Annotated in this window: 102 protein-coding genes, 3 tRNA genes and 2 pseudogenes (1 of these 107 cut by a window edge); 50 read left to right on the top strand and 57 right to left on the bottom strand. The window is 64.6% G+C overall.

The window, feature by feature from the left end; genetic code table 11:
* On the top strand, positions 1–313 hold the end of the coding sequence (locus IC66_RS0115310) for an acyl-CoA dehydrogenase family protein (protein WP_038948203.1). The gene continues 884 nt to the left of window position 1, outside the view; 313 of the gene's 1,197 nt are visible here — the last part of the coding sequence; its start codon lies beyond the left edge, outside the window; the stop codon is at positions 311–313.
* Between the two features lie 243 nt (positions 314–556).
* Here IC66_RS0115310 and IC66_RS0115305 read toward each other — a convergent pair whose 3' ends face one another.
* From IC66_RS0115305 to IC66_RS0115295, 3 genes are all read right to left on the bottom strand, one after another.
* Positions 557–2,881, bottom strand: a complete 2,325-nt coding sequence (locus IC66_RS0115305; protein ID WP_038948202.1) for a xanthine dehydrogenase family protein molybdopterin-binding subunit — start codon at positions 2,879–2,881, stop codon at positions 557–559.
* 257 nt (positions 2,882–3,138) lie between these two features.
* A complete protein-coding gene (locus IC66_RS0115300) occupies positions 3,139–4,014 on the bottom strand; it encodes a dihydrodipicolinate synthase family protein (RefSeq protein ID WP_038948201.1) in 876 nt (291 codons plus the stop codon).
* Positions 4,015–4,070: 56 nt separating this feature from the next.
* Positions 4,071–5,036: a VOC family protein gene (locus IC66_RS0115295; RefSeq protein WP_038948200.1), complete on the bottom strand. Its 966-nt coding sequence runs from the start codon at positions 5,034–5,036 to the stop codon at positions 4,071–4,073.
* A gap of 187 nt (positions 5,037–5,223) precedes the next feature.
* On the opposite strand from IC66_RS0115295, the gene IC66_RS0115290 reads away from it, so the two are divergent.
* Both IC66_RS0115290 and IC66_RS0115285 read left to right on the top strand, forming a co-directional pair.
* Positions 5,224–6,090, top strand: coding sequence for a S1C family serine protease (locus IC66_RS0115290; RefSeq protein ID WP_038948198.1), 867 nt, complete (start codon positions 5,224–5,226; stop codon positions 6,088–6,090).
* Complete coding sequence (locus IC66_RS0115285; RefSeq protein ID WP_028140427.1) at positions 6,087–6,458, top strand: response regulator transcription factor; 372 nt, start codon at positions 6,087–6,089, stop codon at positions 6,456–6,458. Before IC66_RS0115290 ends, IC66_RS0115285 begins: the two co-directional genes overlap by 4 nt.
* On the opposite strand, the gene IC66_RS0115280 is transcribed toward IC66_RS0115285, so the two are convergent.
* From IC66_RS0115280 to IC66_RS0115265, 4 genes are all read right to left on the bottom strand, one after another.
* A complete protein-coding gene (locus tag IC66_RS0115280) occupies positions 6,453–7,523 on the bottom strand; it encodes a sensor histidine kinase (protein WP_038948197.1) in 1,071 nt (356 codons plus the stop codon). The genes IC66_RS0115285 and IC66_RS0115280 overlap by 6 nt on opposite strands.
* Positions 7,510–8,202: a response regulator transcription factor gene (locus IC66_RS0115275; RefSeq protein ID WP_038948196.1), complete on the bottom strand. Its 693-nt coding sequence runs from the start codon at positions 8,200–8,202 to the stop codon at positions 7,510–7,512. The genes IC66_RS0115280 and IC66_RS0115275 overlap by 14 nt, the downstream gene beginning before the upstream one ends.
* Before the next feature lie 100 nt (positions 8,203–8,302).
* Positions 8,303–8,749 (bottom strand): hypothetical protein, encoded by a 447-nt coding sequence (locus tag IC66_RS0115270; RefSeq protein ID WP_028140430.1) that lies wholly within the window; start codon positions 8,747–8,749, stop codon positions 8,303–8,305.
* A 246-nt stretch (positions 8,750–8,995) separates the two neighbouring features.
* Positions 8,996–11,332 carry a Tex family protein gene (locus tag IC66_RS0115265; RefSeq protein WP_028140431.1) on the bottom strand — a complete coding sequence of 779 codons (2,337 nt, stop codon included), beginning with the start codon at positions 11,330–11,332 and terminating at the stop codon, positions 8,996–8,998.
* A gap of 1,150 nt (positions 11,333–12,482) precedes the next feature.
* Between IC66_RS0115265 and IC66_RS0115260 the strand changes: the two genes are divergently transcribed.
* Positions 12,483–13,952, top strand: coding sequence for an amidase (locus IC66_RS0115260; protein ID WP_038948195.1), 1,470 nt, complete (start codon positions 12,483–12,485; stop codon positions 13,950–13,952).
* A gap of 119 nt (positions 13,953–14,071) precedes the next feature.
* Here the strand turns inward: IC66_RS0115260 and IC66_RS47120 are convergent, their stop codons facing one another.
* Positions 14,072–14,392: a hypothetical protein gene (locus tag IC66_RS47120; protein ID WP_028140433.1), complete on the bottom strand. Its 321-nt coding sequence runs from the start codon at positions 14,390–14,392 to the stop codon at positions 14,072–14,074.
* Between the two features lie 116 nt (positions 14,393–14,508).
* Between IC66_RS47120 and IC66_RS0115250 the strand changes: the two genes are divergently transcribed.
* Both IC66_RS0115250 and IC66_RS0115245 read left to right on the top strand, forming a co-directional pair.
* Positions 14,509–15,417, top strand: a complete 909-nt coding sequence (locus IC66_RS0115250) for a PaaI family thioesterase (protein WP_038948194.1) — start codon at positions 14,509–14,511, stop codon at positions 15,415–15,417.
* Positions 15,418–15,484: 67 nt separating this feature from the next.
* Positions 15,485–15,850: a hypothetical protein gene (locus tag IC66_RS0115245; RefSeq protein ID WP_038948193.1), complete on the top strand. Its 366-nt coding sequence runs from the start codon at positions 15,485–15,487 to the stop codon at positions 15,848–15,850.
* Here the strand turns inward: IC66_RS0115245 and poxB are convergent.
* From poxB to IC66_RS0115230, 3 genes are all read right to left on the bottom strand, one after another.
* A complete protein-coding gene (poxB, locus tag IC66_RS0115240; protein WP_038948192.1) occupies positions 15,847–17,583 on the bottom strand; it encodes a ubiquinone-dependent pyruvate dehydrogenase in 1,737 nt (578 codons plus the stop codon). The genes IC66_RS0115245 and poxB overlap by 4 nt on opposite strands.
* 108 nt (positions 17,584–17,691) lie before the next feature.
* A complete protein-coding gene (locus IC66_RS0115235) occupies positions 17,692–18,324 on the bottom strand; it encodes a 2-dehydro-3-deoxy-6-phosphogalactonate aldolase (RefSeq protein WP_038948191.1) in 633 nt (210 codons plus the stop codon).
* Position 18,325: 1 nt separating this feature from the next.
* On the bottom strand, positions 18,326–19,252 hold the full coding sequence (locus tag IC66_RS0115230) for a 2-dehydro-3-deoxygalactonokinase (RefSeq protein WP_038948190.1): 927 nt from the start codon (positions 19,250–19,252) through the stop codon (positions 18,326–18,328).
* Between the two features lie 261 nt (positions 19,253–19,513).
* Between IC66_RS0115230 and IC66_RS0115225 the strand changes: the two genes are divergently transcribed.
* Positions 19,514–20,611 (top strand): LLM class flavin-dependent oxidoreductase, encoded by a 1,098-nt coding sequence (locus IC66_RS0115225; protein WP_038948189.1) that lies wholly within the window; start codon positions 19,514–19,516, stop codon positions 20,609–20,611.
* Between the two features lie 57 nt (positions 20,612–20,668).
* The gene (locus IC66_RS0115220) at positions 20,669–21,223 is read left to right on the top strand and encodes a flavin reductase family protein (protein ID WP_038948187.1); all 555 of its coding nucleotides are present in this window, start codon (positions 20,669–20,671) and stop codon (positions 21,221–21,223) included.
* 185 nt (positions 21,224–21,408) lie between these two features.
* On the opposite strand, the gene IC66_RS0115215 is transcribed toward IC66_RS0115220, so the two are convergent.
* From IC66_RS0115215 to IC66_RS0115200, 4 genes are all read right to left on the bottom strand, one after another.
* Positions 21,409–23,271: a sigma-54-dependent Fis family transcriptional regulator gene (locus IC66_RS0115215; RefSeq protein ID WP_038948186.1), complete on the bottom strand. Its 1,863-nt coding sequence runs from the start codon at positions 23,269–23,271 to the stop codon at positions 21,409–21,411.
* Positions 23,272–23,366: 95 nt separating this feature from the next.
* Entirely contained in the window at positions 23,367–26,672 is a 3,306-nt protein-coding gene (locus tag IC66_RS0115210; protein WP_038948185.1) for an acetyl-CoA carboxylase family protein, read from the bottom strand.
* 12 nt (positions 26,673–26,684) lie between these two features.
* Positions 26,685–28,406 carry an AMP-binding protein gene (locus IC66_RS0115205; RefSeq protein WP_038948183.1) on the bottom strand — a complete coding sequence of 574 codons (1,722 nt, stop codon included), beginning with the start codon at positions 28,404–28,406 and terminating at the stop codon, positions 26,685–26,687.
* A gap of 161 nt (positions 28,407–28,567) precedes the next feature.
* Entirely contained in the window at positions 28,568–30,250 is a 1,683-nt protein-coding gene (locus tag IC66_RS0115200) for a methyl-accepting chemotaxis protein (RefSeq protein WP_038948182.1), read from the bottom strand.
* 285 nt (positions 30,251–30,535) lie between these two features.
* Between IC66_RS0115200 and IC66_RS0115195 the strand changes: the two genes are divergently transcribed.
* A complete protein-coding gene (locus IC66_RS0115195) occupies positions 30,536–31,036 on the top strand; it encodes a hypothetical protein (protein ID WP_038948180.1) in 501 nt (166 codons plus the stop codon).
* A gap of 11 nt (positions 31,037–31,047) precedes the next feature.
* A complete protein-coding gene (locus IC66_RS0115190; protein WP_028140446.1) occupies positions 31,048–31,515 on the top strand; it encodes a hypothetical protein in 468 nt (155 codons plus the stop codon).
* Between the two features lie 3 nt (positions 31,516–31,518).
* On the opposite strand, the gene IC66_RS0115185 is transcribed toward IC66_RS0115190, so the two are convergent.
* On the bottom strand, positions 31,519–32,118 hold the full coding sequence (locus IC66_RS0115185) for a TetR/AcrR family transcriptional regulator (protein ID WP_028140447.1): 600 nt from the start codon (positions 32,116–32,118) through the stop codon (positions 31,519–31,521).
* 160 nt (positions 32,119–32,278) lie between these two features.
* Between IC66_RS0115185 and IC66_RS0115180 the strand changes: the two genes are divergently transcribed.
* Positions 32,279–32,656 carry a tautomerase family protein gene (locus IC66_RS0115180; RefSeq protein ID WP_028140448.1) on the top strand — a complete coding sequence of 126 codons (378 nt, stop codon included), beginning with the start codon at positions 32,279–32,281 and terminating at the stop codon, positions 32,654–32,656.
* Between the two features lie 19 nt (positions 32,657–32,675).
* Here IC66_RS0115180 and IC66_RS0115175 read toward each other — a convergent pair whose 3' ends face one another.
* Together IC66_RS0115175 and IC66_RS0115170 are read right to left on the bottom strand one after the other, a co-directional pair.
* Entirely contained in the window at positions 32,676–33,602 is a 927-nt protein-coding gene (locus IC66_RS0115175) for a CobW family GTP-binding protein (protein WP_028140449.1), read from the bottom strand.
* A gap of 3 nt (positions 33,603–33,605) precedes the next feature.
* Positions 33,606–35,096, bottom strand: a complete 1,491-nt coding sequence (locus IC66_RS0115170) for an amidohydrolase family protein (RefSeq protein WP_038948179.1) — start codon at positions 35,094–35,096, stop codon at positions 33,606–33,608.
* A gap of 996 nt (positions 35,097–36,092) precedes the next feature.
* On the opposite strand from IC66_RS0115170, the gene IC66_RS0115165 reads away from it, so the two are divergent.
* Entirely contained in the window at positions 36,093–37,046 is a 954-nt protein-coding gene (locus IC66_RS0115165; RefSeq protein ID WP_049801859.1) for an alpha/beta hydrolase, read from the top strand.
* Positions 37,047–37,202: 156 nt separating this feature from the next.
* Here the strand turns inward: IC66_RS0115165 and IC66_RS0115160 are convergent, their stop codons facing one another.
* Together IC66_RS0115160 and IC66_RS0115155 are read right to left on the bottom strand one after the other, a co-directional pair.
* Positions 37,203–38,222: an NADP-dependent oxidoreductase gene (locus tag IC66_RS0115160; protein ID WP_038948178.1), complete on the bottom strand. Its 1,020-nt coding sequence runs from the start codon at positions 38,220–38,222 to the stop codon at positions 37,203–37,205.
* Positions 38,223–38,292: 70 nt separating this feature from the next.
* On the bottom strand, positions 38,293–39,147 hold the full coding sequence (locus IC66_RS0115155; protein ID WP_028140453.1) for an oxidoreductase: 855 nt from the start codon (positions 39,145–39,147) through the stop codon (positions 38,293–38,295).
* A gap of 115 nt (positions 39,148–39,262) precedes the next feature.
* Here IC66_RS0115155 and IC66_RS0115150 point away from each other — a divergent pair, with 115 nt between their 5' ends.
* On the top strand, positions 39,263–39,814 hold the full coding sequence (locus IC66_RS0115150) for a TetR/AcrR family transcriptional regulator (RefSeq protein ID WP_028140454.1): 552 nt from the start codon (positions 39,263–39,265) through the stop codon (positions 39,812–39,814).
* Positions 39,815–40,033: 219 nt separating this feature from the next.
* Positions 40,034–40,218, top strand: a pseudogene (locus IC66_RS49200) (hypothetical protein); the annotation flags it as partial.
* Here the strand turns inward: IC66_RS49200 and IC66_RS0115145 are convergent.
* Positions 40,142–42,055: a DEAD/DEAH box helicase gene (locus tag IC66_RS0115145; RefSeq protein WP_202948578.1), complete on the bottom strand. Its 1,914-nt coding sequence runs from the start codon at positions 42,053–42,055 to the stop codon at positions 40,142–40,144. The pseudogene IC66_RS49200 and the gene IC66_RS0115145 overlap by 77 nt on opposite strands.
* Before the next feature lie 449 nt (positions 42,056–42,504).
* Here IC66_RS0115145 and IC66_RS0115140 point away from each other — a divergent pair, with 449 nt between their 5' ends.
* Positions 42,505–42,975: an aminoacyl-tRNA deacylase gene (locus IC66_RS0115140; protein WP_038948177.1), complete on the top strand. Its 471-nt coding sequence runs from the start codon at positions 42,505–42,507 to the stop codon at positions 42,973–42,975.
* Between the two features lie 179 nt (positions 42,976–43,154).
* Positions 43,155–43,574 carry a CBS domain-containing protein gene (locus IC66_RS0115135; protein WP_038948176.1) on the top strand — a complete coding sequence of 140 codons (420 nt, stop codon included), beginning with the start codon at positions 43,155–43,157 and terminating at the stop codon, positions 43,572–43,574.
* Positions 43,575–43,891: 317 nt separating this feature from the next.
* Here IC66_RS0115135 and IC66_RS0115130 read toward each other — a convergent pair.
* A tRNA-Glu gene (locus IC66_RS0115130) sits at positions 43,892–43,966 on the bottom strand.
* A 57-nt stretch (positions 43,967–44,023) separates the two neighbouring features.
* Entirely contained in the window at positions 44,024–44,368 is a 345-nt protein-coding gene (locus IC66_RS0115125) for a hypothetical protein (protein ID WP_038948175.1), read from the bottom strand.
* Between IC66_RS0115125 and IC66_RS0115120 the strand changes: the two genes are divergently transcribed.
* The 3 genes from IC66_RS0115120 to IC66_RS0115110 all read left to right on the top strand — a co-directional run bounded on the left by IC66_RS0115120 (position 44,367) and on the right by IC66_RS0115110 (position 47,015).
* The gene (locus tag IC66_RS0115120; RefSeq protein WP_038948174.1) at positions 44,367–45,374 is read left to right on the top strand and encodes an RluA family pseudouridine synthase; all 1,008 of its coding nucleotides are present in this window, start codon (positions 44,367–44,369) and stop codon (positions 45,372–45,374) included. The two genes, IC66_RS0115125 and IC66_RS0115120, sit on opposite strands and share 2 nt — an antisense overlap.
* A gap of 217 nt (positions 45,375–45,591) precedes the next feature.
* The gene (gene rpoH, locus IC66_RS0115115) at positions 45,592–46,491 is read left to right on the top strand and encodes an RNA polymerase sigma factor RpoH (RefSeq protein WP_038948172.1); all 900 of its coding nucleotides are present in this window, start codon (positions 45,592–45,594) and stop codon (positions 46,489–46,491) included.
* A 182-nt stretch (positions 46,492–46,673) separates the two neighbouring features.
* Positions 46,674–47,015: a hypothetical protein gene (locus IC66_RS0115110; RefSeq protein WP_038948171.1), complete on the top strand. Its 342-nt coding sequence runs from the start codon at positions 46,674–46,676 to the stop codon at positions 47,013–47,015.
* A gap of 8 nt (positions 47,016–47,023) precedes the next feature.
* Here IC66_RS0115110 and IC66_RS0115105 read toward each other — a convergent pair whose 3' ends face one another.
* From IC66_RS0115105 to IC66_RS0115090, 4 genes are all read right to left on the bottom strand, one after another.
* Entirely contained in the window at positions 47,024–47,650 is a 627-nt protein-coding gene (locus IC66_RS0115105; RefSeq protein WP_038948170.1) for a peptidoglycan recognition protein family protein, read from the bottom strand.
* A 33-nt stretch (positions 47,651–47,683) separates the two neighbouring features.
* On the bottom strand, positions 47,684–48,895 hold the full coding sequence (locus IC66_RS0115100; protein WP_038948169.1) for a GGDEF domain-containing protein: 1,212 nt from the start codon (positions 48,893–48,895) through the stop codon (positions 47,684–47,686).
* Positions 48,896–49,516: 621 nt separating this feature from the next.
* A complete protein-coding gene (locus IC66_RS0115095; protein WP_038948168.1) occupies positions 49,517–50,128 on the bottom strand; it encodes a LysE family translocator in 612 nt (203 codons plus the stop codon).
* Between the two features lie 241 nt (positions 50,129–50,369).
* Positions 50,370–50,744, bottom strand: coding sequence for a response regulator (locus IC66_RS0115090; RefSeq protein ID WP_028140464.1), 375 nt, complete (start codon positions 50,742–50,744; stop codon positions 50,370–50,372).
* A 120-nt stretch (positions 50,745–50,864) separates the two neighbouring features.
* Here IC66_RS0115090 and IC66_RS0115085 point away from each other — a divergent pair, with 120 nt between their 5' ends.
* A complete protein-coding gene (locus tag IC66_RS0115085; RefSeq protein ID WP_038948167.1) occupies positions 50,865–51,695 on the top strand; it encodes an SDR family NAD(P)-dependent oxidoreductase in 831 nt (276 codons plus the stop codon).
* Positions 51,696–51,908: 213 nt separating this feature from the next.
* On the opposite strand, the gene IC66_RS0115080 is transcribed toward IC66_RS0115085, so the two are convergent.
* Positions 51,909–52,715, bottom strand: coding sequence for a lytic murein transglycosylase (locus IC66_RS0115080; protein WP_028140466.1), 807 nt, complete (start codon positions 52,713–52,715; stop codon positions 51,909–51,911).
* A 219-nt stretch (positions 52,716–52,934) separates the two neighbouring features.
* Here IC66_RS0115080 and IC66_RS0115075 point away from each other — a divergent pair, with 219 nt between their 5' ends.
* The 4 genes and pseudogenes from IC66_RS0115075 (at position 52,935) to IC66_RS0115060 (ending at position 55,776) form a co-directional block, all read left to right on the top strand.
* Positions 52,935–53,462 carry a hypothetical protein gene (locus IC66_RS0115075; RefSeq protein ID WP_038948165.1) on the top strand — a complete coding sequence of 176 codons (528 nt, stop codon included), beginning with the start codon at positions 52,935–52,937 and terminating at the stop codon, positions 53,460–53,462.
* Positions 53,463–53,608: 146 nt separating this feature from the next.
* Positions 53,609–54,523 (top strand): OmpA family protein, encoded by a 915-nt coding sequence (locus IC66_RS0115070; RefSeq protein ID WP_354267830.1) that lies wholly within the window; start codon positions 53,609–53,611, stop codon positions 54,521–54,523.
* 119 nt (positions 54,524–54,642) lie between these two features.
* Positions 54,643–54,991 (top strand): annotated as a pseudogene (locus IC66_RS0115065) (hypothetical protein).
* Between the two features lie 548 nt (positions 54,992–55,539).
* Positions 55,540–55,776, top strand: a complete 237-nt coding sequence (locus IC66_RS0115060; protein ID WP_028140470.1) for a hypothetical protein — start codon at positions 55,540–55,542, stop codon at positions 55,774–55,776.
* Between the two features lie 18 nt (positions 55,777–55,794).
* Here the strand turns inward: IC66_RS0115060 and IC66_RS0115055 are convergent, their stop codons facing one another.
* The 5 genes from IC66_RS0115055 to dnaG form a co-directional block, all read right to left on the bottom strand.
* On the bottom strand, positions 55,795–56,181 hold the full coding sequence (locus IC66_RS0115055; protein ID WP_038948162.1) for a thiol-disulfide oxidoreductase DCC family protein: 387 nt from the start codon (positions 56,179–56,181) through the stop codon (positions 55,795–55,797).
* 50 nt (positions 56,182–56,231) lie between these two features.
* Complete coding sequence (locus IC66_RS43395; protein WP_083859294.1) at positions 56,232–57,011, bottom strand: DUF5131 family protein; 780 nt, start codon at positions 57,009–57,011, stop codon at positions 56,232–56,234.
* A 10-nt stretch (positions 57,012–57,021) separates the two neighbouring features.
* A complete protein-coding gene (locus tag IC66_RS0115050) occupies positions 57,022–58,122 on the bottom strand; it encodes a three-Cys-motif partner protein TcmP (RefSeq protein WP_038948161.1) in 1,101 nt (366 codons plus the stop codon).
* Positions 58,123–58,299: 177 nt separating this feature from the next.
* Positions 58,300–60,441 carry an RNA polymerase sigma factor RpoD gene (rpoD, locus tag IC66_RS0115045; RefSeq protein WP_038948160.1) on the bottom strand — a complete coding sequence of 714 codons (2,142 nt, stop codon included), beginning with the start codon at positions 60,439–60,441 and terminating at the stop codon, positions 58,300–58,302.
* Between the two features lie 375 nt (positions 60,442–60,816).
* Positions 60,817–62,850 carry a DNA primase gene (dnaG, locus tag IC66_RS0115035; protein WP_038948159.1) on the bottom strand — a complete coding sequence of 678 codons (2,034 nt, stop codon included), beginning with the start codon at positions 62,848–62,850 and terminating at the stop codon, positions 60,817–60,819.
* A 161-nt stretch (positions 62,851–63,011) separates the two neighbouring features.
* On the opposite strand from dnaG, the gene IC66_RS0115030 reads away from it, so the two are divergent.
* Positions 63,012–63,575, top strand: a complete 564-nt coding sequence (locus IC66_RS0115030; RefSeq protein ID WP_038948158.1) for a chlorite dismutase family protein — start codon at positions 63,012–63,014, stop codon at positions 63,573–63,575.
* A 77-nt stretch (positions 63,576–63,652) separates the two neighbouring features.
* Here the strand turns inward: IC66_RS0115030 and IC66_RS0115025 are convergent, their stop codons facing one another.
* Positions 63,653–64,051: a gamma-glutamylcyclotransferase family protein gene (locus tag IC66_RS0115025; RefSeq protein WP_028140474.1), complete on the bottom strand. Its 399-nt coding sequence runs from the start codon at positions 64,049–64,051 to the stop codon at positions 63,653–63,655.
* 75 nt (positions 64,052–64,126) lie between these two features.
* Between IC66_RS0115025 and IC66_RS0115020 the strand changes: the two genes are divergently transcribed.
* Positions 64,127–64,930 (top strand): N-formylglutamate amidohydrolase, encoded by an 804-nt coding sequence (locus tag IC66_RS0115020; protein WP_038948156.1) that lies wholly within the window; start codon positions 64,127–64,129, stop codon positions 64,928–64,930.
* 3 nt (positions 64,931–64,933) lie between these two features.
* Here IC66_RS0115020 and IC66_RS0115015 read toward each other — a convergent pair whose 3' ends face one another.
* Both IC66_RS0115015 and IC66_RS0115010 read right to left on the bottom strand, forming a co-directional pair.
* Entirely contained in the window at positions 64,934–65,554 is a 621-nt protein-coding gene (locus IC66_RS0115015; RefSeq protein ID WP_080670083.1) for a LysE family translocator, read from the bottom strand.
* A gap of 259 nt (positions 65,555–65,813) precedes the next feature.
* Positions 65,814–67,259, bottom strand: a complete 1,446-nt coding sequence (locus tag IC66_RS0115010; RefSeq protein ID WP_038948155.1) for an LVIVD repeat-containing protein — start codon at positions 67,257–67,259, stop codon at positions 65,814–65,816.
* Positions 67,260–67,466: 207 nt separating this feature from the next.
* On the opposite strand from IC66_RS0115010, the gene IC66_RS0115005 reads away from it, so the two are divergent.
* From IC66_RS0115005 to IC66_RS0114995, 3 genes are read left to right on the top strand one after another with little or no spacing between them, the layout of a single operon-like run.
* Positions 67,467–67,781 carry an ArsR/SmtB family transcription factor gene (locus IC66_RS0115005; protein ID WP_028140478.1) on the top strand — a complete coding sequence of 105 codons (315 nt, stop codon included), beginning with the start codon at positions 67,467–67,469 and terminating at the stop codon, positions 67,779–67,781.
* Positions 67,774–68,244: an SRPBCC family protein gene (locus IC66_RS0115000; protein ID WP_028140479.1), complete on the top strand. Its 471-nt coding sequence runs from the start codon at positions 67,774–67,776 to the stop codon at positions 68,242–68,244. The genes IC66_RS0115005 and IC66_RS0115000 overlap by 8 nt, the downstream gene beginning before the upstream one ends.
* Positions 68,241–68,753 (top strand): SRPBCC family protein, encoded by a 513-nt coding sequence (locus IC66_RS0114995; protein ID WP_038948154.1) that lies wholly within the window; start codon positions 68,241–68,243, stop codon positions 68,751–68,753. The genes IC66_RS0115000 and IC66_RS0114995 overlap by 4 nt, the downstream gene beginning before the upstream one ends.
* 18 nt (positions 68,754–68,771) lie before the next feature.
* On the opposite strand, the gene IC66_RS0114990 is transcribed toward IC66_RS0114995, so the two are convergent.
* Positions 68,772–68,951: a hypothetical protein gene (locus IC66_RS0114990; RefSeq protein ID WP_028140481.1), complete on the bottom strand. Its 180-nt coding sequence runs from the start codon at positions 68,949–68,951 to the stop codon at positions 68,772–68,774.
* A 389-nt stretch (positions 68,952–69,340) separates the two neighbouring features.
* Here IC66_RS0114990 and IC66_RS0114985 point away from each other — a divergent pair, with 389 nt between their 5' ends.
* Both IC66_RS0114985 and IC66_RS0114980 read left to right on the top strand, forming a co-directional pair.
* Positions 69,341–70,147 (top strand): transglutaminase-like domain-containing protein, encoded by an 807-nt coding sequence (locus tag IC66_RS0114985; RefSeq protein WP_038948153.1) that lies wholly within the window; start codon positions 69,341–69,343, stop codon positions 70,145–70,147.
* Positions 70,147–70,338: a hypothetical protein gene (locus tag IC66_RS0114980; protein ID WP_038948151.1), complete on the top strand. Its 192-nt coding sequence runs from the start codon at positions 70,147–70,149 to the stop codon at positions 70,336–70,338. Before IC66_RS0114985 ends, IC66_RS0114980 begins: the two co-directional genes overlap by 1 nt.
* A 28-nt stretch (positions 70,339–70,366) precedes the next feature.
* On the opposite strand, the gene IC66_RS0114975 is transcribed toward IC66_RS0114980, so the two are convergent.
* Positions 70,367–71,140, bottom strand: a complete 774-nt coding sequence (locus tag IC66_RS0114975; RefSeq protein WP_028140484.1) for a DUF2189 domain-containing protein — start codon at positions 71,138–71,140, stop codon at positions 70,367–70,369.
* A gap of 241 nt (positions 71,141–71,381) precedes the next feature.
* Here IC66_RS0114975 and IC66_RS0114970 point away from each other — a divergent pair, with 241 nt between their 5' ends.
* Positions 71,382–73,613 (top strand): ATP-binding protein, encoded by a 2,232-nt coding sequence (locus tag IC66_RS0114970; protein ID WP_038948150.1) that lies wholly within the window; start codon positions 71,382–71,384, stop codon positions 73,611–73,613.
* Between the two features lies 1 nt (position 73,614).
* On the opposite strand, the gene IC66_RS0114965 is transcribed toward IC66_RS0114970, so the two are convergent.
* The 7 genes from IC66_RS0114965 to IC66_RS0114935 form a co-directional block, all read right to left on the bottom strand.
* Complete coding sequence (locus IC66_RS0114965; RefSeq protein ID WP_028140486.1) at positions 73,615–74,058, bottom strand: hypothetical protein; 444 nt, start codon at positions 74,056–74,058, stop codon at positions 73,615–73,617.
* A gap of 2 nt (positions 74,059–74,060) precedes the next feature.
* Positions 74,061–74,447, bottom strand: a complete 387-nt coding sequence (locus tag IC66_RS0114960; protein ID WP_038948149.1) for a nuclear transport factor 2 family protein — start codon at positions 74,445–74,447, stop codon at positions 74,061–74,063.
* Positions 74,448–74,527: 80 nt separating this feature from the next.
* On the bottom strand, positions 74,528–74,995 hold the full coding sequence (locus IC66_RS0114955; RefSeq protein ID WP_028140488.1) for a MarR family winged helix-turn-helix transcriptional regulator: 468 nt from the start codon (positions 74,993–74,995) through the stop codon (positions 74,528–74,530).
* A 42-nt stretch (positions 74,996–75,037) separates the two neighbouring features.
* A complete protein-coding gene (locus tag IC66_RS0114950; RefSeq protein WP_038948147.1) occupies positions 75,038–76,648 on the bottom strand; it encodes an acyl-CoA synthetase in 1,611 nt (536 codons plus the stop codon).
* Positions 76,649–76,807: 159 nt separating this feature from the next.
* Positions 76,808–77,944, bottom strand: a complete 1,137-nt coding sequence (locus IC66_RS0114945; protein ID WP_038948146.1) for an epoxide hydrolase family protein — start codon at positions 77,942–77,944, stop codon at positions 76,808–76,810.
* 127 nt (positions 77,945–78,071) lie between these two features.
* Positions 78,072–78,527, bottom strand: a complete 456-nt coding sequence (locus tag IC66_RS0114940; protein ID WP_038948145.1) for a GatB/YqeY domain-containing protein — start codon at positions 78,525–78,527, stop codon at positions 78,072–78,074.
* A gap of 51 nt (positions 78,528–78,578) precedes the next feature.
* Positions 78,579–79,289, bottom strand: a complete 711-nt coding sequence (locus IC66_RS0114935; protein WP_038948144.1) for an alpha/beta fold hydrolase — start codon at positions 79,287–79,289, stop codon at positions 78,579–78,581.
* Between the two features lie 146 nt (positions 79,290–79,435).
* Between IC66_RS0114935 and carA the strand changes: the two genes are divergently transcribed.
* Both carA and IC66_RS0114925 read left to right on the top strand, forming a co-directional pair.
* Positions 79,436–80,626 carry a glutamine-hydrolyzing carbamoyl-phosphate synthase small subunit gene (gene carA / locus IC66_RS0114930; protein ID WP_038948142.1) on the top strand — a complete coding sequence of 397 codons (1,191 nt, stop codon included), beginning with the start codon at positions 79,436–79,438 and terminating at the stop codon, positions 80,624–80,626.
* A 173-nt stretch (positions 80,627–80,799) separates the two neighbouring features.
* Positions 80,800–81,321, top strand: coding sequence for a hypothetical protein (locus IC66_RS0114925; RefSeq protein WP_038948140.1), 522 nt, complete (start codon positions 80,800–80,802; stop codon positions 81,319–81,321).
* Between the two features lie 115 nt (positions 81,322–81,436).
* Here the strand turns inward: IC66_RS0114925 and IC66_RS0114920 are convergent, their stop codons facing one another.
* Positions 81,437–81,961: a Dps family protein gene (locus tag IC66_RS0114920; RefSeq protein WP_028140495.1), complete on the bottom strand. Its 525-nt coding sequence runs from the start codon at positions 81,959–81,961 to the stop codon at positions 81,437–81,439.
* Between the two features lie 114 nt (positions 81,962–82,075).
* Here IC66_RS0114920 and IC66_RS0114915 point away from each other — a divergent pair, with 114 nt between their 5' ends.
* Both IC66_RS0114915 and IC66_RS46240 read left to right on the top strand, forming a co-directional pair.
* Positions 82,076–82,777, top strand: coding sequence for a class I SAM-dependent methyltransferase (locus tag IC66_RS0114915; RefSeq protein ID WP_028140496.1), 702 nt, complete (start codon positions 82,076–82,078; stop codon positions 82,775–82,777).
* A gap of 54 nt (positions 82,778–82,831) precedes the next feature.
* Positions 82,832–82,907: transfer RNA gene (locus IC66_RS46240), tRNA-OTHER, on the top strand.
* A gap of 113 nt (positions 82,908–83,020) precedes the next feature.
* Here IC66_RS46240 and IC66_RS0114910 read toward each other — a convergent pair.
* Positions 83,021–83,392, bottom strand: coding sequence for an ArsR/SmtB family transcription factor (locus tag IC66_RS0114910; protein ID WP_038948139.1), 372 nt, complete (start codon positions 83,390–83,392; stop codon positions 83,021–83,023).
* A 113-nt stretch (positions 83,393–83,505) separates the two neighbouring features.
* Between IC66_RS0114910 and IC66_RS0114905 the strand changes: the two genes are divergently transcribed.
* The 3 genes from IC66_RS0114905 to greA all read left to right on the top strand — a co-directional run bounded on the left by IC66_RS0114905 (position 83,506) and on the right by greA (position 88,978).
* The gene (locus tag IC66_RS0114905) at positions 83,506–84,675 is read left to right on the top strand and encodes an MFS transporter (RefSeq protein WP_038948138.1); all 1,170 of its coding nucleotides are present in this window, start codon (positions 83,506–83,508) and stop codon (positions 84,673–84,675) included.
* Between the two features lie 142 nt (positions 84,676–84,817).
* A complete protein-coding gene (gene carB, locus IC66_RS0114900; RefSeq protein WP_028140499.1) occupies positions 84,818–88,282 on the top strand; it encodes a carbamoyl-phosphate synthase large subunit in 3,465 nt (1,154 codons plus the stop codon).
* Positions 88,283–88,504: 222 nt separating this feature from the next.
* Positions 88,505–88,978 carry a transcription elongation factor GreA gene (greA, locus tag IC66_RS0114895; protein ID WP_007596674.1) on the top strand — a complete coding sequence of 158 codons (474 nt, stop codon included), beginning with the start codon at positions 88,505–88,507 and terminating at the stop codon, positions 88,976–88,978.
* Positions 88,979–89,143: 165 nt separating this feature from the next.
* Here the strand turns inward: greA and IC66_RS0114890 are convergent, their stop codons facing one another.
* Positions 89,144–89,623: an Lrp/AsnC family transcriptional regulator gene (locus tag IC66_RS0114890; protein ID WP_026201989.1), complete on the bottom strand. Its 480-nt coding sequence runs from the start codon at positions 89,621–89,623 to the stop codon at positions 89,144–89,146.
* 266 nt (positions 89,624–89,889) lie between these two features.
* Here IC66_RS0114890 and trxB point away from each other — a divergent pair, with 266 nt between their 5' ends.
* From trxB to IC66_RS46235, 5 genes are all read left to right on the top strand, one after another.
* Complete coding sequence (trxB, locus tag IC66_RS0114885) at positions 89,890–90,855, top strand: thioredoxin-disulfide reductase (protein WP_038948137.1); 966 nt, start codon at positions 89,890–89,892, stop codon at positions 90,853–90,855.
* Positions 90,856–90,860: 5 nt separating this feature from the next.
* Positions 90,861–91,784, top strand: a complete 924-nt coding sequence (locus IC66_RS0114880; protein ID WP_026201990.1) for a LysR family transcriptional regulator — start codon at positions 90,861–90,863, stop codon at positions 91,782–91,784.
* Positions 91,785–92,243: 459 nt separating this feature from the next.
* The gene (gene dapA / locus IC66_RS0114875) at positions 92,244–93,152 is read left to right on the top strand and encodes a 4-hydroxy-tetrahydrodipicolinate synthase (RefSeq protein ID WP_028140501.1); all 909 of its coding nucleotides are present in this window, start codon (positions 92,244–92,246) and stop codon (positions 93,150–93,152) included.
* Between the two features lie 166 nt (positions 93,153–93,318).
* A complete protein-coding gene (locus IC66_RS47705) occupies positions 93,319–93,465 on the top strand; it encodes a hypothetical protein (protein WP_165637427.1) in 147 nt (48 codons plus the stop codon).
* Between the two features lie 133 nt (positions 93,466–93,598).
* A complete protein-coding gene (locus tag IC66_RS46235; protein ID WP_131233054.1) occupies positions 93,599–93,763 on the top strand; it encodes a hypothetical protein in 165 nt (54 codons plus the stop codon).
* Positions 93,764–93,841: 78 nt separating this feature from the next.
* Here IC66_RS46235 and IC66_RS0114860 read toward each other — a convergent pair whose 3' ends face one another.
* On the bottom strand, positions 93,842–94,519 hold the full coding sequence (locus tag IC66_RS0114860; protein WP_038948136.1) for a ParA family protein: 678 nt from the start codon (positions 94,517–94,519) through the stop codon (positions 93,842–93,844).
* 383 nt (positions 94,520–94,902) lie between these two features.
* Complete coding sequence (locus tag IC66_RS0114855) at positions 94,903–95,247, bottom strand: hypothetical protein (protein WP_038948135.1); 345 nt, start codon at positions 95,245–95,247, stop codon at positions 94,903–94,905.
* A 430-nt stretch (positions 95,248–95,677) separates the two neighbouring features.
* Between IC66_RS0114855 and IC66_RS0114850 the strand changes: the two genes are divergently transcribed.
* Positions 95,678–96,844, top strand: coding sequence for a CaiB/BaiF CoA transferase family protein (locus IC66_RS0114850; protein ID WP_038948133.1), 1,167 nt, complete (start codon positions 95,678–95,680; stop codon positions 96,842–96,844).
* Between the two features lie 2 nt (positions 96,845–96,846).
* Positions 96,847–97,767 carry an HpcH/HpaI aldolase/citrate lyase family protein gene (locus IC66_RS0114845; RefSeq protein ID WP_038948132.1) on the top strand — a complete coding sequence of 307 codons (921 nt, stop codon included), beginning with the start codon at positions 96,847–96,849 and terminating at the stop codon, positions 97,765–97,767.
* Between the two features lie 48 nt (positions 97,768–97,815).
* On the opposite strand, the gene IC66_RS0114840 is transcribed toward IC66_RS0114845, so the two are convergent.
* Positions 97,816–98,955: a helix-turn-helix transcriptional regulator gene (locus tag IC66_RS0114840; protein WP_038948131.1), complete on the bottom strand. Its 1,140-nt coding sequence runs from the start codon at positions 98,953–98,955 to the stop codon at positions 97,816–97,818.
* Between the two features lie 303 nt (positions 98,956–99,258).
* Between IC66_RS0114840 and IC66_RS0114830 the strand changes: the two genes are divergently transcribed.
* Both IC66_RS0114830 and IC66_RS0114825 read left to right on the top strand, forming a co-directional pair.
* Positions 99,259–100,197 carry an AEC family transporter gene (locus IC66_RS0114830; RefSeq protein ID WP_038948130.1) on the top strand — a complete coding sequence of 313 codons (939 nt, stop codon included), beginning with the start codon at positions 99,259–99,261 and terminating at the stop codon, positions 100,195–100,197.
* 84 nt (positions 100,198–100,281) lie between these two features.
* The gene (locus IC66_RS0114825) at positions 100,282–100,686 is read left to right on the top strand and encodes a nuclear transport factor 2 family protein (RefSeq protein ID WP_028140507.1); all 405 of its coding nucleotides are present in this window, start codon (positions 100,282–100,284) and stop codon (positions 100,684–100,686) included.
* 35 nt (positions 100,687–100,721) lie between these two features.
* Here the strand turns inward: IC66_RS0114825 and tenA are convergent, their stop codons facing one another.
* Positions 100,722–101,405 carry a thiaminase II gene (gene tenA, locus IC66_RS0114820; RefSeq protein WP_038948129.1) on the bottom strand — a complete coding sequence of 228 codons (684 nt, stop codon included), beginning with the start codon at positions 101,403–101,405 and terminating at the stop codon, positions 100,722–100,724.
* Positions 101,406–101,484: 79 nt separating this feature from the next.
* Between tenA and IC66_RS0114815 the strand changes: the two genes are divergently transcribed.
* On the top strand, positions 101,485–102,450 hold the full coding sequence (locus IC66_RS0114815; protein ID WP_157158056.1) for a hypothetical protein: 966 nt from the start codon (positions 101,485–101,487) through the stop codon (positions 102,448–102,450).
* A gap of 284 nt (positions 102,451–102,734) precedes the next feature.
* Here IC66_RS0114815 and IC66_RS43390 read toward each other — a convergent pair whose 3' ends face one another.
* The 3 genes from IC66_RS43390 to IC66_RS0114795 form a co-directional block, all read right to left on the bottom strand.
* The gene (locus tag IC66_RS43390; protein WP_083859293.1) at positions 102,735–103,997 is read right to left on the bottom strand and encodes a helix-turn-helix domain-containing protein; all 1,263 of its coding nucleotides are present in this window, start codon (positions 103,995–103,997) and stop codon (positions 102,735–102,737) included.
* Between the two features lie 255 nt (positions 103,998–104,252).
* A tRNA-His gene (locus IC66_RS0114800) sits at positions 104,253–104,329 on the bottom strand.
* 195 nt (positions 104,330–104,524) lie between these two features.
* Entirely contained in the window at positions 104,525–104,959 is a 435-nt protein-coding gene (locus tag IC66_RS0114795) for a phasin (protein WP_028140510.1), read from the bottom strand.
* Positions 104,960–105,543: 584 nt separating this feature from the next.
* Between IC66_RS0114795 and IC66_RS0114790 the strand changes: the two genes are divergently transcribed.
* On the top strand, positions 105,544–108,942 hold the full coding sequence (locus IC66_RS0114790; protein WP_038948127.1) for a PAS domain-containing sensor histidine kinase: 3,399 nt from the start codon (positions 105,544–105,546) through the stop codon (positions 108,940–108,942).
* A 77-nt stretch (positions 108,943–109,019) separates the two neighbouring features.
* On the opposite strand, the gene IC66_RS0114785 is transcribed toward IC66_RS0114790, so the two are convergent.
* Positions 109,020–110,993 carry a methyl-accepting chemotaxis protein gene (locus IC66_RS0114785; RefSeq protein WP_038948126.1) on the bottom strand — a complete coding sequence of 658 codons (1,974 nt, stop codon included), beginning with the start codon at positions 110,991–110,993 and terminating at the stop codon, positions 109,020–109,022.
* Positions 110,994–111,240: 247 nt separating this feature from the next.
* A complete protein-coding gene (locus IC66_RS0114780) occupies positions 111,241–112,413 on the bottom strand; it encodes a thiolase family protein (protein WP_028140513.1) in 1,173 nt (390 codons plus the stop codon).
* Positions 112,414–112,537 lie beyond the last annotated feature (124 nt).

The raw sequence follows: 112,537 nt of genomic DNA, 5'->3' as shown, positions 1-112,537 counted from the left end.
TGAAATGACCGAGCTGCGCGTGCTCTCGGCATTGCAGACCGGACAGAATCCCGGCGCGGTGTCGTCGATCCTGAAGCTGCGCAACAGCGAAATCCGCCAGGCCGTGACGCGGCTCGGAGTCGACGTCATCGGCCACGACGCCCTCGCCGTCGAGCCCATGCGACCGCTCTACCAGCTCAATCACGAGCCGGCGACGCCGGAGGAGATGCTGACAATGGTGCCGGAATATCTCAACGGCCGCGCCTACACCATCTTCGGCGGCACCTCGGAGATCCAGCGCGATATTATTGCGAAGATGATGCTGGGGATTTAGCGCCGTAGCCCGAGCATTTGGCGCGAGCGAGCGCTACACACTCCGCTGTCGTCCCGGACAAGCGTAAGCGCAGATCCGGGACCCATAGCCACAGGGAGATGTGATTGCGGGGACTCGGAGTTACCAGTTCGCGCCACAACCACTCCCTGTGGTTATGGGTCCCGGATCGGCGCGCGCTTATGGCGCGCTTGTCCGGGACGACAGTTGAGTTCGACGCGGTACCAGCGCAACAACGCGCCGCGCTTAGCCCGCCGCCTTCGCCTCCTTGATCGCCTGCCAGACCTTCTGCGGCGTCAGCGGCGTGTTGAGCTGGGTGATGCCGAGCTCGGCGAGCGCGTCCATCACGCCGTTGGTGACGCAAGGCGGGCCGCCGATGGCGCCGGATTCGCCGCAGCCCTTGGCGCCGAGCGGATTGGTGCGGCACGGCGCGGAATCATCCAGCGTCACCACGATCGGCGGCACGTCGTCGGCGCGCGGGATGCAGTAATCCTGGTAGCTGGCGGTGAGGAGCTGGCCGTCGGCATCATACGAGACGCCCTCATACAGCGCCTGGCCGATGCCTTGCGCAACACCGCCATGGATCTGGCCGGTGACCAGCATCGGGTTCACGGCGACACCGACGTCGTCGACGGTGGTGTAGCGCACGACCTTGGAGACGCCGGTCTCGGGGTCGATCTCGACCTCGCAGATGTGCGTGCCGTTCGGCCAGCTCGGACCATCGACCTCGCCTTCGGAATCAACGCTGAGCTTGGCCCCGCTCTCCTTCTCGGCGATGTCGAACAGGCTGATGCGGCGATCGGTGCCGACCACGGTGAGCATGCCGCCCTGATATTCGATGTCCTCGATCGAGGTCTCCAGCACGTTCGCAGCCTTCTCGCGCGCCTTCTGGATCAGATCGTTGGAGGAGACCGCGACCGCCGTGCCGCCGACGAACAGCGAGCGCGAACCGACGCTGCCGAAGCCCATCGCCAAATCGGTGTCGCCCTGGACCACGTCGATCTTGTCCATGGCAATGCCGAGTGTGTCGGAGATCATCTGGGTGTAGGTGGTCTGCAGCCCCTGCCCCATCGCCATGGTGCCGGAATGCAGCACGACGCGCCCTTGCGAGGTCGCGTGCAGGCTGACCTTCTCGGTGTGGGCGCGGCCGCCGGTCCATTCGATGTAGGAGGTGAGCCCGCGTCCGTAGAGCAGGCCCTTCTTCTTCGCCGCCTTCTTGCGCGCGGCAAAGCCGTCCCAGTCGGCGAGCTTCACGGCGCGGTCGAGCATGTGCGCGAAGGCGCCGGAATCGTACACCTGTCCGGCGGCATTCGTGTAGGGCAGCTGCGCCGGCTTGATGTAATTGGCTTTGCGGATCGCGCGCGGATCCATGCCGATTTTTCGCGCAGCAGCGTCGAACAGGCGTTCGACGATGAACACGGCCTCGGGCCGGCCTGCGCCGCGATAGGCGCCGACCGGCGCGGTGTGGGTCATCACCGACTGCACCTCGAAATGCACCAGCGGCAGATCGTAGACGCCGGTCTGCACGAACGGGCCGAGCACCAGCGGGATGATGTTCGCCGCGCCCGAGGAATAGGCGCCGGTGCAGCCGATCGACTTGACGCGATAGGCCAGCACCTTGCCCTTCTCGTCGAGCGCGAAGGACGCCGTCGAGGTGAGATCGCGGCCGTGGGTGCCACCGACGAACTCGTCGGTGCGATCGCCGCGCCAGCGGATTTTCTTGCTCAGCTTGGTTGCGGCGTAAGCGACGATGCCGTCCTCGGGATAGAGGTTGGTCTTCTGGCCAAAGCCGCCGCCGATGTCGCCGACCAGCACGCGCACGCTGTCCTTGGGACGCTTCAGCACGGCCTCGGCGAGCACGTCGCGGGTCGAGGCCGGGGTCTGCGACTGCACGTGCAGCAGCAGGCGGCCGGTCTTCTTGTCGATCTCGGCAATGGTCGAGCGCGGCTCCATCGCGGACGGCACGAGGCGCTGGCTGACGAGGTCGAGCTCGACGGTATGCGCGGCCTTGGCAAACGCCTCGTCCACCTTGGCGACATCGCCGTAAGACATCGCGCCGACGATGTTGTCGGGCGCCTCCGGCCACACCACGGGCGCGCCTGATTTCACGGCCTCGACGGGGTCGACCACCGCCGGCTGCACGTCGTACTCGACGACGATTGCCTCGGCCGCGCTCTGCGCCTCGACGCGGGACGACGCCACGACGGCCGCCACGGCCTCGCCGGCGTAGCGGACGACCTCATGGGCGAGCAATCGGCGCGGCGGCACTGTCATCGGCTTGCCGTCGGGGCGCTTGAAGATGCTCAGCGTCGGGATGCTGCCGACATCGTCCTTGACGAGGTCGGCGCCGGTGTAGATCGCGGTCACGCCCGGCATCGCGGCGGCTGCACTGGTGTCGATCGAGACGATCTTGGCGTGGGCATGCGGCGAGCGAAGGACGTAGAGCCACAGGGCGCCGTCGCCCGGCTTGTCGTCGATGAACTGCCCCTTCCCGGTCAGCAGCCGCTGGTCTTCCAAACGCTTGACGGGCTGCCCCGCTCCGAATCGCAAATTGCCGGGAAGAATGTTCATTCCGTGGGGTCCTCGAGGTCTTTTCGAAACTGCGGGCAGCCTTTTAGCGGATCGATCAAGGGCATACCAGCCGCGGTTTTGGGCGGGATATCCGCGGATTCGGCATGCTGTCCCGCGACACGCGAATCCGTGGGGTGGGCAAAGGCGCACTTGCGCCGTGCCCACGATCTCTTTGACGTCGAGAAAAGTCGTGGGCACGCTTCCGCCTTCGCTCTTCGAGCTACGGCGGACAAGTCGCTTTGCCCACCCTACGGAAGCTACGCCAGCTCCCGCAGCGCCGCCTCCACCACCTGGCGCGCCTCGGCCGTCAGCGCCGCCTGCGGCGGGACGGGGTCGCCGACGTCGTAGCCCTGGATCGAAAGCCCGGCCTTGATGCAGGCGGCGAGATTGAAGCGGGCGAAGGCCTCGTTGATGCGCCACAGCCGGCGCTGCAGCGCCATGGCCTCGTCCCAGCGGCCAGCCTCGCAGAGGTCGTAGAGCGCGACACTCTGGCGCGGGATGATGCAGGCCGGTCCCGCCATCCAGCCAAGCCCGCCGATCAGCATCACCGCGGCCGGGATGTGGGCGGAGGCCGAGAACACCCGCAAGGCATCGCCGCAACGGTTCATGATCGAGAGCAGCCGACCGGTGTTGGTCGATGCGTCCTTGATGTAGCCGATGCGCGGATGCTCGGCGAGGCGCGCGATCACGTCGAGGGTGAGGTCCGAGCGCTGGAATTGCGGATTGGTGTAGATGACGACGGGAATGTCGACGGCATCCGCGATGGCGCGGAAGTAGGCCTCGACCTGGGCGTCGGTGAGCGGAAAATACGCCTCCAGGATCGCCAGGATGCCGTCGGCCCCACACTTCTGGTAGGTCCTCGCCTGCGCCACCGCATCCGCCGTCGAGGTCGAGGCGACGCCCGCGATCACGGGCACCCGGCCCCTCGCGGCCTCGATCGTGGTCTGCACGACCGCCGTGCGTTGCGCGGCACTGAGATAGGCGAACTCACCGGTCGAGCCCAGCGGCGTCAGTCCGTGCACGCCGGCGCCGATCAGATCGTCGCAGAGCTTTGCGAGGACGCCGGTGCGCACCGTGCCGTCGGCATCGACGGGGGAGACGAGGTAGGGAAAGACGCCGTGGAATTCGGACATGTCGGGGGCTCCGGAAGCTGGCACCCGACGGGTCTTAGCAATGCCCGCCCCCGCGATCAAACCTTGAGCAAGCGTACTCGCGTGCCCCAGGGATCAATCGCCTCCACGCCGTCGGCAAGCGCCGTGACCTTCGCACCGCCTTTGCGCAGGCGCTCTTCCTGCGCGGCGAGCAGTTCCGGCTTCGCCATGACCAGCGAGAACCAGGCGAGACCCGTCATCTGATCGTCGCGCTGGCCGGCGCCCTGACTCTGCCAGACGTTCATGCCGAGATGATGATGATAGCGCCCCGACGACAGGAACGCCGCGCCATTGCGGCTGCGGGTCGGATCGAGGCCGATCGCGCCATGATAGAAGCCTCCGGCCTGCGCGAGATCGCCGACCCGCAGATGCATGTGGCCGATGCGCATTCCGTCCGGTGCCCTGGCGTAATCAGGCACGCGCGTATTGGTCAGCGACAGCAGGTCGGGAATGTTGAGCTCGTCGGACGCCATCTTCACGCTGCCCTCGCTCCATTGCCATTGCGAGGGATCGCGGTCGGCATAGACCTCGATGCCGTTGCCTTCGGGGTCATCGAGATAAACGGATTCGCTGACGAGGTGATCGGCAAAGCCCGACAGCTTCACGCGGTGCGAGGCCGCGTGCACAAGCCAGCGCGCCAGGTCCTTGCGGGTCGGCATCAGGAAGGCGGTGTGATAGAGGCCGGCGGCATTGCGCGGCTCGATTTCCGCATCGGGGCGGGCCTCCAGCACCAGCAGCGGGATGCCTGATGTGCCGAGCTTCGCCGCAGTCGCCGAGCGCTCCATCACGGTGAGGCCGATGACATCGCGGTAGTAGTCCGCAACCTTGTCGAGATTCTTCACCCGCAGCGTCACCATGCCGACCCGCATCGGCGTGCGGCTGGCATAGGTGGGGCCGCTGCCCTGCGGGGTGCCCTCGGCCCGCGCCGCGGCTGCGGCGGCCATGGCCAGCGAGGTCGCGCCGGCGAGTTGCAGCAGGGTGCGGCGGGTGAGGTCGATGGTCATGGTCAGTCAGGGCTCGCTGAAAGGGCTTAAGGCCGTGCGGCGCAATGTCGGGCCGATTGCTACACGTTCCCGTGAGCGGCTCCCAATCACATGTTCGTCGACCGCAACAGGCGGTGTCCTGACCACCCGGCCAGTTTCGCGATTCCGCGCGACATCCCAGATTGGGGGCAGCTTACAGGAGCCAGCCATGACCGACCCAACTCCCCTGTCCTCACTATCGTCCGCCCTCGCGGACGTAGTGGCGCGCACCGCGCCCTCTGTCGTCTCCGTGCACTCGCATCGCTCCCGCGCCACCGGCTTTGCGTGGAAGCCAGGCCTGATCGTCACCGCCGACGAGGCGCTGGCCGATGAGGGCGAGGTCGAGATCGGCTTGCCCGACGGCAGCCGGGCGGCCGCCACGATCGTGGGCCGCGACCACACCACCGATATCGCGCTGCTGCGCACTGAGGCCGCTGTTGCCCCGGTCAAGCTCGCCGCAACGGTCCCGCCCCTCGGCGCGTTGTCGATCGTGGTCGCCACCAACCGCGAGACGCCGAGTGCCGCGCTGGGGCTGGTGTCGGCATCCGGCAGCGGCTGGCGCTCCTTGCGCGGCGGCGAGATCGATGCGCGGATCGAGCTCGATGTCCGCCTGCGCGCCAGCCAGCAGGGCGGCCTCGCACTCGATGCTTCGGGTGAAGCCTTCGGCATGGCCGTGCTCGGGCCGCGGCGCGTGCTGGTGATCCCGACGGCGACGATCGAGCGGGTCGCGGCGCAACTCGAGACGCGCGGCCGCATCGCGCGCGGCTATCTCGGCCTCGGGCTCCAGCCGGTCCGGCTCGACGACGGCATCGGCGCCATGGTGATGAATGTCGACAAGGCCGGACCTTCGGCCGCCGCCGGCATCCGTCAGGGCGACGTGATCGTCGCGGTCAACGACCAGAAGCTGTCAGGCGTGCGCGCGCTGTCACGAACGCTGGGACCTGCGAGCGTCGGCGCGGTGGTCGATGTCGCGGTTCGCCGCGGCGGCGAGCCGGTCAGCTTCAAGGTCACGGTCGGCGAGAGGCCGGAGGCGTGAGCGAGGACAACGCACCGGAAATCGTGCTGTCGCTGGAGATCGACGATCCTGCGCTGGCCGATCGCCTGGCGGCTTTGCTCGGCAATATCGCCGGACTTCGCCTTGCCGCGCCGGGCGAGGCCGCCACGGCGACGATCGTCGCCCGCGATCCACGCATCATGCCCGCCGACATCGCGCTGACGCAGCGCGAACTCGACGTGCTGGCGCTGATGGCCGAGGGTGCCTCCAACAAGATGATCGCCCGCCGGCTCGGCATCTCCGTGCACACCGTCAAATTCCATGTCGGCTCGCTGCTCGACAAGCTGGACGCCACCGGCCGCACCGACGCGGTGGCGCATGCGGCACGCCGCGGCGTGATCGAGCTATAGCGCGATCGGGAAGCTGAGCTCGACCGTCAGGCCCGGCGCATTGTCGCTTAGCGCTACTCCCGCGCCGTGAAGGCGCGCGACCGCGGCGACGAGGCTGAGACCGAGCCCGTTGCCCGGCGTGTAGCGGCTCTGCTCGAGCCGGTAGAAGCGCTTGAAGACGTGATCGCGCTCCTCCGTGGGAATGCCCGGACCATCGTCGGCGATCGCGATCACCGCGCCGCCCTCGGCGCTGCGGCAGGTCACGGTCACCTGCCCGCCCGGCCGGCCGTGCTTGATCGCGTTGTCGACGAGATTGGCGATGGCATCGAACAGCAGGTCGCGATCGCCGGTGATCGGCACCTGGCGGTCTCCGGCAAGGCTGAGGCGGGTTGCGACCTGCTCGGCGGCGGCGTCGTAGAGCTCGACGACCTCGCCGGCGATTTCAGTCAGGTTCAGCGCGCGGAAGGCGCCGGTGCGGGCACGGGTCTCGATCTCGGAGATCCGAGTGATGGAGGCGAACATGCCGAGCACGGCGTCGAGATCGGCGATGGTGTCGCCGATCAGCGCGGCATCCGCCTCGCTGTTGCGCTCGTGGTGATAGGCCTTTTCCAGCCGGCCGCGCATCCGCGTCAGCGGCGTGCGCAGATCGTGGGCGACGTTGTCGCTGACCTGCTTGACCTCGCCCATCAGCGTCTCGATGCGGTCGAGCATCTGGTTTAGGTTTTCGGCGACGCGGTCCCATTCGTCATGGCTGCCGCGCAAGGGGATGCGCTGGTCGAGGCCGGAAAGCATGATGGCGCGGCTGGTGGCGTTGATCTCCTCGATCCGCCCCACCGTGCGCCGCGTCACCAGCACGGCGGCGAGCCCGGCGAGCACCAGCAGCAGCACGGCAACCGCGGCCATCGCAAGCTCGATCATCGCGGTGAACCCGCCGTGATCGCCGGCGTCGCCGACCCGGCTCCGCACATAGACGATCGTGCCGAAATAGACATAGGCCATGATCGCCGCGACGATCAGCCCGAAGGCCGCGATCGCGATCAGCGCCAGGCGGAAGGTCGAGGAGCGGAGCGTCTTAACCAGGAGCACGGAGGCAATATCCGATGCCGCGTATGGTATGAATCAGCGGATAGGCCTGGGCATCGTCGACCTTGCGGCGGACGCGACCGACATAGACGTCGATGATGTTGGTGGAGGGGTCGAAATGCAAGTCCCAGACGTGCTGGAGCAGCATCGCGCGGGAGACGACGCGGCCCTCGTTGCGGACGAGATATTCGAGCAGCTGGAATTCGCGCGGCAGCAGCGGGATCTTGCGGCCGCGGCGGCTGGCGTTGCGTGCGATCAGGTCGATGGCGAGATCGCCGACCCGCAGCAGCGTCTCCTTGGCGATGGTCTCGCTGCGGCGGCCGAGCGCCTCCAGCCGCGCCAGCAATTCGGTGAAGGAGAACGGCTTGACGAGATAATCGTCGCCGCCGGCGCGCAGGCCGCGGACGCGATCATCGACCTCGCCGAGCGCGGAGATGATCAGGAACGGCGCGGCGACGCCGTCGTCGCGCAATTGCCGCATCACGCTGATGCCGTCGATATCGGGCAACATGCGGTCGATCGTGATCACGGCATAGTCGCGCGCGGCGCCGTGGCTCAGGGCTTCACGGCCGTTGGCTGCGAGATCGACGTCGTAGCCGGAGGTCGTCAATTCCTCGACGAGCTGGCCTGCGGTTTCCGGATCGTCCTCGACGACCAGGATGCGACGGTGACCTCCGGTCATGCAAAACTCCGCGCGACGATCGCCACCAGACTATCCCGTTCCGGGGCTGGACGGAACCGCCCGGTGGCGACCGCGACAATGGTGCGGTACGGCGATGCGACTACCAATAGTCTCCGCACACATTGACCCATTGCCATCCGTAGGGCGTCCAGCTCCTGCGCCAGCAGCCGTCATTGTAGCCGGCGTAAATGAAGGGCGCGCCGAAGACGGCGAAACGACGGAAATGATGATGGTGGAAGCCCCGGTGACCGTGCCAGCCGGCACCGGCGAACCGCGGCCCGATCCCCGCATGCGCGAAGCGTGCGCCGCCAAAGGCGGGACCGCCGACATGGGCGAAGCGCGCGCCGCCCATCCCGCCGACATGCATGCCGCTAAAGCCGCCGGCGCGCATCCCGCCGCCACCGAAATGACCACCACCACCGAAATGGCCACCACCGCCGAAGCCGCCATGTCCGCCACCGCCGCCTCTGGCGAGCACCGGTGAAGCTGCCGCCATCACCGCGGCGAGCGTCACCGCGGTGAGGCCTTTGAGAAGCCTGCTGTTCATCGAAGCATCCTCCTTGCAGTGCGGCGGTCTCAACGCCGCACGAGGACGATCAGATGAGAGGAAGCAAACGGCGCCTGCAACTTACAAACGCGCCAGATTCTGACGCGGGTGTTAGGGAGAGGGAGCCCAACTCTCTCCCCGTCATTGCGAGAAGCTCTTGCGACGAAGCAATGACGACGTGGAAAAAGCTTTCCACCGTCGAGCAGCTCACCTCTCCCCGCAAAGGGCGGGGAGAGGCTGGAAAACCTACGCCCGCTTGCCGTTGTTCTTCTCCGCCGCGCGGCGCAGGGCTTCGGCGAGCGCACCGCCGCCGGACGATTCCTGCTTGCGCGGTGCGGACGATGTCATGCGGGAAGGGTTGCGCGAGCTGTTGTCGCGCTGCATGCCGGGGGCGTCCTTCTTGGCGCCGACCTCGTCGTCGAGGCGCAAGGTCAGCGAGATGCGCTTTCGCGCGACCTCGAAGTCCAGCACCTTGACCTTGACGATGTCGCCGGGCTTCACCACCTCGCGCGGATCCTTGATGTAGGTCTTGGACATCGCGGAGATGTGCACGAGGCCGTCCTGGTGCACGCCGATGTCGACGAAGGCGCCGAACGCGGCGACGTTGGTCACGGTGCCCTCGAGGATCATGCCCTTCTGGAGATGCTTGATCTCCTCGACGCCTTCCTTGAACACGGCGGCCTTGAACGCCGGACGCGGATCGCGGCCGGGCTTTTCCAGTTCCTTCAAGATGTCGGTGACGGTCGGCAGACCGAAGGTCTCGTCGACGAAATCCTTCGGCTTCAAGGTGCGCACGATCTCGCTGCTGCCGATCAGCGCCTTGATGTCGCTCTTGGTGGCGCTGAGGATCCGGCGCACCACCGGATAGGCTTCCGGATGCACGCCGGACGCGTCGAGCGGGTCCTCGCCGCCGAGGATGCGCAGGAAGCCGGCGCACTGCTCGAACGCCTTCGGCCCGAGCCGCGGCACCTCCTTGAGCGCCTTGCGCGACTTGAACGGGCCGTTGGCATCACGATGCGCCACGATGCTCTGCGCCAAGCCCGAGCCGACGCCCGACACACGCGCCAGCAGCGGTGCGGACGCGGTGTTGACGTCGACGCCGACGGCGTTCACGCAATCCTCGACCACGGCGTCGAGCGATTTTGCGAGCTTGGCCTGGCCGAGATCGTGCTGATACTGGCCGACGCCGATCGCCTTGGGCTCGATCTTGACGAGCTCGGCGAGCGGATCCTGCAGACGCCGCGCGATCGAGACCGCGCCGCGCAGGGTGACGTCGAGACCGGGCAATTCCTCCGAGGCGAACGCCGAGGCCGAATAGACCGACGCGCCGGCCTCCGACACCACGATCTTGGTCATCTTCAGCTCGGCCAGACCCTTGACGAGATCGCCTGCGAGCTTGTCGGTCTCGCGCGAGGCGGTGCCGTTGCCGATCGCGATCAGCTCGACACGATGCTTCAGTGCGAGCTTGCCGAGGATCGCGAGCGACTCGTTCCACTGCCGCTGCGGCTCGTGCGGATAGATCACGGCGGTATCGACCACCTTGCCGGTCGCATCGGTGACGGCGACCTTGACGCCGGTGCGGTAGCCGGGATCGAGCCCCATGGTGACGCGGGTGCCGGCCGGCGCGGCCAGCAGGAGATCGCGCAAATTGGAGGCGAACACGCGCACGGCCTCGGTCTCGGCGGCGTTCCACAGCCGCATGCGCAGGTCGATATTGAGATGGACCTGAATCTTGGTGCGCCAGGCCCAGCGCACGGTGTCGATCAGCCAGCGGTCGCCGGCGCGCTTGAGGTCGGCGATGCCGAACCGCTTCATGATCTTCAGTTCATAGGCGCTGGGCACGCCCGGCGGCGGCGCCTCGGCCTCGGCCTGGATCTGCAGGTCGAGGATCTCCTCCTTCTCGCCGCGGAACATCGCGAGGATGCGGTGCGAGGGCAGCTTGGTCAGCGGCTCGGAGAACTCGAAATAGTCGGCGAACTTCTCGCCCTCGGTCTTCTTGCCGTCGCGCACCTTGGAGGCCATGCGCGCATTGGTCCACATTTCCTCGCGAAGCGCGCCGATCAGATCGGCGTCCTCGTCGAAGCGTTCGACCAAGATGGCGCGGGCACCATCCAGCGCGGCGGCGGCATCCGCAACGCCCTTCTCGGCGTTGATGAAGCCTTCGGCCACGACCTTCGGATCGTTGGTCGGCTCCGCCATCAGCTGGTTGGCGAGCGGCTCGAGGCCGGCCTCCTTGGCGATCTCCGCCTTGGTGCGGCGCTTCGGCTTGAACGGCAGATAGATGTCTTCGAGACGGGCCTTGCTGTCGGCGGCGAGAATGGAGGCCTCGAGCGCGGCATCGAGCTTGCCCTGCTCGCGGACTGATTCGAGGATGGCCTTGCGGCGGTCCTCGAGCTCGCGCAGGTAACCCAGGCGCTCCTCCAGGGTGCGCAATTGCGCGTCGTCGAGCGCACCGGTCGCTTCCTTGCGGTAGCGGGCGATGAAGGGAACCGTGGCGCCGCCATCGAGCAGCGTCACCGTCGCCTCGACCTGCTCCGCCCGAACCCCAAGCTCCTGCGCAATTTTCTGGTTGATATTTGCCACGCGAGAATTCCTCTATCCAAGCACGCAACGCGGGGGCGAACCACCGGCCACGGGACGCCGCTTATGGACCAACCGGGGTTGATTCATCAAGGTACCGCGGAGGACCGTCGACAGGGGATTTTTTTGTCGAACAGATGCGATCTCGCCACATTCGTGGGGACGTGCTGCTCGTGTCCCGGACGCGCTGCAGCGCGCTAGCGATGCGGTGCAGAGCCGGGATCCAGGAGGCCGCACGGCACAATGCGGGCGAGATGGGCCCCGGCTCTGCAGCGCACCGCTGAAGGAGCGCTGCGCAGCGTCCGGGGCACGAGAGCGCAATTCGCTTCATTGTCATCTTCAAATCGCAGACACGCTTTTTCGTCCTCGCGGCGCATTTCGCCCGAGCTTTGGCTGGTCGCTCCACCCTCGAAGCCAAGAGGGCGCAGGGAAGGCCGGGTGCTGACCTCGCACCCACGGTCTGCTGCGCGAAGTGTAGCGCAAAGAGACCGCACAGCAGCATACAGGTGGCGCCAATCACTCGGCCTTCCCTGCGCGATGGTCGGACGGCTTATGCCGCGCTCTCCCGGGAGCCGAACTTTCCTTCTGGCCTCCCTCGCCCCGCGAATTGACGATGCCGTCCGCCCGGTTGGGCTCGCGCGCATCTCCGCCAAGGGCTTGACCATAGCAACGACGGCCAGGACCACACGGTTTTGCCGTACGCATCAGCGCCGCTCGTCCGCACGCGGCCAACGGGCTCACAGGGACTACCCGCCCTGCCCTTGACCTCTCGTGACGACGCTGCTGCGTCCATCGCAACCCGGCTCGCATATCGTGACGACGTACGACCGCCCCTCAAGGATGAGCCGGGATGGGCGACACATACGCCGAAACCGAATTTCGGTAAAGTGGAATATTTTTGCGCTTATGGATTGACAGAGGGCGACACAGTAACGATGGATGCAGCGCAGGCGTAATCCGGGATTGGCGCGGCAGGCTACGGGCCACGGTCGAACGTCCGCCAGCCCGGTTGCAACCATCGCACCACTGCCGGATTGAGACCCGCCTTGCGACCTCTCCGCCCCATGCAACCCTGCCCCTCGTGCCGGCTCAGTTGATTCATGCGGTCCCTTGCTAAAGGAAGGTGGCGCCGCATCAAAGGGATTTGGACTTCATGACTTTGCCGATGAGCTGGACTGAATGGGCGCAGCACGATGGCGTCGCGCTGGCGGGGCGTGTCCGCAAGGGCGAGCTGACGGCGAAGGAATTGGCGCGCCAGGCTGCCGCCGGTGTCGCCAAGGTCAATCCGGCGCTGTCGGGCGTGGTCGAGCTGTTCGAGGACGTGATCGCCGATCCCGCCAAGGACGGCGCCAATCTCGCAGGTCCGTTCGCCGGCCTGCCCTTCCTGATGAAGGACCTCGGGCCGACCATGAAGGGCCGGCTGCAGGAAATGGGCTCGCTGTTGATGCGCGGCAATCGCGCCGCGGCCGATACGTTCCTCACCGGCAAATTCCGTCAGGCCGGGCTCAACCTGATCGGACGCACCACGACGCCGGAATTCGGCGTGTGCTCTTCGGCCGATAATCCCGCCGTCTACGTCACCCGCAATCCCTGGAATACCGACTACACCACCTGCGGCTCGTCGGCCGGCAGCGCCGCGATGGTCGCCGCGGGCGTGGTGCCGATCGCGCATGCGACCGACGGCGGCGGCTCGATCCGCATTCCCGCCGGCGTCAACGGCAATATCGGGCTGAAAGTCTCGCGCGGCGTGTTCTCGCTCGCCCCCCACATGTCCGATCTCACCGGCCTCGTCTCGATCCAGGGCTGCCAGTCGCGCTCGGTGCGCGACACCGCCGCCTTCGTCGATCATACCCGAGGGCCGGCACCCGGCGAGTTCATGCCGTTCTGGACCACGGCGCAGCCTTATTCCGAGATGATCAAGCGCGATCCCTCGAAGCTGCGCATCGCGCTGTCGCACACATGGGGCAACTACACCGCGACGCCCGAGCTCGCAGCCGAGCTGGAGAAGGCCGGACGCTTCCTCGAAGGCCTCGGCCATCACGTCGACTATGCGCTGCCGGAGATCGACCTTCCCGCTGCATTCGAGGCGCAGACCACGTGCTACATTTCGAATTTCGCCGTGGTGATCTCCAACATGCTCGCCGCGCGCGGGCTGGAAAGACCGCCGGAGGACCTGATCGAGCCGATGAACATCCGGATCTGGGAAGCCGGGCGGCACACCAGCTTCGCCGAGCGGGCGAAGATGCAGGGCGTGTTCAACACCACGTCACGCGGCTTCGGCGCCTTCTTCGAGCAGTGGGACGTGATCCTGACGCCAATCACCGCGCTGCCGACACCGAAGGTCGGCACGAGGGAATACCTCACCATTTCCGACAATCCCGATGTGCGCGACTGGTTCGACAATCTCTGGCGCTTCTTCGCCTTCACGCCGCTCGCCAATCTCTGCGGCATGCCCGCGATCTCGATGCCGATGGCAGCGCAGGACCACGGCCTGCCGCTCGGCATCCAGGCCATCGCGAAACAGGCCAATGACGGCCTGCTGCTGCAACTCGCCGCCCAGATCGAGCGCGCCCTCGACGGCAAGTGGAACGGCGGCAAGAAGCCGAAGGTGCATGTGGGCTGAGGCAGGCCTATTTGTTTCGTAGGCCCCTCGCGCTCGCGGCCATCCTTCGAGACGCCCGCCGATGGCGGGCCCTCAGGATGAGGTCTTGTTTCGCGACGGGATCCTAGAGCGTTCCGATCTCAATTCTTCACCGCGGGGATCTCCTCCGTCACCGGCTGTTGCTGGCCCTGCCGGAACATCGCCAGTGCCTTGTCGAGGGCTTCGCGCAGCGCAAGCGCTGCGGCCACGCTGCAGCGCAGATGCGCGGTCTGGATCACGTCGACCCTGACGGCCGCGCCGACCGGCATCAGGAGGTTCGCGGCGAGCTCGATCTGGATCGCGCCGTTGTGATGGCCGAAGCAGGACGCACCGTCGAAATAGATGATCGGCGCCCGCTCGGAGCTGGAGCTCGAAATGGTGACGGGCCCCTGATTGTTGGCGGGCGTTTCGGGGTCGGCCATGGGCGCTCCTTGCGGCTAGTCGGCGAACGAAGCGCCCACCATCGGTGCTTCGGCCTGCTCTGTCGAGGCCAATTCGGGGTTTTGCGCGGCGCCCGACACTGGTCTAGAACCTTCCCATGAGCACCATACCAACCACGCTCCCGTTCGAGGAACTCGCCGACGCCGTCCAGGGCCGCCGCTCCGATTACGGCCATATCAGCGGGCTCCAGCTCGACCGCTTTGCGCCGGCTGAGGCCTGGTCGAGCCTGCCCTATCGTCCCGTCTTCGTCGGCGACACCGAGACCGGCGTGCTGCATGGCGGCGTCGTCACCGCGATGCTGGACGAGAGCTGCGGCATGGCGGTGCAACTTGCGCTCGACGGCACGCGCGCGATCGCAACCCTCGACCTGCGCATCGACTACCAGAAGCCGGCGACACCCGGCCTCGACATCAAGGCGCATTCGGTCTGCTACCGCACCACGCGCTCGATCGCCTTCGTGCGCTCCACCGCCTATCAGGAGTCCGAGGACGATCCGGTAGCGACTGCGACCGCCTGCTTCATGATCGGCGCCAACCGCACCAACATGCTCGCCGACCGCAGGATGGATGCGCGCAGCATCCCGGTGCTGGAGGCGCCGGAAGATCCGGATGGCCCCTTCGCGCGCAGCCCGTTCGCGCGCGCTCTCGGCATCCGCGTCAATGACGACGGCACACTGACGATGCCGTTCTCGCCAAAAATCATCGGCAACCCGATCCTGCCCGCGATCCATGGCGGCATGACCGGAGCCTTCCTCGAGACCACGGCTGTCATCGGCGTCGCGCGCGAGCTCGGCGCCGCCGCGCCACCCAAGCCGATCGGGCTCACCGTCAACTATCTGCGCTCCGGCCGTGCGCTCGACACGTTTGCCAACGTCTCGATCGTGAAGCAGGGTCGGCGTATCGTCGCCTTCGAGGCGCGCGCCTGGCAGGATGACGCGGCCAAGCCGATCGCCACCGCCTTCGGCCATTTCATGCTGCGCCCGACGCCCGGAAGTGACGAGGAATAAGCGCATTTTGACTTGACGGCCGCAGCTCCGGCCACAACGATAGCGCGTCCCCGCGAGAGGTATTGAATTGCGGCATCCGCTCGACATCGTCGCCATGTTCGCCGCACTCTGGCTGCTGGCCGCGATGATGCTCGACGCGTTGACGCCGAAGGAGCTGACCGCGATCATGATCGGCGTTGCGATCGGCCCCGCGATCGTCATCACCGCCGTGTTCTACTATTTGCGCTGCGCGCGAACGGACTTTGCGGTGATGTTCGCAGCGCTCTGGCTGATCTCGGACATCGCCATCGCCTTCGTCTCGCCGACGCAGCTGCCGCATTTCCTGATCGCGCTCGGCTTCCTGCCGGCCCTGCTGATCGGCAGCGTGCTGCACTGGCAGCGCTTCCAGCGCCGCCAGGAGCAGCTGCCCGCGCCTTCGGTGAAGCGGAGCTAACGCGGCAACAAATTCGTCTTCGCAAGATCAAGCACCTCGTCACCGCGGCCGTTCATCACCGCGCGCAGGACCCAGAGGCTGAACCCCTTGACCTGCTCGGTGGTGATGGTCGGCGGCATCGACAGCTCCTGCTTGGCGGTGACGACGTCGAGCAGGGCCGGGCCGTCATGGGCGAGCATCTCCTTGACCGCACCGGGGAGCTCGCCGGGGTCCTCGACGCGTTTGGCAAAGATGCCCATTGCGCGCGCCATCGCCGCGAAATCGGGATTCTCCAGGTCGACATTGGTGTCGACGAAACCTGCCGCCTTCATCTCCAGCGCGACGAAGCCGAGCACGCCGTTGTTGAAGATCACGACCTTCACCGGCAGCTTCTCTTGCGTCAGCGTGATCAGATCGCCCATCATCATGGTGAAGCCGCCGTCGCCGGAGAGCGAGATGACCTGGCGGCCCGGCTGGGCGGCCTGCGCGCCGATCGCCTGCGTCATCGCGTTGGCCATCGAGCCGTGCACGAAGGAGCCGATCAACCGGCGGCGGCCGTTCATGTCGAGATAGCGCGCGGCCCACACCGTGGGTGTGCCGACATCGGCGGTGAAGACCGCATCGTCGGAGGCATGATCGCTGATGATCTTTGCGAGATATTGCGGGTGGATCGGCTTGCTGCCAGGCGTGCCCTTGGCGAGCGAATCCAAACCCTCGCGCGCCTTCTTGTAGTGCGCGACGGCGTCGTCGAGATGCTTGCGCTGCGTCTTCGCTTTCAGCAGCGGCAGCAGCGCTTCGATGGTCAGCTTGACGTCGCCGACGAGGCCGAGATCGATCTTGCAGCGCCGTCCCAGATTTTCCGGTCGGATGTCGATCTGCGCGACCTTCGCATCGGTCGGAAAGAATTGCTTGTAGGGAAAATCGGTGCCGAGCATCACCAGCGCGTCGCAGGCGTGCATGGCGGCATAGCCCGAGGAGAAGCCGATGAAGCCGGTCATGCCGACGTCATAGGGGTTGTCGTATTCGACGTGCTCCTTGCCACCGAGCGCATGCACGATCGGGCTCTTCAGCGCTTCGGCCAGCTGCATCAAGGGCGCATGTGCGCCGGCGCAGCCGCGACCGCAGAACAGGGTGACGCGCTCGGTGCCGTTGAGGAGATCGGCCAGCGCCTTCAGCTCATTCGCCTGCGGCACCACATGGGGCGCCGACAGCGCGAGTCCGCGCGTGGTCGACAGCGCGCGCTTGGGCGGGCTGCGGAACGCGACGTCGCCGGGCATGGCGACGACGGCGACACCGCGCAGGCCCACCGCCGCACGGATGGCATTCTCCAGCACGTAAGGAAGCTGGCTCGGGTCGGACACCAGCTCGCAATAATGGCTGCATTCGCGGAACAGGTTCTGCGGATGGGTCTCCTGGAAATAGCCACCGCCGATCTCGGCGGTCGGGATCTGCGCCGCGATCGCCAGCACGGGAACGCGGCTGCGATGTGCGTCGAACAGGCCGTTGATCAGATGCAGATTGCCGGGGCCGCAGGAGCCCGCGCACACCGCAAGGCTTCCGGTCATCTCGGCTTCGCCGGCGGCGGCGAACGCGGCGACCTCCTCGTGGCGGACATGGATCCATTCGATGGTGCCGCGGCGGCGCAGCGCCTCGGTCAGGGCGTTCAGGCTGTCGCCGACGATGCCGTAGATGCGCTTGACGCCGGCCTGCTCGAGCGTTGCCACGAACAGATCGGCCACGTTGTTGATCGCCATGTCGGTCTCCTGATTCAGCCAGTCACATCACACGATGCGCAAATGTCAGCATCGCGACTCCATGTGGCACAATAGGCTATGTCAGGATCACGGCTAGTTATTGTCCGTTCAATCTTTCTGAATTGCCCGATCGTAAGCCGCGATCGTCGCCTTCGCGCGCGCGGCGACGTCGGCGACGCTCATGCCGGGCTTGTAGAGGCTGGAGCCGAGCCCGAAGGCGGTGACGCCGCCCTTGATGTACTCCGCAAAATTCTGATCGGAGACGCCGCCGACGGCGGCGATCGTCACTCCTGACGGCAGCACGGCGCGGATCGCGGCGATGCCGGAGGCGCCTAACACGCTGGCCGGAAAGAACTTCAGGCCCGATGCGCCGGAGCGCGCAGCAAGCAGCGCCTCGGTCGGCGAAAACACGCCGGGCAGCGTGACCATGGCGTATTGATGCGCACGCACGAGCACCTGCGTGTCCACATTCGGCGAGACCATCAGCTTGCCGCCGACGTCGTTGAGACGATCGACATCCGCGGTGGCCAGCACCGTGCCGGCGCCGATGAGCGCGCCTGAAGGCGCCAGCTTCACGGCCATTGCGATGGAGCGGAACGGATCGGGCGAGTTCAGGGGAATCTCGATCGCGGTCATGCCGGCTTCGATCAGCACGGCGACGATCGCCTCGGTCTCCTCGGGCTTGACGCCACGCAGGATCGCAACCAGCGGCCGCTTCATCGGCGGAAAGGGAACGCTCATCTCAAAGATCCTCTGATTTCGTCCAGATCGCGGCAGCTGCCATCGAAAGGCCACGGCGGACGGCTTCATCCGCATCGACCGTATCAGCGTTGACCGACAGCGCCTCGAACGCCAGCCGGTACAGCATCGCAAGCCGCCCCGAGGCGATCAGCTTGACGCCCGCTTGCGGCACGAGGCCCGAAAGCCCCGCCGCCAGCTCGACGCCGATCAACGTCCCCGACAGCGTCTCGCGCGCCGCGGCCGGCGTGCCGCCGAACAGAAGCTGGCGCGACCGCGCGCCGAACAAGAGATTGGCGGCGAAGGCCGGCGCCTCATAGGCGGCCTTCACCGCCGCCTTGAAGCTCGCGACATCCTCGGCCTCGTCGGCGCCGGCGACCGCGAGCGACAGGATGGTCTCGCGCGAGACGACGCTGAAGAGCTCGCCGGTCATGAAGGTGGAGAAGCGTTCGACCACGCCGTCCCTCACGCGCACCCATTTCGAATGCGTGCCGGGCATGCAGACCAGCGCCTCGCCTGCGGCATTAAGGCCGAGCGCGCCGAGCAGCTGCGTTTCCTCGCCGCGCATGACGTCCGGCGCGGCTGCATCGCGCTGCGCGATGCCCGGCAGGATGCGGATGTCGCGCGCTTCGCCGGGGACGCGCACGGCCTGTTTCAGGACGGCCGAGAGCGGCGCCGGCGTGTCGACATAGCCGGCTTCGACCCAGCCGTTCCTGGCGCCGGCCATGCCGCAGACGAGAACCGGCAGATGATCCGGCGCTTCGATCGCCGCAAGATGCGATCGCAGCACGGCGGGAAAGCCTGCCTTCGCCGCCGCCAGCATGCCCTCGCCGCTGCGGCGCTCGGTCAGCACCTGGCCGGCACGATCGACCAGCCACAACCGGAAACTGCTGGTGCCCCAGTCCACCGCGACATAAGCGGGTTCGGTCATTCGAAACTGTCCTCGTCTCACGGCCGGGACGCCGTCTCGCGACAATGAGACGACGTCTTGCGGGTCTACCGCTGGGATACCGGCTATTGCGCGGGCAAACCAGCCCTTTCTCCGCAATTCGAGGCTCAGCCGTGCTGGCACAGCGCTTGCTGAATCGCTGGCACAGCGCTTGCTGAACCGCTGGCACAGCGCTTGCTCAAGCTTCGTTGCTCAACTCCGTCAACGCGCGACAAGACGCGTCAACATCAGATGAGGAAACCCATGGAGATCGGCTATTTCACGATGCCTTCGCATCCGCCGGAGTGCGGCCTGAAGGAAGGGAACGATTGGGACCTGCAGGTCATGCGCTGGCTCGACGAGCTCGGCTATCAGGAGGCCTGGGTCGGCGAGCACCACACCGCGCCCTGGGAACCCAATCCCACGCCGGACCTCCTGATCGCGCAGGCCCTGATGCAGACCAAGAAGCTTCGGATCGGGCCGGGCGGATTCCTGCTGCCCTATCACCATCCGGCCGAGCTCGCCAACCGGGTCGCGATGCTCGACCATCTCTCCGAGGGCCGGCTCAATTTCGGCGTCGCGGCCTCCGGCCTGCCGAGCGACTGGGCGATGTTCAACGTCGACGGCATGAGCGGGCAGAACCGCGACATGACGCGCGAGGCGCTGGAGATCATCCTGAAGCTGTGGACCGAGCCCGCGCCCTTCACCCACAAGGGCAAGTTCTGGACGGTGACCAAGCCGGACACGATGTTCGACTTCCTCAAGCCGCACATCAAGCCGCTGCAGGCGCCGCATCCGCCGATCGGCGTCGCCGGGCTGTCGAAGAACTCGGACACGCTGAAGCTCGCCGGCGAGCGCGGCTTCATCCCGATGAGCCTCAATCTCAACCCGGCCTATGTCTCGAGCCACTGGGACTCCGTCGAGATCGGCGCCGCCAAGACCGGGCGCAAGCCGAACCGGCAGGATTGGCGTCTGGTGCGCGAGGTGTTCGTCGCCGACACCGACGAGGAAGCCTGGAAGCTCTCGACCGGCGACATGATGGGCCGGATGATGGGCGAGTATTTCCTGCCGCTGCTCGGCCATTTCGGCTTCAAGGATTATCTCAAGCACGCCCCCGATGTCCCCGACAGCGACGTCACGGTCGAATATTGCGCCAAGCGGAACTGGATCGTCGGCTCGCCCGCGACCGTCGCCGAGAAGATCGAGAAGATCTACGACGAGGTCGGCGGCTTCGGCGTGCTGCTGGTGTTCGGCTTCGACTACAAGCACAAGGCGGAAGCCTGGCACCACTCGCTCTCGCTGCTGAAGAACGAGGTGATGCCGCGCCTTGCGCATCTCGGCTCCGCGAAGAAGGCGGCTTGACGCTCAGCGGGTGCGGCGCGATCGTGCCGCACCCGTTTCCATTTCGGAGGCCTCGGCGTGAGCGTGGACGCAAAGGATTTCAAGCAGGCGATGCGCCAATGTGCCGGCGCCGTCGCGCTGGTCACGGTCGGCGCCGAGCACGGCAAGCGCACGGGATTGACGGTGACCTCGGCCTGCTCGCTGTCGGACTCCCCGCCGTCGCTGATCGTCTGCGTCAACCGCAACGCCAGCGCACATGGGCGCATCCGCGAGGAAGGCGCCTTCGCGATCAACTTCCTGCACGAGGATCACGCCCTGCTCGCGCTCACCTTCAGCGGCCAGAAGGGCGTCAACGGCGACGACCGTTTTGCGTTCGGACAGTGGACGCGCGGCGCGACCGGCGCCCCGGTGCTGACGGATGCGGTCGCCGCATTCGATTGCGTGCTGGCGCAGGAGTTCGAGACGACGACGCATTCGATCTTCGTCGGCGAAGTGCGCGGCGTGTCGCATTTGGCGACCGCAGCGCCGCTGGTGTACCTGCGCAGCAGTTTTCACACGCCGCATGAGATGCGCGAAACGGTGACGGTCGGCGACCTCGATTCACGGCATCTGAGCTGGACGGATTTTTCGTAAGAGGCGCCACGCAAGCGATCCACGACTACAGAGATCGTAGGGTGGGCAAAGCGACTTGTCCGCCGTAGCTCGAAGAGCGAAGGCGGAAGCGTGCCCACGTCTTAGGTCCTAAACGAGAAGACGTGGGCACGGCGCAAGTGCGCCTTTGCCCACCTTACGACGTCTGTGATCTGGGACAGAGACCGCTACTGCGCCGTTTCGATCTTCAGCAGCTTGATCTTCCGATAGAGCGTCGCGCGGCTGAGCTTCAGTGCCCGTGCTGCTTCGGTGACGCGTCCGCCGTGCTTGCGGAGCGCCTCGACGATCGTGGCGCGCTCGGCCGCTTCGAGGTCCGGCTCCGCTTTCCCGAACGGCGGCAGGTCGAGATCCGCATCGGTGATGACGCCATTCTCCGCCGTGCAGCCGGCGAGCCGCAACACGTGGCGGAGCTGGCGCATGTTGCCGGGATAGGAATAGGCCGAGAGTTGCGACCACGCTTGGTCCGAAAGCCTGCAGTTCGGCGCCTCCTCGCGCGCGATCTGGCGGATGACGTCGTCCCGGTCGGCACGCTCGCGCAAGGCCGGCAGCCGCACCTCCAGGCCACGCAGGCGGAAATAGAGGTCGGCGCGGAAGCCGCCTTCTTCGGCCATGCGGCCGAGATCGCGGTGGGTGGCGCTGATCAGGCGGATGTCGACGGCGACAGGCTTGAGTGCGCCGAGCGGCCAGACCTCGCGGTTTTCCAGCACGCGTAGCAAACGCGTCTGCAGGGCGATCGGCATGTCGCCGATCTCGTCGAGGAACAGCGTGCCGCCGTCGGCCTGCACGATCAGGCCCTTCGAGCCGTCGCGCCGCGCCCCGGTGAACGCGCCGGCCTCGTAGCCGAACAGCTCGGCGTCGATCAGGCTCTCCGGCATCGCCGCGCAATTCAGTGCGACATAATTGCTGCGCGCCCGGCTGCTCGCGGCGTGAATGGCGCGCGCGAACACGTCCTTGCCGACGCCGGTCTCGCCATGGAGCAGCACCGGCAGATTGTGATCGCCGATGCTTCGGAGCCGCTTCACGCTCCTGATCAGCCCGGGATCGCGGCCGGCGAGCCGGTGCAGCGCGTCGAAGCGATCGACAGGCGCATCGCGGCGCGGCGCGAGCGGACGCGCCGATGATCTCGTCTGCAGGGGCGGCGCAACATGCCCCTGCCCTAACGCACTGCCATCGGCGCGACGCAACTCGACTGTCTCGTCCACGCCGCGGGCGGCATGACGATCGAACTTGACGTAGCGCGACAGGTCGATGCCGGATGCGATCAAGCCGTCGGTGAGGCCCAGCAGTGCGCGCGCCGAACGGCAGGCGCCGACGATGCGGCGATCGTCGTCATAGGCGAGCAGACCGCTGCCGCCGTCGCCCGGCACGGTCGCGATCCAGGCGTTGCGGAAATGACCGCGGAAGATCGCGCCCTCCATGCGCCGCGTCGCCTCCATCGTCACCGCGAGCGCGAGCTGATGCGCAGCGCGCTCGAGATCCTCTCGGCAAGAGGTGATGTTCACGGCACCGGCGAGGCGACCGGCGTGGTCGAACAGCGGCGCCACGGCGCAGGAGAACATGTGCCACTGCGCGCGAAAATGCTCGTCACGATGCACCAGGATCGGCCTTTGCTCCGCAAGTGCGGTGCCGAGCCCGTTGGTGCCTTCGAAAGCCTCGGAAAAATTCGAGCCGGTATAGACCTTCCAGCGCATGAATATCTCAGTATCGGCCGGGCCGGGCAGCCGGCTCCACAGCATCGTGGCGCTGGGGTCGGCGAGATTGACGCAATAGCCGGCCTCGCGCAGCACCCGCGCGAGGTCTTCGAGCTCCGGCGTCGCCAGCTGGATCAGCTGCTCCATCGGTTCGGCGACATGCCGGACCTCGGCCTCGGTCAGCGTCTGCGGCGGTCCCTGGCGGGCGGGGTCGAGCTTGTGGCTGATCAGGCAGCGCCGCCAGGAATCGGCAATGCGCGAAGAGGCATCGACGTCGGCCAATTGATTGGCGACGGACAAGACGCGGGCGACATGGTTCGAGGCCGACAGGCTGGCCATCGCGGACGTCTCCACCCTGTATTATTGTGCAAAGTCTGGCACCACAGGCGGGGATGTCAATCCGGAACCGGAACGCAGCTATTGCTGCACCGCCCTCACCACGTATCGATGCACGGCCGCTTCTTCCCGGCCCTGGCCGGCGGCTTCGGCACCGAACGCAGTCCGGCCATGATCCAGCGCCGCGTCTCGGCGGGGTCGATGACGTTGTCGATCTCGAACACCGAGGCGATCGAGACCGCCTTGCCGTTGGCATAGAGCTCGGCGACCTTGTTGCGGTAATAGGTCTCGCGCTCCTCGGGGTCGGCGATGGCTTCCATCTCCTTGCGGAAGCCGAGGCGGACGTACCCCTCCAGCCCCATGCCGCCGAACTCGCCGGTCGGCCAGGCCGCGGTGAAGAACGAGGCGTGGAAGCCGCCGCCGATCATCGACTGTGCCCCTAAGCCATACCCCTTGCGCAGCACGATGCCGAACAGCGGCACGGTGAGGCTCGCGCCCGTGACGAACATGCGGGAGACGTGGCGCACGATCGCGGTCTTCTCCGCTTCCGGGCCGACCATGAAGCCGGGCGTGTCGCAGAGCGAGACGACGGGCAAATCGAACGCGTCGCAGAGCTGGAGGAAGCGCGCGGCCTTGTCGCCGGCATCGGCATCGATGGCGCCGCCAAGGTGACGCGGATTGTTGGCGATCAGGCCGAACGGTTTTCCCTCGATGCGGATCAGCGCGGTGATCATGCCGACGCCGTAGTCGCGGCGCAGCTCCAGAACGGAATCCTTGTCGGCGACGAGATCGATGACGCTGCGGATATCGTAGACGCGCAGGCGATTCTCGGGGATGGCCCGGCGCAGCAGGCGCTGGTCGGCGGCCTCCCACTCCGTCACCGCGCCCTGGAAATAGGACAGGTATTTTTGCGCGATCCTTGTCGCCTCCTCCTCGTCTTCGACGAGGATGTCGATGACGCCGTTCGGCGATTGGAACGAGACAGGGCCGACCTCGGCGGGGTGATAGACGCCGAGGCCGCCGCCCTCGATCATCGCAGGACCGCCCATGCCGATCGAAGCGTTCTTGGTGGCGATGATGACGTCGCAGCAGCCGAGCATCGCGGCGTTGCCGGCGAAGCAATAGCCGGAGACGACACCAATCACGGGCACGAGGCCGGAGAGCCTTGCGAACTGCACGAAGGACGGACCGTCGAGACCGGTCATGCCGAGCCGATCAGTGTCGCCGGGCCGGCCGCCGCCACCTTCGGCATAGAACACCAGCGGCACGCGCCAATCTTCCGCCAAGGTCAGCATGCGGTCGATCTTCTTGTGGTTCATGTGGCCCTGCGTGCCCGCGAGCACGGTGTAGTCATAGGCCACGACGATGCAGCGCGCACCCTCGGGCCCGAACTTCTCGCCATTGACCGTGGCGACGCCCATGACGAGACCGTCGGCCGGCGTGTTCTTGATGAGATCGTCGAGCTTGCGGCGGCGGCGCTGCGCCGCGATGGCAAGGCTGCCGTATTCCATGAACGAGCCTTCGTCGACGAGCTGGGCGACGTTCTCGCGCGCGGTGCGCTGATTGGTGTTGCGGCGGCGCTCGACCGAGGCGGGGCGATTCGCATCCAGCGTGTTGGCCTGGCGCGCGATCAGCTCGGCGAGGTCGGGGCGGATGTGGTCGAGATCGATATCGGCTTCGGCCGTCGTGCTGTCGGCCGCGACGTCGAGCGGCTCCAGATAGAGGATCGCCTCGCCATGCAGCAGCGTGGCACCGTCGCCGGCGGCGAGTTTTGTCACCCGGCCGCCCTGCTCGGCCATCACGAGATGCTCCATCTTCATGGACTCGATCACGGCGAGCTGCTGGCCGGGGCGCACGATCTCGCCCTCCTTCACCTGAATGGTGACGATGGTTCCTTGCAAGGGCGCTGCGACCATCACCGTGCCTTCAGGCACGATCTGCGCGACATGCGTCTCCGCGCCGTAAACGCCACTTCCTTCGGTCGGCGCAAAGTAGAGCGGCTTGGCCGCACCGTCGGCGGCATCGACGAGCTTTGCGATATTGCGATCGATGAAGTCGGTCGCGATTCGGTTGGTCCTGAAATCAGGATGCGCCAGCACCGCCTGCAGGAAGGCGATATTGGTGACCACGCCGTCGATCCGGAACTCGCGCAAGGCGCGCGAGGCTTTTGCAACGACATCATGCCAGGTTTCGCCCGGCGTATGCACGATGACTTTCGCGAGGAGCGAGTCGAAGGCCGCGCTGGTCTTGTAGCCGGCGTAACCAAAGCTATCGACGCGCACGCCCGGCCCTGACGGCGGCTCGAAAACAGCGAGCACGCCGCCGGTCGGATGCGTCGCGCCTGATGCGTCCAGCGTCTCCATGTTGACGCGGAGCTGCATGGCATGGCCGCGCGGCTTCGGGATCGATCCCTGCGCAAGGCCAAGCGAGGACAGCGTTGCGCCTGATGCGACCGCGAGCTGGGCGCGGACGAGGTCGAGCCCGAGCACTTCCTCGGTCACGGTGTGCTCGACCTGAAGCCGCGGATTGGCCTCGATGAAGGCAAAGCTGTCCTCGGCGGTGCCGTCGACCAGGAACTCGAACGTGCCGAGATTGTCGTAAATCGCCGCCGTCGCAAGCTGCTTCGCCGCCTCGATGATACGGCCGCGCAAGGGCTCGCTCAGCGACGGGCTCGGCGCTACCTCGATCAGCTTCTGGTGCCGGCGCTGGATGGTGCATTCGCGCTCCCAAAGGTGGGAGATCGCGCCGTGCTTGTCGCCGATGATCTGCACCTCGATATGGCGCGCCTGCCGGATCAGCCGCTCGGCATAGACACCGTCGAAGCCGAAGGCAGCCTTGGCCTCGGACTGGCAGCGCGCATAGGCCTCCGTGAGATCGGCCGCGTTCTCGACGACGCGCATGCCGCGCCCACCGCCGCCGGCCATGGCCTTGATCACGATCGCAGCATTGCTGCCGAGGGAGCTGAAGAACGCCGTGATCTCCTCCACCGACGACGGCCCGCTGGTGCCGGCAATGATCGGCACGCCGCAACGCTTTGCCAGTTGCCTTGCCGCGACCTTGTCGCCGAACAATTCGAGCGCCGCCGGCTTCGGCCCGACGAAGGTGAGGCCTGCATCGGCACAGGCCTTGGCAAACGCGGCGTTCTCGCTGAGGAAGCCGTAGCCGGGATGCACGGCGTCGCAACCGACGCTTTTCGCCGCCGTCACCACCGCATCGATGTCGAGATAGGCCCGGGCGCCGCGGCCGGGGATTTCGACCGCTTCGTCGGCAACCCGCACGTGCAGCGACAGCGCATCATCAGCGGGATGGATCGCGACAGTGGCGATGCCGGCATCGGCTGCCGCGCGCGCGATGCGAATGGCGATCTCGCCGCGATTGGCAATCAGGAGCTTCTTGAACGACATCGTCTCTCTCATTCAGACAGCAGCAGGAAGATTCGGGTCGAGATCCTGCTTCTTCACCTTGCCCGTGGCCGTCAGCGGCAGGGCATCGATAATACGCACTTCCGGGATCTTGTAGACGGCCATGCGCTCGGCGCACCAGGCGCGCAGATCTTCCGCAGAGATGGTGCCGACCGCCTCAGGCTTGAGCTGGATATAGGCCACCGGCACCTGCCCCTTGTCAGGATCGTCGCGCCCGACCACGCCCGAGCCTAGCACCTTCGGGTGCTGGCCCAGCAGTGCCTCGATCTCCGGCGGAAACACGCTCATGCCCTTGACCTTCAGCATCTCCTTGCGGCGGCCCAGGAAGTGCAGGAAGCCGTCCTTGTCGATGTTGCCGATATCGCCGGTGCGCAGCCAACCGTCGACGAGCGACTCGGCGATCGCCTCCGGCTTGTTCCAATAGCTCTTGAGCAGCGAGGGCGTCCGTACGCGGATCTCGCCTTCCGCGCCGAGCGGCAGCAATGCGCCGGTCTCGAAATCGGTGATCTTGAACTCGGCGCCGGGGACCGGCAGGCCGACGAAGATCGGCTGGTTGTTGAGATCGAAATCGTCGTCTTGGAAGCCAGATGTGAAAGTGTTGGAGGTGTGGGTCTCGGTCATGCCCCATGCTGCCTCCATCAGGATCGTGCCGGTGAGGTCCTTCCAGCGCTTGCGATAGTCGGCGTTGAGCTTCTTGACGAAGGAGACGACGCGGACCTGCTGCAGCGACGACAGATCGAACTCGCTCCAGCGCGGATGGTCCATCAGCTCGACTGCGCCGTCGACCGGCATCGCGGTGATCGTGACCTTGTATTTGTCGATCGCCGCCATGGCGCCGACGGCATCCCAGCGCGCCAGCAGCACCAGCGTCGCGCCGGAGAACAGCGGGAAGATCAGGCCAAAGTTTTCGCCGGCGATCCAGAATTCCGGAAAGAACGACATGAACACGCTGTTCTCGTCCGACAGCACCGAGATGCCGTAATTGGCGGCGGCCGTGTACACCATGTCGCGATGGGTATGGACGCAGCCCTTGGGCATGCCGGTGGTGCCGCCGGTGTAGTTGAGCGCGGCGACGTCATCGAGCCCAGGCGGCGGCAGCGGCGTAGGTGTGGGCGTTGCGGCGAGCGCCGGCAGCAGATCGGTCGCGCCCGGCACCGCGACGCGCGGCGTGCGGATCGAGTCCGGCGTGGGGAACGCGGGCGCTGCCGGAACGACGTCGGCAAAGCTGGTGACGATGATCTCGCGCAGGCGCACCTCGCCCCTGACTTGCTCGACGACGGGGGCGAGCTGGTCGAGCGCCACGATCACATCGGCCTGGGTATCCTTGAGCTCGTAGGACAGCTCGAACGCGCGCGACAGCGGGCTGACGGGGACGTGGATCGCGCCGAGCTTCAAAATGCCGAAGAACACGATGTGGAATTGCGGGCAGTTCGGCAGGAACACGGCGACGCGGTCACCCTTGCCGACGCCCTTGGCTTGCAGCAGCGCCGCAAAACGGTCGCTCTGCCGATCGAGATCGGCATAGGTGGTGACGTGGCCGTAGAAGATGATTGCGGGCCGCTCCGGACTGCGCTTCGCCCAGGCGCGCAGATATTCCGACAAGGGAACTTCGCCGTGCAGATAATTCGGCGAACGCGGCATGCCTTTCGGCCAAGCCTTGTCCCACAGGCCACGCAAGGTAGCGAGATAATCCTTCTCGTTGAGACCCGCGCTCATGACGTCTTTCCCGTGTTGCTTTTCTTTTCGAAGGCACGCACGTGCCGTCAATCGACATCGCTACACGTCGAGCACGGCAGAGGTCATGTCAAGAAAAACAGCATCGGCGTCGCGGCCGATGCCGCGACGCGGAAAAAGAAAGTTTCTCGCAGCGCGTTTCGCTACGCCGCGCGCACGCCCGCGACGAAAGCGCTGACTTCGTTTTCGAGCGATTGCAGCTTCTGCGTCAGGCGGCCGCTCGATTGCAGCACGAGGCCTGCGGCCTGGCCGGTCGCCGCGGTCGCGTCGCTGACGCCGGAGATGTTCTGCGAGACCTGGTCGGTTCCGGAGGCCGCCTCCTGCACGCTGTGGGCGATCGCCTGCGTCGCGGCGCCCTGCTCCTCGACCGCGGCAGCGATCGATGAGGAGATCTCGTTGACCTCCATGATGGTGGCACGGATGCTCTCGATGTTGCCGACGACCTGATTGGTCTCGGCCTGGATCGCCGTGATCTGAGCGCCGATCTCGTCGGTCGCTTTTGCCGTCTGGCTCGCCAGCGACTTCACTTCGCTCGCAACCACCGCAAAGCCCTTGCCGGCTTCGCCCGCCCGCGCCGCCTCGATCGTGGCGTTGAGCGCGAGCAGATTGGTCTGCGAGGCGATCTGGTTGATGAGGTCGATGACCTCGCCGATCTTGTGCGCGGCCGCTGCCAGCCCCTGCACGGTGTCGTTGGTGCGCTGACCGTCGGCGGCGGCCTTGTCGGCCACCGTCGCGGCCTGTGCGACGCGCTGGCTGATCTCCGAGATCGAGGACGACAGCTGGCCGGCGGCGGAGGCCACCGTCTGCACGTTGCTCGAGGCCTGCTGGCAGGCGGAGGCGACGAAGCTCGCGCGGTCGGTCGCCTTGTCCGCGGTTTCCGACATGCCCTGGGCTGCCTGCTGCATCGCGCGCGCCTCGTTGAAGACGTCGCGGACGACGGCCTGAACGCTCGCCTCGAACTTGCCGGCGAGATCGGTCATCGCCTTGCGCTTCTCGCCGTCGGCCCGCTGCTTCGCCTCCTGCTGCTCGGCATGCATCCGCCCGACGGCCGACGCATTGTCCTTGAACACGGCCAGCGCCTTGGCGAGCCCGCCGACCTCGTTGTTGCGGTCGGTATAGGGCACCTCGAACGCGCTGTCGCCGGCGGCAAGCCGCTCGGTCAGCGCGGTGATTTTTGCCAGTGGCCGGGTCACGCTGCGGCCGATCACGAAGGACGCACCGAGGACCAGGACCAGCACGGCGAGACAGACGTAGCCGAACGTCGTCGCAGCCTGGCGGAACACGGCGTCGACATCGTCGAGATAGATGCCGGTGCCGATGATCCAGCCCCAAGGCGCAAAGCCCTTCACATAGGAGATTTTCCCGACCGGCTGGTCGAAGCCGGGCTTCGGCCAGAGGTAGCCGTAGAAGCCCGCGCCCTGCTTCTTGACGACGTCGACGAAGCCCATGAACAGCGCGTTGCCGGCGGGATCCTTCATCCCGGACAGATCCTTGCCGTCGAGCTCCGGCTTGATCGGATGCATGACCATCTTCGGGGCCATGTCGTTGATCCAGAAATACTCGACCTTGTCGTAGCGCAGGCTCTTGATCTCGGCGATCGCGGCGGCCTGGGCCTGTTCGCGCGGGAGTTTCCCGTCGCTCTCGAGCTTCTGGTAGTGGGCGAGGATGCCGTAGCCGACATCGACCATCTGCTGCGTCTTGGCCTGACGATCGGCGACCATCTGCGTGCGCAGGGTCGACAGCGCGATCGGCGCCAGCGCGATCATGCCGAGAAGGCTGATGCCGACAATCAGGACCAGCTTGAAACTGATGCGGGAGAAAATCATCGGAGCTCACGAAATTTGGCGGGACAGACATGCCAATTTATCCCGATCCTCTTAGCAAAGCTTTAAGCATTCGGGTTCCCCAAGCGGCCGCCGAGGCCCGGCCGCCGCGCACGGCTTTCGCGCCCTCGCGGCGCCGCGCCCGTCTTCGAATATAAACCTCTTCAAAACTAGAAGACCTCGATATCGCCCCTGCGAGCGTTGACTTGGGGCGGGCTCCGGCAGAACGATCGATGCAGACAATCAGCGCCAGCTGTGGCGTGAGCGCAGCCAAGGGCCAGAGGTTTCATGCATCAATCGACATCATCAGGGTCTGTCGATCTTCCCGCGCTCAGTGCGGCGGAACGGCTCTTCATCTGGGGATTCCGGGCCAAGGCACGCAGCGGCGGCGCCGTTCCGACCGCAGCCGATGTCCAGGAGGTGTACGACCATTTCCGCGTGGGCGATGCCGTGCTCTCGCTGGAATCCATCATCGAGATCTTCGCCTGCACGGCCCACACCGCGATCGAGGTGCACTGCCCGACCTGTCCGCGCATGTCGGACAGCGAGCGCGGGATTCTGCAGGCCATCGCCGCGGCACAACAGGATCGCATCGACATCGTGCGCGAACGGTTCGAGAGCTGGCTGCCGCCGGTCGGCGCCGATTGGGCGCTGGCGCCCGTGCGGGGTCTCGCCACGATCTTCCGCATGGCTGGTCTCATCATGCCCGACCGGCAGGTGCGATCCTTCGACCATGACCGGACCATGGCGATGAAGAGCTGGCTGGTTGGAAGCCCGACATTGCACTGACGAGATCGGTCATGACCCCGGATATTTGCGGTTCTGTGCCGGACGCCGGCCAATCGCGGCTCTGTCCGCTCCAGGCCGCGCTTGGAGCGCGCCCCTGCGTCGACAGCTACGATGATTTCTGCCGCGTCGCGCTGTCGCTGTTCCGCTTCATCGGAGCGGCCTACACCACCGGCGCCTCCGATTGCTGGGAGGCCGCCTATCGCTTTGCCGACGAGGCGCCTGGCATTGCCGACAGTCCGCTGCTGGTGGCGCGGGCTGCCGCGCTGGTCAGAATCCTGCGCAGCGGCCGGCCATGCGAACTGTGCTTCATGCCGCCGTCCTGTCGTCGGCTGTCGAAGGACGAGACGGAATTGATGCGGTTGCTGGCGGTCGCGCGCCGCAAGCAGCCGGGCGAGCTCGAATCCATCGTCTGCGCGTTCGTCGGCTCGGGCAAGGAAGCCGCGGCGACACGGGCGGTCAACGCGCTTGCTCTGTGCTGACATCTAGCCGCCTTTCCTGCCGAGCACGAGATCGATGGTGTGCGCGGCGATCTTGCGCAATTGCGGCTCGTCGCCGAAGGCACGTTCGAGCACGGCGAGGCCGCGCGTCACGGTGACGATGTGCAGCGCCGCGGCCGCGGCATTGCCGTTGAACTCGCCGCGCTCGGCGCCTGCCGACAACGTGTCCTGAACCAGTGCTGTGATACGCGAAATAAGGCCCGCAAAGACCTGGCGCGCGTCTTCGTCCAACCCCTCGCCTTCCGCGGCGCCGAGCTCCATCAGCCCGCGCGTGGTCGGACAGCCGCGCGGCGGCGTGCCCGAGCGGAAATTGGTGATGGTCAGATCGAAGAACGCGGTGAGGCGCTTGCGCAAGGAGCCCGTCCCGAGCGCCTTCTGCAGCGCTGCGAGATAATCCCCGGCATAGCGTTCATAGGCCTGCAGGAACAGCGCTTCCTTGCTGCCGAAGGCGTTGTAGAGGCTGCCGCGCTGGACGCCGGCATCGCGCGCGATGTCCGACAGCGAGGTGCCGCGCACGCCCTTGCGCCAGAACTGGTCGAACGCGATGCGCAGGACCTCGTCATGATCGAATTCGCGCGGCCGCAAGCTCGGCTCCTTTTGGAAGTATTTGACACGACGTCAAGAACATGCTTTCTCGACATCGTGTCAAAAACCAATTGGAATTGATAGCCCGTTTCAACACTGGGCCGAACAGCGGCGCACGCATTCGCCCTGCTGGTCGGGCCCGCATGCAAAGGGACGCGCGATGCCTCTGCTCCACATCTCGATGCGCGCCGGCAAGCCGCAAGCCTACCGGCAGGCGATTCTCGACGGCCTCTACCGCGCCATGCGCGAGGCGCTGAGCGTGCCCGAGGGCGACGAGTTCATGACCATCAGCGAGCACGAGCCGGCGAATTTCCGCTGTGGCAATGCCTACGGCGTCGCGCGCAGCGACGACGCGGTGCTGATCCAGATCACGGTGTTCGCCTCGCGCACTCCCGAGCAGAAGAAAGCGCTGTACCGCCGCATCGCCGACCTGCTCGGCGAAAGCCCGGGCATCCGGCCCGAGGACGTGTTCGTCAACGTGCTCGACGCCCCCGCGGAGAACTGGTCGATCGGAAACGGCGTCGCCCAATTCGCGTGAGACGGCACAGACTGCAGCTTCATTCGGCAACGCACGCCTCCATGATGCCGTCGAGCTCGGCCTTCGACAGCACGCCGAGTTCGGCGATGAAGACGATCCGTGTGCGCGGCGCGCCCGGTGCGGGCGCCTCGCCAGGGGCGAGCGTGGCGCGGCCGGCGGCGAATTGAAACACCATCTGGCGGCCGGGCTGCTCGACGGTCTCGAACAGGCCTTTTGCGCGCGCGAGTTTTGGCGCCAGCTTGCCGATGGCCTGCTGCAGGCGGGGCAGCGAGATCGGGCGGTCCGAGGTCCAGCTCAGCGTCTCGAAGCGCTCCTCCGCCGGTCGTTTCGGGCCCGGATCGCGCGCCACGGGCGCACGCTCGACGTTCGCGGGGAACAGCAGCGCGGACGGAATCTCGCCATGCCGCGCCTCGACCACCACGGCCGGAAGGCGCAAGGCGCGGATGGCCTGACGCATCCGCGCACCCGCGCCCTCTTCCGCCAGATCCAGCTTGGTCAGCGCCACGATATCGGCTACGCGCAATTGCGAGCGCTGGAGGGCATCGTCCAGGGCGGCCGGCGGTGTCGCGGCGTCGATCACGCACAGCACCGTCTCCAGCGGCGCCTCGCGCAGGATCACGGGGTCCATCAGATTGCGGACGATGTCGGCGGGATCGGCGACGCCGCTGGTCTCGATCACGATGTAGTCCGGTTTCGGATCTCGCCGCAGCAGTGTCGAAAGCGTGCGCAGGAGATCGCCTTCGAGCGAGCAGCAGATGCAGCCGTTGGCGAGGCTGACAACGCCGTCGCTGGCGCCCGCGATCAGTTCCGCATCGATGTTGATAGCGCCGAAATCGTTGACGATCGCGGCGATCCGCCGTCCCTCCGCATGCGCCAACAGATGGTTCACGACCGTGGTCTTGCCCGCCCCCAGAAAGCCCGTCACCAGGAGAATGGGGACCGGCATGGGTCAGCCCCCGACGACGGGGCGGCGCACCGGCTTACCCGGCCGCGCCGCCAGATCCAGCACGCCGTCGCTGATCAGCACCTGGCCGCTGACCACGAGATGCCGCACGCCTTCGGAGGGGCGGTTCATCGCCGTGAAGGTCGCACGGTCCGAGAGCTTCTCGTAGTCGAACACGACGATGTCGGCGTCCGCGTCCTTCGTCAGCCGGCCCTTGGCGCGCATCGCCGGCGTGCTCTGCGACAGGATTTCCGCCGGGATCAGCGCGCATTTGCGCACGCCTTCGAGCAGCGACACGGTCTTGCGCTCGCGCACCCATTCGCGGATGAATTTCGTGAAGCAGCCGGCCGAGCGCGGATGCGAGGTGGCATCGTCAGGCAGCGGCCAGGCATCGCCGGTGTAGGTCTTGCCGTCCGACGTCGTCCACGGCATCGCGTCGGACGCGATCGCGCCGCCGGGATACAGCACCGACATGTCGAGCAGGTCGCGGTGATGCGCATTGTTATCGATGTCGAGGATGTGCCAGAGCACCAGCGAGGACGGCTCTTCGGCCTGCGCCTTCAAGAGCTCCTCGCGGTCATGGAAGCGATAGCCGTCGGTCACGCGCTGCACGGAATCGTAGCCGGTGCCGTTGCGTTCGACGAATTCGGGGTCGCTGAAGAAGGCGGCGGCCAGCACGGTCGAACCGGTGCCGTAAGGATAGGCTTCGACCGTGATGGGCAGGCCCTGCGCCTGCGCCTTCGCGATCAGCACGCGGCAACGCTCGACGTCGGTCTTGCTCGACGAATTGAAATGGCAGATGTGCATGTGCGAGCCGGTGGCGCCGGCATAGCCGATCAGGCGAATATAGGCTTCCACCGCGCTCTCGGGGTCGATGCGCGACATGAAGGCGACGTGGGTGAAGGTCGGCACGTCCTTGGCGGCGGCGAGCTGGCAGACCGCGGTCAGCTCCTGCACGCCGGCGCCCGGCGCGTAGGCATTGAGGATGCCGACGCCGATGCCGCCTTCATCGAGACCGCGCGAAAGACGCTCGAGAATGCCGGCGACCTCCGCATCACTCGCCACGTTGTCCATCCAGCGGCGGTCGCGCATGGCGTTGCCGAACGCCTCCAGCGAGCTCTCCGCATTGGAGCCGGTCATTGCGCCGATGCGCGCAAACGCCCAGTTGGTGGCGGCGCCGTAGTTCAGCACGCGGCCTTTTCTCGCCTGGCGCTCATACCACGACCCGACCGGCAGCACGCCGGCCTCGAGATCGAGCGTGGTCGTCACCCCGTCGAACGCCTGCATGCGGTCCGCCGGGATCGATTGGCCATGGGCGTGCAGGTCGATGAAGCCGGGGGCAACCACGAGCCCGGTCGCGTCGATCACCCGCTCGGCACCGCCGAGGCCCGTGCCGACCGCGGCGACCTTGCCGTCCACCACCGCCACGTCGCCGACGGCGTCCATCCCACTCGCGGGATCTACCACCCGGCCGCCAGAGATCACCAAGCCGCTCATATCGTCACTCCCTCCACCTCGAAATCGCATCAAGGCAGATTCCGGAAGCGACGACCACCTCCACTGAAGCCGACGCATCATGCTCGCACGGAAGGTCATCTGGCAGGCAACCCGCTGACGCGCGCCCGCGTCCTCGCGGCATGTTTTGCCCGAGTGATGCTGCTCTCCTCACCCTCTCGGAAAGAAAGGGTGCAGGGAAGGCCGGGCGCCGGCTGGCACCCGTAAAGACCCCCGTGCTGAACAGATGCACACGCAATGCACAGGGGAGATACAGGGCAGCCGATACCAGGCCTTCCCTGCGCGATGGTCTGACGGCCAATATGCCGCGCTCTCCCGGGAGCCGAACTTTCCTTCTGGCCTCCCTCGCCCAGCGAATTGGATGATGCAGTCTGCCCGGTTGGGCTCGCTCGCATCTCCGCGAAAGGCTTGACCGTAGCAACGACGGCCAGGACCACACGGTTTCGCCGTACGCAGGGGCGCCGTTCGTCTTCGCGGGTCACGCTTGCTCACGAGATGACCTCGCCCTGCACGCGCAAGCTCCGCCTTTAACGCCGCCCGCGTCCACCGCAACTCCCCGCCCGCGTTCGAAACGACGTACGACCGCCCCTTTGGTGGGCTGGGATGGCCGACACATACGACAAATCCGAATTTCGGTAAAGTGGAATATTTTTGTGAGGAGGGGTTGACAGAACTTTGGCCTGTTTCGCTTGACGGGGCGGGGCCTACGCGGCGAAAGCCACGGAGTAAGCCTTGCGCGATTGTGCACGCTCCACGCGATCGGCATCATCGGCTGATGCGGCACCTGTTCGAAGGCCATGACTTTTGAACCGGCCGCGAAGCGGCTCCGCCGTCTTCTCGCCTGCATTGTCATTCAGTGAGCTAGGCGGGGCGGCGTGAGGTGGGCAAAGTTCCCAAAGGTTCCCAGTGATCGTCCGACGTCCTCAGCAACGCGACTCCCGTCATTCCGTTTCGCGCCGCGCTTTCCTCGGCGGGCTTATGTCGGCAGGAAGTGCCGTCGCACTCGGCGGATGCGCTGGCCTGGGTGCAACCGGCGCGCGCTTCGACGCGTCGTCGCTCTCGCTTGACCCGACAGTGCTTGTCACCACCACGCGCAAGCCCGTCAACGGCGCCCGTGCCAAACCCTGGTTTGGGCCGGAACGCGCGACGGCCATGACGGTCGCGCGGGCCAAGCTGGCGGCGCCGGACGAGAGCCGTTTGTCCCTCGCCTCCGTTGGACTTGGCGACTGGCGCCTTGATCGGGTCGAACCGGTGCCGGCCGACGCTGGCGATCTCGCCGCGCAGGCCGGGACAGGCGACGTGCTGATCTATGTGCACGGCTTCAAGCAGACATTCGAGACGGCCGTGCTGGACGGCGCCCATCTCTCCGATGGCATCAAGTTCCGCGGCCGGACGATGGTGTTCTCCTGGCCCTCCAAGGCCGGCCTGTTCGACTATGCCTATGACCGCGACAGCGCGATGTGGTCGCGCGACGATTTCGAACGCGTGCTCTCCGCGCTCGTGTCGGCGCCAAGCGCCGGCCGCGTGCACATCGTCGCCCACAGCATGGGAACCATGCTGACGCTCGAAAGCCTGCGTCAGCTCCATGCGCGATACGGCGACACCGTCACGAGCAAGATCGGCGCGGTCGTGTTTGCCGCGCCCGATATCGACATGGACGTGTTCTCGTCGGCGATCCAGCGCATCGGTCCGCTGGCCGGCAAGATCACCGTGATCGCCGCGACGAACGACCGCGCACTCGCGCTGTCGGGCCAGATCGCAGGTGGAATGACCAGGGTCGGCGCCGCCGAAAAGGCCGTCATCGCGCGGCTCGGCGTGCGCGTGGTCGATGCCTCCCAGGAAGGCTGGGGCATCATCAACCACGATCTGTTCCTGTCGAATTCGGAGGTGCAGAAGGTGATCCGCCGCTCGATCGACGGCACGACGGCGTGAGAGAGTGGCTGCGCCGAGCCATGCGAAAGCTGGCTCCTGAGCATCGTCGTCGCGGCTACGAGGGGAAGGCGGCCGAATTCTGGGGGTGGCCGACGAAATGGCGCTCCCCGGGCCCTTCCGAAACACCTCGTTGTTGGACGCGGTATGGACGTTTTGTTAGCCAGAATTGGCGCTTGACCTCATCTGGACTACGACCTTCCCCTTGGCTCGCCCCTTTTCGAGATACGCCAGCGCCGCCTTCGCCTGTTCGAACGGAAATACCTTGTCGATCACCGGCCGGATGCGCTCGGCCTTGAGAAGCTCGCCGATCTCGGCGAGTTGGCTACCGTCGGGATGCACGAACAGGAATGAATATTCCGCGCCAATCTTGCCGGCATGGCGAATGATCTTGCGGCTCAGCAATCCGAACAGGAACACCATGAAGAAGTTCATCCCTCGGGCGCGCGCGAACGCGGCGTCCGGTGGCCCGATGAGCGAAGCTATCGTGCTTCCCGGCTTCAGGATCCGAAGCGATTTTTCGAGCGCATCGCCCCTGACCGTGCCTAGCACGGCGTCGTAGTCCCGCAGCACGTCCTCGAATTGCTGTGTCTTGTAGTCGACCACCTCGTCAGCCCCGAGGCTGCGCACCAGATCGACATTTCCTGTGCTGGTCGTCGTTCCCACCCGGGCTCCGAGATATGTCGCGAGCTGGATCGCAAAGGTGCCGATCCCGCCGGCGCCCGCGGGGATGAACACCTTCTGATGGGGCTTGAGACGCATGCGCTCCTTGAGCGCCTGCCACGATGTCAGGCCGACCATCGGGATCGAGGCCGCCTGCACGAAGTCCAGGTTTGGCGGCTTGAGCGCGGCGGCATGCTCCGGCACGCGCGCGAATTCGGCGAGAGCACCGGTTCCGAAATCGAAGATGCTGGCGAAGACGGCATCGCCCGGCTTGAAGCGGGTCACGCTGCTTCCGACATCGACGACGACGCCCGCAAGATCACTGCCCAGCGTTGCCGGCAGCTGAAACTTGAGGATGGGCTTGAATGTTCCTTTCGGAATCATGTTGTCGATCGGGTTCAAGCCCGCGGCGTGAACCTGGACCAGAATTTCGTTCGGCTTGGGCGTCGGCCGGGGAATTTCAGCCAATGCGACCTGATTCGGCTTGCCGTAACGTTTGAAGACAAGAGCTTTCATCTTCCCTCTCGGTCCGAAGGTTCCTTGCAGTCGCGGTGGCAAGTGGCCGCGCGTACGCCGGTTGTTGCGGTCAGAAGGCCCGGGCGGTGCGGGCGGACTGCGACGCCCGCACATCAAGACGCAGGTCTTTTCGTATGCCGGCATCCACCAAGCCGACTGGCGCAAATCGCCGCAAGAATCGCAGTCGCTTCGCGAGGCTGCCAGCCGCGTACCGGACTTGCGGCCGCATCGCGCTCGCCGCCTTCAGCACGGTCTCGGCCACTACGGCCGGCTGTTCGGCCGTTGCCATCACCTCGTTCACCCTCTTGGTCACGCCCGCGCGCGCCTCGCGATATTCATCGAGCTTGGCATCGGGCTCCAGGAAGTTCGCGTCGAACGGCGTCTTGGTGTACGCGGGCTCAATCACCGAGACCCGAATGCCTCTCGTGCGCAGTTCATGGTCGAGCGACTCCGAGTAGCCGGCCACCGCGTGCTTGGTTGCGGCATAGAGCGCGCCATACGGCATCGGTAGAAAGCCAAGCACAGAGCCGATGTTGATGATGCGGCCACTCCCCTGGCGTCGCATGTGTGGCACGACGGCCCGCGTCATCCGGATCAGCCCGAAGAAGTTCGTGTCGAAGATCGCTCGTGCCTGATCCATCGAGCTCTCTTCCGCCCCCGCAGGGGCAACACCAAAGCCGGCATTGTTCACGAGCAGGTCGATGCGGCCCTCGCGCCGTATCACTTCGCTGACGGCTGCTTCTACCGATGCATCGCTGGTCACGTCGAGTGACAGCATCTCGAACGGATGCTTGCCAGCCTGTGTGCCCCGCCTGCTGGTGCCAAACACGTTATAGCCGGCGTTCGCAAGCCGCTCCGCCGTGGCCTGTCCGATTCCTGACGAGGCGCCGGTCACCAGCGCGATCTTCGGTTCAATCCTGTTCATAAGCCTCTCCGGCGCCACCACTCGGCTAGAAACATTTTGATTACGATCGTAACTATTGATATACATGACGACCGTAATTATAATTGTCAAGCCCCGTGATTGAGGACCAGCGAACATGCGCGTTTCAAAAGAACAGGCGGCGAAGAATCGCGAGCGCATCCTCGATACCGCCTCCCGCCTGATGCGCGAGCGCGGCATCTCCGGCGTGGGTGTCGATGCTCTTGCCGAGGCGGCCGGGATGACACACGGCAGCCTGTACAGTCAGTTCGGTTCCAAGGAACGGCTCGTCGAAGAAGCGGTGGCCTACGCGATCGCGGCCAAGGCGCAGGAATTGCCCGAGGCCTTTGCTCTCGACGATTACGTTTCGGACTACCTCTCGCCGGCCCATCGCGACGATCCGGCAAGCGGCTGCCCCTTTGCCGCCCTGGCTTGCGAGATGTCGCGCCAGAGCCGCGGCGTGAGAGAGCGCTTCACGGCCGGCGTGCGGGGCGCGATCGCTTTCCTGAGCGGCCGAATGGCCTCCACGCTGAAGCCACGGCAGAGTAGGGACAAGGCGCTCGCCGCCACCGCCTCCCTGGTCGGGGCCTTGGTCCTCGCCCGGGCGGTGAACGATCCCAAGCTGTCGGACGAGATACTTCGCGCGACGAGGAATTCGCTATCGGGGTGACGGGGCACTCAATTCACCGCTAGTCGAAGCTGCGAATGCAGCAGCTGCCACTGATTGCATTTCCATGGGAGGCGAGATGGTCTGTCTCGCCTTCGCGCAATCATCAGAATTACAAGTGACAGTGTACTCAATTGGATTTCCATAATGAGCCAGCTCTCCGCTATCGAGTAGCGACGATGGAGCGAATTGAGTGCACTGTCACCATAATTGCGCCCGACATCGACATCGATCGCAGGCGGAATGACGCGGGTCGGCGCCGCCGAGAAAGCCGCCATCGCCCGGCTCGGCGTGCGCGTGGTCGATGCCTCCCAGGAAGGCTGGGCATCATCAACCACGACCTGTTCCTGTCGAATGGGGAAGTGCAGAAGGTGATCCGCCGCTCGATCGACGGCACGACGGCGTGAGGGAGCGGCTGTGCCAGTCTACGCAATCAAACGCTGCACCAAGGCGGACTCGCTCGAATAGGTCAGGAGCGCCTCGTGAGTCGCCCGGGTCACCCCGACATAGGTCAATCGGACGCATTCCCTCGACGGTCTCACCGTGACGGCCGAGCAAGCCCAGGCCAGCGATGGCGACGCGGGGAAACTCCAGCCCCTTCGCACTGTGCATGCTCAAGAACCGCACGGCCACCCGCTTGATCGAGACTCTGTTGCGATTGTCTTTGGCCATATCGATCGGCACGCCATGCGTGGCGAGTATCTGCGCGACCCGCCCGCCGATCCAGTGCTCCGGATAGAGACACGCCATCTGCGACCACTCGTACCCGGCCTTTTTCCGATCGAGAAACCATTCGGCGACGCAGTGAGCTTCTGCGTCGACGCTCACGCACCGCCGAACGTCCGGCTCCAGTCCTTGCCGACCCGCATCTTCGGGCAACAGGATGGCGTGCTCATCGTCGGCCGTGATGCCCGGAGCGCCAATGACGTCTGCAGCGAAGCGTCTCGCGAAGGCGACGATTTGCGCCGTGTTGCGGTAGTTGACTTTCAACACGGTCGTTCTGCCCTTGGCTTCGATGCCGAGCTGACTCCACACCGGGCGTTCACGTCCTTTGTAGATGGCCTGGATGTCGTCGTAGACGACCATCAACGCCTTGGTGCGCGGGTTCACCATCTTGGCCGCAAGCGCGAGCCATTGCGGCTCGAAGTCGTGGGCCTCGTCAATCAGGACAGCGTCGTACTGCTCCGCCGGGATATGGCCTTCATCTACAGCCTTCACGACCTCTGAAACGCTCGCAGCCAGTCGCTTTGCGTAGTCAGGATAGTCTCGCTCTGATGGGGCGGGAATCCCATACGTCCGCAGCATCCGGTAGCACCAGGAATGAAAGGTAAGAACCTGAACGCGGTTCTCTACGCCCCGGCTCTGCATGGCATCCTCAAGCCGCCCGGCGATGCCATTGGCGTAGCACAGGATGAGCACCGGCTTTGACGCCGCGCGCGCCAGATACTCGGCCCGGAAGGCCAGGATCAGCGTCTTGCCCGATCCGGCGACGCCGCGAATGATCCGATGCCCCTCTCCCAGACTGCGCGCGAACTGCTCCTGATGCATATCCATGACCGCAAGCGTCCGGTCCGCAGGATCGACCCCAGTCGCGTCGTCCAGAGGCAGGGCAATCTGTCGTATGCGTATTTCTGGAAAGAGCAGCGCACGCAGCCGGTCGAACTGCGGCATCGATAGAGGTTCTCCGAGACGCGGATAAACCATGCGCCACAATCTCGACCGGAATTCTTCGGGATCGGCGCCCTCCGTCATTTCATCCTTGAACACACATAAATGCTCGACGAAGACATCCTTGAGATTGGTCTGGTCGAACTGCTTGCGCGTGATATTCGTGAACACGGCCCCGAAGCCGAACGAAAGAAGGGATCGGCCCATGTAGCGATGACCGGGCGGAAACAGCAATTGCCCATCGCGCTCCAAGGTGCGCACGACCTCGAACGTATATTTGCGAGCCTGCTCGAGGGGATTGGTCTCCCGTACGACACCACGACTTGTCAGCAACTCGACCTTGGTCTTGTCCGCCGAAACGATCGTCTCCAGCCGCCAGTCTTTCACCTCGAGCACGAGCAGGCCGCTCGCGGGATGAACGATAATGAAATCCGGATGCCGGTTGAGAGGGCCAACAGGGAGGTTGTGCCAAACGACGGCGTTCTCTTCGAGGAAGTCCTTGAGCCGTTCCGCGAGTCGTAGCTCTCCACGGCTGTCGAAGCGCGCGAAGCCCAGACTGGGGATCAGGATTGCCATGCTGCGACCGCGAGGTTGATTTGAGCATCCGGCGTGACGATGGGAGCGGATGTTCGCGAAGCGCGCTGCATGTGACCCGAAGTCGCCATTGCGGACCATCCTGTGAGGCTACGTGCGTAGCAGAGCGGTCTCTCCAGGCTCACATGGTTGCCCAGAGTGTGCAGGTTTTCAATGGCTTAGGATTTGTCCGGCGCGCCGCTCAGGACATCGCGAACTCTTATGTAATTGAAATTGCTATACAACTTCGGCGAGACCTGGTGCCCAAACGGAGCGCAGCAAGAGCCGGTTCGAAAGAGGAGGCGATTATCCGACTATCTGATGATGATTTGCAGCTTGCGGATGGAAGACCTATGTTGAGTCTCTAGTCAGGCAGCCGCCCATCGTATGGCGAGAGTCTGCAGGGTCGACCTCACGGTGGATGGTTTGCATTCCGCATCGGAGGTGATGCCATGGCCGTTGCTCCCACGCTCCAGAAATACCTCGCCGCTGAGAACATCCAGTACGAGGTGATCCCGCACGAACTCAGCATGACGTCGGCTCGAACGGCCGAGGCATGCCATATCTCGGGGGACCGCCTCGCCAAGGGCATCGTGTTGCGGCGCGACGGCGGATACATGCTGGCCATCTTGCCCGCATCGCATCACCTCCGCCTCTCGGACCTGAGGACAAGCCTCGGCGACAATGTCCACATGGCCAATGAAACCGAGGTCAATCGGCTGTTCAGCGACTGTGCACACGGTGCGGTTCCCGCCGTCGGCAAATGCTACGGATTGGAAATGATCGTCGACGACAGCATCGAGGCACAGCCAGACATCTATATGGAAGCCGGCGATCATGAGACGCTGCTCCATATGGGTCACGCGCAGTTTGCGCGCCTGACGGCCAACGCACCGCATGGGCGCTTCAGCGCGCATGACTGAGGATTAGACCGCCCATTGCCGTTGCGATCTTGGGCGGGAACTCTGGCCGCGAGGTCGCCGCCATACTGTTCCGCAGGGTGGCGGCGAGAGTCTCTGCGCTTGTCTGGTCGGAGTTCGGAAGATTGGGGGTGCCGTTGCATTGCATCAACGCACTTGAAACCCACGAACGGAGGCTCGCCATGAAAGTCAAAGACGTGATGCACAAGGGTGTCGACTGGGTCAGCCCCAACACCCCAATCACCGAGCTTGCCAAACTGATGCGGGCGCATGACATCGGCTGCATTCCGATTGGCGAGGATGACAAGCTGGTCGGAATGGTGACCGACCGTGATATCGTCTGCAAAGGGCTCGCGAGCCACAGCTTCGATGCCGGCCGCGCGACGGCGCGCGACGTGATGACCGAGGGCATCCATTGCTGCCGCGAGGACGATGACCTCGCCAAGGCGATGCATCACATGGAGAAGCTGCAGGTCCGCAGGCTGCCGGTGATCAACAAGAGCAAGCGGATGGTCGGCATCATCAGCCTGGGCGACGTCGGCCATTCCACGTCCGGTGATATGCTCACCGAGACCGTCAGGAGCATTTCGGCGCATCACTGAACTTGCGGCCAGGACTTATGGCCAGGACTTGCGGCCAAGGGTTGCGGCCAAGACTCTTCTCGCGATCGCCACTCAAACAGGCGCTGAGGGGAGCCCGAGCCGTGCGCTCGTCATGCAACCATCGCGCGGCACGGAAGCGACGGCGCGATGTGGCTTACTTTGCGCCGGAGTGAATGTGAGGGCGGGTTCACTCGATCGCTTCATCAGCATCAGCGTCAACGCTGCGGCGCGCAACCTATGACCAAGCGAGATCGCGCGGCCGGACAGGGCCGCCGTCGGATGGGGGCGCAGCAAAAAGTCGAGGAATATCGCGGATTTGGCGCTCCCTAGGGGAATCGAACCCCTGTTTCAGCCTTGAGAGGGCCGCGTCCTAACCGCTAGACGAAGGGAGCGTGAGGGCTAGCCAATAGCCTCGAAATTTGTCCGCCGCAAGGACCCCGAGGAGCCTTTTACGGCTCATTGGCGAATTTCAGTCGTCCGGCCGGCTTGAGCGTGTGGGCGTCGAAGGCGCGGATCTCTATCACGCCCCCCACATCCAGGGTGACCACGAGGCGGTCGCCGGCGAGGCCGGTCGAGACGATTTTGGCGCCCTTCGGCAGGATGGCGGTGACGTCACTGGGCGCCTCGGCCGCCCTTCCCTCGGACTTGAAAAGGCGGTAGCCCACCGCGATCAGCACGGCGCAGATCGCCAGCGCCGTGGTCAACCCCGCGATCAGCATCATCCGCCGCACCCGCGCGAACAGCGCGGCCTGCTCGGGGCTCGGTTCGGGAACAGCGGTATCAGTCGTCGTCATGGAAAATTCTGGCTCTGCGCAAAGGTTGGAGGTTGTCGTCGCCGGCAACGAGGGCTCGACCCGGCTCGACCGCGTGCTGGCGGCCCACCTCACCGACCTGTCGCGATCGAGGCTGAAAGCCCTGATCCTGGCGGGCGCGGTGAGCCTGAAGGCCTCCGCGGTCCGCGACCCCGCTTATCACGTCACATCCGGGGATACGATCATAATCGACGTGCCGGAAGCGGCCCCACCGGAGCCGAAGGGGGAGGATATCGCCCTCGATATCGTGTTCGAGGACGACGATATCATCGTCATCAACAAGCCGAAGGGCCTGGTCGTGCACCCCGCGGCCGGCCACGAGACCGGCACGCTGGTGAACGCGCTGATCGCCCATTGCGGCTCTTCGCTGTCGGGCATCGGCGGGGTGCGCCGGCCCGGCATCGTGCACCGGCTCGACAAGGACACGACGGGGCTGATGGTGGTCGCCAAGAACGACCTCGCCCATGCCTCGCTGACCGCGCAATTCGCCGACCACGGCCGCACCGGTGCGATGCGCCGCGGCTACATGGCCTTTGCCTGGGGCGTCCCTGGCCGCCATCGCGGCACCGTCGACGCGCCGATCGACCGCCATCCGCATGCGCGCGAGAAGATGGCGGTGCGCCAGGGCGGCCGCGAGGCGGTGACGCATTGGGAGATCCTGGAAAGTTTTAACGGGCGCGACGGCAAGCCGATCGCGACGCTGCTGGCCTGCGAGCTCGAGACCGGGCGCACCCACCAGATCCGCGTCCACCTCGCCCATATCGGTCATCCCCTGATGGGCGATGCGGTCTATGGCCCGCATTTCAAGACCAAGGCGAACCAGCTCGGTCCCGAGTCGCAGGTCGCGCTGACCGCGCTTGGGCGGCAGGCCCTGCATGCGTATTTGCTGGTATTGGAGCACCCGAGGACCGGAGAATTACTCCACTGGGAGGCGGCTTTGCCGGAGGATTTGCTTCTCCTCCAAGGCTCCCTGAAAGCGGCGGTATGACGCAGGCCCTTTAAGAAAAGCGTTACATTACAAAAAGTTATAGCTGCCACACGGGGTCGTGACGTCAGCAATCCTTCCCTTTTTGGCCCCCCATGGGGTATATTGCGCGTGCGTTGGAAATGACCAACGGAACATCGCAGCTACGGCCGGCTTTAACACAGCGGTCGTCTGCCTGGCCCGCCGCTATCGGGGGCCTGAACCTTTGGAGGGCTTCAGTATGGCCCGTACCGCTGCTTTGCCGGTCCTCAATGGAGAATCCGGCCTTTCCCGTTACCTCGCCGAGATCCGCAAGTTCCCGATGCTGGAACCCCAGCAGGAATACATGCTCGCCAAGCGTTGGCGCGAGCATGACGATCGCGACGCGGCGCACCAACTCGTCACCAGCCATCTCCGGCTCGTGGCCAAGATCGCCATGGGCTATCGCGGCTACGGCCTGCCGATCTCCCAGGTCGTCTCGGAAGGCAATGTCGGCCTGATGCAGGCGGTGAAACGTTTCGAACCCGAGAAGGGGTTCCGTCTCGCCACCTACGCCATGTGGTGGATCAAGGCGTCGATTCAAGAGTACATTCTGCGTTCCTGGTCGCTCGTGAAGATGGGCACCACCGCGAACCAGAAGAAGCTGTTCTTCAACCTGCGCAAGGCGAAGAGCAAGATCAACGCGCTGGACGAGGGCGATCTGCGCCCCGACCAGGTGAAGATCATTGCCAAGCGCCTCGGCGTCACCGATCAGGACGTGATCGACATGAACCGCCGCCTCGGTGGCGACGCGTCGCTCAACGCACCGATCCGCGACGACGGCGAAGCCGGCGAATGGCAGGACTGGCTGGTCGACAATACGCCCAACCAGGAAGCCATGCTGGCCGAGCACGAGGAGTATGACGAACGCCGTGACGCGCTGAACGGCGCCATGGGCGTGCTCAACCCGCGCGAACGCCGCATCTTCGAGGCTCGCCGCCTCGCCGATGAGCCGATGACGCTGGAAGACCTCGCTGCCGAGTTCGGCGTGTCGCGCGAGCGCGTCCGCCAGATCGAGGTCCGCGCCTTCGAGAAGGTGCAGTCCGCGGTCAAGGGCACGATCGCAAGGGCCGAACAGGCCGCGCTGGAAGCCGCGCACTAAGCGGGCTTCGCCGCGGCGAGAAATTGGCGGATCGAAAAGACAGAAAGCCGGCGGCAACGCCGGCTTTTTTGCGTGTGATGTCCAGCATGTTCGCGGAGGCGCGGGGCCAGTCATCTTGAACCGGCCTCGCCGGTCATCCGACCCAGAATGATCGGACCGACAGCATCGATTGGACGATCACCATGTCGATCATCCTACAATCCACCGTCGGCGGCTTCTCAGCCCAGTTCATGCGCAAGCTGCCGCTGGTCGAGCAGGCGATGCGCGAGCGCGGGCTGGAGCCGTCCGAGTTCGTGATATCGAAGGATTATGCGGGCACAGCGACCATCCCGCTCATGGGTCCGTTCTTCTTCAGTTACAGCGTGTTCTTCGGCGAGGAGAATTTCACCGTCACCGAGCCGAACGACATGGTGTTTTTGGATTACTTCTTCAAACGCGTGCTGGCGGCAGATGGACCGCCCGAATTGCCGGAGCGGCCGGGATTGATGCGACGGTTCTTCGGCTGGATGGCGCAGGCGGTGTGACGCCTCCGTCACTCCCCCCACATCCTCGCCAGGGTCGCGAGCCAGCAGCCTTCGCAATAGCGCGCGTCCTTGTAGTCGATCCAGTTGTGGGCATAGACGCGTTCGAGCGGGATGTCGTAGCGCGAGCGCAGCACCTTCACGAGGATCTGCCACGCAGCGACCTGCGCCTCGGTGGGGCCGGCCGCGACATCAGGATAATTGCCGGCGAACTCGACGCCGATCGAATTGTCGCGCACGACCTGGCGATAGGTCGCGCGGTTGTCGATGAACTTGTTGTCGTTGCGGTTGGCGCCGTCGCCATGGGTCGGCACCAGGTTTTCCGCGACCGCCCAATAGACCGTGCCGTCGGTCTCGACCCACACGGTGACGCCGCGCCGCGTCGGGGTCTTCGCTTGCGCTTGCGCGCCGCCGCGCGCCGAGCCCGCCGGCCCTTCGGTCTGGTGCACGATGATGTTGCGCCAGGGTCTTGCGCTCCGGACGTCACCCCATGGCGCCAGCCAGACTATCTTCAGGCCGGGAATGTCGGGCGTGCCGGAGGCGCGGGCGAGCTTTGCGAGCTCAGCATCCACGGCAGCGGCGGGGGCGGTCAGAAAGAAAACGGCCAGGGCGGCCGCGAGCAGGCGAGCGATCATCATGCAGGTCCAACAGAGACCAAACCTAGCATGGCCTCAGGCGAAATGGCGCGCGGTCTCGCCCCGGCCGATCGGCTCAGGCGAGAGCGGCGGCGACGGATCGTAGACGGCAAAATCGTTCTTGCCGTTCTTCTTGGCGGCATAGAGGGCGTGGTCGGCATTGGCCATCAGGCGATCCGGGAATTCTCCGATGCCGCGATCCCACTGCGCGACGCCGATCGAGATCGCGATCGGGATCTCGCTGCCGGTACAGGCCTCGGCATCCTGGCGGCAGACCTCGAGCACGCGGCGGGCGATCGCGGCGGCCTCGCGCAAGGACGAGGACGGCAGCACGACGCAGAACTCGTCGCCGCCGGTGCGGGCCAGCATGTCGCCGGGCCGGAGCCGCGTCTGCGCCATCAGTGTGAAGTGCTGCAGGCAGGCATCGCCGGCGGCATGGCCGTGGGTGTCGTTGATGGTCTTGAAGCCGTCGAGATCGATCACCAGCAGCGAGAACGGCGCGCCGCTACGCTCCGAGCGGGCGCATTCCTCGGTCAGGCGCTGCAGCAGATGCCGCCGGTTGGCGACGCCTGTGAGATCGTCGAGCAGCGCGAGATCGGCGACCTCGCCGCGCAGCCGGTCCATCGCCATCAGCAGGAAGCCGAAATTGAGCGTCATCGACAGGAACAGCAGCCCCAGCACCATGACGGCATGGGTCTGGCCGCCGGCCTTCGCCGACAGATCATGCCCGAGCAGATTGCCGATCGTGCGGGCAATGAGGATCGCGATGATGGTGAGGATGACGATGCCGGACAGCCGCGCGCCCGGGCTGACGCGCCCTTCCGGCGGCGACAGCAGCAGGCGCAGCGCCAGCACCAGCGGCAGGGCCTGACCGAGCGTGTAGCTGAGCATGCGCAGTTGCATGTGCTCGAAGCCGACCATGAAGACCACGACGCCGGCAAGGCTCAAGCCTCCCGTAGCCGTCATGAGGCGCCAAGAGACAGGCCGGCCATAGAAGCGCTCAATGCCCATCGCGGCGAGGCAGCTCGCGGCGATGACGCCGGCCGCGCCGAGCAGAAGCGGGAGGGGAGAGGCGACGAACAGGCGGACCAGGGCCGTCATCGCCCCGATCGCGCCGACGAAGGACGATGCCATCCAGAACCGCGCGGCGACGAACTTCGGATAGGAGCGCGTCACGTAGGCCCAGATCACGCCGAGCGCCAGGAAGTTGACGACGAAGACGGTCCAGAGCGTCGGTACGTTCAGCATGACGCGCGCGGCATGCGCAGCGTCGCGCCCCCCGTCCCTGGCAGCCGTCCGTCCATGACCCATCCCCGTTTTCTTGCGGAGAAGAATGCGGCCCTCGCGCTTAATGGAGTCTCACCGCGATCCGGCAAAACGCGCCTTTGGTTTTGGATTCATGAACGGCGCCGCTTCGTTGTCGGATCGTTAGGGATGTCGGCGACGACGCGGCTTCGACGCCGCGATGCGGATTCGCGCACCAAAATCACCCGAAAATGCATCTGAGCTGTGGATAACGCGATGACACGGATGTGACAGCGCGGGGCAGAGACCCGCGAATCTGCTGAGTTTGTCGTCGAGGATGTTGCGAGGCTGGCCCTCCGCCGAGCATCCCTCGTGTCGCGTTCCACCATTAACCCTTAAGAGGATCCTATGGCTAAGAAAGCGAAGAAGGCGACGAAGAAGAAGGCGAAGAAGGCCAAGAAGGCGAAGAAGAAGTAACGAGGCTTCTGTTTCTTTGCCCGGGTGGAGCCTCGCTCCGCCCGGGCTTCGGGTAGAGAGTTTGAAGGCGGCGGGCGCGAGGCCCGCTTTTTTATTGGCTGAGTGTTGGAGACGCGGACGCTCCCGCACCTTCGAGAGGGAAAGAAGTTACCTCTCCGCGAACGCCAGCTTGGCGCCGAGCGCGGCGAAACCGGCGGCGAAGCTGCGGCGCAGCCAGGCCATGATGCGCGGGCGGGAGATGACGTGCTCGCGCACCGAGGCGGCGCAGAGGCCGTAGACCACGAACACCGCAAGGGTCATCGCCATGAAGGCGCCGCTCAACTCCAGCATGCGGGCCAGCGCATGGGCTTCGTCCGCGGCGATGAACTGCGGCAGGAAGGCGAGGAAGAAGATCGACAGCTTCGGATTGAGGATGTTGATCAGAAAGCCGGTGACGATCACACGGCCGACCGAACGCTCGCGGATCTCGCCCTCGACCGCCAGCGCACCTTGTTCGCGCAGCGCCTGCCAGGACATGTAGAGCAGATAGAGCACCCCGCCCCATTTCAGCGCGGCAAAGGCGAGCGCGCTGGTGTGGAGCACGGCGGCGAGCCCGAGCATCGCCGCCATCATGTGCGGCACGATCCCGAGCGTGCAGCCGAAGGCGGCGGCGAGGCTGGCACGCGAGCCGCGCGTCAGCGCCGCAGCCAGCGTGTAGAGCACGCCGGTGCCGGGGGAAGCGACGACGATGAGCGAGGTGAGCAGGAAGGACCAGGACATGGGCCGACGCTATCACCCGGCATCACGGCGGGAAAGTCGGGCCTTGGGCCTTCAGGTTCTCATCCGTCACCCCCGCGCAACGGCGGAGCCGTTGTCGCTGGAGGTGCTCGCCTCTTCGGCGAGCCTCGAAGGACGACGGCCGGCTGCATCTCGGCCGTGCATCCCTCGAGGCTCCCGATGGGGCGCCGAGCGCCCCATCACTCGCGCCTCAGGATGACGGATTTGATAGTGAAACCCTCGCTCAAGCCAGTTGCGCGAGCTCGGCTTCGCGCAGCACGTCGAGTGGCGCCCAGGGTTTGGCCCAGAACTTTGCGCCGTCGGGCAAGGGCTGCCTCAACGGACGGCCGGAGGTGACGACGACGTCGAGCTTGGGATTGCGGTCCTTGGCGACGTGCGCGAGTTCGACGCCGGTCATGCGCCCCGCGAGCTGGACGTCGGTCATCATCAGGCAGAGCGCGCCGGCGCTCTTGTCGAGGACGCGCTCGGCGGCCTCGGCGCTTTCGCACTGGATGACCTGGTAGCCGCTCTCCTCCAGCAGCAGGCTGAGCATCTCCCGCTGCATGACGTCGTCCTCGACGATCAGCGCAGTCGCGCGAAATGGTTGTGCTTGTCCCATCGGCGTCTCCCAATGCTTGCTCGCGTAACGTAAGTTAAGGAGCCAACTCGGCTGCGGTTCGGTTCCATTCTGAAAAAATGTAAAGCATAGTTCCCGCATCAGGGGTTGACGGGGAACATCATGACCACGATTCGCGGCGCCGCCGCCATCACGGGAGCCGCCAGCGGCATCGGCCGGGCGCTGGCGATCGAGCTTGCGCAGCGCGGCTGCGATCTCGCGCTGGCCGACCGTGACGAGGCCGGGCTGAAGACGCTCGCGGCCGAGATCGGTGCGGGACGCAAGGTCAGCGTGCACCGCATCGACGTCGGCGAACCCGACGACATCGCGCAGTTCGCAAACGAGGCGATCTCCGCGCATCCCGCGCTCGGCATCGTCGTCAACAATGCCGGCGTCGCGCTGATGGGCTCGTTCGAGGAGATCGACCAGGCGCAGATGGACTGGCTGTTCGACATCAATTTCTGGGGTGTGGTGCACGGCACGCGCGCCTTCCTGCCGCATCTGAAGACGAGGCCCGAGGCGCATATCGTCAACCTCTCCTCGATCTTCGGCATCATCGCGCCGCCGGGGCAATCGGCCTATGCGGCGGCGAAGTTCGCGGTGCGCGGCTTCTCCGAGAGCGTGCGGCACGAGCTCGCGGTGGCGGGCAGCCCGGTCAGGCTGTCGGTCGTGCATCCCGGCGGCGTCGCCACCGCCATCGCGCGCAACTCCCGCACCGGGGTCGGCGTCACCGACAATTCCCGCCGCGCGCAATCAATCGAGCGGTTCGAGACCGCGGCAAGGACCACGCCGAAGGACGCTGCGCTGCGCATCATCAGGGGTGTCGAGAAGAACGAACCCCGCATCCTGATCGGCAACGACGCGCGCTTCATGGACCTGTTGCAGCGCTTCCGCCCGGCAACGTATTGGGCGCCGCTGCAGCGGCGGCTGGAGAAAATGGCGAAGGGGACGTGAATTCGTAGGATGGGTAGAGCGCAGCGAAACCCATCATGTTTCCGCAAAGAGAGTACGCGATGGGTTTCGCTGCGCTCTACCCATCCTACAAACGACAAGCTGGGCCGTCGTAGGGTGGGCAAAGCGGAGCGTGCCCACGACTTCCGACGACGGATGGAAATGGTGGGCACGGCGCTTTGCGCCTTTGCCCACCCTACGAGACTGCGTGTGTCGTCACTGCCCCGCGAGCCGATCGGCGAAATACCCGATCGTCTTGCGATACACCACCGCCCTGTTCCACTCGCGCATCGCTTCGAAATTGGCGGTGCCTTCGCCGTAGGGCTGGCCCATCTTGAAGCCGCTGGTGTGGAGCAGGTTTGCGGTCGAGGCGAGCACGTCGGGGACGCTGTGGCGGAGGTCGACATGGCCGTCGCCGTCGAAATCGACGCCGTATTTGATGTAGGACGACGGCAGGAACTGGGTCTGTCCGATCTCGCCGGCAAAGGCGCCGATCAGGTCGCGCAGCGGCAGGTCGCCGCGCTGCACGATCTTCAGCGCAGCGAGCAGCTCGCCCTGGAACAGGTCGGTGCGGCGGCAATCATGCGCGAGCGTCGCCAGCGTACGCACCACCGGCATCTTGCCGATGTCGCCCTTGCCGAAATCGCTCTCCAGGCCCCAGATCGCGACCAGGATAGTGCGGGGCACGCCGAACTGCTGCTCGATGCGCGAGAGCAGCGCGGCGTGGCGCTGCAGCAGCGCGCGGCCGCCATTGATGCGGCCGGGGCCGACGCGGGTCGAGACGTACTGCTCAAAGCTCTTGTTGAAGGTGTGGCGCTGGCGCCGGTCGAAGGCGAGCACTGCGCCATCAGGAGTGACGCCGCTGAGCGCCGCGCTGGTTACGCTTGCCGAGACGCCGGCCGCTTGCGCTTCCTGGGCCATGCTGGCGACGAAGCTGTTGAAGTCGCCGCCGCAGCGCGCGGCCTGCGCCGATCCGCCGGCCAGACAAATGACGGACGCGGCGGCGAGAAGCAGTCTCAGCATGTGGAGCAATCCCCTTAAAAATCCTAGCTGCGAAGCAGCGCGCGGATCATGCCCGGGAAAGACGCGAGCGTCAAAGCGCAAGGCTTGAAAGCGCAAGACTTGAAAGCGCAAGGCTTGAAGGCGCAAGGCTTGAATCAGAAGGCTTGATCCGCATCAAACTGTCTCACGTCGCGCTTCCTAGATTGCAGCGAACAGGAGAGTCGCCCAGGAGAAGCGTCCATGACCGGAATTACCTTCACCGCCGAGCAGATCCGCAATGCCCCCGCAGCGGTGCGGCAATGGATCGAGCAGGAGGTCATCACCTCGCTCGGCCTTGCGCCGCGCGCGCCCGTGACGATCCCGCCCCAGGCCTCCCATCTCGTCGCCTGCAGCGTGGAGGACGTTGCCGGCGTGCTCGAGCACATCAGGGGCGTGCTTCCGGCCGTGAACGTGCTGCTCGAGCTCGGCCGTCCCGGCATCAGCTTCGGCCAGCCCGCGGTGATGACCTTCCGCCTGATGGACATCCTGCATCACACCCGCCTGCCCGACATCGGCGGGGTCATGACGTGCCTGGAGATGATCAACCAGGCGCTGATCGAGGTGAAGAAGGACCCCTCGGTGCGGTTCTGCGGCTTCGACAATGAAGGCCACTGCCTGATCGCGCCGCAGACGCAAGCGAGCATCGCAACGCTCTGGCAGACCATGATGGAACGGCAGCAGGCGGCGCAGGAGCGTGCGGCCGTCGGCCGGGCCACGCCTGCGGCCTGAGGCGGCGGCGCGCTTTCCGGGACAATCGAACCGGGATTGGTTCGTCGGTTAGAACCGGCAGGACGGCGCGCGAGACTAACGTCTTGCGTCCCGTCCCCCGCAACCGACAGAGAGTGCCGATGTCCGCGCCGCAGAACATCCCGGGAATGCTCGTCCTTGCCGCCCTGCTCGTCCTGCACGCAATCCCCGCCTCCGCGCAGACGCGCGACGTGGTGGGCGCGCGCGACTATCCCGGCATCGGCCGGTTCGCCGGCAGCGTCGTCACCGGCTATGTGGTGAAGGATTTTGACGCGGCACGGATGCAGGCCGCAAGCTTCAGGGACGGCCAGCCGACCGACGCGCGGCGGCTCGAGGGCCGCATCATCCGCATCGCCTATCGCACCAATCCCGGGCCCTCGATCCTGGAGGTGTCGCGCAATTTCGAGACGCAGCTTGCCAAGGCCGGCTTCGAGACCTTGCTGGCCTGCGACACCGACGCCTGCGGCGCCATCCCCTTCACCGAAAGCATCGACACGCTGCCGGTGCCGCAGATGTGGGTCGACGGTTTCAACTACCGCTATTTTGCCGGCCGCAAGGCCGAAGGCGGGCGCGAGATTTATGCCAGCGTCATCGTCAGCCAGAACAACCAGGACATCACCGCGCAGGTCACGATCGCCGAGCTCGGGGCCATCGCGAACAAGATGGTCGACGCCGCTGCGATGGCGAAGGGTCTTGGCGAGACCGGCCACATCGCGCTCTACGGCATCTATTTCGACACCGACAAGGCGGTGCTGAAACCGGAAAGCCGGCCGACGCTGGAGCAGATCGCCAGGCTGCTCGCGAGCCAGCCGCAGCTGAGCGTCTTCATCGTCGGCCACACCGACAGCCAGGGCGCCTATGAGTACAATCTCGACCTCTCCAAGCGCCGCGCGGAGGCGGTGGCCGCCGAGCTGGTGAAGAGCTTTCGGATCGTGCCGACACGCCTGCGCACCGCCGGCGTCGGATTGCTGGCGCCGGTCGGCCCGAACGCGACGGACGCCGGCCGCGCCCTCAACCGGCGCGTGGAGCTGGTGGCGCCATGAACCGTCGCGCGGGAGTTTGATGCGGGTCAACATCGCAGCGCGAACGGCGTGAGATGGATGGCTGCAGACATCCTCTCTCTCGTCATTCCCGGGCGCGACAAAGTCTGAGGCAACCAGCGATGCCCGACCAGCAGAACAAGCCGGCCCGCTCCGTGCTCCTGCGCATCCCCCTGTTCCGCCTGCTCGCCATCAACCTCGCGATCGGCGCCTGCGCCGCGGCGCTGCTCGTCGGCGGCCTGCTCTGGCTCAACCCCGGACATCTGCGCGAGCTGATCTTCGCCGACAGTTCGCCCGGCATCGCGCTCGCGCTGCTGCTGGCATCCTTCCTCATCACCTTCGGCTCGGCTGCGATGGGCAGCGCGATCATGGCGCAGGGACTTAAAGAGCACAGCGGCAAGGGCGGCGGACACGGATCGCGGCTCGCGGCTCGCGGTGCAGGAGACGGCGCGGCGCACGCGCACGCATTGAGACATGAGCGGCGACGATGGAACCCGCTATTGCGGATCGGGATCACACTGTCTGCACGCAGGCGGGAAGAGGTGCAGGTTGGCGCGCCTTCCGACACAGCACGGCACGCGCGTTGCATCGCGAAGCCGGCAAGATGAACAAATTGATTTGACGTTCTAAACAATTGCTTCGACGTGGATGGTAATCACACGTCGCAACCACCGCATATCTGATCCGCTGGCTGCGACATCGACGCCGCCACGATTTGCCTTGCCATCGCAGGGCACCTTCTATAGCCTTCTATTTTAGGTTGTCGCCCCGCCAGCCCCGGGCGACACTGAAGACCAGAAATAGACGGCGGGCTTCGGCCCGCCGTTTATTGAGGCAAGCGTTGCCTGAACAAGGGCTGGTTGAGCAAGGGTCTCGCCAGATCGCAACAGGCGCCCGCCGCCCTCCCCGCAGCCCGATTTCAATCAGCCGCATCGATCCCCGTCGCGTTCGGGCCTGGACTGACGTCGGTGGCCGCCAAAGTCATTTGACTGCGGCCCTCCAATCGACGACAAGCCGCCATGGCCAAGAAACCCGGAACCAATCCCAAAGGCGAATTCGCCTTCTTCAACGTCTTCTATGAAGACGATTCCCAGCGCTCCAACCGCCGCGTGCCCTCAGAGCTGCTCGGCGGCCTCGACGGCGACGAACCCGCACGCAACTTCATCATGGAGCAGGACCGCGAGATCGCCGAAAAGAGCGGCCGCCCCGCGCTCGAGATCAAGCGGATCGAGCGGGTCGGGGTGAAGAAGAAGTAGGACGACATCAGCAGGCGCTCACCAGCGCCCGCTCCTCTTATTCCAGGCAAACAGCAGATCGGCAAACCGGTCATAGACAAACGGCGTGAACGGCAGCGCCACGCGATTGCCCAGCAGCCCCGCAAGCCACCCCTCCCCCGGCGTCAGCCTCCACAACGCAATCGCAACGTCCGCACCGACGATGAGCCGGCCGGCCTCATCCGTCGCATGCAGACGGCGCCTGATGTCGTCGAGCGAGGCACCAAAGTGCGCCCGCGCATCGGGCTGCTCGTTGATGTCCTTGAACTCGACCGTGCCCGCGCGCACCAGCGCCAGCAGCTTGTTGCGCTGCCAGTCGATGCCGGCGTCACAGACGGGGCAGCGGGTGTTGTAGTAGACGGTGAGGTGGGACGCTGATCCGATCATGTTGACCAGAGGCTGAGATTCATCCGCCGCGGGGCGTGCTATCTATCTGTCTAACTACGAGCCTCAAAATGGCGATGATGCTTCGATCTGATCGTAGGAAGTTCGTCCCACGTTCTTCCATCTAAGATTCTACCAGCGCGTTTTTTGTTCACGCCACCCCACTGCTTAAAGTGGAAGGCCACGTTAGCTGCCCCGCATTGATCTCTAATTGACCGAACCCAGTCAGGATTCATTACTCGCGCCCCGGGGCCACTTTCACCCCCAGCGATTGCCCAATCGATCCCCGTTAGATTCAAGTCATCTAGCGGCCCGAGGAGAGGTTCCAAGCTCAAGAACTTAATTGCTGCGTTAGTCCGCCTGAGACAATCAATCCGCCACAGATACTCTTCACTTTCAACACTGACCCCCAGCCAAATATTATTTGGCCATTGAAGGGCAGAGGAAAGCGCTTCGGCCCTCTCGGCTCGCTTAGTTAGAACTTGGTAGGTGTGCTGGGGGGTTGCGATCATGGTTTTGAAAACCTCCTGAATAAAATCAAGAGGCACACCTTCGTGAAAAAGATCAGACATTGAATTCACGAAGATAGTTTTTCCCGTCTTCCACTTTCGAGGAAGATCAAGCGCATTCCGATCCAAAACTATCCGGCCATTCCACTTCGCCCGGCGACCACTTACGCGCGTTGTATCGGCGTATTTCTTTTGACCCATCTTCTCTAGACGATGCGCCAATCGCATAGCGTAGCAATTGGTGCATCCGGGAGAGATAACAGTGCATCCTCCAACGGGATTCCAAGTCGCCTCTGTCCATTCGATTGCAGAATTGGTAGCCATTCAATCTCTCTCAGGGAAACTTGACTGCGACGTGGTCAGCAAACGTACCCTTTTTCCGCTTTGCGGGCTCCGCCGATATTTTGCCCTCAGCCACTAATCCGAGCAGAGCATCTTTGTAGTTCTTCTTGATGAACGGTGTGTCGATGCTGTGCTGCTCGTAAATTTGCTGCATCGTGAACGATTTCCCAGCGAAGACTTTCGGAAGATCTTCCTTTAGGCTATCGAGCGGCCGAGCGAGTGAAAACAGTAGCGGAGTTGAGGCATCGGCAGGCGAATACGTAAAAGACGGCACTCCTTGGTCAACTACAGAGCTTTCCTTCGACATAATGTCCTTCATGATCTCGTACCCCTTGAAGTGTTTGGATACGAAAATCAGGCTGTGTGAAGTCCTCGTTCCGTTTGCATTCTTGAAGCGAAAAGGGAGGACGAATTTACCCCCCATTGCCTTGATCGCCTGGGCCAACTCTTCGAGAATAAGTTCTTCCCGCTTTGCTGGACTTTTTTCCGGGAGCACCTTTCTCAGCATCTCGGCACGCTCTTCTCCGAAAAGGGCGTCCATATGAGACTTCACAGCAGGATTAGAAATACCTGCGTTGATCCGGTTATAGTTGAAGAAGAAGACGCAATCGCATCCCCAATCCTTGATAACCCCGTTTACGATTTTGAGTGACAACCCTTTGTAGCCAAATGGATCAACGAACGAGAACGACGGAATCAAGTTTGTTTCGCTAAAGTACTTCGCAGCATCTTCATCGATCTCGCCGCAACTAACTTGCGGCTTATATTTCAGCGTCTCAATACCGACGAGTTTACTGATTTCGCTTTCGAGCGCGTTTGTGTTGTCCTTGTTCGCATCATTGAACAGCGTAACAAGCATATCCCGTAAGTCTGGCTCCTTGATTGCCTGCTCCAAAATCATCAGAGGAGTCGATGCCGCGCCATCCTTATAGCGGCCCGGACCTGCATAAAGATCAATGTAAGCGATTTTCTTATCCCTGAGCTTTGCGGACGGGATAATTACCTTTGCCCATACGTAGAAGTACTTCTGGACGATGCGGGCTTTCACCTCAGACTGGTCGCTCCGTTCGTCGAAAAATTTTGGTGGTGGCATGCAGTTCAGCCCCCTCTCCCCCTGAGTGCCGGATCGTTTTCATACAACCAAAAGATGCCCAAACCAAATTAGAACATACCATGAACAATCTGACTTGACAACATGGCAAACAAAAAGGCGGGTTCCAACCCGCCTTTTCCTGAATGCACTGGATAAGCCCAGGCACGACGATCCGAATCAATTATCCAAGAAGCTCCGCAGCTTCCGCGACCGCGACGGATGCTTCAGCTTCCGCAGCGCCTTGGCCTCGATCTGGCGAATACGCTCTCTCGTCACGCTGAACTGCTGCCCCACTTCTTCCAGCGTGTGGTCGGTGTTCATGCCGATGCCGAAGCGCATGCGCAGCACGCGCTCTTCGCGCGGGGTGAGCGAGGCCAGCACGCGCGTCGTGGTCTCGCGCAGGTTGGACTGGATCGCGGCGTCGATGGGGAGGATCGCGTTCTTGTCCTCGATGAAATCGCCGAGGTGTGAATCCTCTTCGTCACCGACCGGCGTTTCGAGCGAGAGCGGCTCTTTCGCGATCTTGAGGACCTTGCGGACCTTCTCGAGCGGCATGCCGAGCTTCTCGGCGAGTTCTTCCGGGGTCGGCTCGCGGCCGATCTCGTTGAGCATCTGGCGGGACGTGCGCACGATCTTGTTGATCGTCTCGATCATGTGCACGGGAATGCGGATGGTGCGCGCCTGGTCGGCGATCGAGCGGGTGATCGCCTGCCGGATCCACCACGTGGCGTAGGTCGAGAACTTGTAGCCGCGGCGGTACTCGAACTTGTCGACCGCCTTCATCAGGCCGATGTTGCCTTCCTGGATCAGGTCGAGGAATTGCAGGCCGCGGTTGGTGTACTTCTTGGCGATCGAGATCACGAGACGGAGGTTGGCTTCCACCATCTCCTTCTTGGCCTGGCGTGCTTCGCGCTCGCCCTTCTGCACGGAGTGCACGATCTTGCGGAACTCGACGATCTCGAGGCCGGTCAGCGCAGCAAGCTGATGCACCTCGTGGCGGAGATCCTTGATGCGGTCCTTCTCGTGATGGACGAAGTTCTTCCAGCCCTTGGCCGAGAGCTTCGAAACGCGGTTGAGCCAGCGCGGATCGAGCTCCGAGCCGGTGTAGTTGCGCAAAAAGTCCTCGCGCGCGACGCCGTGGCTGTCGGCAAGGCGCATCAGGCGGCCCTCATGCGAGACGAGGCGCTTGTTGATGTCGTAGAGCTGCTCGACGAGCGAGTCGATACGCGCCTGGTTGAGGCGCAGCGACTTCACCTCGACGATGATCTCGTCCTTCAGCTTCTTGTACTTGCGCTCCTGGTGCGGCGAGAGCGACTCGTTCTGGAGCTGGTTCTGGATGTCCTGCTCCTGAAGCTTGCGCAGCTTCTTGTAGCTGTCGGCGATCTTGTCGAAGATCTCGACCACTTTCGGCTTGAGCTCGGCCTCGATGGCCGCGAGCGACATCTGGTTCTCGAACTCGTCGTCGTCCATGTCGGACTCGGCCGCGGCCTCGCCCGGATCCTTCTCCTCGCCGGCCTCAGCGCCGCCCGGCGCAGGCGCGGCCCGGAACGGGGTCGGCGACGGCGGCGCGGCGGGCGGAGCGACATGCGCGGGCGCGCCGGTCGCGGCGGCCTGGCCGCCCTCGGCGGGCGCTTCGCCGTTCTCGCCGGTGGGACCTGCGATCATCGCATTGTTCATGCCGGCCTTGGCGTCGGGGCCGGCATAGGTTGCTTCGAGATCGATGATGTCGCGGAGGAAGATCTTGCCTTCGTTGAGCTCGTCGCGCCAGATGATGATGGCCTGGAAGGTCAGCGGGCTTTCGCAGAGCCCTGCGATCATCGCCTCGCGGCCGGCCTCGATGCGCTTGGCGATGGCGATTTCGCCTTCGCGGGACAAGAGCTCGACCGTGCCCATCTCGCGCAGATACATGCGCACGGGATCGTCGGTGCGCTCGCCCGGCTCGCTCTTCTTGACCTCGGTGACGGCCTTCTGGGTGACCTCGACGAGCTCGTTGTCGGTCTCGTCCTCGCCGCCCTCGTCCTTGTCGTCCTCGCCTTCGCTATCGTCGGCTTCGGTGACGTTGATGCCCATGTCGGAGAGCATCGACATGATGTCCTCGATCTGTTCGGGCGAGGTCTGGTCGGACGGCAGGACTTCGTTGAGCTGATCGAAGGTCACGAAGCCGCGCTTCTTGGCCTGCTTGATCATCTTCTTTACGGCGGCGTCGGACAGGTCGAGCAACGGCGAGGGCGCGTCCTGGGAATCCTTTTCCGGCGCGTCCGCTGCCTTGTCGTCTTTTTCCTTGTCCTTCGCCTGCAGCGTCTTTGCCTTGGTGGCCATCCATTGCTCCTAAACGCGCTTCAATGCAGTCGGCTCGCCGCGCCTGCCTGAATTCACATGAACCTGTTGCCCGACGCTCTCGCTTCGGCAGCTCTCGACACGGAAAGGGCGGCGCACATGTCTCTCGCCACCCCCAACTCTCTCTCGCCGGAAATGCCTAACGCTTCGTCAGCCTCTTTGTCGCAGCGGATGCAGGTGTAGTGCCAACAGCAATGCGCGGATTCATTCCTGACGCGTCTGTTCTGCCTGCGGCCGCCTGGTGGCCAAAGTGCTACAAGACCGTTAAGCCTCGATTAACCCTGTTTTTGCCGCCAAACCTTGGATTTGGCGAGTCTTTTAGCGGTTCCGGCTCCGGCCGTCCGCATGATTCTTTCATCACACGCTCTTCTGGAACCGGCCCGACAGCTCGCCAAAACCCTCGATCAGGGCCTCGGTGCCGTCGACCTCGGCCAGACGGGCCTTGACGTCACGCAGCCACGCCAAATTGGCCTCGCTGGGGTCCTCCCCCAAGGCCAGCTCGGCGTCCTTCAACTCTCTAAGTAGTGAATGGTATTGCCGATGCAAGGCAACCAGCTGGTGCCAGGTGGCGAGAACGTCGTCGGGGGCGGCGCCTTCGCGGGCGCCCCACACCGCCGCGGTCGTGATGCCACTCTCAACCCTTTGAAGAACTTGCGAAAATCCGCTCCTGGCGAGATCGCCGCGCATCTTTTCGGCCTGCTCGCCGGGGTCCGGGGAGTGGTGGTGATCGTTGGCAAAGGCGGCGATGATGCCGGCCCTGAGCTTGTGGGCCTCGGGATGGGCCAGCTCCAGGGCGGCCACCTCCTCGAGGTGGTCGTGCAACAGCCAGGGATGGTTGATCAGGCTTTGCAGGATCAGGGCCTCCCGGCGGGAGATGGCGCTGCGCTGGCCGCGCATGATCGGGCTGGCCGCCAGCTGCGGGCTCGCCGCCTGGTAGGGGCCGGAGGGTAACAGGGTGGGGCCGGGCGCGCCGCGGCGGCCGCCACCGAATCCTTGCCCCCCGAATCGATTCGCGCCTCCCGCAGCCCGGGGCTGGAATTGGCGACCGGAATTGCCTTGAAAATTGCCTTGGAAATTACCTTGGAAATTGCCCCGGCCGGCAAAGCCGCCGCGGCCACCCTCGGGCGCGAAAGTGCGCCGAAGCCGCTCGGCAAAATCATCGCGGTAATAGCGCCGCACCACCTCGTCGCGGATGCCGTTCGCAAGCTCCTTGATGCGCGCCTCCAGCGCAGCGCGGCGCTCGGGGGTGGCAAAGTTGCCGCCTTCGAGCTCGCGCGACCAGATCATCTCGGCAAGCGGCTTGGCCGCCGCGATGACTTCCTCGATGGCGCCGCGACCGCCCGAGCGCGCGAGATCGTCGGGGTCCTGCCCCTCCGGCAACAGCGCGAACCGAAGACTCTTCCCGGGTGCGAGGAAGGGCAGCGCGAGATCGGCAGCACGATACGCCGCCTTCTGCCCGGCGCGGTCGCCGTCGAAGCAGAGGATCGGCTCGTCCGCCATCTTCCAGAGCAGCGCCAGCTGGCTTTCGGTCAGCGCGGTGCCGAGCGGCGCAACCGCGCCCGCAAAGCCCGCGGTGACCATGGCGATGACGTCGACATAGCCCTCGACCACGATCAGCGCGCTGCCGTCATGGGTGGCCTTGCGCGCGGTCTGGTGGTTGTAGAGATTGTCGCCCTTGTGGAAGAGCGGCGTCTCCGGCGAATTCAGGTATTTTGCCGGAACGTCCTTCTCCAGCGCGCGCCCGCCGAAGGCGATGACGCGGCCGCGCAAATCGGTGATCGGGAACATCACGCGATCGCGGAAGCGGTCATACGGCACGGGAATGTCGTTGCCGGCCACCAGCAGGCCGGTCTCGACCATGTCGTCGACGGAGATTCCGAGCTTGCCGAGATGCTCCTTCAGCGCGAAGCGATCGGGCGAGGCGTAGCCGAGGCGGAATTGCAATTGCGTCGCCGGCGAGATCGCGCGGTCGGCGAGATAGCCGCGCGCCTTGGCGCCGACGCGCGAGGCCAGGGTCTCCGCGAAATAGGTCGCGGCGAGATCCATGACGTCATGCAGCGTGCGGCGGCGCTGCTCGTGCCGCGCCGCATCCGGCGTCACCGCCGGCAGCGCCAGGCCTGCCATGCTGGCGAGCCGCTCGACGGCTTCCGCGAAGGGCAGGCCGTCGGTCTCCATCACGAAGCTGATGATGTCGCCGTGCTTGCCGGAGGAGAAGTCGTGGTAAAAACCCTTCTGGTCGTTGACGTAGAAGGACGGCGTCTTCTCCTGCTGGAACGGCGACAGCCCCTTCCACTCCCGCCCCGCCTTCTTCAGCTTGACGCGCTTGCCCACGACTTCGGAGACCGAAAGCCGGGCACGAAGCTCGTCGAGGAATTGGGGTGTGAAGCGCATTATGCTGATTTCTGGGCTGAGTCGGGCGTTATGGCCAACCGGATAGGCATATAGGGACGGTCCCGGGAAATACGAAGCATGTGTGGCTTCTCCCAGCTATTCACAGGCGAAAGTTTCGACGGAAAGCTTGAACCCGCCCCGGTTCCGCGCTTCCATAGGCCATGTTCAGGACGTTTCGAGGCGGCCACAGCGGGGGTTGGCGCGTCACCTCGATTTCATCAGTGACGGGCGAGCCCCTGCCCTTCATGCCTGCGCTGTCGGTGACCGACAGCGAGGCCGTCTCATTGCCGCTGGTGCCCTCGCGCAATGCGTGGCGGCTGGTCGGGGCCCCGAGCAATTTGCGCTACACCGAGCGGCCTGAGAAGGAGCAACTCGTGGCCGTGCAGGCCGGGCTCGGCCGGTTGGAAGCAACCAGCGCGGCGCTGATCCCGATCCGCAAATCGCAGGCCTGGTGGGAGCTGACTCAGGAAGAGCGCCGCAAGATATTCGAGGACAAGTCGCACCACATCGCAAGCAGTCTTCGTTTCCTGCCCGCGATCGCGCGGCAGCTCTATCACTGCCGCGATCTCGGCGAGCCCTTCGACTTCCTGACCTGGTTCGAATTCGCCCCCGCGCACGCCTCGCTGTTCGAGGAGCTGGTTGCGGTGCTCCGCGAAACCGAGGAATGGAGTTACGTCGAGCGCGAGGTGGACGTGCGCGTGGTGAAGGAAGTGCTGTCGGCTTAGAGCATGATCCGGACCCGGACGGCCGCGTCAGCGCAAAGTGCGAAGCGGCTTTCCGAGAAGATCATGCTCGAAAATAACTAATGCTCCAGAAAGCGCCCGGACTCGATGCGCGGCAGACCCGTGACCGGCCAGTTGTAGACATAGGTCCAGGCCTTCTCCGTGGCGCCATCAGCCAGCGTCACGTCGATCAGCCGGCGCAGATATTCGGTCGGCTCCGGAAAGCCTTCGCCGCAGGCTTCGTACATGTCGAGCTCACCCAGCAGTTCGTCAGGCACGCGCATCCGGAAGAGCTCGCCATGAACGATGTCGGAGGCTGCCTCCGACAGCAGCAATCCCGGATAATGCTTCACCAGGACGAGGCTGCCGCGGCAGGTCGCTTCACCCAGAAAATCCGCGTGGCCCGCAAGCAGCCGCGCCATCGGATGGTCGAAGCCGCGCATCAGGGTGCCATAGACGAAAAGGCGATCGGAGGTCATGCTGCTCTAAAGTTGCGACGTCGGTGCAATATCGTTACTCCGTTTAGACACGTAATCGTTTCATAGGCAATCAGGATGGACCTGCACACGGCCGAGGCCGCCGATCAACTGCTCGATGAGGGCGATATTCCGCCGGTGCATGAGGTGAACGCGGGAGGGACCTCACCCTTCCTGCTCACCTCGGATCATTACGGACGGGTGCTGCCGCGCGCGCTCGGCGATCTCGGCGTCACCGAGGCCGAACTGACGCGACACATCGCCTGGGACATCGGCATCGCCGGCGTCGCCGAGCGGCTCGCCAGGTTGCTGGATGCGCACCTGATCGCGCAGCGCTATTCGCGGCTTGTGATCGACTGCAACCGCCCGCCGGCCGCGGTGAGCTCTATCCCCGTAATCTCCGAAGCGACCGCGATCCCGCGCAACGAAGGGATTTCGGATGGGGAGCGCGAGGCGCGGCGGCGCGAGATTTTCGAGCCCTATCATGATCGCATCGATGCCGCGATCGACGCCCGCCTGCACGACAAGCGGCCGACGGTGCTGGTCTCATTGCACAGCTTCACGCCCGTCTATGCCGGCGTCACGCGGCCCTGGCACATCGCCGCGCTGTACAACCGCGACACCGTGCTGCCGCAGCTGTTGCTCAAGCATCTGCGCGCAGAGGGCGATCTCGTCGTCGGCGACAACGAGCCTTACGCGGTCAGCGACCTCACCGACTACACCATCCCCGTCCACGGCGAAGGGCGCGGCCTCGTCAACACCGGCATCGAGATCCGGCAGGATCTGATCGCCGACCACGCGGGCCAGCAGCAATGGGCCGAGCGGCTGGCAAGGATTTTTGCCGAGGTCGCGGTGGAGTTGAAGGCGGAGCTGCTGGTATAAGCCTCACTTCGCCCTGGTCAGCGCCAGCCAGATGCCGCCGCCGATCATGAAGCCGCCGGAGATGCGCGACATCATCCGCGTGCGGCGCGCCGAGAAGAATTTTCGCGCGCGGCCTGCGGCAATGGCGTAAAGCGCATCGGTCACCACGGCGGTGACCATGAAGGTTGCGCCCAGCAGCGCGACTTGCGGAAAGTGCGGCTGGTTCATGTCCATGAACTGCGGGATGAAGGCGCCGAAGAACACCAGCACCTTCGGGTTCGACAGCAGCACCAGAAAACCCTGCAGGAAGAAGCCGCCGCGCGGCGGCGGAGGCGGTGTGTCGACATCGACGCCCTCGACCGGCGCCCAGATCAGCTTGATGCCGAGCCAGACGAGATAAGCGGCGCCGGCAAAGCGCACCCAGTCGAACCAGTAGCCCATGGTCGCCATCAGCGAGGTCAGGCCGACCGCGACGATGCCGATGACGATGGCAAGGCCGGCCTGCGCACCGGCCACGTTGGTCAGCGCAGCACGCGTGCCGTGGCGCAGGCCGTTGGCGATGACGAGGGTGACGATCGGCCCCGGCAGCAGCGCCAGCGCAATGCAGGCGGCGACGAAGGCGAAATAGGCTTGCATGGACATCATGGGGGAGACTCGGCTGATGGCGGCTTGCGGGTATTAATGCATGGGTTGAGCGCAGAGGGAAGCGAGATGAGCGCAAGGTGCGCGCTCAACCAACGGTGTCATCCCCCGCGAAAGCGGGGGATCCAGTACGCCGCGACGCCTCCGCACTTCACCAACGTCTCTGGAATGCTGGATTCCCCGCCTGCGCGGGGAATGACAGCGGAGAATGTGAGAGCCGACGTACCAACATCGATGCCGACATCGCTCCGCCCCCGCATCGTCAGTTCTTCGGCAGGCCGGCGACATTGCGCGCCGGGCCGGTCAGCTCCAGGATATGCAGGCCGGTATTGGCGCGGTCGACGATGTAGATGAAGCCGCGATCATCGGTCTCGACATTGTTGGTCTGGATCGCGACCTTGCAGCGCTCGCCGCCCTCGATCGGGATGCAGCGCTTGTCGGTTGCGCCAGTGATCGACGGAATGAAATAGCCGACCTCCTTCGGGTGATAGGGATCGCGGATGTCGAGCGCGCGCACACCGGCATTGAAGAAGGCGATGAAGGCCATCTTCTTGTAATAGACCGGCGCCATGCTCTCGTTGGAGGAATGCGAGCCGAACCGGCCGCCGCGCTGGCAGAACTGCCCGCTCGCCTCCGGCACGGTGTAGCTCGAGATCATCATCGGCCGCGTCTCGGTGGTGACGTCGGCGAACCACACCATCTGCCGCGCCTCGCCGCATTCGTTGAGGATCGCTTCATTCACGATCATGACGATGTCGCGGGTCTTGCCGTCCTTGTCCTCGGCGAATTCGGCGATCGGCATGTCGAGCATCGGAAACGTCGTATGCGCTCCGTTGAAGGCCGACATCGGCATGCGCGAAATCTCGGGATAGCGCAGATTGTCCGGCGTCGGCTCTTTCGGCCCGTTCAGGAGCTTGTCGCGATCGACGATCTGCAAAATGCCGCCCTTGTTGGTGCCGTAACCGAAATAGACGCGGTTGCCATCGGGCCCGGTCGAGATCGGCCCGTGCAGCTCGGTCGGCACCGCGCCGGTCGAACCGGGCTCCTGACCGGGCAGTCCGAAGTCGCGGATCTTCTGCGGATGCGCGGGATCGGAGAGATCATAGATCTGCGTCATGCGCCGCGTGCGCCAGTCCGGCGCGCCCGAGACGAGATAGGCGATACCGGTGTCGCATTCCCACCAGCTCTTGTGCGTGTCCTTCAGGCCGCCGATGCGCGTGATGAGGACCGGGCTCGCGGGATCAGTGACGTTCCATAACTCATGCGCCTCGCCGCCGAAGGTCCTGAGCATGTAGACCGCGTTGGGATCACCCTTCGGCAACGCCTTGCCGTCGCACACCCGCACCATCTGCGCCCCGCCGGAGTCATACTTGCCCTCCTGCCCCGGCAGATGCCTCAGATATTTCGGTCGCGCGGGATCGGTGACGTCGACGATCGAGGTTCCGTTCGGCTCGGCCTTGCCCGTCATCGGGTTGACAGGCGCGGGCACATCATCAGTGCCGCCGTGATGGCCGATATAGGCGATCCAGCGATCGCCCTGGTGATGGATGGTCGGCTGATAGGCGCTGCGGGCCTGGAGGTCGTTGCTCCCGACGAGCTTCATGTTGGACGCTTCGGGCGGCGCGCCGATGGTCTGCTTCTGCGCCTGGGCCCCGGTGCTGCACGCGAAAAGGACGAGAGCGGCAGCAAATGAAACGCGACGGAACATGAAAATCCTCCCGGAACCAATCTGCGTTGGCTGAGCTGAAAGGCTAGCACGGCCGATTGCGGGCGACCAAAACACGATTCTGCGGCTGGACATTCCGGGGCGCACAAAGTGCGAACCCGCAATCTCGAGATTCCGGATAATTGCTGCGCGGTTTCGGAATGACGGCGCGCTTGACACGCAACCATTTGGTTGCCTATTATCGGTGTCATGGATGAGGTCTTCAAAGCGCTCGCCGATGCGTCACGACGGTCGCTGCTCGACAGGCTTCACGCCAAAAACGGCCAGACGCTGAACGAGCTCTGCGAGGGCCTTGCGATGACGCGGCAGGCCGTGACCAAGCACCTTGTCATTCTGGAAGAGGCCAATCTGGTCACGGCTATCAGGCATGGCCGCGAGAAGCTGCACTATCTCAACCCGGTGCCGATCCATCAGATCGGCGAACGCTGGATCAAAAAATTCGAGCGCGGCAAGCTCGCCGCACTCAGCGAGTTGAAACGCCAGTTGGAGAAGCGCGATGAGTAAGCCGGAGTTCGTCTACGTGACCTATATCGAGACCACGCCGGAAAAGCTGTGGGAGGCGCTGACGTCGAGCGAATTCACCAGGCAATATTGGTTCGGCGCCGAGGTCCGCTCCGACTGGAAAGCCGGCTCGCCCTTTGCGCTCACGCTCGACGGCGAGATCACCGATTCCGGCGAGATCCTCGAGGCCGATCCGCCGCGCCGCCTGTCCTACAGCTTCAAGCACCAGAAGTTCGAAGAGCTGCGCGGCGAGCCGATCTCACGCGTCATCTTCACCATCGAACCGTTCGGCGCGCTCGTGCGTTTGACCGTGTTGCATGACGGCTTCGTCGAGGGCGGCAAATATCTCGGCGCCGTCTCCAATGGCTGGCCGGCGATCCTGTCCGGGCTCAAGAGCCTGCTGGAGAGCGGCAAAGTGCTCGCCATCCCGCGCACGGCGCTCAACAAGGGATTCGACGCAAAATGAACCTCGATCAATTCAAGCCGCTGACGGTCTACACCATCTACATCGCTTCGACGCCGGAGAAGGTATGGGAGGCGCTGACATCGGCCGAGTTCAGCAAGCAGTATTTCTTCGGCAATGCCGTGGAGGTCGAGCCGCGTCTTGGCGGTGCGTTCACCGTGCGCACGCCCGATGGCGCGTTGCACATCAGCGGCGAGGTTCTCGCCTACGATCCGCCGCGAAAGCTTTCGGTCACATTCAACGTGAACTGGCCCGAGCTGATCGAGAAGCTCGGCCCGACGCTCGTCACCTACGAGATCGAACAGGCCGGCGATGCGGTCCGCCTCACCATGAGCGAAGGCCACGACCGCCCGCTCGGCGACGACATCCTCGAAGGCGGACGGCAGGGCTGGCCGGCGATCCTGTCCGGTCTCAAGAGCGTGCTCGAGACCGGCAAGCCGCTGGTGGTGAAGATGGGCCCGCCGCAGCGGATGCTGGATGCGCTGAAGGCGATGGGGATCAAGACGCCGTAGCGGCCGGAACCTGGGCCCTCATCGCTTCTTCTTCACCAGCGGCGGATGAATCTCGTCGATCTTGCGACGGCATTCCCCTTCAGAGTCGTGCGGCCCCGAGACAAAGGTCCCGCTGACTTTGATCGCGTACCAGCCCGACTCCACGCCGAGCCGTAGCGCTTCGTCTGCCTTGACGTGCCGTGGGGAGAGCGTTTGCATCAGGTGCTTTCGGTTGGCGTTCGATCTCACATCGACCGCGATGGAATCTTCCCGTCATCGAGCGGCACGAGCCCGCCGCGCGCGGCTCAGCCGCTGAAACGGGCAATACGCCAATGGTCGTCGTTACGACGTGTCGGTTCCGCCGACGCCAGAAATGAGCCGTTCACGTCGCGCGCTTGGAGTCGTAGCGGCCTGTGTGCGCAGAGACGACCGGCCTGCCCGACATTGGCGCACCGTGCGCGCAATCACTGCAATTAGCTATCGTTTTCTCGCCCGCGCCGCGCTTTTGAAGCGCCAAATGCCGCTCGCGGGCGAATAAGGCGGTCGAAGCCTTGTGTTCGACCGCTTCGTAGCCATGTTGAGAGCTTAGCCAAGGGAAAGTGTTTCGTATGAAGCTCCGCGTCGGGTACGAGATGCTGTACGAATTCCCGCAGCCGACGCCCATGATCATGGTGTTGGGCACGCACTTCACGCGCGCCTCCGATGTGATCGTGCCCGATCTGCTGACCACCAGCCCCTCGGTGGCGATCAGTCCCTATCGCGACCTCTTCGGCAATTGGTGCAGCCGCATCGTAGCGCCAGCCGGCGCCTTCCGCCTTGCCGGCGATGGCGTCGCTGGCGACAGCGGCCTGCCCGACCCGGTGTTTCCAAAAGCGATTCAGCACGCCGTCGAAGCGCTGCCGGCCGACGCGCTCGTCTATCTGCTCGGTAGTCGCTACTGCGAGACCGATCGCCTGTCGGACATCGCGTGGAAGTTGTTCGAGCAGACGCCGCCGGGCTGGGCGCGGGTCCAGGCCATCTGCGATTTTGTTCATCGCCGCATCACGTTCGGGCATGAGCACGCGCGTGCGACCAGGACAGCCCGGGAAGCCTACGACGAAGGCAAGGGCGTATGCCGCGACTATGCCCATCTCGCCATCGCTTTCTGCCGTTGCATGAACATCCCGGCGCGTTATTGCACCGGCTACCTCAGCGACATCGGCACACCGCAGCCGTGGCCTGCGGGAGATTTCGCGGCCTGGTTCGAGGCTTTCATCGGTGGGAGCTGGCACATGTTCGATCCGCGCAACAACACGCCGCGGATTGGCCGCGTGCTGATCGCACAGGGACGCGACGCCGCAGACGTCCCGATCACCCAGACCTTCGGGCCGAATACCCTGCTCAATTTCAAGGTATGGACGGACGAGGTCGCCTGATGACAGACAGCACCGCTGCGCTCAGCGCCGATGAATTCGCGTCGCTGGCCGAGGTCGGCAAGGGCAAGGCGCAAGACGAAATTCCGCAAGGACACGGCGAACGCCTGGTCAACCTGGGTTATGCGATCAGGCGGCTCGGCGAACTCGAACTGACCTCATCCGGCGTTCGCCGCTTGGCAACGGGCGAATAGCTCGCCGCCGTCGCGCCCGGCTCCCTTCTTACGCCGCCGGCACCACCAGCCGCCGATAAAGATGCCAGGTCGCATGCCCGAGCACGGGCAGTGTCACGATCAGCCCGAGAAAGTAAGGCAGCGCCGAGACGATCAGCAGCATCACGATCACGGCGGCCCATGTGATCATCGGCAGCGGGCTCGTCACCACTGCGCGCACGCTGGTCACCATCGCCGTGACGAAATCGACCTCGCGGTCGAGCAGCAGCGGAAACGACACCACGGTCAACGAGAACAGGATCAGCGACAGCACCGCACCGACCGCATTGCCGATGCCGAGGAACAGCAGGCCTTCATTCGTGGTCAGCACCACGGTCATGAATTCCTGAAGGCTCGAGAACGAAGCGTGCAGGCCGAGCAGGAGCGCGATCAAAAGCCGCACCTGGTACATCCATATCACGAACACGAACAGCGTGACGAACGCCATCCAGCCGATCTCGCTGCGCGCGCGCACGGCCGACCAGATCGCGCCGAAGGAGACCGGCTCGCCGCGCTCACGGCGGCGGCTGACCTCATAGAGTCCGATCGCCACGAACGGCCCGATCAACGCGAAGCCGGCCGCCAGGGGATAGACGAGATAGACCATGCCGAAGGCGGTGAGGCACAGCATGATGGCGATGCCGCCGGCGGCGTAGAGCGCGCCGAAGCAGAGACCGTAGAACGGCAGCGCCTGGAAATCGCGCAGACCCTCGACCAGCGCCTCGGCGATGTCGGTCGCCGCGACGCGACGTACCACCGGATCAACCTTGCCGGAGATGGACATCAGCTCCCTCCACACATCGACGCGATCTTTCGTCGCCCGCAGGCTGCAATACTAGCGCCGCCGCGCGCAGGCGCAACTTGATGCGAGCGGGCGCGAAGAATAGCGGCGAGGTAACTATGCTCGCGGTGTGAAATCCTTGACCATCAGTGCGATTTTCGCCCAATGGCTATGGACTGAGCAGACGATCGTGCCGCAAATTATACCTCCGAGCAGATACGCCTGAGAGCGGACCGCCCCACCGATGAGCCTGCGTACCCGGTTACTGATCCTCGTCATCGCCGCCATGCTCGTGCCGGCGATCCTGGTCGGGCTGCGCTTCGTGCAGAACCGGGCCAGCGAGATCGACGCGGCGCTGGCCAATCTGGCCGCATCCGCCGACGACATCGCCAGCGATCTGAACGAGAAGATCCAGGGCACCGCCCAGCTCCACTACGGTCTGGCCCGGGCCCGCGACCTCGACACGCGCGACAAGGCGGCGTGCTCGGCGTTTCTGTCGGAAGTGCGCGAAGAATACCCGCAGTTCACGGGCATCCTGACCATCGATCCCGACGGCAGCCTGTTCTGCGACTCGCTTCGGACCAACCGCACCCTCGACCTGAACGACCGTGGCTATTTCAAAGAGGTCAAGGGTCTTCAAGGCGTCGTTGCCGCAGAGCCGGTGTTCGGCCGCCTCACCGGGCTATCGGTGCTGCAGATCGCCTATCCCGTGCGATCGGAGACGGGCGCGCTGAAGTTCGTGCTGCTCGCGTCCTTCAACTTGAACAAATTCGCGGAATTTCACGACAAGCGGCTGCTCGCCGAGAAGGATATCCTGTTCGTCGACGCCAAAGGTACGGTCCTGGTCGCCCCCAAGGGCGGCGGCTGGAGCGAGCCTGTCGGCGGGACCATTGCGGGCTCCGATCTGTTCCGCTTTGCCGCAGCGCCCGATGGCGAGCCATTTCGGGAAGTCACCGACCGCGGGGGCCGCACGCAGATCTGGGGCGTTGCCCGCTCGCCCTCGATGCGCAAGGCCGGCCTCACCATCATGGTCGGACGCTCCAAGGACGGACTGGTCGCGGCGGCGAACCGCCGGCTTTACGAGGACATGGCGATTCTCGCGGTGGCCTTGCTGCTGCTCCTCGCCGGCTTATGGATCCTCACGACCGTGAGCATCGGCCGCCAGATCGGGCGGCTCGCCACCATGGCGAAGAGGCTCGCGCGCGGCGATCTCAGCGCCCGCATTCCGGAGCCCCATCCGGGCGGCGAGCTCGGCGGATTGATGAGCCTGCTCAACGGCACCGCCGAATCGCTAGAACAGCAGCGCGCCGCGATCGCGGATCTCAACCAGAAGCTCAGCCAATCCCAGAAGATGGAAGCCATGGGCCAGCTCACCGGCGGCGTGGCGCATGATTTCAACAATCTCTTGACCGTCATTCTCGGCAACTCGGAGCATCTCGCCGACCGGCTGGCGGGAAACAAGGAATTGCACCGCATTGCCGGCGACATCGCGACCGCCGCCGAGCGCGGTTCTGACCTGACGCGGAGCCTGCTCGCCTTCGCGCGCAAGCAGCCGCTGCGGCCGAGAGAGATCGACATCGCCGAGAAAGTGCTCGGCATGGAGCAGCTTCTGCGCCGGACGCTGGGCGAGCACATCGAGTGCCGCTTCGCGTTCGACCGGGATTTATGGCCGACCAGCGTCGATCCCGGCCAGCTGACGACGGCCCTGCTCAACCTCGTACTCAACGCGCGCGACGCGATGCCGGAGGGCGGCAAGCTGACGGTCGAGGTCCATAACAGCTCGCTCGGTGAATCCGACCTCGACGTCAACGGCGAGCCGCGGCCCGGCGACTATGTGATGGTGGCCGTCACCGATACCGGCAGCGGCATGAGCGCCGAGGTGGTCAGCCGCGCGTTCGAGCCGTTCTTCACGACCAAGGAGGTCGGCAAGGGGACCGGCCTGGGCCTGAGCATGGTCTACGGATTTGCACAACAGTCCGGCGGACTTGTGCAGATGCAGTCCGAGCCGGGACGAGGCAGTGTCGTCAGGCTGTTCTTTCCCCGTATCGCAACGCCGCCAGGCCAGGACCTGCGCCCGGCGGAAGCGACCGTCACACAAGCGGGACACGAGACCATTCTCCTCGTCGAAGACGACGACATGGTGCGGGCCTATGTCGAGAACGAGCTCAGGACGCTGGGCTACCGGGTCATCGCCACGTCGAACGGACCGGCGGCGCTGGAGGTGCTGCGCCAGCCCGGGGACATCCAGTTGCTGTTCACCGACGTCGTCATGCCCGGCGGCATGTTCGGGCCGGAGCTTGCGAGGCAAGCAACCGGGCTGCGGCCTGATCTCAAGGTGCTCTTCACCTCCGGCTACAGCCAGACGCCCGTCAAGACATCGGACGGGGTCGGCGACGCCCGCATTCTGACCAAGCCGTTCCGGCGAAAGGATCTTGCGGCGATGCTGCGGGCCGCGCTCTCGGAGCCGTCGCGGTAGATCAGGATGCTATCGCGAGCTGGAGCGCCACTGCGAGATTGGCCGCGAACAGGCCCGCGTCGATGACGAAGATCCGGAGCATCGGCCCCTTCAACACCGGCCAGTAGGCGACCCCGACGCGCCCGCCACGCATCAGCACCGGGAGGTTATAGGCGAACTGGCTGAAATGGCAGGCCGAAAAGAACAGGAACAGCGTGAGCTGCGCCTCGACCGGCTGAAAGAAGAGCGGACGCGCAGCCAGAAGGTAGAACGACAACACCCCTATCGGCAGGTTCATCCCGCCCAGGAACGCGACGCTGGCCGCCAGGGTTGGCGCGATCGGATTGCTGCGCTCTTCCCGCGGCAGCAAGATCTTCAGGGTGTTGGCCTGCGCAATGCTGAACTGGATGAAGGCGCCGCCGAACCACAGCGTGTTGAGGAGCAGGACGATATCCGAAAGGCGCATGGTCATTTTCCGTAAAAGGCTTCGCTGCGCACGACGCGCCCCGTATCGTCGAAATCCATGAACTCGCTGGCGCGCGTGTCTCCCAGCTGCCACCACACCGTCAGGCGCGCGATGGCGTTGTCCCAGCTCCAGCTCAGGATCCTCAGGTCCGCGCTTTCGATGTGGCCATAGGCTTTGCGCCAATAGGCGCGGATATTCTCGATGCCGGCGACGACGGGAGAACCGGTCAGCGTCAGCGCCAGAGGGCTGCGCATCTGCGCGTTCTCGGCAAAATGCGCCACCACCGCGTCGATATCGACCTTGCACCAGCTCGCGCACCAGGCCGCGACGAAGCGTTCGGCGGCCGCGCGATTCATTTTCTGCGCGCTCAATGGATTCTGTCCGCTCATGACACGGGCCCTCCCCGGCTCGTTGCCAGGACAGTGACAAAGCCCGCTTCTCATGTCAACTATATTGACTTTAAGAACGGTCAATTGTTGTCGGCGATCGTCCCCATGACCGCCATCCATGCCGCCGACCCGGATGCGCCGACGCGATCGAACGCCTCGCGCAAAACCTTGCGCTCGTGGTCCGAGGCCCGTTGCTCAATGCGCTGCCCGGCGGCCGTCAGACGCAGCAGCTTGGAGCGATGCTGCTCGGGCGAGCGCTTCGACGTCACCAGCTTGCGCTCCAGCAGCAGACTGAGCGGCCGGCTCAAGGCCTGCTTGGAAATGCCGAGGACCTCGAGCAGCGAGCCGATCGCGATATCGGGCCGGCGTGCCACCACATAGAGGATACGATGATGCGGACGCGACAGGCCCTGCTTCGCAAGATATTCGTCGGCTTCCAGCGTCATGCCGCGCCAGCCGTAATACATGAGCTCCAGCGCCGCATCGAGATCGTGCAGCTTGTCGAGCGAAGCGCGGTGAAGTCCCGCGGCTTGAGACGTCCTGGCCATTGTCGGAAGTCAGCCCTTGTAAGAAGTCAGCCCTTGTAAGAGTCAGCCCTTGGCCCGCAGCTCGCGCCGCAGCACCTTGCCTGTCGCCGTCATCGGCAGCGTCTCGGCGAATTCGACGAACCGCGGATATTCATGCGCGGCGAGCTGCACCTTGACGAACTCCTGGATCTCGCGCGCCAGCGCGTCGGTGCCGGTAAAGCCCGGACGCAGCACGATCCAGGCCTTGATCGATTCGGTGCGGATCGGATCGGGGATGCCGACCACCGCGGCCATTGCCACCGAGGGATGCTTCATCAGCGTGTGCTCGATCTCGGACGGGCCGACGCGATAGCCGGCGGTGGTGATGACGTCGTCCTCGCGGCTGACGTACCAGAAATAGCCGTCCTCGTCCTGCACGCCGAGATCGCCGGTGAGCAGGAATTCGCCGGCATATTTCTTCGCCGTCGCCTCCGGATTGCGCCAGTATTCGAGCATGGTGACGGGGCATGGCTGGCGCACGCCGATGATGCCCCGCTGGCCGCGCGGCAATTCTTCGCCCTTGTCGTTGACGATGCGGACGTCGAAGCCCGGCGTCGCCTTGCCCATCGAACCCGGGCGGATCGGAAACAGATTGGAGTTGCTGCCGATCACGAGATTGCACTCGGTCTGGCCGAACACCTCATGGGCGTCGATACCAAAAGTCTCGCGAACCCAACCGAGCAGTTCGCCGCCGAGCGATTCTCCGCCGGTGAAGATGCTGCGGAGCTTGACGCCCGGATGCTTCACCCCGGCCTGCCGCATCAGCTTGAGCGCGGTCGGCGGCAGGAAGACGTTGCGGACGCCAAGGTCGGCCATCATCTGCATCGCCGCCTGCGGCTCGAATTTGCGCGCGCGATGCCCGACCAGGGGGATGCCGTGATACCAGAATGCGAGCAGGCCGTTGACGAGGCCGCCGATCCAGGCCCAGTCCGCCGGCGTCCACATGAGATCGCCGGGACGCGGCAGGAAGTTGTGACACATCTCGACATTGGGGAGATGGCCTAGCACGACGCGGTGCGCATGCAGCGCGCCCTTGGGATTTCCCGTCGTGCCCGAGGTGTAGATGATCAGCGCGGGATCGTCGGCGGCGGTGTCGACGGTCGCAAAGTCCTCGGACGCGGTTTCGATCGCCGGCCAGAATGGCTTTGCGCCGGCGTGGACGGCGCCGCTCGTGACATAGATGTCCTGCAGATAGGGCAGCCGCTCGCGGATCTTCGTGAGCTTCTCCCAGCCCGCCTCATCGGTGATGATTGCCCTCGCGTGTGAATTCGACAGGCGAAATTCCAGCGCGTCCTCGCCGAACAGTGCGAACAGAGGGATCGAGACCAGGCCTGAGCGGAATGCCGCCATATGCGCGATCGGCAGCTCCAGCGATTGCGACAGGAACACCGCGACGCGGTCGCCGCGCGAAAGCCCATCCGCCTTCAGCACGTTGGCGAAGCGGCGCGACATGTCCGCGACCTCGTCGAAGGAGGTTCGCGTGGTGGCGCCGTTCTCGTCGACATAGATCAGCGCGAGCCGGCCGGTGCCGTCGGCATGCCGATCGCAGCATGCTTCCGCCATGTTGAAGCGCGCCGGGATGTCCCAGCGGAAGTTGCGAGTGAGTTCGTCGTAGGTTGCGGCTTCGGTCAGCATGGGCTTGGATCGTTTCCGTCAGTCTCGGTCATGGCCGGCAAAAGCGCAAAGCGCGTCTTCGCGATCAAGTCCCGGCCATCCACGCTCTTCTTGCTTCACTGCTAGTCTAAGGCCGTGGATGCCCGGGACAAGCCCGGGCATGACGTTTGAGGGGACCCTTCACCGCACCGTCGCAAAGAACTTCCTGACATCGCGCACGAACAGCTCCGGCTGCTCGAACGCGGCGAAATGGCCGCCCTTCTCCATCTCGCTCCAATGCGTGATGTCATGGAAGTTCGGTTCCATCCAGCGTCGCACCGGCGTGATGATCTCCTTGGGGAACGCGGCGACGCCCGTCGGCACCTTGACGACAGGCGTGGTGCGGCGTTTGCCAAAGCTCTCCCAGTAGAGCCGCGCCGAGGAGGTCGCCGTCTCCGTCACCCAGTACAGCATGACGTTGTCGAGTAACTCGTCCCTGGTGAAGATGTTCTCGGGATGGCCGTCGCAATCGGTCCAGGCCCAGAATTTCTCCAGAATCCAGGCCGCCTGCCCGCTCGGCGAATCCGTGAGGCCATAGCCGAGCGTCTGCGGGCGCGTCGATTGCTGCTTGGAGTAGCCGGAGTCGAGATCGACGTAATGCTTGAGGCCGGCGAGCGCTCGCTTCTCCTCCGCGGTCGGCTCGCCCTCCATGCGCGGCGGCGAGTTGAAGGACAGCGTGATGTGAATGCCGGCGCAGTGCGCCGCATCCTGCGCACCGAGCGAGGCCGTCACCGCCGAGCCCCAGTCGCCGCCTTGCGCGCCGTAGCGCGCATAGCCGAGCCGCTCCATCAGCTTCGCCCAGGTCGCGGCGATGCGGTCGACGCCCCATCCGGTCGCCTTCGGCTTGGCGGAGAAGCCGAAGCCCGGCAGCGAGGGACAGACGACGTGAAACGCGTCCGCGGGATTGCCGCCATGCGCGACGGGATCGGTGAGCGGCGCGATCACCTTCTGGAATTCGACGATCGAACCCGGCCAGCCATGGGTGATGATCAGCGGCAGCGCGTTTGGCTCTTTCGAGCGCACATGCAGAAAATGAATGTCGAGCCCGTCGATCTCGGTGGTGAACTGTTCGAAGCGGTTGAGCTTTGCCTCGCGCGCCCGCCAGTCGTAGCCATCGGCCCAATAGGTGCAGACCTCCTGAATCCACTTCAGCGGCGCGCCTTGGCTCCAGTCGTCAACCAGCTCCGCCTCCGGCCAGCGCGTGCGGGTGAGACGCGACTTGAGATCGGCGAGGATGTCGTCGGTGATGGCGACGCGGAACGGTTTGATGGCGGTCATTGGCTGCCTCCCTTCTTCTTCTTGTCATTCCGGGGCGCGCGTAGCGCGAGCCCGGAATCCATTAAGCAACGGACTCAGCAGCGCGATGGATTCCGGGTTCACGCTACGCGTGCCCCGGAATGACAACTTAGCCCGACAGCGCCGCCTTCACCAAACCGCTGGCCTTGCCGAAATCCATCTGTCCGGCATACTTGGCGCGCAGCACGGTGATCACCTTGCCCATGTCCTTCATGCCGGCGGCGCCGGTTTCAGTGATCGCGTCCGCGATCGCCTTCTTCACCTCGTCGTCGGCCATCTGCTTCGGCAGATACGCCGAGATCACTGCGATCTCCTCGCGCTCCTGGGCCGCAAGCTCGGCGCGGCCGCCTTTTTCGTAGAGCTCGACCGACTCCTGCCGCTGCTTGATCATCTTCTGAAAGACGCCGAGCAGGTCGGCGTCCGACAACGGCGGCTTGCCCTGCCCGCGCGCATCGATGTCGGCATTCTTGATGGTCGAATTGACCATGCGCAGCGTGGACAGCTTGCGCTCGTCCTTGGCCTTCATGGCCTCCTTGACCGCATTGTTGATGTCGTCGCGCAACATGATCGTGATCCCTTCGAATATCTGACGCCTGATCTAGGCCGTTCGCGGCCCCTAGACAACCTCGGTTCCGAGCCATTCGGTCAAGGCCCGCACTGTCGCTTGCGGCTGCTCGGCTTGCGGCAAGTGCCCGCAGCGATCGAGGACTTTGAGCCTAGCGCCGGCGATGCCCTCGGCCATCTCCCTGGAGAGAGCGTTCGGGATGGTGTTGTCAGCATCGCCCGTCAACACCAGCGTCGGGCATTTGATCGCTGCAAGCGTCGGGCGCGAATCCACCCGTGCGATGATCGCGGTCTGCTGCCGCAGATAGCCCTCGACACCGACATCCTCGTCCTGCGCATGCACCAGCTTGAGAATATCGGCATCATCGCGCCGCGACGGATGCACGAGCTCCGGAAAACTCTCCTCGCGGATTGCGCGGAGCTCGCCGCGCCGGGCGCGCTCCATCAGGCCGCGGCGGCGCACGGTCGCCTCCGGGGTGTCGGGCCGCGCCTGGGTGTTGATCAACGCGAGCTTGGCCACCCGCTCGGGCGCCTGGCGCATGATCTCGAATGCGATGTAGCCGCCCATGGAATGGCCAGCGAGCGCGAAGCGCGGGGGGGCCTCGCTCAGCACGCGGGCGGCGATCGCCGCCATGCTGTCGTCGCGGATATGGTTGGCAACCATGACCGGGCCGAAGCGCCACAGCGCCGGGATGACAGGGGCATAGATCCGGGCCGAGGAGGCCAGCCCCGGAACCAACAGAATCGGGGTGGTCTGGTCCATTATTGCCTCGCAAGCCCAGGAATTTGCCGGAAATTGTGCGGCCAAGCTTAGGAGCCCGAGACGGGCTGTCAAATATGCAAAAACGCATGTGAATCGGCGCATCTGCGCTTTGACGGGGGCGTCCGGCAGGCTTATGAAACGCGCTCATGACACAACATGACAACGATCCCGCCTGGCCGGACCATAAACCGACCGCGCTCCTCGTGCTCGCCGATGGCACCGTGCTCGAAGGCTTTGGCCTCGGCGCCGAAGGCCACGCCGTTGGTGAAGTCTGCTTCAACACCGCGATGACCGGCTATGAGGAGATCCTCACCGATCCCTCCTATGCCGGCCAGCTCATCACCTTCACCTTCCCGCATATCGGCAATGTCGGTACCAACGAGGAAGACATCGAGACGGTGAACATGGCCGCGACGCCGGGCGCGCGCGGCGTGATCCTGCGCACCGCGATCACCGATCCCTCGAACTACCGCGCCACCAAGCATCTCGACCAGTGGCTGAAGGCGCGCGGCATCATCGGCCTCTCCGGCATCGACACCCGCGCCCTGACTGCGCTGATCCGCAGCAAGGGCATGCCCAACGCCGTGATCGCGCACGCCAGGAACGGCGAGTTCGACCTGCATGGGTTGAAGGAAGAGGCGCGCGAATGGCCGGGCCTCGAGGGCATGGACCTCGTGCCGATGGTCACCTCGGGCCAGCGCTTCACCTGGGACGAGACGCCGTGGCTGTGGGACAAGGGCTTTGGCCGTCAGGACAAGGCTGAGTTCAACGTCGTCGCCATCGACTACGGCATCAAGCGCAACATCCTGCGCCTGCTCGCCGGCGTCGGCTGCAAGGTGACGGTGGTGCCGGCGACGACCTCGTCCGAAGACATTCTGGCGATGAAGCCGGACGGCGTGTTCCTGTCGAACGGTCCCGGCGATCCGGCCGCGACCGGCAAATATGCCGTGCCCGTGATCCGGGACGTCATCAAGTCGGGCACGCCGACCTTCGGCATTTGCCTTGGCCACCAGATGCTCGGCCTCGCCGTCGGCGCGAAAACGAAAAAGATGCATCAGGGCCATCACGGCGCCAACCACCCCGTGAAGGACGAGACCACCGGCAAGGTCGAGATCACCTCGATGAACCACGGCTTTGCGGTCGACGAGACCACGCTGCCGAAGGGCGCGACGCAGACCCACATCTCGCTGTTCGACGGCTCCAATTGCGGCATCCAGCTCGACGGCAAGCCGGTGTTCTCGGTGCAGTACCACCCGGAAGCATCGCCCGGCCCGCGCGACTCGCACTATCTGTTCCAGCGTTTTGCGGATCTGATGCGTCAGAAGAAGAGCGCGTAAGACGCGCGCTCTCATGCCCCCGCTGAACCGGGGCCTACCACTCGCGGCTATCTGGGTCCCGGCTCTGCGCCGCAGCGTTGCCCGCTGCAGCGCGTCCGGGACAGGTGACCCGTTGAGGAACACCTCCACACGATAGAATGTTGTCCCGCTGTCTTTTGCAGCCGGAGCCCGCCATGTCCGTCGTCCGCGACAAGGCCGAGCCGCTCACCATCGTGTTTAGGGATGATGGGCTCGTGCCGAACAACATCCGCCCCTTCCTGGTCTACCAGGGTGCGGTGAAGCTCGACCCGAAGCAGCCGGAAGAGACCATCGAGAACCTGTTCGAAGCGAACGGCTGGGGCGGGACGTGGCGCAACGGTGTTTACGATTATCTGCATTACCACGCGACGGTGCATGAGGTGCTCGGCGTGGCGCGCGGCAGCGCCCGCGTCCGCTTCGGCGGCGACCATGGCCAGGAGCTCGAGATCAAGGCGGGTGATGTCGCGATCCTGCCGGCCGGCACCGGACATCAATGCATCAGGGCGAGCCGTGATTTCTGCGTGATCGGCGCCTATCCGCGCGGCGCGAAGATGGAGATCACGCGCGCAACGCCGGACAACCACGCCAAGGCGCTGAAGACGATTCCACAAGTCGCGCTGCCGCCGGCCGATCCAGTGACCGGCAAGGATGGGGCGTTAATGCGGTTGTGGCGGTAGACAAAAGCGAAGGTGCGTAGGGTGGATTAGCGAAGCGTAATCCACCACGTCTGTCTCCGCCGAAACAGAAGAGGTGGGTTACGCCTGCGACTAACCCATCCTACGGCAGTTCGCCCTACGCCGCGTTGCTGCCTTCCTGCCGCGTGGCCTCGAACAGGAACCACGTCCGGCGCTCGGTCTCGTCGATGAACACTTCCAAAATGCTGGCGCTGGCGACATCGCCGGCGTCGTCGCAGACGTCGTGCGCTTTGCGCATCGCGGCCGCGACGTGCTTGTTGTCCTGCATCAGTTCGCGCAGCATCTCGCGCGGCGGGACGTAGTCCTCGTTGTTGTCCTTGATGGTCTGGAGCTTTGCGACCTGGCCGATCGACTTCAGCGTGGTGCCGCCGATCTTGCGGACGCGCTCGGCGAGCTGGTCGGTGGTGGCGAAGATCTGGTCGGACTGCTCGTCGAGCAGCAGATGATAGTCGCGGAAGTGGCGGCCGCTGATGTGCCAGTGGAAATTCTTAGTCTTCAGATACAGCGCGAAGGCGTCGGCCAGAAGTACGTTGAGCGCCTCCGAGACCTTCTTGACCCCGTCGGGCGACAGGTCGGTGGGGGTATCGAGATCGGGCGAGACCTTGTTGTTGGTTTTGCTCACGGGAAGCCTTCCTGTTAGGACGCGGACATTGACGGCGCGCCGTCGCACCCCTAACGCAAGGCGGGCAGCGCCGGTTCCTTGAGGGGAACCGTTTGGCCGGGACCTTCGAATACCATGGACGATTGGATCGATTATTACGACTCGACGCATACGATCTATGTCAGCAAGCTGCATCGCGACTTGCACTTCCAGATCATCGCGCGGGACATCATCGGCTACATCTCCTCGCCGGACGCGACGGTGCTGGACTATGCCTGCGGCGAGGCGCTGTCGGCGAGCCAGGTGGCTGGTAGCTGCGGCAAGCTGATCCTCGCCGAGCCCGCGCCGGGCGTGCGCGGCCGGCTGATCGCGCGGTTTGCCCCGAACACCAAGATCCGCGTCCGCTCGCTCGACGATGTCCGCAAGATGCAGGACCAGTCGATCGACCTCGTCGTGATGAACTCGGTCGCGCAATACATGGCGCCGGAGGAGCTCGACGCCGCGCTCCTCACCATCCGCCGTATCCTGAAGCCCTCCGGCAAGCTGGTGCTGGGGGACATCCTCCAGCCCAATGTCGGCATGGTCAGGGACGTCATGGCGCTGCTCGGCTTCGGCCTGCGCCACGGTTTCTTGAAGGACGCGCTGGTCGGGCTCATCAGCACCGCGCTGTCCGATTACCGACATCTGCGCACGCGCATCGGGCTCCAGCGCTACAGCGAGGAGGAGATCACCGCCAAGCTGAGAGCGGCCGGGTTCGCGGTCCAGCGCGCCCACACCAATATCGGCCATAATCGCTGGCGCATGACCTTCGTCGCGCGGCCGCCTCTGGTTCGTTAAGCATAACAATTAGCCGTTGTAGCTTGTCGCACTGCAATCGGTAATGATCGCCGCGGCCCGGTGGCGGAAGCGTCTACGCGAGGGCGGTGCAACGCTCTACATCCTGGTTCAAATCCAGGCCGGGTCTCCACGCTTCGCCCCTTCGGGCTACGCGTGGCGCAGCCACGCTTGACCCGAAGGGGCGAAGCGTGTCCGGCGTAGCTGGAGCGCAGCGGAAGCGTAGACGGACTGCCCGCGCAAACCTCAACCTGCCTCCACCACTTCACACTCAGCCATCAGCTGAAGCCGCTCAGCATCCTTGCTCGCGGACTTGATCACCGCATCGAGCAGGCCGGGAAAACGCGCGTCCAGATCCTCACGGCGCAGCCGCATGAAGCGGTTGGTGCCGGCCACGCGCGTCTGCATCACGCCGCATTCGCGCAGCTTGGCGAAGTGATAGGCGAGGTTGGACTTGCCCGCGAGCCCGTTGAAGTCGCCGCAGCGGAGCTCGCTGCTGACACGTTCCTGCTGGGCGAGCTGGTAGACGATGGCGAGCCGGATCGGATCGCTGAGGCAATCCAGCACCATCGGCAATTCGATTTGCTCGCGGGTCGGGTGGAGAGGTGTGCGGCTCATGACCCGGGAATCATAGCGAAGCGGCCGCAATGTTCAATAGTTCTTGAACCAATTGACTTACAAACCACCATATCCAATAGTTCAATAAACGTTGAACATAGGGATATCGTCCAATGAGCGTATTCTGGCTGGCCCTGGCGGCCTTTGCGATCGGCACCGAAGGCTTTGTCATCGCGGGTCTTTTGCCCGGCATCGCTGCCGATTTGCAGATTTCGGTCTCCGCCGCCGGCCAATTGGTCACGGCCTACGCCCTCACCTATGCCGTGGGCTCGCCGATCCTGGCCGTCGCGCTGAACAATATCGACCGCCGAACCGTGCTGGCCCTGGCGCTGGCGACCTTCATCGCCGGAAATCTCGCCGCGATGGTGGCTTCCAGCTACGCCCTGCTGCTGGCTTCGCGGATGCTGATGGCGCTGGGCTCCGGGCTTTGCATGCCGACGGCGCTCGCGGTGTCCGTGGCGGTCGCCTCGCCCGAACGGCGCGGCCGAGCGGTGGCGCTGGTCACGTCGGGCCTGACGGTCGCGACTGTCATTGGCGTTCCCCTCGGCAACCTCGTCGGCAGCCTCCTCGGCTGGCGCGCGACCTTTGCGATGGTCGCCATGATAGGCACCGTCGCGCTCGCCGGTCTGCTGCTCGGCCTGCCCCGCGGCCTGCCGCGCAACACGGCCTCGCTCGGCGAACGGCTGGCGGTGGCGCGTCACAGCAATGTCCTGGTCGCGCTTGTGATCACGATCCTATGGGCGCTCGGCGGCTTCACCGTGTTCACCTATTTCGCGGTTCCGCTGCGCGGCCTCGGCTTCGATGCGTCGCAAATCAGCCTTGCATTGCTGGTGTTTGGCGGCGCGGCCGCGATCGGGAACATGTTCGGCGGCTTACTTGCCGACCGACTCGGTACGCTCGCCACCGTGGGCCTCGGCCTCGCCGGCATGGCAGCCGCGCTGATCCTTCACTCGGTGGTCCTGAAGCTGATGCCGGGCCAGGCGCACTATGAGGTGCTGGGCACGATCTTCCTCTGGGGCATCTCGGGCTGGGCATTCTACCCGGCCCAGGTCTCCAGCATCATCCGGATCGAGCCGCAGGCCTCGATGATCGCGCTCTCGCTCAACGCCTCCGCCATGTATCTCGGCTTCGCCATCGGCGGGGCATTGGGCGGGGCGGTGCTGGCGACCCTCTCGCCGAACGACCTCGGCTGGATCGGTGGAATGAGCGTTGCGGCCTCACTTCTGGTGCATCTCGCCCGTGGCTGGCAGGCCAGGCCAAAACCCGTCAAAATTGCCGGTTGATGGGCGTTTTTCGGGGTTTCGCCGCCCCGGAATCTGGTCTAAGACCCACCCGCGCGCGAGGGAGACCACCGCGCTCTCGGCCAAAGGGACGCGCAGGAGCGCGCCCTTTTTTTGTGCCCAAATTCCAGTCCGGCGAGAGTTGATGCCCAAACGTACAGACATCACCACCATCCTGATCATCGGCGCAGGTCCCATCGTGATCGGCCAGGCCTGCGAGTTCGACTATTCGGGCACCCAGGCGGTGAAGACGCTGAAGGAAGAGGGCTATCGCATCGTCCTCGTCAATTCCAACCCGGCCACCATCATGACCGATCCGGAATTGGCCGATGCGACCTATATCGAGCCGATCACGCCCGAGATCGTCGCCAAGATCATCGAGAAAGAACGTCACGTCATTCCCGGCGGCTTCGCCCTGCTGCCGACCATGGGCGGACAGACCGCGCTGAACTGCGCGCTGTCGCTGCGCCAGCAGGGCACGCTGGAGAAGTTCGACGTCGAGATGATCGGCGCCACCGCCGACGCGATCGACAAGGCCGAGGATCGCCAGCTGTTCCGCGAGGCCATGACCAAGATCGGTCTCGAGACGCCGAAGTCGCGGCTCGCCAATGCCTCCGCCCTGAAGAAGTCCTTCCGCGACAAGCGTCAGGCTGAACGCGAAAAGCTCTCGGGCGCGGCCCTCGAAGAGCACGATCGGCAGTGGACGCTGGGCGAAAGCGACCGCCGCAAGCGCTATCAGGAATATGCGCTGGGCCAGGCCATGATGGCGCTGTCCGAGATCGGCCTGCCCGCGATCATCCGCCCCTCCTTCACCATGGGCGGCACCGGCGGCGGCATCGCCTACAACAAGGAAGAGTTCCTCGACATCATCGAGCGCGGCTTAGACGCGTCTCCCACCAACGAAGTGCTGATCGAAGAATCCGTGCTCGGCTGGAAAGAGTACGAGATGGAGGTGGTGCGCGACAAGAAGGACAATTGCATCATCGTCTGCTCGATCGAGAACCTCGATCCGATGGGCGTGCACACCGGCGATTCCATCACGGTGGCGCCGGCCCTGACGCTGACCGACAAGGAATACCAGATCATGCGCGACGCCTCGCTGGCGGTGCTGCGCGAGATCGGCGTCGAGACCGGCGGCTCCAACGTGCAGTTCGGCGTCAATCCCGAGGACGGCCGCATGGTCGTTATCGAGATGAACCCGCGCGTGTCGCGCTCCTCCGCTCTGGCTTCGAAGGCCACCGGCTTTCCGATCGCCAAGGTCGCAGCCAAGCTCGCGGTCGGCTACACGCTCGACGAGATCGCCAACGACATCACCGGCGGCGCCACGCCGGCCTCGTTCGAGCCGACCATCGACTATGTCGTCACCAAGGTGCCGCGCTTCGCCTTCGAGAAATTCCCCGGCGCCTCCACCACGCTGACCACGTCGATGAAGTCGGTCGGCGAAGTCATGGCGATCGGCCGCACCTTCCAGGAAAGCCTCCAGAAGGCGCTGCGCGGGCTCGAGACCGGACTGACCGGCCTCGACGAGATCGAGATCGAAGGTCTCGGCCGCGACGACGACAAGAATGCGATCCGCGCCGCGCTCGGCACGCCGACGCCGAACCGGCTGCTCCAGGTCGCCCAGGCGATGCGGCTCGGCTGGTCGAACGAGGAGATCTTCAACTCCTGCAAGATCGACCCGTGGTTCCTCAGCGAGATGCGCGGCATCGTCGACATGGAGGAGAAGGTCCGCAAGAACGGCCTGCCGGGCAATGCCTTCGGCATGCGCACGCTCAAGGCCATGGGCTTCTCCGATGCGCGGCTGGCGGTGCTTGCCGAGACGACGGAAGCCGAGGTCACCGCGAAGCGCCACGCGCTCGACGTTCGCCCGGTGTACAAGCGCATCGACACCTGCGCGGCCGAATTCGCCTCGCCGACCGCCTATATGTATTCGACCTATGAGGCGTTGTTCGCCGGCGCACCGGCGGACGAGAGCACGCCATCCGACAAGAAGAAGGTCATCATTCTCGGCGGCGGACCGAACCGCATCGGCCAGGGCATCGAGTTCGACTATTGCTGCTGTCACGCCTGCTTCGCGCTGCACGATGCCGGCTACGAATCCATCATGGTCAACTGCAACCCGGAGACGGTGTCGACCGACTACGACACCGCCGACCGGCTCTATTTCGAGCCGCTCACTGCCGAGGACGTGCTGGAGATCATCGCCAAGGAGCGCACGAATGGCACGCTGCACGGCGTGATCGTGCAGTTCGGCGGCCAGACCCCGCTGAAGCTCGCGCGCGCCCTGGAGGCCGCCGAAGTGCCGATCCTCGGCACCTCGCCTGATGCCATCGACCTTGCCGAAGACCGCGACCGCTTCAAGCGCGTGCTCGACAAGCTCCGTCTCAAGCAGCCGAAGAACGGCATCGCCTATTCGGTCGAGCAGGCAAGGCTCGTCTCCGCCGATCTCGGCCTGCCGCTTGTGGTGCGCCCGTCCTACGTGCTCGGCGGCCGCGCGATGCAGATCATCCGCGAGGAGAACCAGCTCAACGATTATCTGCTCGGCACGCTGCCGGAGCTGGTGCCGGCCGACGTCAAGGCACGCTATCCGAACGACAAGACCGGGCAGATCAACACCGTGCTCGGCAAGAACCCGCTGCTGTTCGACCGCTATCTCTCGGACGCAATCGAGATCGACGTCGACTGCCTCTGCGACGGCAAGGACACCTTCATCGTCGGCATCATGGAGCACATCGAGGAAGCCGGCATCCATTCCGGCGACAGCGCCTGCTCGCTACCGGCGCATTCGCTCGAGCCTGAGATGATCGAGGAGCTGGAGCGGCAGACCCGCGAGCTCGCGCTCGGCCTCGACGTCGTCGGCCTGATGAACGTGCAATACGCCATCAAGGACGGCGAGATCTACGTGCTCGAGGTCAATCCGCGCGCCTCGCGCACCGTGCCCTTCGTTGCCAAGGTCGTCGGCACGCCGGTCGCGAAGATCGCGGCGCGCATCATGGCGGGCGAGAAGCTCGCCGATTTCAAGCTGAAGAAGGCAAAGCTCAAGCACGTCGGCGTCAAGGAATCGGTATTCCCGTTCGCGCGCTTCCCCGGCGTCGACACGGTGCTCGGCCCCGAGATGCGCTCGACCGGCGAGGTCATGGGCATCGACCGCAATTTCGAGGTCGCCTTCGCCAAGAGCCAGCTCGGCGGCGGCACGCGAGTACCGCGCAAGGGCACGGTCTTCGTCTCGGTGCGCGAGAGCGACAAGACGCGCATCGCCGAGGCGGTCCGCGAACTGCATTCGCTCGGCTTCAAGGTGCTGGCGACCTCGGGCACCCAGCGCTTCCTGACCGACCAGGGCATCCCGACCGAGAAGGTGAACAAGGTGCTGGAGGGCCGGCCGCACATCGTCGACGCCATTACCAATGGCGACGTCCAGCTCGTCTTCAACACCACCGAAGGCCCGCAGGCGCTCGCCGACAGCCGTTCGCTGCGGCGCGCGGCCCTCTTGCATAAAGTGCCGTATTACACCACTCTTTCCGGGGCCGTGGCGGCCGCGCAGGGCATCCGCGCCTATCTCGGCGGGGACCTTGAGGTTCGTACCCTGCAGAGCTACTTTTCGGAAACCTGATCGCGAGCGGGCGGCCGAGCCTTAAGGGTTAAGCCATCCGTTAAGTGATTGGCAATGAAGCCACAATGGCCGGAGGAACTGTCCGGCCATGGTGGTTGTTCTGTTCCGGCGCCAGCCCACATAACGTTCCGGTGGCCGCGTGTTCAGGGCCGGGAATACCGACGAATCAAGGTTGCCGCGCCCGCTGTTGTGGGGACGCGGAGCCGAAGGACGAGAGAAGAGATGGAAAAGGTTCCGATGACAGCGGGCGGCTTTGCCGCGCTCGGGGAAGAATTGAAGAAGCGCCAGTCCGAGGACCGTCCGCGCATCATCGAGCACATCGCGGAGGCGCGCTCGCACGGAGACCTGTCGGAGAACGCGGAATATCATGCCGCGAAGGAAGAGCAGTCCCACAATGAAGGCCGCATCGCCGAGCTCGAGGACAAGCTCGCGCGCGCCGACATCATCGACATCTCGAAACTGTCCGGCGATACCATCAAGTTCGGCGCCACCGTGACCTTGGTCGACGAGGACACCGAGAAGAAGACGGTGTGGCAGATCGTCGGCGAGGTCGAGGCCGACGCCAAGAAGGGCCGCATCTCCATCACCTCGCCGCTCGCCCGCGCGCTGATCGGCAAGAAGAAGGGTTCGACCGTCGAGGTCAACGCACCCGGCGGCGCCAAGGCGTATGAAATTACCAAGGTGGAATGGCGGTAAGAATTTGCCGCCCGCGCTGAGACGTTTCAAAAGGCCGCGCATCGCGCGGCCTTTTTGTTTCGGCGTGTTGCTTGTGTGGGTGGAGCACGCTCTCTCACCGCTGGTCGTTGCGAGCGCAGCCCGCACCTCAATCAGGATGACGGGACTGGCAGGACCTTGGAGCGGCTACCGCCTCCCCTTCACGTCCAGCGGCACCGCCGCCTCGTATTTCGAATTATGCAGCACCAGCGATGTCCGCACATTGCGCACGTGGGGCGCGGCGGTCAGATGCGTGACGAAATCCTGGAAGGTCGCCATGTCGGGGGCGACGCATTTGAGGATGAAATCGACCTCGCCCGACAGCATCCAGCACTCCCGCACCAGGGGCTCGGCGCGGACGAACTCCTCGAAGGCGCGTAAGTCCGCCTCGGCCTGGCTGGACAGGTGCACGGCGGCAAATACGGTGACGTCGAAGCCGAGCTTGCGGGCGTCCAGCAGGCCGCGATAGCCGTGGATATAGCCCTCCTCCTCCAGCGCCCGGACGCGGCGCAGGCAGGGCGGCGGCGAGATGCCGACCCGCTTGGCCAGCTCGACATTCGTGATTCGACCGTCAGCCTGAATCTCGGAGAGAATTTTCAGGTCGATGTCGTCTAGGTTCCGCGACACTTGATTGGAACTCCTGGCCTTTGCGGCTGTATTGGTGGGTTTGCCGCAATCCTCATAGCCCAGTCCGCGCGGCTAGCGCAATTTTATTGCGCGTGCACCGCAATCGACTTTTGTTCCTTGTTGGAAAAATCCGCCGATAGGCAATGCAATTCTTGCATAGCTCACCAGAAGGCTTAGATTAGCTCTGATATTTCAGCGCCTCCGCGAGGCCTCCCGGCACGTTCCGCTCCCGCGCTGTGAATCCCCCGTGAAAGGCGTCCGTCAATATGTCCGCCCCTGTCCATGCAAAGGTCGTCATTATCGGCTCCGGCCCCGCCGGCTACACGGCGGCGATCTACGCCGCGCGCGCGATGCTCGAGCCGATCCTGATTCAGGGCATCCAGCCGGGTGGCCAGCTCATCATCACCACCGACGTCGAGAACTATCCGGGCTTCGCCGACGTGATCCAGGGCCCCTGGCTGATGGAGCAGATGGAGAAGCAGGCGGTCCATGTCGGCACCAAGATCGTCTCCGACCTTGTGATCAAGCTCGACAGCTCGCAGCGGCCGTTCCGCCTCACCTGCGACTCCGGCGACGTCTATCTCGCCGACGCCGTGATCCTCGCCACCGGCGCGCAAGCGCGCTGGCTCGGGTTGCCGTCCGAAGTAAAGTTCCAGGGCGGCGGCGTGTCGGCATGCGCCACCTGCGACGGCTTCTTCTACCGCAACAAGGAGGTCGTGGTGGTCGGCGGCGGCAATACCGCGGTCGAGGAAGCTCTGTACCTCACCAACCATGCCTCGCAGGTCACCATCGTGCATCGCCGCGACCACTTCCGCGCCGAGCGCATCCTGCAGGAACGTCTGTTCAAGCACCCCAAGATCAAGGTGATCTGGGACAGCGCCGTCGACGAGATCTGCGGCACCGAGAACCCGAACAAGGTCACCCATGTGCGCCTGAAGAACGTCAAGTCCGGCGCGCTGACGGACGTGAAGACCGACGGTGTCTTCATCGCCATCGGCCACGCGCCGGCGACCGAGCTCGTGAAAGACCAGATCAAGCTCAAACCGTCGGGCTATGTCGAGGTCGCCCCGAACTCGACCGCGACATCGGTGCCCGGCTTGTTCGCCGCCGGCGACGTCGCCGACGAAACCTATCGCCAGGCCGTCACGGCCGCCGGCCTCGGCTGCATGGCAGCTCTCGAAGCCGAACGTTTCTTGGCCCTGCGCGCCAGCGAGCGCGCGGCAGCGGAATAAAGATCATGCCCCGAACACGCGACGGATTTACAGATATGGACTGGGACAAGCTGAAGGTGTTTCACGCAGCGGCGGAAGCTGGCAGCTTCACGCATGCGGGCGAGCAGCTCGGCCTGTCGCAATCGGCGGTGTCGCGCCAGGTCTCGGCGCTGGAGCAGGAGCTTTCGGTCTCGCTGTTCCACCGCCATGCCCGCGGCCTGATCCTCACAGAGCAGGGCGATTTGCTGTTCCGCACCGCGCATGACGTGTTCATGCAGCTCCAGGCGGCGCGCGCCAAGCTGACCGACAGCCGCGAGCGGCCGAGCGGCGACCTCAAGATCACCACCACCCCCGGCGTCGGCATCAACTGGCTGATCCCGCGGCTCGGCGAGTTCACCGCGCTCTATCCGGAAATCCGGATCTCGCTGATCGTCACCGACGAGGAGCTCGACCTGTCGATGCGCGAGGCCGACGTCGCGATCCGCACCCGCAAGCCCACGCAGCCGGATCTCATCCAGCGCAAGCTGTTCGCGATGGGATTCCACGCCTACTGCTCGCCGGAATACATCAAGCGCTTCGGCACGCCGCGCACGCTGGAGGAGCTCGACTCCCACCGCATCATCACGCTCTCGGACGGCAACTTCGCGCCGCATTTGCAGAACCGCAACTGGCTGGTCGAAGCGGGCCGCAACGGCTCGGGTCCGCGCGAAGCCTATTTCAGGGTCAACAACATCCTCGGCCTGGTGCGCGCCTGTCAGCAGGGCCTCGGCATCGCGGCGCTGCCCGACTACCTCGTCGAGGAACAGAGCAAACTCGTGCAGCTGTTCGGCGAGTCGGATTCGATCCAGCTCGATACGTACTTTGTCTATCCCGAGGAGTTGAAGACGGTCGCGCGCGTGCAGGTGTTCCGCGACTTCGTGGTGAGCAAGGCGCAGCGCTGGCCTTCCTGATTTCCGCATGACTGACATGCGGCCTCGGCTGTTGCTGCATGGCGCTCGTCAAGCTCATACTGCTTGCACGCTGAGCCTTCGCGTTGCGCATTTGTCCCCCTCCTCCAGTGGCGCGGGAGTTCAGTAATCCCTCTTGGAAGGTGATTGTGTCGGCCTCACGTGGCCAATACCTTAAGCCGGGCTCATTCGAGCCCGGCTTTTTTTCGGTCAAATCGGCTTTCGCCTTCCGCGTGTATTGACAGTTCCAGGCATACCCCGCATCATTTGCAGATGATCACGAAGTCGTGCGCAATCTCGTCGAAGGCGATCGCCTCGAAAAAAGGCCCCCATTTGGGGACCTCGGAGTTTTGCGCGCGCTAGACCGGCTTCGTCATCGCTGCAATCCCGAAAACCCCGCCGCCTGGACGGGGTTTTTTCATGTGCCCTCCGTCTCAGGTTTCCCGAGAAGGAGATGGAAACATGACCGGACTTGAAGATCATTTGCACGGGCTGTGGCTGCCGCTGGTGACGCCGTTTCAGGGCGGCGCGCTCGACGAGCGATCGCTGCGGCGGCTGACGCGACATTACAGCGCGCAAGGCATCGACGGCTTCATCCTGGGGGCGACCTCCGGTGAAGGCATGACGTTGCGCGAGGCCGAACTCGAACGTCTCGTCGCCATCGTGCGCGACGAGATGGCGGCGGGCCGGCGCACCTTGCCGATCTGCCTCGGACTGTCAGGCGCGGACACCGCGCGGCTGAAGGACCGTCTCGACGAGACCGCGGACTGGCCGATCGACGGTTATCTGATCGCAAGCCCTTACTATGTGCGCCCCTCGCAGCGCGGCCTCTTGGCGCATTTCGAGACGCTCGCCGATCACGCCGCCTGGCCGATTGCGCTCTACAACATTCCCTATCGCACCTCGGTGAACATCACCAACCAGACCATGCTGCGGCTCGCCGAGCATCCGAACATCGTAGGCTTGAAGGATTGCGGCGCGAGCCGCGAGCAATCGATCGCGCTGCTGCGCGACCGTCCGAAGGATTTTCGTGTGCTCACCGGCGAGGACGCCAACTATTTCGAGGCGCTCGTCGACGGCGCCGACGGCGGCATCGTGCTGTCCGCCCATGTCGAGACCGCGACCTTTGCGGCGGTGTATGCGGAAGCGAAGCGCGGCAACCACGACGCGGCTCTGGCGCGCTGGCACGAGGTCGCCGATCTGACGCAGCTGCTGTTCACCGAGCCGAGCCCGGCGCCGGCAAAGTATTGGCTGTGGCGGTGCGGCCTGATCGACAGCCCCGAAGTACGCCTGCCGATGGTGGAAGTGAGCAGCGAGCTCGCCGCCGCGATCGATCGCGAGATCGAGCGACGGACGAAGGTCGCGGCGTAGTATCGTTTACCCTCCCCTGGAGGGCCCCTCCAGGGGAGGGTAAGAGCGCCGCCCGTGGTTAACATCACCCCAACGGCCTTCGCGCCCGCCGCATGGCGCATCCACCGCTCGTTTACCCATCCGTCCCTATCGTTGCTCTCCAGGAACTTCCAGAGGGGGAATGACCATGGGACATCGCACCCGGCCTACGGCCGCGAGCCAATACGCGCCGGCCGATCTTTTGCAGGGAATTCTCGTCGTTTCGTCGTTCGGGTTCTGGGCAGTGATGCTCGGCCTGATGCCGGTGCTGCTGTATCGGATCTGGCTCGCCTGAAGGCGGCACGTCGCGCGGATGGTTAAGCGGCCGTCACAAATGCGCTCAAAATGCGCAGCGGTTTGCAAGCCGGAATCTTAAAACATCCCGCGTATCGTTCACGCCCATAAGCGAAGAAATCGCGGGGGCGTTTATGAATAGTCATAATGAGATGGCGTCGTATTTCGGCGCCGGACAGGAGAAGCTGTCCACCGAGCAGAGCTTTACCACCGAGGACATTCTCTGGGCCGCCGGCATCTGGTCGGTGATCCTGACCATGTCGCCGGTCATCGTGTTCTACATGCTGATGGTGGCGTAGCCGCTTCAAGCAGTTTCCGAAAACGCAAAACGCGCGGACGTTCCCGCGCGTTTTTCGTCCGGGGAATGATTTAAAGAATTAAGCAGCCTGCTTGTGCATTGCGCCGGACGCCGACGCCGTGCCGCGAATGGCCTTGACTGAACGCTCGATCGCCGCCCACAGCCTTGCGATTTCCTGAGCCGCACGGCTCTCGGCCTGATATTCCCGCGCGCCCTCGCCGTGGCTCAGCGCCATCAGCAGGTCCGAACGGTTGGTGATCTGGCCGCCCCACACCGGAGCCCGGAATTTGGCCAGCGCTTCGCGGGCGATGGTGACGATCGGGCTTTCGGCTTCGTCGCGCTTGGCCGGTGCACCGTTGAGCACGACCGCATAGGGCTTGCGCGCGGCGCGGCACATCTGGATGGTTTCCTGCACCGCGTTGACGTCGAACACGCCGGGACGCGCCGGAATGACCACCATCGTCGCATTTTTGATCGCGTCGTCGACCACGGCCGAGAGGTTCGGCGGCGTGTCGATCAACACCCATTCATAACCGTCGCGCCTGGCAGCGGAGACGATGCCGCTGACGGAGTTCACGGCCGCCTTGATCGGCGGTTCGTTGGTGCCACGCAGCTTGTGCCACAGCGTGAGCGAGCCCTGCGGGTCCGCGTCCACGAGCATGACCTGCTTGCTCGCCTTGATCTGCGCGGCGAGATGCGCGGCTAGGGTACTCTTGCCCGAGCCGCCTTTACGCGATGCAAAAACAATAACGTTCATACCTTCGGCCTCCAGATTGACCCCAGGCCGCGAAAATGAATCACCGCGCTGATTCGTGAAAGAAAAATTTATCGGGGGTTGCGTTACGGCCACGAAATAACAAGGCGTGTTGGCTTTTGAGTCACACTGCGTCGCAGGACGAGAGACCAACTGCAGCGAAACGCCGCCCGCGCGAGCATCTGTGCGTTCTTTGAGCAGCCGAGCGGGACCAGGCGGAATGCAACCCTCCCGCGCAAACCCTTATCCGGCTCTTTTCCATCGCGGGTTCGTAATTGCCGCAGGCATCAGCGCGGCCTGCGCGAACAAAAGGAGTCCGCTCGCTGGCGCGGAGCTGATGCCGGGCATGACGAAGGTTTCAGACAAGGAACGCGGCTGTCCCGCGCTCAGCTGTCGCTGGTCTTTTTCTTCTTCGCCGCCGGCTTGGTGCTCTTCTTCGCGGTTTTGGGCGCGATGTTGGTCGGCTTGCCGGCGCGGGCCTCGCCCGGCTCGGGTCCGGGCCGGAAGAACACCCGGCATTGCGGCGAGAGCTGCGCCTTCTTCTTGATCATGCAGGCGGTGATGGCATCGACGTTCGGAACGAACTCGCCGCACAGCCGCATCGCATCCGGCGTGCAGGCCTGCTGCTCCTCCGGGGTATAGGCGAAGCCCGCACCGGGCTGGATGAGCACGGCCAGGGCCATCCCGAGGGTTGCAGCAGCCAAGGATGTCTTGAAGCGAAACGCCGGCATCGATCCCCCCAACATGTCGAGTCGGAGGGAATAGTGGGTGAACGACGGTTCGTTGGCAACCGAGGGGGGATGCGAAAGGTCGGACCTGTGCGGTCTTGGCAACAGAGCGGTCAGACTTCCGCCTCGCTGTCGCCGGGCGACCCGCGGTCATCCGGAAAGCGTTTGAGACGCGGAGCTCTCCACGACCACATGGGGACGCGGGGAATGACAGGGAGCCACAGACCCCTCAAACAAAAAACGCGAAAACAACCCCATGCACAGTAGCCAAGTCGCGGCAATCGTTACGCATTTTCACGCCTTAGGATTTAACGAAACCACGTTTGACTTGTCGGGCAAAACAGGGGCATCATGTCAGCATCAAGAAGATGCGCGTGGGTGGTCGGCTGGTCTCCTGCGCTGGTCGAAAAGCGCACATGAGGAGAACGATCGCATGACGGGGAATGAAGCGGATCTGCCGCTGTCCGGCGTCACGGTGGTCTCGCTCGAGCAGGCGATCGCAGCGCCACTGGCCAGCCGGCACCTGGCGGACTGGGGCGCGCGGGTGATCAAGATCGAGCGGCCGGGCACTGGGGATTTCTGCCGGGACTACGACCACGTGATGAACGGCATGTCGAGCCAGTTCGTCTGGACCAACCGCTCCAAGGAAAGCCTCGCCATCGACATCAAGAACGAGGACGGCCGCAAGGTGCTCGACGCCTTGCTGCCGCAGGCCGACGTGTTCATCCAGAATCTCGCGCCCGGCGCTGCCGAGCGGCTCGGCCTCGATGCAGAATCGCTCTTGCGCAAACATCCGCGCATCATCGCCTGCGACGTCTCGGGCTATGGCACTGGCGGCCCCTACAGCGACAAGAAGGCCTATGATCTGCTGGTCCAGTGCGAGGCCGGGGTTCTCGCCATCAACGGCACCGAGGCGGAGCCGGCCAAGGTCGGGCTGTCGGTGGTCGACATCGCCACCGGCATGTACATCCTCAACGGCGTGCTGATGGCGCTGTATCGCCGCGAGCGGACCGGCAAGGGCACCGCCTTCCAGGCCTCGTTGTTCGACTCCATCACGGACTGGATGAGCTATCCCGCCTTCTACACCCAGAGCACCGGCCGGCCGTTGCCGCGAACCGGCGCGAAGCATGCGACGATCGCGCCCTACGGCCCGTTCCGGGTGGGCGACGGCAACACCATCTTCTTCGGCATCCAGAACGACCGGGAATGGCGATCGCTGTGCCGCATCGTGCTCGGCGACGCCGGCTTCGCCGACGACCTGCGCTTCCGCACCAATCCGCTGCGCATGCAGAACCGCGACGATCTGCAGGCGCATATCGAGCAGCGCTTTGCCGCCATGACCAGCGAGGAGGTGCTGCGCCTGCTGGATGAGGCCGCGATCGCCAACGCGCATCTGAATTCGGTCGAGGCTTTCCTCGCGCATGAGCAGCTCCACACACGCAGCCGCGTGCAAAGCGTCGGCTCGCCATGCGGGCCGGTGATGAGCTTCCTGCCCGCGCTCACCATTCCAGGCGTCGAGCCGCGGATGGATCCGGTGCCGGATGTGGGACAGCACAATCAAGCCATCCTCAGCGAGCTTGGTCTGGCGAAGGACATTTGACGATGGCACAACGGCCAACACGGGCCTACCTCGCCGTCCCCGCGCATCGCTCCCGTCTTGTCGCCAAGGCAGCGGCCTCGGCTGCGGACGCGGTCTTCATGGATCTCGAGGACGCGGTGCCGCCATGGGAGAAGAGCTTTGCGCTGGAGGAAGCCGTCCGCTCCCTCTCCTCGCTCGACTGGGGCACCAAGCGCGTCACGGTGCGGGTCAACGCCGTCGACAGCCGCTTCATCGCGCAGGAAATCCGCGCGTTGGCGGCGCTTCCCCGGCTGGATGCGGTGATCGTGCCGAAGGCGGAGCGCGCCGGCGACATCGTTGCGATCGCCGATCAGCTGCGCGCCGCCGCGCCGGATCGCGCTTCGCCGGTCGCGCTGGAATTGCTGATCGAGACGGCGCTCGGCCTCGTCAATGTCGATGCGCTCGCCGCGTGCCACGACAGCGTCGCCGCGCTGCATCTCGGCGTCGGCGATTTCGCGGCTTCGATCGGCGCCCGCTCCTCCGACATCGGCGTGTCGCCGGATGGCTACCGCCATGTCGGATCGGCGCAAAGCGGCTATGCCTCTGCCCCGCTCGACCTGTTTGCCTACCCGATGATGCGCCTTCTGGTCGCCGCCCGCGCGTGCGGCCTTCACGCCATCGACGGCCCCTGCGGCGCGTTCCGCGATGCCAGGCTCACCGAAAGCGCTGCGCAAAAGGCCGCGGCGATGGGTTTTGACGGCAAGCAGGTCATCCACCCCGACCAGATCGAACCGACGCTGCGCGCGTTCATGCCGTCGGAGCAGGAGCTGGCCCAGGCGCGGCGGATCGTCGAAGCGATGGAGCAGGCGGAGGCGCAAGGCCAGGGCGCGGTGACTCTCGACGGCAAGATGATCGACTACGCCAATGTGCGGATGGCGCGCCGGATCATCGCCCTGGGGTCGTAGCGGCGCTTACGAGCCGCTCCCGACGCTGATCCTTCAAAGGCCGGTGATTCAAGGCCCTCGCAACACGAGCCGGCCGAGCAGCGCCGCGAGCTCGCTTTGCCTGGATATGCCGAGCTTCTGAAATACGCGCTTCAGCACATTGCGCGCCGTGTCTTCGGCAATCCCGAGCCGGCCCGCAGCTTGTTTCGGCGGAACGCCCGAGCCCACCAGCGAGGCGATCCTGGCCTCCCCGAGCGTCAAGCCCAGGATGTCCCGCACGATGGCGGGATCCGGAGGCTCGGCAGATTTCTGCTCGATCGCGAGCACGATTGCTCGCGTGCGGGTCAGAAAATGGCCGTCTGAAATTGCGCCGGCGGTGATCGGGAGCAGGTAGATGACGAAACGCCTGCCTGTTGCGCTCGACTCGACGAGAATGGGTCTCGGCTCGGCCAGCAGATCGCGCGCCTCGGCGCGAAGCGTTTGCGTCATGGCGGCCTCGAACGGCGCCCGGCTCGCCACCATGCGAACACGCAGACGATCGTTCACGAGGTCGAACACCTCGCCGAGAAGGCTCTCCCCCACCGGATTGGCGAACAGCACACGCGCCGACGAGTCCAGCGCGAACACGCCGATGCCGATCCGCGCGAGGGCGTCGCCGAGGCCCAGATTGGCCAGTTCGGTATCAAGCAGCCTGATCGACAGCCGCAACGATTTCTCGGCATGGCGCCCGAGCGTCGCTATCAGGTCCAGCTCGGCGTCGGAGAACTGCGGCCTGGCGAAGGCTCGCTGCACGCTGAGAGCCACGATGATCCGGGGGTCGGGTGACACCCCGATCGATCCGAACCAGCCCAAACCGTGCCTTGCAAGGAATTCCCTGCTGAACGGATGGTTGAGGTAGGCGTCGTCGATCGGGCCGATGTGTCGATCGGTAAAGGGCTCGCCGCTGACGTAAAGGCCGGCCGAGATGCAACGTTCGGCCTTGAAATCGTGCTGCGCCCAACGCGTCCCATAGTCGGTGAGCGCCGGCGCGAGACTCTCGGAGGCGATGGCTCCGAAGGCCCCGTCGTCCCTTCGCCATTGCAGGATCGCGCCGGCGTCATCGAAGCAGCCTGCGATCTTGCCAAGAGCGGATGGCCAGAGTGATGGGCTCGCTGCTGTATCGTAGATCGCTTCGACGGCAGCGAGGAGACGGTCGGCGGCAAGGGGCATGGGATCCAAATCGATCAGAGAATGCATTCAGGTTACACGAGATTGCCTTCAAGCAATTGCCGTCCGGCCGCTTTCCCGGGACTTCTACCGGATTTCCACGTGAGAGATCGGTTACGGGGGCGGTGCACAAATTGTCTTTGGTCAGCCTTGCGGCTAACGTGCGGTGCGGGAGTTTTTGTGGACTATCACCGTCATCAAGCACTGCTCCCGTCATCAGGGGCGGTGACGCTGGAAGGCAAGATGATCGACTATGCCAATGGGCGGATCGCGCGCGGGATCATCGAGCTGGGGTCGTAGCGGCGCATGGCTACGCTCTTGATCGTCGCGCCGGTGTTCGCGCTGATCGCGGCCGGCTATGCCGCGGTGCTGTTTCGCTTCGTCTCCGAGGCCGCGCACAAGGGCATCAGCGAATTCGCCTTCAGCATCGCGATCCCAGCGCTGCTGTTCCGCACCATCGTCGTGTCGGAATTCCCCGATGTCAGCCCCTACAGGATGTGGGGCGCCTATTACGGCGCGCTCGCGCTCACCTGGATCGCGGCGCTCGCGATCTCCGCGCTGCTCCGCGCGCGGCGGGAAGATCGCGAGGACGGCGTCGTGTTCGCGATCGGCTCGGTCTACGGCAACATCGTGATGCTCGGCATTCCCCTGACGCTCTCGGCGCTGGGTAATGAGGCCGCCGGACCGATGGCACTGATCCTGTCGGTGAACACGCCGCTGCTCTGGCTCTGCGGCATCCTGCAGATGGAGCTGGTCAACCGCAAGCGGACCGGCTCGGCCCTGTCGGTGATCTGGCCGGTGCTCACGGACCTCGCCCGCAACCCGCTGATGCTGGCGATCGGCTTTGGCGTGGTCTGGCGTTTTACCAGCCTCGGCCTCACCCCGGTCGTCGACCGCACCATCGAGCTGCTCGCGCAGGCGGGCTCGCCGACGGCGCTGATCGCCCTCGGCATCAACCTGTTCCGCTTCGAGGTGAAGGGCGAGAAGCTGAGCATCTTGGTGATGTGCGCGCTCAAGCTGGCGGCGATGCCGGCGGCCGCGTTCGTGCTGGCAAAGCTGCTCGACCTGCCGCCGCTGGCCGCCGGTGTCGTCGTGCTGTTCGCGGCAATGCCGACCGGCGCGAATGCGTACATCTTCGCGGTGCAGTATCAGCGGCTGGTGAACCCGGTGTCGGGGGCGGTGGCGCTGGGCACGCTGCTGGCGGCGGCGACGCTGCCGGTGGTGGTGTGGGTGGTGGCGCGCTGAGCACGCGCAGCATCGTCTCGAAGATTTTGCCTTTACACGCGAAGGTCGCTAGGCTGCCCTGATACGTGTTGCAGGGAGGGTGACATGGCACAGCGCGAAGACATGCTCGCATTGATCAGGACCGCCTACGCCGCGCGCGGCGACGGCGACGTCGAAGGCCTGGTGGCGGCTTTTCATCCCGACGGCCACTTCACCTTGATGGGCGACAAGGGTGCGCTCGAACTGACGGGACGCATGGAGGGGCACCCGACCCTGCGCGGGGCTTTCACTCAGTTCACTGCCACCTTCGGCTTCGAAAGCCGCGAGATCCTGGCTGAGCTGGTCGACGGGGATCGCGTTGCAGTCCATTCCCGGGTTCTCGTTCGATACAATCCGAGCGGAAAGACTTTCAGCACCGAGATCCTGGACCTGTTCAGATTTCAGGATGGCAAGATCGCCGAGCTGATCGAGTTTGCGGACACGGCGCAGATCAAGGCGATGATTGCGTGAGGCGGGATGCAGCTCCGTAGGAGTTTCGCGCACTGTCACCGTAACTCGGCAACACGCTGGCCCTCGCGCCAGGCCATCTCCCAGAAGTCTGCCTCGAGCCGGGTGGCTTCCTTGAAGATCGCAGTCAGCTCGGCCTCGCGGGCCGGCGTGGCGTAGAGATCGGCGAGATGGTCGAGGTGCGCACGGGCTTTGGCAGCGACCTCCTGGTACGGCACGCCGGCGTACTCCGCGATCCAGACGCGATAGGCGTTCGTCGCAGCGTCCGCATGGGGTCGCGAGGCGAGCCGCGTTGCGATCTCGGCGTACCCGATCACGCAGGGGGCAAGCGCCACCTTGAGTGCCAGCAGATCGCCGCGCATTCCAGCGTCGAGCACGTAGCGTGTATAGGCCAGCATCTCGGCCGCCGGAGGGGCCTGTTCAAGATCGGCCGGGGATAGGCCCCATTCGGCACAGAGCTTCACATGCAGGTTCATCTCGACATCGAGGATGGCCGACAGGCCGGCCGCCGCTTCACGCATGTCGGCAAGCCGCGGCGACTTGTAGACCGCGAGCGCGTAGGCGCGCGCAAACTCGATGAGGAACAGGTAATCCTGAACGAGGTAGTGACGAAACGCAGCTTCAGAGAGCGAGCCGTCCGCCAATCCGTTCGTGAAGGGATGCTCGGTGTAAGCCCGCCACTCAACGGATGCTTCTGTCTTGAGACGCTCGAAGAAGGTCACGATGGTTTTTGCCTGGTTTGCTGGTCCTTGAACGCCTTTGGTTCGCTACCGATGGCGCATTGCGAACCGAGGAGCTACGGTGACGGGGCATAAATTGGCTTTGAGCAGTGTTGCCTTTATACTCTATCATTTTTTGCAACTGAAAAGAGGATTGAAGATGACCGTTGGATTGGCGCGTCGTTTTGGTGACCGCATGCTTATCGCTACGGACACAATGATCCACGATGAAGCTGCAGCAAAGCGCAACCTGATTCCTGGGAGAGCGAAGGCTATTGTCCTATGCGAAGATGTCTCGGTCGCTTATGCAGGGACGGTGGGACATGCGTTGCCCGCCATCCAGGAAGCGGCCGAAATTGCGCGTGACGGCCGTCGCATCGAAGACGTGATCAGGCCCTTGAGAAACGCCAGCAATGAGAGCGCAACCAGGGGCGAAGAATTTCGAACAGAGTTTCTCGTCGCCTCCCACCGCAGCAGAGTCGGCATGTTCAAGATTTGGAAAGACGGCTTGATCACAGAGAACGACGACCGTCTATGGATAGGTCAGCCCGACATTGTTACCGCAATTGAGAACATTGAGGCTGATACCCCGACAACTCTCGCGCACGGCATCACCATCCCATTCATTACACCTGAAGAGCTCCGGTTCACTCATGCAATCAACCAAATTGCGATGCAGCCGGCCCTTTTCTTGAGTCGTCGTGTAGGCGGCTTTATGATTACGGTTCTCGCGTCGCCGTTCGGGCATACTTACCAACATGTACTAGGAGCGACGTTGCTCCAGGACATGAAATTCGACGAAGCTATGTGCGAGGAACAGCAAGCCGAACAGCAAACTGGAATAAACCACTATACCTACCAAATCCTAGCGAATTTTTGGAGAGGTGCACCAGTCGTTGCAGCGTATCTCGAGCAACCGAAACTTGGATTTCTATATCAGCCGTTGGAATGGAACGGCGTTGAGACATTCAAAGAAACGACGGCTGAAGAGCTTTTAGGCCGTCTCCGGGAAGTAGCAACTGCGATGGGCGCCGTTGAACGGATCTAGAACCACAAGCGACTGTCACCATAATTCCAACTATTTGTTCGCAGTCGTGAAAGGCGAAAGGCCCACGGGGACTTGTGATCGAACCGCATCGGCGAATTCGTGCCAATGCCGCTTTTGTTCGTTCCACCAACCTTCACCCGATCGAGGAGAAGTAGTTGGAAGGATAAAAATCTGTGTTCTGCGATGGGATTTCTGGCGTCCCAATCAAGGTGACAATGCTGGACTGTCGCGGTAACTCCCACGCGAAACAAGACCAGCGTCGTGGTCGTGCCCCTAGTAAGGGACTAACACCGCCAACCGTGTTCGCGAAAAAAGGCCGTTGATCGCAATACCGACAGAGGGGATGTTTCGCGTCGCCTTTCTATGTCGACCGCGCTCTGTTTCTGTCTTGCTTCCAACTCCCGCGCCTGACGCTCCGCTTCGGCCGCATCCCGTTTGATGGCAAGTGTGAAAAGATCATCACCATTGTGCGTCGGTCTACGATTTTTGAGAAACTTGGGTTTCGGCGGCTGATTTGCCAAACTTGGGAACACCAATACCCTCGCGGACGGCACCACGTCCTTTTTGGGCTCAATCAAGCCGGGAACGATCTTCGGGCTGTTAGCTGCACCAACCGATTGGGTGGCACCGCTCGCCACTCCGCTACTACCGATGGTCTTTTCGCTTGAACCGCTCGATATCTCTCTGAACCGCTTGGCTGCAACATTGGCCGGCATCAACGATGCTCGTGCGAGATCATCCGACTTCGCAAATTGCAGGACGACATTTGCCGGAAAAACGAACTCGCGAGCAAAACGATCCGCTTCATACTCTCGCGCTGTATGCCGTCCAAGCGCTCGCCCTGCTTTAGCAAGCCGAAAAAACGCATGTGTCTCGTCGCGATGAAGTACCCAGTGTGCGAATTCGTGCAACAAGGCATATCGACTGCTGGTATTACCCCGATTTGCTGTCGAATACATTCGTTCAGAAGTGACGATAGTCCTCGACTTTGCGTTCCGCTGATCGGAGTACGTTTCCATTTGTCCACGGAAACTCGTATCGGGTTCCACGACGAGCGAGGACTCGGGATCGACGAGTGCGAGAAAGGTCTCAACTATCTCGACGATATCGATCTCGACCTTTCCGTGAGGATTGAAGGCCGCACGAAACAAAGCAGCTCGCTCGCAAATCTCGTCCTCCGTGTATGACGGCTTGGAAGGCTGTGCGATCAATGTCCGCAAGCTTTCCAATTGCGCAACTGGCATGGAATAGACTGACGCTGCGATTTCGCCGGCAAGCTGCAGGCGGAAGCTTTTCGTCCTTGCAGTCTGACGGCCGGCACTCTGATGAGCAGCCTCTTGAAGCTCGGCCGCCTCCTGCGATGACAGACCAAGCCAGCTTGCAAAGGCCTCAACAAAGCCATCGGGAATTGGCCGTTGCCCCCGCTCAATCAGCGAAATGTATGACGGCGACCATCTGGTATTCCGGGCTTGGTCATGCAGCTTCACGCCGTAGCGGCTGCGAATCTCTCGGCACTTGCGTCCCAGTGGGATAACCGCGTTGACCATGACGACTCACCATGTGGTAGTCACAAGGCTGACATGGTCATCATGTAGTGGCAAGAACTTCTGTAAAAATTTTTGACAGGGCAAGAATGGCTCGCGCTTACGCGCACACCGGACGTCGTTGCCCAATGGACCGCGTCGCAACGATTTGCAGTCTCTCGTAAAATGCTTGGAAAGGCCTTCGCACCGGCAAGACCAATGCGGACGATGCGCCCGAAAGTGGTCGCGATGAATCTGAATTTCGATCATCCAAATCGCTGGTACAGTTGGGTGGGCTCGAACCACCGACCTCCTGTTCCACAGACAGGCGCTCTAACCAACTGAGCTACAACTGCATCCTGGCGAGCCGCGCCTTGGGACGCCCTGAAAAGGGCCGGTCACCGAGGGGGCTGGACGGGGCGGAAACTAGGTGCAACGGGCGTTTTTGGCAAGGCCGCAAGACCCCCAAATCGTCCCCTAAGCGACGTTATTTCCAAAGAAAAACCCGGGCCTTTCGGCCCGAGTTTCTCAATTCAAACCGGCCGGCCAGATCAGGCGGCGGGCTTGTAGAACTTCGAGGCGCTGGCCTTGATCGGCTCGGCGGTCTCGGCGGCGACGCGCTGGGTGAGCTCGACCAGCTCCTTGGCCTGGGACTGGAGGGTCTCGAGCTGGGTGCGGGTGTGGCCGGTCCACAGCTCCAGCGCTTCCGCCGGCGACTTCAGGCCGAACAGCTGCTGTGCGAAGTCCAGCTGGGCGCTGGTGTTGGCCTTCATGAACTCCACCAGCTTGGCGGTGTATTCGCTCGCGCCCTTGCTGGCCGAGGTGAACACGGCCTCGACGGTGCCGTTGTGGCTCTCGGCCACGTCCTTGAACTTGGCGTAGTTTTCGCGGGCCTGCGACACGCCCTTTTCGGCGAACGCACGCATCTGCTCGGGGACCTCGAACGGAATGATCGAGGCAGAAAACGGATCAGTCGCACCTGTCATGGTTGTCCCTCACGCTAATTGAAAAAAATGGAGTGAGCCTTCTGGCGCGCCCGCCGGCCCCCGGTCTGGGCCGTCACACATTGAGCGGGTACGAAAGACTGGAAACGCGAAACAAAGAGATGGCTCGCCCAGCGCCCAGCATTATGGCTGCCTATCGTGTCAACATTGTGCAGCGCAATGCGCCAACAGGGTGCGCTGCGAAATTTAATCTAGGTTAGGATGAGGTTCCGGTATGAGGGAACCGGGGGTTGAGGTGGGGTGGGTCGGGCTAGCCCGCTGTCATTCCGGGGCGCGACGAAGTCGCGAGCCCGGAATCCATTCCGCCACCGTCTCTGCGGCCCGATGGATTCCGGGTTCGCGCTGAGCGCGCCCCGGAATGACGGCGGAGAGCGCCTCGCCCCGAATCCCTTGGATGAACCGGGCGGCGGCTTGCGGGTTCGGGCTGATTAAGGTTATCGCGGCTTAGGGCCGCCGCCGGGGACCGGGGCCGTGGACCTGCCCGCGGGCGCGGGCGATACTAACCCTTTCTTAAGGCTGTCATTCCCGGCAGCCGCCAGCTTCAAGCGTGAGACACAGCCGGTCGGATGACGAGTTCGGATTTCCAGTTGCGAGGTGTGGGCGATCCCCGGCTGGCCGTGCATGCGACCTCGCAGCTAGCGACATGGCTGTGGTCGATCGACGGGACGCGCGTGCTGTGGGCCAATCCGGTCGGCGCAAAGCTGTTCGGCGCGGCGAACGGCGCGGCGCTTGCGGACAAAATGTTCGGCCCGGCCGACCCCCATCGCCGCCAGGTTGCCCGGCTTGCCCGGCAGCTGCCCGCGAATGGCGCTGTGCGGCTCGAACGTCTGCGCGGCTTCGGCGCCCGGTTCGGCACGCTGATGACCTGCGCCTGCGCCCGGCTCGACTTTGCCGATGGCGGACACGCGGTGCTCGTCACCGCGATGGACCCGACCTTGCGCGCCATGCCGCTGGTCGAGCGGCTGCATCGCCTGGTCGAAGGCGTGAAAATGCCGATGGCGGCGTTCGCGCCCGACGGCCTGTTCGTCGGCGCCAGCGAGGCCGCCCGCTCTCTGCTCGGCTTCCGCGATCTCGGCGAGGCCGGCCTCGAACAGGCGCGCAACGATGCGCTGCGCGAGGGCCGCGTCGAAACGCCGATCGGCATCGGCCAGATGGTGCTGCAACGGGTCGGCCTAGGGGCCGATGTCGGCCTGATCGCGCTGATCGAGCCGGCCAGGCAAGCTGCGCCCGCGGCGGCCGTGCCCGAGAGCACGGCGGAAACCGCAAACGAGACGCCGGCTGAATCTGTGCAGCAGGCCGCGGCCATGCCGTGCGAGCCGCCACCGTCGCAGGACGGATCGGCCGGGATCTCGTTGTTCGATGCGTTCGCCGAGCCGATCGAGACCGAAGAGCCTGTTCGAGAGCCAGTTCGCGAAACGCCGGACCGGAGCGCCGACATCGCGCCAAAGACTCCGGTTGAAAACCCGCATCAAGCCATTGTGTCGCCGCAGGCTGCGCCGATCACATCAGCCATGGTTGAGCCGCCGTCGGACCAGGAATCGTCTGGCCGGGATTCGTCGGGCCAAGAGCCGCCCGCACCGCGTCAGCATCCGCTGCGCTTCCTCTGGCAGATGGATGCAGAGGGCCGCTTTGTGCTTCTCTCCGACGAATTCATCCGCCTGATCGGCGCGCGCACCGCCGCCGGCTTCGGCCGCCTTTGGCGCGAGATCGCCGAGCAATTCTCGCTCGATCCTGATGGCCGCGTCGCAGAGGCGCTTGCAAGCCACGACACCTGGGCCGGGATCACAGTGAACTGGCCGGCTGACGGCGGCGAGCATCTGCCGGTCGAGCTCGCGGGCCTGCCGGTCTACGACCAGTCGCGCAACTTTGCCGGCTTCAAGGGCTTTGGCGTCTGCCGCGATCTCGACGGCCTCAACCGCCTGGAAGCACTCAGGCGCTTCGAGACGGTGACCGAACCGCCGGCGCAGCACGGCCCGTCTGCCGAACTGGTCGCGCCCGAGGCCGAGCCGCTCGCGGAGGCGCCGCCTCCGCCGATCGAGCCGCCCGCAGCCGAGCCCGAGCCAACACCCGAACCTGAACTGCTAGAGCCCACCAGCGACGCGAATTCACATCCAACCGATCCGGACATTTCAGTGGAAACGCCAGTCGAAACCCCTCCGAATGTCGTGCCGTTCCGCCCGCACGGCGACGTCAGATCACTCAGTGATCAGAGATCGCCGACGCTGACGCCGGTCGAGAACAGCGCGTTCAATGAGCTCGCCCGGCAATTGTCCGAGCGCCTCGAACGCGAGCGCGAGACGATCGCGGCAGAAGCTTCCGAGCCTGTGGCGGAGACCACCATAGAGCCGCCGGCGCCGGAGCCCGAACCGCCCCACGCGCCGGCCGAATGGCTGACCGAGCCCGCGCCGCCGGCGCGCGGCGCCAGCGCGCGCGACCGCACCCTGCTCGACCTGTTGCCGACGGGGATCCTGATCTACCGGCTCGACCGCCTGCTCTACGCCAACCCCGCCTTCCTCGCGCGCATGGGCTATGCCGGCATCAACGCGCTGGAGAATGCCGGCGGGCTCGATGCGCTCTATGTCGAGCCCGGCGTGTCCTCGGCCAGCAGCACCTCGCAAGCCGGCACGCCTGTCACGATCAGCGCGACGCTCGCGAACGGCGAAGCACCGCTTGCGACCACCGAGGCGCATCTGCACACGATCGATTGGGACGGCGAGAGCGCACATGCGCTCATCTGCGCGCTGCCGCAGGCGGCGCCCAGCGTCGCGGCGCCCGTGATCGCACAGACGATCGTCACTGAATCTGTTGTCGCCGAATCCTTCCCCTACGCGCCCGAGCTGGACTCCGCGGCCGGCGATGCCGATGCCGAGGATCTCGCCGCGATCCTCGACACCACCGCCGAGGGCATCGTCATGTTCGATGCCGAAGGCAACATCCACGCCTGCAACCGCAGCGCCGAAGCGCTGTTCGGCTATGACGGCGCCGACCTGCTCGAGCAGAATCTGGCGACGCTGTTCGCGCCGGAGAGCCGCCAGATCGTCACCGACTATCTCGAAAGCCTCAAGAGCCAGGACATTTCGAGCCTGCTCGACCACGGCCGCGAGGTGCTCGGACGCGAGAAGAAGGGCGGCGTCATTCCGCTCGCGATGATCATGGGCCGCACGCGGCCGGACGGCCCGAACTTCTTCGCCGTGTTCCGCGATCTCTCGCAGAGCAAGAAGGGCGAGAGCGAGCTGACACAGGCGCGCCACCTCGTCCACAGCGCGGCCAACGCCAAGGCCGACATGCTGGCGCGGATCAGCCACGAGATCCGCACGCCGCTTAACGCCATCATCGGCTTTGCCGAGGTGATGATCTCCGAACGCTTCGGCACGCTCGGCAACGAGCGCTACGGCGAGTACATGAAGGACATCCGCGCCTCCGGCGAGCGCGTCATCGCGATCATCGACGACCTCCTGGAGCTGTCGCGGATCGAGACCGGCAAGCTCGATCTCAACTTCGCCAACCTCAGCCTCAACGACCTCGTCGAAGCCTGCGTGACCGTGATGCAGCCGCAGGCCAATCGCGAGCGCATCATCATCCGCACCTCGCTCGCGCATGCGCTGCCGCAGGTCACGGCGGACGCGCGCGCGATGCGGCAGATCACCATGAATCTGATCTCGAACTCGATCCGGCTCGCCAGCGCCGGCGGCCAGGTCATCGTCTCCACCGCGCTGTCCGACCGCGGCGAGATTTGCTTGCGCATCCGCGATACCGGCCATGGCCTGTCCGAGCGCGAAGTCGCCGCCGCGATGGAGCCGTTCCGCACCCCGCCGCCCGGGGACGCCGCAGACAATTCGGCGCTAAGCCTGTCGCTGACCAAGGCCCTGGTCGAGGCCAACCGCGCCCGCTTCAACATCAAGAGCGCGGGGAATTCCGGCACGCTGATCGAAGTGGTGTTCGCACCGGTGGTGGCGGGGGCGTAGGCGCCGCCACAGGTGTCATGCCCGGGCTTGTCCCGGCCACGACGATGTGGAAGCATCGACGCGCTAGAACTCAGACATCACGCCGCGCGCACGGTGTCCAAGAACCTGCTCACCTCGATCTTCAGCCGGCTGCTGTCGTTCGACAGCGACTGCGCCGCGGACAGCACCTGCGAGGAGGCCGAGCCCGTCTCGGTCGCGCCCTGGCGCACGCTGCTGATGTTGGCGCTCACCTGCGTGGTGCCGGCGGCCGCGTTCTGGACGTTGCGCGAGATCTCGCCGGTCGCGGCGCCCTGCTCTTCCACGGCGGCAGCGATGGTGGAGGAGATCTCGGACAGCCGCTCGATGGTGCCGCCGATGGTCTTGATGGCGCCGACCGAATCCTCCGTCGCAACCTGGATGCTGGAAATCTGCTGACCAATGTCGCCGGTGGCCTTCGCGGTCTGCTCGGCCAGCGCCTTCACTTCCGAGGCGACCACCGCAAAGCCGCGCCCGGCTTCGCCGGCACGCGCGGCCTCGATGGTGGCGTTCAGCGCCAGCAAATTGGTCTGACCCGCGATGGCGCTGATGAGCTCGACCACGTCGCCGATGCGCGCAGCCGCCTTCGACAATTCGCTGACGCGGTCGTTGGTCTGCCCGGCCTGGCTGACGGCTTCGCCGGCCATGCGCGCGGAGGCCTGCACCTGGCGGCTGATCTCGTGGACGGAGGCGGTCAGCTCCTCCGCCGCGGAGGCCACCGACTGCACGTTGGTCGCGGCCTCTTCGGAGGCCGCCTCGACCAGCGTGGCAAGCTCGGTCGAGCGGCTGGCGGTGGTGGTCAGCGAGGTCGCCGACGCCTCGAGCTCGTTGGCGGCAGACGACACGGTCTCGACGATCTCGCCGATCGCGCCTTCGAAATCGTCGGCCATCCTGATCATGTCGGCGCGGCGGCGCTCGGCGGCAAGCTTGTCCTGCCTGATCTTCTCTTCCGCCTCTTCCTGCGCCTTCCGCTCGGCATTGACCTTGAACGTCTCGACGGCCTGCGCGATCTCGCCGATCTCGTCGGGACGGCCGAGCCCGGGCAGCACGATGGCGAAATTGCCGTTGGCGAGCTCGATCATCGCCGCGCGCATGGCTGACAGCGGCTTGGAAACCGAGCGGCCGATGAAGATGCCGAGGCCGAGCACGCCGGATGCGATCAGCGCGATCGCAACGCCGATCCACCATTGGATGCTGTCGCGCTGGGCATCGTTCAGCCGGTCGGCTTCGGCGCGGATCTGGTCGACCGCTTGCGACACCTGCTCGATGACGGGCTCGACCGCGGAGAAGGCCTCCGACATCGCCTTGAGTTCGATTCCCAGAGCCAGCGCGGTCTCCGTCCAGGCGAAGAAGTCACGCTGGTAATCGGCGAGCTTCTGGCGCAACTCGGCCTTCGCATCGCCGGGAATGGAGGGCTCGTCGAGGCCCGTCACAAACTCGGCCGCGCGCTTCTTCATGTCGTCGCCGTATCTGGCGTCGCGACGCAGCATGAAGTCCTTCTCGTGCCTTCGCATCATCAGCATGGTCACCTTGAGCGACGGATTCCGGAGCTCGCCGACCTTGGTCTCGATGTCGTGGACCGAGGCCCGCAAGCGGCCTTCGAGACCGGACTTTTCATCGAGCCCGAGCCGCTGTCTCTGCTCGACCACCGCGGCGAAACGGGTCTGATAGGTCTTCAGCGATGCGGTCATCGCGTCGATCCTCGCGACCAGCTCGGGCTTGCCGAGCCCTGAAATCCTGGCGCGAAGCTTCTCGATATCGAGCGAGACCTGCTGGCTGATCTCGGCCTGGCGCTGCGCCTTGGCCGGTTCGTTGCGCAAGAGGAAGTCCTTCTCGGCGCGGCGTCCCTCGAGCAGCTCGACGGCGATCCTGTTGTTCAGCTCGAAGATGGTGCGCGCCTTCTCGGCGGCGTCGCGATAGAACGCCATCGCGTTCTCGCCGTAGAGATGGATGCCGCCGATCAGGACGACACCGATGACGCCAATGACGCCGATCGCGGTGATCTTGTGGGTGAGCCGAAGGGAGAGAAATCGCATCTTGGCTTCAAAAATCGGTTGTGGCTGATGCGAGTATGAAACGTCAGGGCGAGGAAACTACCGTTAATTTACCGGCACGTATGAATACGTACTTGTGCACGATACCCGTCATACGAGAGGTAACGGACTCCCCACGCCAGGTTTCTACTGGCATGTTATGCACGGTGAGATACACAGGCGCGGACAAAAAAACACGGCGCTCGTGGCGCCGTGCTGTCCTGTCTTCAAACGACGGTGGCGGTCCGGATCAGCTGTAGATCTCGAACAGGCCGGCGCCGCCCTGGCCGCCGCCGATGCACATCGTCACCACGCCCCACTTGGCCTTGCGGCGCGCGCCTTCCTGCAGCAGGTGGCCCGTGAGGCGGGCGCCGGTCATGCCGAAGGGATGGCCGATCGCGATCGAGCCGCCGTTGACGTTGTATTTGGCGGGATCGATGCCGAGCTGGTCGCGGCAGTACAGGCACTGGCTGGCGAAGGCTTCGTTGAGCTCCCACAGGTCGATGTCGTCGACCTTCAGGCCGGTGCGCTTGAGCAGCTTCGGAATTGCGAACACCGGGCCGATGCCCATTTCGTCGGGCTCGCAGCCCGCGGTCGCCCAGGCGACGAAGCGGCCGAGCGGCTTCAGGCCGCGCTTCTCGGCGTCCTTGGCTTCCATCAGCACCACGGCGGCGGCGCCGTCCGAGAGCTGGCTGGCATTGCCGGCGGTGACGAACTTGCCGGGACCCTTCACCGGCTCGAGCTTGGCGAGGCCTTCCATCGTGGTCTCGGGCCGGTTGCACTCGTCGCGATCGACGACATAGTCGACGATGCTCTCCGCCTTGGTCGCCTTGTCGACGACCTTCATCTTGGTCTTCATCGGGACGATCTCGTCCTTGTACTTGCCCGCCTGCTGCGACGCCGCCATGCGGCGCTGCGATTCCAGCGAGAACTCGTCCTGATATTCGCGGCTGAGCTTGTAGCGCTCGGCGACGATGTCGGCGGTGTCGATCATCGCCATGAAGATATCGGGCGCGACCTTGAGCAATTCAGGATCGATCGATTCCTTCGGGGTGCCGCCGCCCGGCATCGAGATGCTCTCGACCCCGCCGGCGACGATGCAGTCGGCGCCGTCCGAGCGGATCGAGTTGGCGGCCATCGCGATCGTCTGCAGTCCCGAGGAGCAGAACCGGTTCACCGAGACGCCGGCGGTGGTCTTCGGCAGGCCGGCGAGCAGCGCGGCCTGGCGGCCGATGTTGGGCGCGCCATGGGCGCAATTGCCGAGATAGCAGTCCTCGACATAATCCTTGTCGACGCCGGCGCGCTTCACCGCATGCTGGATGGCGTGGGCCGCGAGCGACATCGGCGGCGTGATGTTGAACCCGCCGCGGCCGGATTTTGCGAGGCCCGTGCGCGCATAGGAAACGATGACGGCTTCACGCATTGTTTTCTCCCTTGTCGAGCGATTTTGAACGGAGCGCTCTTTGAACGAGTTGTCCTGGCGCCATTGGTACACAAAGTTTGGCAGGCGCGGAAATCGGGATAGGGGGAAGCCTCGCGGCTCCGCC

It is taken from the genome of Bradyrhizobium genomosp. III (genome assembly GCF_000261705.1).
Taxonomy (GTDB): domain Bacteria; phylum Pseudomonadota; class Alphaproteobacteria; order Rhizobiales; family Xanthobacteraceae; genus Bradyrhizobium; species Bradyrhizobium ottawaense.
Note: the sequence above shows the minus strand (reverse complement) of the source record. Positions and strands in the feature narration are given on the sequence as shown.

What these genes read in the sequence shown, in the direction of transcription:
- IC66_RS0115305 (WP_038948202.1), bottom strand. Translation starts at nt 2,881, where the DNA reads ATGAACATTCTTCCCGGCAATTTGCGATTCGGAGCGGGGCAGCCCGTC.
- IC66_RS0115300 (WP_038948201.1), bottom strand. Translation starts at nt 4,014, where the DNA reads ATGTCCGAATTCCACGGCGTCTTTCCCTACCTCGTCTCCCCCGTCGAT.
- IC66_RS0115295 (WP_038948200.1), bottom strand. Translation starts at nt 5,036, where the DNA reads ATGACCATCGACCTCACCCGCCGCACCCTGCTGCAACTCGCCGGCGCG.
- IC66_RS0115290 (WP_038948198.1), top strand. Translation starts at nt 5,224, where the DNA reads ATGACCGACCCAACTCCCCTGTCCTCACTATCGTCCGCCCTCGCGGAC.
- IC66_RS0115275 (WP_038948196.1), bottom strand. Translation starts at nt 8,202, where the DNA reads ATGACCGGAGGTCACCGTCGCATCCTGGTCGTCGAGGACGATCCGGAA.
- IC66_RS0115270 (WP_028140430.1), bottom strand. Translation starts at nt 8,749, where the DNA reads ATGAACAGCAGGCTTCTCAAAGGCCTCACCGCGGTGACGCTCGCCGCG.
- IC66_RS0115260 (WP_038948195.1), top strand. Translation starts at nt 12,483, where the DNA reads ATGACTTTGCCGATGAGCTGGACTGAATGGGCGCAGCACGATGGCGTC.
- IC66_RS47120 (WP_028140433.1), bottom strand. Translation starts at nt 14,392, where the DNA reads ATGGCCGACCCCGAAACGCCCGCCAACAATCAGGGGCCCGTCACCATT.
- IC66_RS0115250 (WP_038948194.1), top strand. Translation starts at nt 14,509, where the DNA reads ATGAGCACCATACCAACCACGCTCCCGTTCGAGGAACTCGCCGACGCC.
- poxB (WP_038948192.1), bottom strand. Translation starts at nt 17,583, where the DNA reads ATGGCGATCAACAACGTGGCCGATCTGTTCGTGGCAACGCTCGAGCAG.
- IC66_RS0115235 (WP_038948191.1), bottom strand. Translation starts at nt 18,324, where the DNA reads ATGAGCGTTCCCTTTCCGCCGATGAAGCGGCCGCTGGTTGCGATCCTG.
- IC66_RS0115230 (WP_038948190.1), bottom strand. Translation starts at nt 19,252, where the DNA reads ATGACCGAACCCGCTTATGTCGCGGTGGACTGGGGCACCAGCAGTTTC.
- IC66_RS0115225 (WP_038948189.1), top strand. Translation starts at nt 19,514, where the DNA reads ATGGAGATCGGCTATTTCACGATGCCTTCGCATCCGCCGGAGTGCGGC.
- IC66_RS0115215 (WP_038948186.1), bottom strand. Translation starts at nt 23,271, where the DNA reads ATGGCCAGCCTGTCGGCCTCGAACCATGTCGCCCGCGTCTTGTCCGTC.
- IC66_RS0115210 (WP_038948185.1), bottom strand. Translation starts at nt 26,672, where the DNA reads ATGTCGTTCAAGAAGCTCCTGATTGCCAATCGCGGCGAGATCGCCATT.
- IC66_RS0115205 (WP_038948183.1), bottom strand. Translation starts at nt 28,406, where the DNA reads ATGAGCGCGGGTCTCAACGAGAAGGATTATCTCGCTACCTTGCGTGGC.
- IC66_RS0115200 (WP_038948182.1), bottom strand. Translation starts at nt 30,250, where the DNA reads ATGATTTTCTCCCGCATCAGTTTCAAGCTGGTCCTGATTGTCGGCATC.
- IC66_RS0115195 (WP_038948180.1), top strand. Translation starts at nt 30,536, where the DNA reads ATGCATCAATCGACATCATCAGGGTCTGTCGATCTTCCCGCGCTCAGT.
- IC66_RS0115190 (WP_028140446.1), top strand. Translation starts at nt 31,048, where the DNA reads ATGACCCCGGATATTTGCGGTTCTGTGCCGGACGCCGGCCAATCGCGG.
- IC66_RS0115180 (WP_028140448.1), top strand. Translation starts at nt 32,279, where the DNA reads ATGCCTCTGCTCCACATCTCGATGCGCGCCGGCAAGCCGCAAGCCTAC.
- IC66_RS0115175 (WP_028140449.1), bottom strand. Translation starts at nt 33,602, where the DNA reads ATGCCGGTCCCCATTCTCCTGGTGACGGGCTTTCTGGGGGCGGGCAAG.
- IC66_RS0115170 (WP_038948179.1), bottom strand. Translation starts at nt 35,096, where the DNA reads ATGAGCGGCTTGGTGATCTCTGGCGGCCGGGTGGTAGATCCCGCGAGT.
- IC66_RS0115165 (WP_049801859.1), top strand. Translation starts at nt 36,093, where the DNA reads ATGTCGGCAGGAAGTGCCGTCGCACTCGGCGGATGCGCTGGCCTGGGT.
- IC66_RS0115160 (WP_038948178.1), bottom strand. Translation starts at nt 38,222, where the DNA reads ATGAAAGCTCTTGTCTTCAAACGTTACGGCAAGCCGAATCAGGTCGCA.
- IC66_RS0115155 (WP_028140453.1), bottom strand. Translation starts at nt 39,147, where the DNA reads ATGAACAGGATTGAACCGAAGATCGCGCTGGTGACCGGCGCCTCGTCA.
- IC66_RS0115150 (WP_028140454.1), top strand. Translation starts at nt 39,263, where the DNA reads ATGCGCGTTTCAAAAGAACAGGCGGCGAAGAATCGCGAGCGCATCCTC.
- IC66_RS0115145 (WP_202948578.1), bottom strand. Translation starts at nt 42,055, where the DNA reads ATGGCAATCCTGATCCCCAGTCTGGGCTTCGCGCGCTTCGACAGCCGT.
- IC66_RS0115140 (WP_038948177.1), top strand. Translation starts at nt 42,505, where the DNA reads ATGGCCGTTGCTCCCACGCTCCAGAAATACCTCGCCGCTGAGAACATC.
- IC66_RS0115135 (WP_038948176.1), top strand. Translation starts at nt 43,155, where the DNA reads ATGAAAGTCAAAGACGTGATGCACAAGGGTGTCGACTGGGTCAGCCCC.
- IC66_RS0115120 (WP_038948174.1), top strand. Translation starts at nt 44,367, where the DNA reads ATGGAAAATTCTGGCTCTGCGCAAAGGTTGGAGGTTGTCGTCGCCGGC.
- IC66_RS0115125 (WP_038948175.1), bottom strand. Translation starts at nt 44,368, where the DNA reads ATGACGACGACTGATACCGCTGTTCCCGAACCGAGCCCCGAGCAGGCC.
- rpoH (WP_038948172.1), top strand. Translation starts at nt 45,592, where the DNA reads ATGGCCCGTACCGCTGCTTTGCCGGTCCTCAATGGAGAATCCGGCCTT.
- IC66_RS0115110 (WP_038948171.1), top strand. Translation starts at nt 46,674, where the DNA reads ATGTCGATCATCCTACAATCCACCGTCGGCGGCTTCTCAGCCCAGTTC.
- IC66_RS0115105 (WP_038948170.1), bottom strand. Translation starts at nt 47,650, where the DNA reads ATGATGATCGCTCGCCTGCTCGCGGCCGCCCTGGCCGTTTTCTTTCTG.
- IC66_RS0115100 (WP_038948169.1), bottom strand. Translation starts at nt 48,895, where the DNA reads ATGCTGAACGTACCGACGCTCTGGACCGTCTTCGTCGTCAACTTCCTG.
- IC66_RS0115095 (WP_038948168.1), bottom strand. Translation starts at nt 50,128, where the DNA reads ATGTCCTGGTCCTTCCTGCTCACCTCGCTCATCGTCGTCGCTTCCCCC.
- IC66_RS0115090 (WP_028140464.1), bottom strand. Translation starts at nt 50,744, where the DNA reads ATGGGACAAGCACAACCATTTCGCGCGACTGCGCTGATCGTCGAGGAC.
- IC66_RS0115085 (WP_038948167.1), top strand. Translation starts at nt 50,865, where the DNA reads ATGACCACGATTCGCGGCGCCGCCGCCATCACGGGAGCCGCCAGCGGC.
- IC66_RS0115080 (WP_028140466.1), bottom strand. Translation starts at nt 52,715, where the DNA reads ATGCTGAGACTGCTTCTCGCCGCCGCGTCCGTCATTTGTCTGGCCGGC.
- IC66_RS0115075 (WP_038948165.1), top strand. Translation starts at nt 52,935, where the DNA reads ATGACCGGAATTACCTTCACCGCCGAGCAGATCCGCAATGCCCCCGCA.
- IC66_RS0115070 (WP_354267830.1), top strand. Translation starts at nt 53,609, where the DNA reads ATGCTCGTCCTTGCCGCCCTGCTCGTCCTGCACGCAATCCCCGCCTCC.
- IC66_RS0115060 (WP_028140470.1), top strand. Translation starts at nt 55,540, where the DNA reads ATGGCCAAGAAACCCGGAACCAATCCCAAAGGCGAATTCGCCTTCTTC.
- IC66_RS0115055 (WP_038948162.1), bottom strand. Translation starts at nt 56,181, where the DNA reads ATGATCGGATCAGCGTCCCACCTCACCGTCTACTACAACACCCGCTGC.
- IC66_RS43395 (WP_083859294.1), bottom strand. Translation starts at nt 57,011, where the DNA reads ATGGCTACCAATTCTGCAATCGAATGGACAGAGGCGACTTGGAATCCC.
- IC66_RS0115050 (WP_038948161.1), bottom strand. Translation starts at nt 58,122, where the DNA reads ATGCCACCACCAAAATTTTTCGACGAACGGAGCGACCAGTCTGAGGTG.
- rpoD (WP_038948160.1), bottom strand. Translation starts at nt 60,441, where the DNA reads ATGGCCACCAAGGCAAAGACGCTGCAGGCGAAGGACAAGGAAAAAGAC.
- dnaG (WP_038948159.1), bottom strand. Translation starts at nt 62,850, where the DNA reads ATGCGCTTCACACCCCAATTCCTCGACGAGCTTCGTGCCCGGCTTTCG.
- IC66_RS0115030 (WP_038948158.1), top strand. Translation starts at nt 63,012, where the DNA reads ATGTTCAGGACGTTTCGAGGCGGCCACAGCGGGGGTTGGCGCGTCACC.
- IC66_RS0115025 (WP_028140474.1), bottom strand. Translation starts at nt 64,051, where the DNA reads ATGACCTCCGATCGCCTTTTCGTCTATGGCACCCTGATGCGCGGCTTC.
- IC66_RS0115020 (WP_038948156.1), top strand. Translation starts at nt 64,127, where the DNA reads ATGGACCTGCACACGGCCGAGGCCGCCGATCAACTGCTCGATGAGGGC.
- IC66_RS0115015 (WP_080670083.1), bottom strand. Translation starts at nt 65,554, where the DNA reads ATGATGTCCATGCAAGCCTATTTCGCCTTCGTCGCCGCCTGCATTGCG.
- IC66_RS0115010 (WP_038948155.1), bottom strand. Translation starts at nt 67,259, where the DNA reads ATGTTCCGTCGCGTTTCATTTGCTGCCGCTCTCGTCCTTTTCGCGTGC.
- IC66_RS0115005 (WP_028140478.1), top strand. Translation starts at nt 67,467, where the DNA reads ATGGATGAGGTCTTCAAAGCGCTCGCCGATGCGTCACGACGGTCGCTG.
- IC66_RS0115000 (WP_028140479.1), top strand. Translation starts at nt 67,774, where the DNA reads ATGAGTAAGCCGGAGTTCGTCTACGTGACCTATATCGAGACCACGCCG.
- IC66_RS0114995 (WP_038948154.1), top strand. Translation starts at nt 68,241, where the DNA reads ATGAACCTCGATCAATTCAAGCCGCTGACGGTCTACACCATCTACATC.
- IC66_RS0114990 (WP_028140481.1), bottom strand. Translation starts at nt 68,951, where the DNA reads ATGCAAACGCTCTCCCCACGGCACGTCAAGGCAGACGAAGCGCTACGG.
- IC66_RS0114985 (WP_038948153.1), top strand. Translation starts at nt 69,341, where the DNA reads ATGAAGCTCCGCGTCGGGTACGAGATGCTGTACGAATTCCCGCAGCCG.
- IC66_RS0114980 (WP_038948151.1), top strand. Translation starts at nt 70,147, where the DNA reads ATGACAGACAGCACCGCTGCGCTCAGCGCCGATGAATTCGCGTCGCTG.
- IC66_RS0114975 (WP_028140484.1), bottom strand. Translation starts at nt 71,140, where the DNA reads ATGTCCATCTCCGGCAAGGTTGATCCGGTGGTACGTCGCGTCGCGGCG.
- IC66_RS0114970 (WP_038948150.1), top strand. Translation starts at nt 71,382, where the DNA reads ATGAGCCTGCGTACCCGGTTACTGATCCTCGTCATCGCCGCCATGCTC.
- IC66_RS0114965 (WP_028140486.1), bottom strand. Translation starts at nt 74,058, where the DNA reads ATGCGCCTTTCGGATATCGTCCTGCTCCTCAACACGCTGTGGTTCGGC.
- IC66_RS0114960 (WP_038948149.1), bottom strand. Translation starts at nt 74,447, where the DNA reads ATGAGCGGACAGAATCCATTGAGCGCGCAGAAAATGAATCGCGCGGCC.
- IC66_RS0114955 (WP_028140488.1), bottom strand. Translation starts at nt 74,995, where the DNA reads ATGGCCAGGACGTCTCAAGCCGCGGGACTTCACCGCGCTTCGCTCGAC.
- IC66_RS0114950 (WP_038948147.1), bottom strand. Translation starts at nt 76,648, where the DNA reads ATGCTGACCGAAGCCGCAACCTACGACGAACTCACTCGCAACTTCCGC.
- IC66_RS0114945 (WP_038948146.1), bottom strand. Translation starts at nt 77,944, where the DNA reads ATGACCGCCATCAAACCGTTCCGCGTCGCCATCACCGACGACATCCTC.
- IC66_RS0114940 (WP_038948145.1), bottom strand. Translation starts at nt 78,527, where the DNA reads ATGTTGCGCGACGACATCAACAATGCGGTCAAGGAGGCCATGAAGGCC.
- IC66_RS0114935 (WP_038948144.1), bottom strand. Translation starts at nt 79,289, where the DNA reads ATGGACCAGACCACCCCGATTCTGTTGGTTCCGGGGCTGGCCTCCTCG.
- carA (WP_038948142.1), top strand. Translation starts at nt 79,436, where the DNA reads ATGACACAACATGACAACGATCCCGCCTGGCCGGACCATAAACCGACC.
- IC66_RS0114925 (WP_038948140.1), top strand. Translation starts at nt 80,800, where the DNA reads ATGTCCGTCGTCCGCGACAAGGCCGAGCCGCTCACCATCGTGTTTAGG.
- IC66_RS0114915 (WP_028140496.1), top strand. Translation starts at nt 82,076, where the DNA reads ATGGACGATTGGATCGATTATTACGACTCGACGCATACGATCTATGTC.
- IC66_RS0114910 (WP_038948139.1), bottom strand. Translation starts at nt 83,392, where the DNA reads ATGAGCCGCACACCTCTCCACCCGACCCGCGAGCAAATCGAATTGCCG.
- IC66_RS0114905 (WP_038948138.1), top strand. Translation starts at nt 83,506, where the DNA reads ATGAGCGTATTCTGGCTGGCCCTGGCGGCCTTTGCGATCGGCACCGAA.
- carB (WP_028140499.1), top strand. Translation starts at nt 84,818, where the DNA reads ATGCCCAAACGTACAGACATCACCACCATCCTGATCATCGGCGCAGGT.
- greA (WP_007596674.1), top strand. Translation starts at nt 88,505, where the DNA reads ATGGAAAAGGTTCCGATGACAGCGGGCGGCTTTGCCGCGCTCGGGGAA.
- trxB (WP_038948137.1), top strand. Translation starts at nt 89,890, where the DNA reads ATGTCCGCCCCTGTCCATGCAAAGGTCGTCATTATCGGCTCCGGCCCC.
- IC66_RS0114880 (WP_026201990.1), top strand. Translation starts at nt 90,861, where the DNA reads ATGCCCCGAACACGCGACGGATTTACAGATATGGACTGGGACAAGCTG.
- dapA (WP_028140501.1), top strand. Translation starts at nt 92,244, where the DNA reads ATGACCGGACTTGAAGATCATTTGCACGGGCTGTGGCTGCCGCTGGTG.
- IC66_RS47705 (WP_165637427.1), top strand. Translation starts at nt 93,319, where the DNA reads ATGGGACATCGCACCCGGCCTACGGCCGCGAGCCAATACGCGCCGGCC.
- IC66_RS46235 (WP_131233054.1), top strand. Translation starts at nt 93,599, where the DNA reads ATGAATAGTCATAATGAGATGGCGTCGTATTTCGGCGCCGGACAGGAG.
- IC66_RS0114860 (WP_038948136.1), bottom strand. Translation starts at nt 94,519, where the DNA reads ATGAACGTTATTGTTTTTGCATCGCGTAAAGGCGGCTCGGGCAAGAGT.
- IC66_RS0114855 (WP_038948135.1), bottom strand. Translation starts at nt 95,247, where the DNA reads ATGCCGGCGTTTCGCTTCAAGACATCCTTGGCTGCTGCAACCCTCGGG.
- IC66_RS0114850 (WP_038948133.1), top strand. Translation starts at nt 95,678, where the DNA reads ATGACGGGGAATGAAGCGGATCTGCCGCTGTCCGGCGTCACGGTGGTC.
- IC66_RS0114845 (WP_038948132.1), top strand. Translation starts at nt 96,847, where the DNA reads ATGGCACAACGGCCAACACGGGCCTACCTCGCCGTCCCCGCGCATCGC.
- IC66_RS0114840 (WP_038948131.1), bottom strand. Translation starts at nt 98,955, where the DNA reads ATGCCCCTTGCCGCCGACCGTCTCCTCGCTGCCGTCGAAGCGATCTAC.
- IC66_RS0114830 (WP_038948130.1), top strand. Translation starts at nt 99,259, where the DNA reads ATGGCTACGCTCTTGATCGTCGCGCCGGTGTTCGCGCTGATCGCGGCC.
- IC66_RS0114825 (WP_028140507.1), top strand. Translation starts at nt 100,282, where the DNA reads ATGGCACAGCGCGAAGACATGCTCGCATTGATCAGGACCGCCTACGCC.
- IC66_RS43390 (WP_083859293.1), bottom strand. Translation starts at nt 103,997, where the DNA reads ATGGTCAACGCGGTTATCCCACTGGGACGCAAGTGCCGAGAGATTCGC.
- IC66_RS0114795 (WP_028140510.1), bottom strand. Translation starts at nt 104,959, where the DNA reads ATGACAGGTGCGACTGATCCGTTTTCTGCCTCGATCATTCCGTTCGAG.
- IC66_RS0114790 (WP_038948127.1), top strand. Translation starts at nt 105,544, where the DNA reads ATGACGAGTTCGGATTTCCAGTTGCGAGGTGTGGGCGATCCCCGGCTG.
- IC66_RS0114785 (WP_038948126.1), bottom strand. Translation starts at nt 110,993, where the DNA reads ATGCGATTTCTCTCCCTTCGGCTCACCCACAAGATCACCGCGATCGGC.
- IC66_RS0114780 (WP_028140513.1), bottom strand. Translation starts at nt 112,413, where the DNA reads ATGCGTGAAGCCGTCATCGTTTCCTATGCGCGCACGGGCCTCGCAAAA.